Source organism: Deinococcus sp. AJ005 (assembly GCF_009017495.1).
In the GTDB taxonomy this organism is placed as follows: Bacteria; Deinococcota; Deinococci; order Deinococcales; family Deinococcaceae; genus Deinococcus.
Genome location: NZ_CP044990.1, coordinates 1162733 through 1275557 on the forward strand (window position 1 = coordinate 1162733; position 112825 = coordinate 1275557).

Genomic DNA, 112825 nt, shown 5'->3' on the forward strand with positions numbered 1-112825 from the left:
GATGCGCTGCCTGTGAACCCTCGAAGGGCAGATTGGTCAGCAGTACCGCCAGCGTTATGAATGCGCCCAGCCGTGTGCTGATGGTCATGCCCGACTTGCCGCGCCAGCCCAGAAATGCGCCGGAGGCGAACAGGCGTTCCATCACCGGACCGTGGTCCACGTAGCCGCGTGCCCGGATGCCCAGCGCCGCCGCCTCGGTTTCCAGGCGGGTCAGCAGTGGCTGCAATTGATCGTGGTAATCCGGGGTCCAGGCGTAGCGGGCCACGCGCCCCACGCGGATGCCATCCGTAGGCTTGGGGGGGTCCTCAAAAGCGTGCGAGATACCCAGCACCAGCACGCTGCCCACGCCCTCCAGCCGCGAGGACGGATCGGCCCGCGCCGGAAGCTGCCGCTCCAGATAGGCCATGCCCGCGTGTCGCCCGTCGTCCAGCCAGCGGGCGTATTCGTCCACAGCACTGGACGGAACGGTGGCCGCCGCCCAGCCCACCCCGTCCGCGCCCAGGCTCTGGGCCAGATCGGCGAGGAGTTCAGTGGGTGCGCTCATGGCGCAAGTATGCCGCGCCCGGCAGCATCGAAAAGGAGTCTCCGTCAGATGCGGGACTCCTTTTCTCAGTCGGGAATGGTTTTATACGGATTCCGTCTGTTTCGTTAACAAACCGGGAAAACGCCGGTTCGTCAACTCCACGCCCGGAACCCGTACTTCTCTTTCTCGCATCCGCTCGGATTTCCATCGTTTTTGCAAACGATTCAATCGGAGTCCGTTTTACTTCCCGAATGTTCCCGCGCGCACCACCACCAGATTTTCAGGCGTCACGTACTTGTTCAGCGCGGCCTTCGCCATTTCCGGCGTCACGGCGCTGATTTTCGCTTCCAGCTCGGCGTTGAAGGCGTAGGTGCGGTTCAGGTACGCCTGCCTTACCAGACTGCCTACCAGCGTGGCATCACTGCTGCGGGCCACGCGGGATTCCTGCAAGATGGCGGATTTGGCGGAAGTCACCTCGGCGGGGGTAAAGCCGTCCCGCAGCGCTTTCGCCAGTTCCTCGCGCATGGCGGTCACGACTTTCTCGGTCACGTTGGGGTTGAAGATCGCGTAGGCGCTGTAACTGCCTTTCTGGTCCTCGCTGCTGGCGCTGACGCTGCCGCCCGCGCCGTAGCTGAGGCCGTCCTGCTGCCGCAGCCGGTTGAACAGGCGGGAATCGGTACCCGAACCGAAAATCCGCATGGCGACGATCAGCGCCGGGTAGTCGGCGGCATCGTCGCGCAGTGGAAAGTTGAGGCGGGCCACATACACCGCGTTGGCCTTGTCTGGCACGTTGATCACGGTATCGGCGGCTTTGGGCGTGACCAGCGGCAGCGAGACGCGCTCGTACTTCACGCCGCTCCCAAACCCATCCAGAATGCCCGGCAGCGCCGCCGTGATGGTCTGCGGATCGAAGTCGCCCACCGCTGCCACCTGTACCTGTGCCGCGCCCCAGACCTTGCTGTAATAGTCCTTGACCTGATCCAGCGTCACGGCTCTGGTGTCTTCAATGGACTCGTCCAGCGTGGAGACATAGCCCAGATCGCCGCGTTTGGCCCCTGGCTGGGCGAAGGCGCGGGCCAGTGCCTGACTCGCCACCGCCTGCGGATCACCGCGCCCGGATTCTGCGCCGTCGATTGCCCCCTTCTTCAACTCGTCGAAGTCGGCCTGCGGGAAGACGGGTTCGCGCAGCACCTTCTTGACCAGTTCCAGCGCCTCGGCCAGATGCGTGCGGTCCGTGCTGACGCGCACGCTGGCCCCCGACGCGCCGCCCGACACGCTGAGCTGCGTTTTGATGGCTTCCAGGCGGTCATTCAGTTGCTGCCGGGTCAGGTCTTTGCTCCCACGCGTCAGCAGCGGCGCGATGAAGTCGGCGGCGTCCCCACCGTCCTTGACCGTCTGCGCGTTGCCGAAGTCCAGATTCATCACGAATTCGATGCGCTCGCCGCGCGTTTTCTTGGACAGCAGGGCCACCTTCGCCCCGGCCACCTCGCTCCGCACTGTGCGGGCTTCAATGGCGGCGGGTTCGGGGGGAATGTTCTCGCCCGCTGTCTGCGCCGCGCGGCCTATGTAGCCTTTCAGAAGTTCATCGGCGCTGGGGGCCGCTGTCACCGTCACGCGGTCTGGCTCCGGCGTCGGGACGAACATGCCCAGCGTGCGGTTGGTGGGCTTGAGATAGATGCCCGCCACACGGGTTACGTCCGCCGCCGTCACCTTTTCCAGCTCGTCACGCAGCTTGAACAGCAGCCGCCAGTCGCCCGCCGCGATGTACTCGGACAGGGTCACGCCCACCTGCTCGGGCTTGGACAGCAGTTGTTCGTAGCTGCCCACCACGCGCGTGCGGACGCGGGCCACGTCCTCGTCGGTAAAGGCCGTGTTGCCCGCCTCTTCCAGAGATTTGATCAGGGTGGCCTGGGCGGGGGCGGTGTCGTCATCCTTGCCCAGCACGGCGGCGTACATCAACAGCCCTGGATCGGAGGCGGTGTTGGTCAGGCTGCCAATCGCAGTGGCCTGCTTGGTCTGCACCAGCGCCTTATACAGCCGCCCGGCGGGTTCATCGGCCAGAATCTGGTCCAGCACCAGCAGCGCGGGCATATCGGGATGGCGGATGCTGGGCATGTGGTAGGCGGTCAGCAGAATGCGCTCGTCTCCCACGCGGCGCACGGTCACGGAGCGTTCGCCGTCCTGTGGATTTTCCACGGTGTACTCGGCGGGCAGCGTGCGCCAGGGCTTGCGGATCGGGCCAAAGTCCTTTGCGATCTGTGCCAGCGCCACCTCCGGGTCAAAGTTTCCGGCCAGCGTCAGTACAGCGTTGTCGGGCTGGTAATACTTTTTATAAAAGTCCTGAAGGCGCTTGATCGGCACGTTTTCCACGTCGCTGCGGTTGCCTATGGCCGTGTTGCCGTAGTTGTGCCAGTCGTAGGCCACCGAACGCACCTGCTTGTACAGCAACCCGAATGGGCTGTTCTCGCCGCTCTCGAACTCGTTGCGGACCACCGTCATCTCGGTGTTCAGATCGGTCTGGGCGATCTTCGAGTTGACCATGCGGTCCGCCTCCATGCCCAGCGCCCAAGTCAGGTTGTCGGCGCTGTTGGTCATGGTCTCAAAGTAGTTGGTGCGGTCCTCGCTGGTGGTTCCGTTAAAATCCGCGCCGCGCTTGCCCAGGCTTTCCAGAATATTGCCGCTGGTGGGCGTGCCCTTGAACAGCAGGTGTTCCAGCAGGTGCGCCATGCCCGTCTCGCCGTAGTTCTCGGAGCGGCTGCCCACCTTGTAGGTCACGTTCAGCGTGAACGTGGCTGCCGAGGTATCGGGGAACAGCAGCACATGCAGACCGTTGGGCAGGCGATATTCGCGGATGCCCTCCACCTCGGTCACGAACTTTACTCCAGCGGGCAGGGTCATGGTGGCGGCAGTGGTCGGGGTCGTCTGCGCCCAACCCATTGAAGCAGGGGCGGAGGTCAGCAGCAATGAGGACAGCAACAGGGCGGCGGTGAAACGCATGGGGCGTGATGACATGGAGCCTCCGGGGGAAAGTGTTGGAGAAATGGACGGCAACTAGCCTAGCGCCGGGGCGAAAGGGAGGGGGGCGAGTTTGCCACTTTTGGAAGTTGGGTTGAGATTTGGTGTTGAGGGGTGGCTGGCATGGTTTACCCCCTCCCCCCCTACGGGGGACCTCCTCTTAGAAGGGAGGCAAGAGTTGCGGAATTGCCATACCAGTCGCATTTCTCGGCTCCCTTTGAGGGAAGCAGACTGGCTGGCACAGCTCCGAAGGAGAGGGATTATCTCTTCATCTCCAACGAAAAAAGAGGAGCCTCGCACCCGGCGAAACTCCCCTCTCTTCTGTAAAACTTAGACGCGCACAGGCATCTTCATCATCGGAGCCAGCGCGGCGTCAAACTGGTCGTATCCGGCGAAGTCCAGTTGCTGCTCGTTGTCGCTCAGGGCGGTGGCAGGGTTAGGGTGAACCTCAATGTGGATGCCGTCTGCGCCCACGGCCAGCGCGGCTTTCGCCAGCGGTATCAGCAGGTCACGGCGTCCGGCGGCGTGCGTCACGTCCACGATCACGGGCAGATGGGTTTCCTGTTTTGCCAGAGCAACGGCCGACAGGTCCAGCGTGTTGCGGGTCCACTTTTCAAAGGTGCGGATGCCGCGCTCGCACAGAATGACCTCGCTGTTGCCTTCGGACAGGATGTACTCGGCGGCGTACAGCCATTCCTCGATGGTGGCGCTCAGCCCGCGCTTGAGCAGCACCGGGCGGCGGGCGCGGCCCACTTCACGCAGCAGGGCGAAGTTGTGCATGTTGCGCGCCCCGACTTGCAGGATGTCGGCGTACTCGGACACCACTTCCACGTCTCTGGTATCCATGACCTCAGTGATGAACAGCATCTTGTTGGCGCGGGCCACCCGGCTGCCAATAATCAGGCCGTCCACGCCCATGCCCTGAAAGCCGTAGGGGCTGGTGCGCGGCTTGTACGCGCCGCCGCGCAGGATCTTGACCCCTTTGCCCGCCAGATACTCGGCGGTCTGCTCCATCTGCTCCTCAGATTCGATGCTGCACGGCCCGGCGATAATGATGGGTGGGGAGTCGCCGCCGATCTTCACACCGTCGATATCCAGCACGGTGTCTTCCTTCTTGACCTTGCGTGAGACCAGCAGTTGCTTCTTGTCGTTGCTCTCTTCCAGCGCCAGACTGGCCTTGAAGATTTCCTTGAACAGGTGCTTGACCGTCGCGCCCGTGAAGGGACCGGGGTTCAGCTCTTCAAGCTCACGCAGTTGGCGGTCCTCGCGGGCTGGATCGTAGTGGTTGGGGCGGCCTTCCTGGGTCTTGGCGTGGCCGATCTGGGCCACCACCGTGGCGCGCTGGGACAGCAGTTTCAGCAGGTCACGGTTGATCTGGTCGATCTCGGTGCGGAGGTCCTCGATGGTGCGGGGTTGTGTCATACCCCGCAGTCTAGGAAAAGCGCGCCTAAAAAGACATTCAGGCGGCTAGTCAATTGAAAGGAGTTGTCCAACTTTGCCGTCCAGTGTCGCGTCGTCGTCAGGGGTATTGACCATGTGGGCCGCCACCCGTGCGAGGGCCGCGTGCAGTTCCTGTGCCTCGGCCCCGCCTATCTGGGGGGTGTCCTGCAAGGCGTTTTCCATGCAGCTCAGCCACGCCCGACCGCGTGTAGGCGTGATGGCGTGCGGCAGATGACGCGCCCGCAGTCGGGGCGGCCCGTAGTTCTGGTGGTACAGCGGCGGCCCACCCAGAAAACCCGTCAGAAAGGCCAGTTGCTTCTGGGCCGTCAGGGTCAGGTCGGCGGGAAAGATGGGGGAGAGGTCCGGGTCCTGGGCCACCAGCGCGTAGAAGCGCGTGACCAGGGCGGCCAGCGCCTCCGGCCCGATGCGTTCGTACAGGGAGCCGCCCGCTGAGAGTTGAATGGGCGCGGTCATGATTGACAGGCTAGCAGGCCAGCAAAAAAGAGAGGCGGACCTCTGCCCACCTCTCTGGTGAAGTTGAAAAGAACGCGCTACACGTCGCGGCGGTCGAAGGCGTAGATCGCCATCAGGCCAAAGCCCAGGGTATAGATCAGCAGCAGGATCAGCGGCTGCCCGATGTCGCCCTGCTGCACGTAAACCCCGAAGTGCGAGGTCAGCAGGATGCGCTGGATGGCTTCGGGCAGGACCACCAGCAGGCGCATGACGATCAGCGTGGCAAACGTGGCCAGGGCCGAGGCCGCCGTATTCAGGAACAGCACGCCGAACAGCAGCGACAGGGCGGCCACTGGCATCAGGACGATGGCGGCCAGGAACGCACCGCGCAACACCTGCCCGAACGCCTCGCCGCCGCTCAGTTCGCCCACGCCCACGAACAGGCCTGGCCCCAGCCCGGTGCCGCCCGTGAAGGTGCCGAAGCCCAGCGGAATGCCCGCCAGGAGTGATCCGGCCACGGTGGTGATGACCAGCAGGAACGGGAAGACCAGCGCGGCGATCAGCTTGCTGGCAATGACCTTGGTGCGGTCTACCGGGCGCAGCAGCAGCGGCGCGAGGGTGCCCTGCGCCGTCTCCGAACCGATGGTCTCGGCCACCGTGACCGCGATAAACAGCGGCAGCAGGTACTGGATCGTCACGCCGATGCTCACGGCGGGCAGTTGCCACCCGCTGATCATGTTGACCTGAATCAGCGCGCTCAGGCGCGGCGCGAAGGCCCAGATCAGCGGCAGCACGAAGGTCACGATCAAGGCCAGTTTGGCGCTGCGCGATCCCAGCAGTTTGCGAAATTCCAGCAGCAGCAGCGTGATCACGCGCGCCGCCAGGTGAGCAGGACGGTGACAGGGGGGGGAACGCTATCGCTCTTCATCAGGCTTTCTCCACGCGCTCGCGGTAGTACTCGTACAGGTCGAAGTGATCGGGGCTGGCCTCAAAGACCCGGATGCCCTCCTCGCTCAGGCGGGCTAGGGCGTCGGGCACGCGGGCCTCGCCGCCCAGGTGCGCGATGGCAAACGGGGTGCGGGTACTGACCTTGCGGACAAACGGCAGCCGCTCCAGCACCGCCGCCGCGCCCACCGGATCGTCCACCCGGAAGCGGTAGGCCGCCTGCCTGGCGCGCAGGTCTACGGTATCCACCAGCCGTCCCCCGGTCAGAATACCCACGGTATGCGCGTAGGTGGCGATTTCGCGCAGGTGATGCGTGCTGAGGACCACCGCGCAGCCGTCGGTGGCCATGCTGGTCACGATGCGGTGGATCAGCCCGATGCCCAGGGGGTCAAGACCGCTGGTCGGCTCGTCTAGGATCAGCACTTTGGGATCGGCAAGGATGGCGCTGGCCACCCCCAGCCGTTGCCGCTGCCCCAGCGAGTATTCCTGCACCTTGCGGTCCGCCATGCGCGTGAGTTCCAGCAGCGCCAGCACCTCGCGCAGGCGTTCGCGGGGCACCTTGCGCCCGCCAGGGGCCATTGCAGACAGGTTGGCGTGGATTTGCAGGTTCTGGTTGCCGGTGAACTGTGTGTAGAACTTGGCCGGAGCCTCCACCACCGCGCCCAGAAACGCGCGGGCGCGGGCACCGTCGGTATGCACGTCACGGCCCATCAGGCGGATCTCGCCGTCGGTGGGAAAGGCCAGGCCGGTCATGCAGCGGATCAAGGTGGTCTTGCCGGTGCCGTTGGGGCCGGTCAGGGCGTAAACCTCACCGGGACGGACGTTCAGGAAAATCTCTTCCAGAACGCTGTGGTTGCCATACTTTTTGTTTAGCCCACGCACCTCGATGGCGGGAATGGCGGGCGCGCCTTGCTTCGTCACCCCGACACCTTAACGCGGGATGAATCAACAAGTTCTTACAATTGCCTTCGCCCGTGTTGAAGGGGGGCGAGAAGTTCGATTCTGGGTCAGCTTCCGTCCAGGCTGGAATCGGCCTGCCTGATCTTCAGGGACGCTCCACGAACAGGGGCAGGTCCGACGCCACCACCGCGCCCACAGCCACGGCCCGGCGGTGCAATTCCTGCACGGCGCGCGTGCCTTCCTCGCCTACGTCCAGGCTGAACGGATTCACGTACAGGTCGATGTGCGCCTGCATCACCTCGTCGGCCATCTCCAGCGCGTGCTGACGGATATAGGCGCGCGAGGCTTCGGGGTGGGCGTAGGCGTATTCCAGGCTGGCCCGCACCGACCCGTTCAGCGCCCACTGCGTCTGCGGGGCCAGATCGCGGCGCACCAGGATCGCGCCCAGCGGCAGGGGCAGTCTGGTCTCGCCTTCCCACCACGCGCCCAGATCCAGGTGCTTGCTCAGGCCGTGCTGCGGGTAGGTGAAGCGCGACTCGTGGATGATCAGGCCCGCGTCCACTTCACCGCGCTCCACGGCAGGCATCACGGCGTCGTACCGCATCCGCACGACGTTGACTTCGGGGTAGACCAGCCGCAGTAGCAGTTCTGCTGTCGTCAATGCTCCCGGCGAGGCCACCGTTTTGCCGTTCAGATCCCCGATGTCGCCGCGTGTCACGATCAGCGGTCCCACGCCGCGCCCCAGCGCCCCGCCCGCGCGCAGGGCCACATACTGATCCATCACGCCAAAATACGCGCGGTAACTGATCTTGGTCATGGGCAGGCGGCCTTCCACGGCCCAGTCGTTGAGGGTCTGCACGTCCTCCAGAACCTCCTGCACCGGCAGGGGCGCGGGTACCAGCCCGGCGTGCAGCGCGTGGAAGATGAAGGTGTCGTTGGGGCAGAAGGAATAGCCCAGTTGCAGGGTGTCGGGAGAGGTGGGCAGGAGGCTCATGGCCCCAGGGTACGCCCGGCCTCACGCGCAGATCAGCGGTTCATCACACTGCCGCTCCATGCTGGGACCATGAAACGGCTTGCCCTGTTGACGGCCCTGAGCTGCGTGGCCTGCGCTGAAGCGGGCGGCGCGGACGGCGGCATTCCTGTCGGTCCCGCCGCCCAGACCTGCGCCCCCGGTTATGTGCGGCCCGATTTTGCCCGTCTGGAGGCGGAATTGAAGACGGCCCGTGCCCTCTGGAAGGCGGCGGGCATCCAGAACTACAGCTACGATTTCGCCCGGATTGCCGCGCCCGTGCGCTTTCCCGACGTGATGGTGACGGTGGAGGGCGGGCGCATCAAGGCCGTCGTGTCTCAGGACCCACTGGAACAGATGCTCCCGGAGGGGCTGAACGTCGGCCCGGTGGAGGCCCTGTTTCTGGAAATCACGCGTGCCATCACGTATCAGCGTTCCCAGCCCTGCGCCGATCTGCGTGTGACCTACAGCGCCGCAGACGGCCATCCCACCACCTCCTACAGCGGATCGCAGTTCAGCCCGCTGGCCGACGGCAACGCCGAGTGGCGCGTGACCAAGTTCAGCGCACGTCGCTGAGCGCAGACCGCGCCCCCTGGGCGTCGCGGGCCAGTTGCGCCTTCAATTCGTCCAGTCCGCCAAACTTCTGCTCGCCGCGCAGGTGTGTGAAGAACTTGACCTGCAATTCCTTGCCGTAGAGGTTGCCCTCGAAATCGAACAGGTGGACCTCGAAGCGCCGGGTCTTGCCGTTCACGGTGGGCCGGAACCCGACATTCGCCATGCCGTGCCAGCGCTCGCCCTGGTCCCCCAGCGCCACCACCGCGAACACGCCCATCGGCAGCGCCTTGCCGTCCGGCACACCGATATTGGCGGTGGGCCAGCCAATCGTGCGGCCCAGTTGATCGCCCTGAACCACCACGCCCTGCGCGTCGTAGTGGCGGCCCAGTAACCTTCCTGCGCCGTCCACGTCGCCGCTTGCCAGCAACTCGCGGATGCGGGTGCTTTTGATGTCCTCGCCGCCCAGTTGGTGCATCGGCAGGGCCACCACCTCGGCGGCCACGCCGCGCAGGTCTTCCACGCCACCAGCGCGTCCGCGCCCGAAATGAAAGTCCTCGCCCACCACCACGGTGCGCGGGCGCAGCGTCCGCAGGTCGTCCAGAAACGCCTCCTTGGGCCGGGCGGCAAATTCGGGGGTAAAGGACATGGCAATCGTCTCGTCCACACCGTAGCGGGTCAGCAGGTCCAGCTTTTCCGGCAGGGTGGACAGGAATTCTACGCCCTGGGTCAGCACCCGCGTGGGCGGATCGAAGGTGTAGACCACGCTGGGCACGCGGTGTTCGCGCGCCTTGGCCTTCAGTTGCGCGATCAGTGCCTGATGTCCCAGATGCACGCCGTCGAAGGAGCCGACGGCCACCACCGTTTCGGTGTCGGGGCGCTGGGAAGGCGAAACGTAGGTCTTCACTCGTCCGCCACCGGACCCTGACCATTCAGGCTCTGCATCCCGTACAGCGCCGCCGCCAGGGTGGACGCGCTGCCGATGATGCGGCCCTCGCGCAGGCCGTCCAGCACTTTCTGGGGGGCCATCCAGACCACCTCAATGTCCTCGTCCTCGTCGTGGGGCAAGCGGCTCTCGCGCAGGTTGGTCGCCTGAAACACGTACAGTTGCTCGTCGCAGAAGCCGGGGCTGGAGTAAAAGCGGGTCAGCAGGCGCATCTCGCCGTCCAGCCCGGCCTCTTCCTGCAACTCGCGGCGGGCGGCGGCTTCGGGGGATTCCTCGCCGTCGATCAATCCCGCCGGGGCTTCGAGGGTATGGGCGTCCACGGCGCGGCGGAGTTGGCGCACCAGCAGCATCTCGCTCGCCTCGTTCAGGGCCAGCACGGCTACTGCGTCGGCGTGGCGGATCACCTCCCACTTGTTGTCCAGCAGTTCCAGTTTCAGGATGTGGCCGTCGTAGATCGTGCGGGCGTCGCCAGTCATGGGGGCATTGTAGGGATTTGGGGCTGGGTGGCCTGTGGGCGGGGAGGCCAAGCGTCCTAGAAGGCTGAGGCTTTAGCAAGTTGCCCCACCCCCCAGCCCCCTACCCCAGGGGGGCAGGGGGAGCTAACGTTGCACTGGGCATGGGTTCTCGGGCGTTGTGGGTAGGAAAGGGCGGCGGCGATCCGGGTCTGATGCCCGGCTCCGTCACGCTGAATGCGGCCCGTCCGCTTCGCGCCCGACGGCCTTCGGTTGCTGCTCAGTTGACGTTCTTGCGTGTTGAATGGAATAGAACGCCCTGGCTTTTAGCTCCTCCCCCCTTGCGGGGGAGGCTGGGAGGGGGGTAGCGGGCTTCGCCTGCTCTTGCTCGTCCATCTGCAGCCAAGTCGTCTGTCCAGAACCCTCCACCCTGCCTGCCCCCAAATACAATGCCCCCCATGTCCGCTCTGCCCCCTCACCTTACCCGGCCCCTCGCCCCCTACGCCGGGCAAGTTGTGGCCGTGGGTGTGTCTGGCGGGGCGGATTCGGTGGCGTTGCTGCGGGCGCTGGTGTTGGCTGGCGTGCGGCCTGTCGTCGCCCATCTGGACCATGCCCTGCGCCCGGAATCGGCAGAGGACGCCCGCTGGGTGGCGGAACTGGCTGGGACGCTGGGCGTTCCTTACGAAGCTGCGCGGGTGGACGTGGCGGGGGTGGCGGCGGCGCGCGGCTGGAATCTGGAGGACGCGGCCCGCCGGGTGCGCTACGACTTTCTGGGGCGCGTGGCGAAGCAACACCGCGCAACAGCCGTCCTGACTGCCCACACCCGCCGTGATGTGGCTGAGACCGTGCTGATGCAAGTGCTGCGCGGCGAGGCGGTCCTGAATGGTATTCCCGCCGAACGGGGGCGGGTGCGTCGCCCGTGGCTGGCGGTGCCGCGCGCCGATCTGGAAGCCTTTCTGCACGCGCTGGGGCAGGACTGGCGCGAGGACGCCTCCAACGCGGATCCCGCCTTCACCCGCGCCTGGATTCGCCGCGAGGTCATGCCGGTGCTGAGCGCCCGCTTTCCAGGGGCCGAGGCGAGTCTGGCACGGGTGGCAAACTACGCCGCGCAGGACGACGCCGCTTTGACGGAACTGGCCGCCCGACTAACCTCGCATACGCCCCTGCAAAAGCAACCTGCTGCTGTGCTGCGCCGCTTCGTGCGCCTGGAGTTGATGGGGGCGGGGCTAGAATTTCACGCTGATCATCTAAAGACGTTGGCGGAGGCACTGGGAACGGGCGAAACAGTCCATCTCACCTTGCCAGGAGCGCGGGCGGTCACGGTCACGGACGGACAGCTTTCCCTGATTCCACAGCGCTGGCCCGAACCTGCTTTCCCCTTTCCCCCTGGCTGGCAGCGCCGCACCCGGCAGGACGGGGACCGCATCCGCCTGCCCGGCGGCACACGCAAGCTCAGCGACGTGCTGACCGATCTCAAGATTCCGCGTGGAGACAGGGAAAGCGTGCCGCTGCTGGTGTCCGGCGAGGGTGTGCAGTGGGTGGGCGTCTCGCCACCAGTCTGGGCCGTGGGCGCGCGTGAGGTGGCGGGCGTGATCCCAGACCCCTTCCATGCCGCGATGGGCGAGGCGCTGACACTGGCCCGGCAATCGGCAGCCGAGCAGGAGGTTCCGGTGGGTGCGGTGGTCCTCGGCCCTGGCGGCGAAGTCATGGGCCGGGGCCGCAATACCTCCCGCGCGGACGGCGATATGACCCGCCACGCCGAACTCGCCGCGTTGCGGGAAGCTGCCGTCACGCTGGGAACGCCCTATCTGGGCGGTTGCACCCTCATCGTGACCCTGGAACCCTGCCAGATGTGCCTGGGGGCGGCGTTGGAGGCGCGGGTGGGCCACATCGTCTACGGCGCGTCCAATCCCAAAGCCGGGGCGCTGGGCGGCGTGACCGACATGCTGGGTCACCACTGGGGCCACGCGCCCACAGTCACGGGCGGCGTGCGGGCGGCGGAGGCGGCGCGGCTCTTGCGGGCCACCTTCCAGGGCATTCGGGGAGCCAGCAAGTCCTGATTCCGTCCCAATGTCTGGCCCGACTTGCTACCCTCCTCGCGTGACCCTTCCCACCGCTGCCCTCCATGACGCTGCCGAACGCTTCGGCACGCCGCTGTACGTCTATGACGCCGCCGAGTTGGACGCCGCTCTGGCGCGGGTGCGCTCTGCCTTTGGCACGGCGCGGGTTTACTACGCCATGAAAGCCAACCCCAATCTCACGCTGCTGCGCCGACTGCACGCTGCTGGGGTGGGTTTCGAGTGCGTCAGCCCCGGCGAGATCGCCCGTGCGGAGGAAGTCGGTGCATCCGGCCCGCAGATTCTGGTCAACGGCCCCGCCAAATCCGACGCCGAATATGCGGCTGGCGCGCGGCTGAACGCAACATTCATCGTGGACCGTGAAGAAGAGGTGGCCCTGCTGCCCCCCGCCTCACGCGCGTTGGTACGTGTGAATCCAGCGTTGGAGGTCAGCACCCATGACCATCTGGCGACGGGCGCAGCGGGCAGCAAGTTTGGCGTGACAATGGCCCAGGCCCCGCGCGTGCTGGACGCCCTGCGCGACGCTGGACACACCGCGCTGGGGTTGCACGTCCACATCGGCAGCGCGATCCGGGACGCCCACGACTTCACGGCGGCCTTTGGGCGTTTGTCCGAAATGCGGGAGCAGACCGGGCCGCTGGACGTGCTGGACGCGGGCGGGGGTTGGGGCCTGGACGCCGATCTGCACGGCATTGCCCGTGAAGCGCGGGCCGCTGCCTCGGCCTTCGGTGCGGAGTTGTGGGTGGAGCCGGGCCGCTATTTAGTGGCGCGTGCTGGAACGCTGCTCACGCGCGTCGTGGGCACCAAGCGCACCGGGCGTAACTTCTGCCTGGTGGATGCGGGCATGACTGAACTGCTGCGGCCCATGCTGTACGGTGCGGTTCATCCGGTCACGCCGTTGTGGGACGGCGGCGAGGTGGGGACATGGGACATCGCCGGACCCGCCTGTGAAAGCGGCGATCTGCTGGCGCGAGACATCTCCATGCCTCAGCCCACGCGCGGCGCACTTGTGGCCATTGGGGAGGCCGGGGCCTACGGCGCGGCCATGAGCAGCAACTATCTGACCCGCTCTAGACCCCCTGAAGCGTTATGGGACGGCACGGTTTGGACCCTGATCCGCCGCCGCGAAACCCCGCAGGATGTGTGGGCAGCGGAAGTTTAGGCGAACTGCTCTTGCCCTACGGCTGTAAATCCGCCTCGTCCACCAGAAAGTCCACCGCGCCGCTGCCGATCTCGTAGTAGCCGCCGATTACCTGAATCTGGCCGCTGGCCTCCGCTTCCCGGATCACGGGTTGCTCTCGCATGGCCTGCACCTGATGGCGCACGTTGTTCAGCACGGCCTCGCGCATGCGGGCTTTTTTGTCGCGGATGCGCGGCATGTCCACCAGACTGGGTGTGATGCGGTGAATGATGCTCTGGAGGTTGTCCGGCTCCTGGGCAATCTGCTCGGGGGACAGCATGGCGGCCGCCACCGCCCCGCACGATTCGTGGCCCATCACCATGATCAGATGCACGTCCAGATGCCGGATGGCGTATTCCAGCGTGCCCAGCCCCGCCTCGCCCACCACGTTGCCTGCCACGCGCACCACGAACAGGTCTCCCAGGCCCACATCAAAGACCAGTTCCACCGGCACGCGGCTGTCGCTACACGCCAGCACGGCGGCGTAGGGCGTCTGACCCATGATCTGCGCGCGGCGTTCATTGACGTCCAGCTCAGGCCGCCCGCTCTTGCCGCTGAAGAAACGGGCGTTGCCGTCCTTCAGTGCCTCGATGGCCCCGGCAGGCGTCTGGATATCGGTGTGGTGGCGCAGCGCGGCGATGTCTTCCATGCTGGCCCCGCGCCGGATCGCGTCCAGGATGCGGCGTTCCAGTTGGGCGGTGGACTGTCCAGCGTTCTGCGCGGGCGCTGGGGCGGCAGGAGAAATGGTCATCTGTGCCGAGTCTAGCCGCTCTCCTGCCCCATGCCCATGCCCTGTCCACAGCGGCGCCCCCCTACCCTATCCTCAGGGCATGACCGACACCTCAGACGAATTCGGGGCCGAGGACCTGACCACAGATGAACCCACCACAGACGAACTGCTGGAGCGGTACGCCATGCTGCGCGACACCATCCAGGGCCTGGAAACCGAGCGCGAGGCGCTGGGCGCACAGCTCAAGTCCGCCCTGGCCGAAGGCGAGCGCGCCGAGACCGATCTTTACCGCGCGGTGCTGAAGATCTCGCGCCGCGTTGAATACCCGCTGGACCGTTTCCGCGAGGTCTTCGGCGACGCCGCCGCCCTGGAAGTCGCCACGGTGGACCGCAAAAAGGCCGACGCCCTGGCCGGGGCAGGCGATCTGGACGGGGACCGCCTGCGCGAACTGGGCGTGGTGCGCGAGATTCAGGTGCTGACCTTGCAACCAAAGACGCGCTGAGTGCGTGGTCTGAACGTCAAAAAGTCTGAAGGTCTAAACGCGAGGACGGAGCTTCCCTTGTGCGTTCAGACCTTCAGACGTTCGGACATTTCGACGGCGGGATGCCCCGCCCATAATTGAGCCAAAAAAAGCATTGCCGGTGAGCAACGGCACCCGCGAATCATCCCTTATGGCTGCTGCCTTCCGGCCCTGACCAGGTTCGAGCGTTCACGCTGCGCTGCGCCAGCAATGCGCTGTAGAAGATAGCACAGTGATTTGAGGCGTCAAGGAGGGGTGGGATCTTCCGGTGAAAGGTTCCTGGGCATCCAGATGCATAACTTGACGCTGCCGGCATACTGCGCTATGTTATATCTCAACACCGCCGAAGAGGCGGATTTTTTATGTCTTGAGTTCTGCATTGGCAATCAGCATAGCCAGATCGCCTAGAGTGTTCACGTTCCGCAGGGCAGGGGAGAGGCCAGGCACCAGAACTGTCTTTTCGGGCAGGGCAGCCAGCTTCAGCCGCCGTTCGCCAGCCTCCAGCAATTCAGTCACGCGCTCCAGCAACTCGCGACGGTACAGCCCTGCCAGCGGTTGGGGCCGTCCCTCTGCATCCAGCGGCAAGACGGCCAGAGCGTCCGGCGTGCGCGCCAGCGCGAGCGTGGCCCAGAAGTCTGGCGTCAGGCCCGGCAGATCGACGCCCGTGAAGGCCAGCCATCCGGTTGAGCTGTGACTCAGAGCCACTTCCAGTCCGGCCAGCGGTCCCTCGCTGGGGCGGGTGTCGGGAACCACCTCCCAGCCGTCCAGTCTGTATTTTCCGGCGGGGGCAATCAGCAGGCGTTCAGGGCAGCCCTGCAAGCTGGCGGCCACATGATGCAGCAGCGGTTGCCCGCGCAGCAGCGCCAGCGCCTTATCCGAGCCGAAGCGGCTGGAGCGGCCCCCGGCGGTGATTGCCGCTGTGAAGTCCCAGCTCATCTCCTGCTACTCGCGCGGCCCGGCCTGACGCTCCAGCAGGCGCAAGGCCCAGGCGGTCAGGCGCGGCAGTGGGCGGCCATACGGCGGGTACATCAGGCGCACGGGCGAGGGCTTCGGCTCGCGCAGGATGGCCCGCTCGTGGCTGAAGGTGCGGAACCCGTGTTCGCCGTGGTAGTTGCCCATGCCGCTGGCTCCGACGCCGCCGAAGGGCAGGTGCGGGTTGATCAGGTGGATCACGGTGCCGCCTACCACCATGCCGCCGCTGGTGGTCTCATGCTTGACCTGCTCGACCGCCGCCTCGTCCTCCGCGAACAGGTACAGCGCCAGCGGGGGGTCCAGGCGGCGGATCAGCGCCAGCGCGTCCTCGAAGGTGTCGTAGGTCAGCACCGGCAGCACCGGGCCGAACAGTTCCTCACCCATCAGGGGCATATCCGGCGTCACGCCCGTGACCACGGTGGGCGAGATAAAGCGCGCCTCTGGATTGAACTCGCCGCCCAGCGCCACCCGCGCGCCCTGTTGCACGCTGCCATCGGTCAGCTTTTGCAGGCGCTCCACGCTTGTGCTGTCCACCATGCGCCCATAATCTGGCCCGGCCCGCTGCCACATGCGGTCCCCGTAGCGCCGGGCGATGACCGCGTCCAGTTCCAGTACGAAGGCGTCGCGCATGTTGGCAGGCAGCAGCACGTAATCGGGGGCCACGCAGGTCTGCCCGGCATTCAGCAGCTTGCCCCACGCGACACGCTCAGCAGCCGTCTTCAGGTCCGCGCTGGGATGCAGCAGGGCTGGGGACTTGCCGCCCAGTTCCAGCGTCACGCTGCTCAGGTTCTGGGCGGCAGCGGCCATCACCTTGCGGCCAACCGCGCCGCTACCGGTAAAGAAGATGTGGTCAAAGGGCAGCGTGGTCAGCGTGTGGGCCACCGCGCCGTCGCCCTCCACCACGGCCACCAACCGTGGCTCGAAGACGCCTTCCAGCAGTTCCTTTAAAGCCCGCGAGGTGTGCGGGGCCTTCTCGCTGGACTTGAGGATCACCGTGTTCCCTGCCGCCAGACTGGCGATCAGCGGCGACAGGGCCAGATTCACCGGGTAATTCCAGGGACTCAGGATCAGCGTGACGCCGCGCGCCTGGAAACGCACCTCACTCTGTGCCCCAGCCAGCATTAGCGGCGTGGCGATCCTGCGGGGGGCCATCCAGCGCGGCAGGCGGCGGATGATGAACTGAAGCTCCTCCAGCACCGGGTGAATCTCGGTGAGTTCGGATTCGGCGCGACTCTTGCCCAGATCCAGGGCCATCGCGTCGGCCAGTGCCACGCGCCCGGCCTTGATGGCGTCGTGCAGCCGCCGCAGCACCGCTTGCCGCTCGGCCACGCCCGTCTGCGCGGCCCGCCAGCGCCAGTCCTGCTGGGTCTGGAACAGGGTCTTCAGCTCAGTTTCGGAAGGTTGCGATACGGCGGGTGGGGGCAGGGTGGCAGTCATGTCAGAACCTCGCAGAAGGTGAGAAGGAAGGGGAATTGGACTGAGTATAAGTCGTGGCATTGATGCCGCGTATGTGTGATCGGGACGCCTCCCTTTACGCAGGGAAGCCGTCTTAAGCTCTCCGTTACAAAGCGGGCGAAACGACACTCAGGGTCAGCACGAGGAAGCACACTGCGAGACGAAAGACAATTCAACGCTCACGGAGGCACACCCATGAAAAATATTCTTATTCTGCCCGCAATGGCCCTCGCCCTCAGCTCCTGCTCGATGATGGCTGGCAACATGATGATGAAGCCCTACACCCTGGCCAAGCAGCCCGCCGGAATGGCCCTGGCTTCCAGCGGCACGGTGGAGTCTAAGATGAGCGGCACGACGGTCATGACCACCGCCAAGGTGATGGGTCTGGCCCCCAGCACCTACTACGTGGCCCATTACCACCTGATGGGCACCAAGAGCGCCAACCCCTGCGACAGCGGCGGCGACGCCATCATTGCCAGCAAGCTCGTGGGTCAGACCGACGCCGCTGGCATGTTGACCCTCAGCGGCAGCGTGGAAAAGTCCGTGATCATGGACGCCAAGTACTTCAACATCCACACCGCCACGGGCGCGGACGGCACCCCTGCGGACGGAGGCGTGACCTGCACGTCGCTCGACGTGGCGATGCTGAAGTAAGCTCCATAGCTTTTGGGTGAACCCCTGTCTGGCCCCGTGCCGGGCAGGGGTTTTCTCTGTTCTGGAGCCGTGAAAGCTGGGAAAACGATCGGGAACTGGAAACCCGCCTGAGTTCTCCGTCCCATTGAACCGTTTGAAGGTCAGCCCCCCTGGCCCGCTATCATGGCCCGCGATGACTCAAGACGGCGGCAAGGGCAACAAGGGGCAGGACAAGAAGGCGCAGCAGTACGGCGTCACCCCCCAGAGCGTGGATTTCAACGACTGGTACAACGAGGTGGTCAAGAAGGCCGATCTCGCGGACAACAGCCCGGTGGCCGGGGCAATGGTGGTCAGGCCCTACGGCAGCGCGCTGTGGGAAAACATCGTGCGCTGGCTGGATGACGGCTTCAAGGCGTCGGGCCACGAATCGCTGATCTTCCCCACACTGATTCCCATGAGCTTCATCATGCGCGAGGCCGATCATGTGGAGGGTTTTGCGCCCGAACTGTTCACGGTCAGCAAAATTGGCACTGAGGAACTGGCCGAACCCTACGTGATGCGCCCCACCTCCGAAACCATCATCGGGCACATGTGGTCCGGCTGGCTCAACAGCTACCGCGATCTGCCCTTCCTGCATTATCAGTGGGGCAGCGTGTTCCGTGCGGAGTTGCGGACCAAGGCGTTTCTGCGGACCTCCGAGTTCTACTGGCACGAGGGCCACACCGCCCATGCCGACGAAACCGAGGCGCGCGCCGAAGTTCGCATGATTCTGGACCTGTACCACGAATTCTGCCGCGATGTATTGGCCCTGCCTGTGGTGCGCGGCGAGAAGTCGGCCTCCGAACGCTTTGCCGGGGCAGTGGCGACGTACAGCATCGAGGGCATGATGCGCGACGGCAAGGCACTCCAGAGCGGCACGTCTCATTATCTGGGGCAGGCGTTCAGCAGGGCATTCGACGTGAAGTTCCAGACGCGTGAGCAGAAGGAAGACTACGCCCACACCACCAGTTGGGCCATTTCCAGCCGGATTATCGGCGCGCTGATCATGACCCACGGCGACGACGCAGGCCTGATGATGCCGCCGAACATCGCCCCGATTCAGGTGGTCATTGTCCCTGTGGGCCGCAAGGACAACTTCGATGAGATGGTGGCCGAGGGTGAGCGGCTGGCTGCCCAGCTCACGCAGAACGGCATCCGCGTGAAGGTGGACAAGCGTGACGGCGTGACCAACGGCTTCAAGTACAACGACTGGGAATTGAAGGGCATTCCCGTCCGCATCGAGCTGGGGCCGCGCGATCTGGAAGCTGGGGTGGTGGTGGTCAAGAACCGCAACTCCGATGAGAAGGAGACGCTGGAACGCGATCTGGCGGTGGGCGGTATGGCCGAGCGGCTGGAAGGGATTCAGGCGTGGCTATTGAAGCGTGCCACCGATTTCATGCTGGACAACACGGTGACCGTGGACAATTACGACGAGTTTAAAGCGGCTATCGAGGACGGTAAATGGGTGCGCGCCTTCCACTGTGGCGATCCCGAAAGCGAGAAGAGCATCAAGGAAGAAACCAAGGCTACGGTTCGCAACGTCCCGCTGGACGACGCCGAGTTCTTTGCCGAGCGCGAGGAGGGCGGGGTGTGCTTCCACACCGGGAAGCCTGCGGCCTACGGCAAGCGGATTCTATTCGGGCGGCAGTACTGAGCGTCAAGCTGGAAGGCGAACCCCTCAGTCAGCTTTGCTGACAGCTCCCCTCAAGGGGAGCTGAGAAAAGCTTACCTCCCCTCAAGGGGAGGTGGCCCGAAGGGCCGTAGGGGTTCGCCTTCCACCTCAACCGCTATCCTCCCCTCATGTCCTCCTCGCCCGCTGAAGTCGCTGCCCAGTACGCCACCGAGCGCCACCTGCGAACCCGCATCGGGACGCACGAGCGCTATAGCGTGGGGCCGGGGCTGGAGGCGACGGTGGACCGCCTGCTGGACCTGAGTGGCGACGAGGCTTTGTTGGATGTCGGCACAGGTCCGGGCGACTTTCCGGGACGGCTGCGGCAGGAAGGCCACCGGGGGCGCATCGTCGGCGTGGATTTCTCGGCAGGCATGGTGGAGCGGGCCGCCGAGAAATATCCAGACGTTGAATTCCAGCAGGGGGACGCGGCGGCGCTTCCCTTTGCGGAAGCCAGTTTCGATGTCGTCACCGCCCGCCACATGCTGTACCACGTTCCCGATGTCGCGGCGGCACTGGCTGAATTCAGGCGCGTGCTGAAACCCGGCGGACACTTTCTGGCCGTGACCAATGCCTTGGGTTACATGGCCGAACTGTGGGAGGCGGTGGCGGAGGCTGGAGCCGTTGAACCTGCCGTCAATGCCCTGCTGGACAGCAAGGCAGGATCAGCCGTCTTCTCGGAGGTTCAGGGCGAGGAGCTGGTGCGCGCCGCATTTGGAAACGTGCAACTCGACTTCATCGAAAATGCGCTGGTCTTCGCCACGCCACAGCCAGTGCTGACCTACCTGGAATCCATGACGGCGCTTCAATCGCTTGCGCCAGATGAGCTGGAGCGGGTGCGGACGGCGTTGACCCATGCGGTAGAAACCCGGATGCAGGGCGGCGAGTGGCGCGTGTCCAAGCGGGTGGTCTTCATCACAGCTCGTCGTTAAAACATTGAGCCTGCTCCGCCCCTTTACCACGGGAAGAGGGTGCCGCGTAGCGGCGGGTGAGGGGTCTCTAAAACACCCGCCACCGGTAAAACAGATAGCCCACCCCCGCCGCCAGCCCCGCCGCCAGCCCCAGTACGATCCACATCCCGTTGGGATTGTCGTGGAACGGCACTGGAACGTTCATGCCGAAGATGCTCGTCACCAGTGTGGGAATCGCCACCAGAATCGTGGTGATGGTCAGCACTTTGACCACCTGATTGACGTTGTTGCTGATGACGCTGGCAAAGGCTCCGGCCATGCTGGTCAGGATGTTGCTGGCAATCGACGCCATCTCGATGGCCTGCAAATTCTCGATCAGCACGTCGTCCAGCAATTCGCTGTCTTCCTCGTACATCTCGAAGATACGGTCCCGTTTGACGCGCTCCATCATGGCCTCGTTGGCTTTCAGGCCGGTCATGAAGTACACCAGACTCTTTTCCAGCTTCAGCAGGTTCAGCAGTTCGCGGTTCTGCTGGCTGTTTTCCAGCTTGTCCTCGATCACGTCCACGCGCTTGTTGATCTGGCGCACGTCGATCAGAAAGCGCTGGGCATTTCGCAGGAACAGTTGCAGCGTCAGGCGGTTCTTCTTGACCGTGCTGACGCGCCTCACCAGACCACTGATCACGTCCTTGATGACCGGGTTGTCTTCCAGCATGCACACGGTCACCAGACAGTGATCGGTGTGCAGAATGCCCAGTGGCACCGTGTCATACGGAATATCGCTGGTGTCGGGCAGGCGGTAGCTGGTCTGCATGATGATCAGCAGGTTGCCGTCCTCGCGCTCGAAGCGGGAGCGTTCGTCCGGGTCGAGGGGGTAGGACAGGTAATCCAGTTCCAGACCCGTCTCGCGGCTAATTCGGGCCAGTTCTTCGGGGCTGGGATCGGAGGCGTTGATCCAGCAGCCGTCAATGTAGCCTTCGGCAACGTTCAGCTTGCCGCCGATGCTGCGGTAGTACGTCAGCACGGGCCGCCCCCCGCGTTCAGTCTGGTCTGGGTTGTGATTTGGTGCATGGCGTCCTCCAGGCAAGGGATGTCGTGAGGCTTGATCTGGTCAGGTCCGGGGTCTGCGGACACAGCTTGTGGCACAGACTGGGCGGTTCGGCTTCCAGCGGTTCAGGGTTCACGTCTTCACCTCCTTGTGTGGGGGACGCGGGTGGTGGGAATGCTGTTTGAATGTTTGTCTCGGGGGTTCGTCGCAGTTGCTCGCAGGCCAAGGCCCGGCGCAAACGCCATGCTAGCCCCCGGACAGGCCAGAGACAAGCTGGTCAGGGACAGGCCGCACAGGCCAGGAAAAGCAAAGGCCTTTGCGTCAGGTGTGACGCGGGTCAGGGCCTGCCGCGCCGATCACCCCGGCGTACGCGTCCAGCACACTGTCCACCAGTTGCTGCGCGCTCAGCACACCGGACATGTCCAGCGCCGTGATGATCTCCTGGGGATTCAGGCTGGGATTGGCGCAGGCGCGCAGCAGGGCGTGATTGACCAGCGCGGTGCCGGGGCGCACGCCGCCCGCAGGCAGCCAGGCTTCGGGCAGGCGCGGCAGCAGGCGGGTGGCAAAATTCAGAATGTCAGCCCGGCCCCGCCGCAATTCGCCCAGCAGCCCGCCCACCGAATGCACGCCCACATAGTGCAGCAGCGTGGCCAGGCGCTGGGGCCGTTCCGGGTCCGGCCAGCGCGTCAGCAGGGGCACACCCAGCGCGCTGGCCACTGCCTCGTCCAGATCACGTACTGGCGAGACCTCCAGCAGATGTTTAATGCTCTGGGCGTCAATGAACACGCTGTCTGGCTCGTCACGCACCCGTTCGGGCAGGGTCTCGGCGTAGTCGCGAGATAGCCGGTCCAGGGCCATGAATTCCTCGTCGGCCATTTCCAGCAGCCCGGCCAGCCGGTAAAAGCGGCGCTGGACCTCGCGCGGCACGGCCTCGCGGTTCTTGTAGCCCAGGTCATGCTCGATCTCGGCCCAGGCGTGCTGAAGGATCGAGCGAATCTGCACCTCATAGTGTTGTGGCGGCTCGGTGACGTGGGGCACGAATTGCTCTACCAGATGCGGCACCCTCACCACGTAATGCACGCCCATGTACCCGAAGCGGTCCGGGTCGTGCATCATGCTCTTGTCTACCGAATGCTCCCAGTTGATCTCGTGGTGGGCTTCCAGCAGCCGGGACACAGCGGCCACGTCCGACTCGAAATAGGTGATGACGCGCACGGCCACCAGATCAGTCACGTCTTCCAGCGTGCGGTAGCGCCCCGGCTTGCGGCGCAGCTTGTCGGCCAGACTTTCCGGGCGCTTCAGGCGACCCGTGATGTTGTGGATCTTGAGGCCCGCCTCACCGATAAGCTGCGTGGTGTGCGCCAGCGCCGCGTCCCGCAGGGCGGCGTACTGGGCCTCGCGGGCCTGATAGGCCGTGACCAGGGGGTCATTCATGGATAGGCGCAGAATACGCTGCCTTCAAGTCATTCGTGCGCCGGGCGTGCTAAACATTCGCTTATGCGTTTTCGCTGCACCCTGCCCGCCCTCGCCCTGCTGGCCCTGACCTCTGCCGCCTGGGCTGCCCCGAATGTGTTCGTCGCCTACCCGGATGCGGGCCACCGTGTCGCCTACGATCACGTCATTCTGGAGGGCAGCGTGACCCCCGGCGCGAGTCTGACGGTGGACGGCAGGGCTGTGAAGGTCGGCGCGGACGGCCTGTTTATGGAATGGTGGCCGCTAAAGCCCGGCACCAACGATCTGCGGCTGATGGCGCGTCAGGGGGGCCAGTCTGGCGTGACCACCCTGAAAGTGATTCGCACCGTCTTCAAGGCGACTCCGGCGCGGCCCACGGCCATCGACGCCGGAAGCGCCCAACCCAGAGAAGTGCGCGAGTTCTGGGACCTCGCCGGAGACTCGCCCGCAGAGCGCAGCGTTCCCCTGGCCTTTCAGGGTTCGCCGGGGGGCCGCGCCTCCTACCGACTGGGCAAGGCCGCCCCCGTCGCCATGCGCGAGGGGCCAGCCGGAACGTACCGCGCGACGTTCGTCGTGCCCACCCAGGCGGAATTCAGACAGGCCATCTTCACCTTCACCCTGACGGGAAAGGATGGCAAAACGGTGACGGCGGTGGCTCCGGGCCGCGTCAGCACGGGCGGCGGAATACGCCTGGGCACGCAGAAACCCGGCAGCGTGCTGGGGCTGGGCCTCAACCAGTCCATCTTCACGGTCACCGATCTGGACGGCGGCGCGATTCTGTATCCACGCGGTGGTATGACCTTTGCGCTGGTGGGCCGTCAGGGCGAGGATGTGCGCGCCCGTCTGGCCCCCGGTCAGAGCGCCCTGATCACGGCGGAACAACTGGAGATCACGCCTGGAGCTGTGGCGCTGGCCGCTGGTGGGGCCATCACGCTGGACGGCACGGCCATGCCGGAAGTGCCCGCCGAGCCTCTCGTTTCTGAGCCTCCCCAAGAAGTTTCGACGTCGCAGTCGGATGAAATTGCGCCCGTCGAGAGCGTCCCTGCCGTTCCCAAACGCAGCGCTGAGCCTGTCTCCATCGCGCCCACCTCTGACCTGCGCGTGCGGATTCCGCTGGGCGGCGCGCGGCTGCCCTTCAAGCTGGAGCAGGAGGACGGTGGACGGCGGCTGGCGGTTACCCTTTACGGAATACTCGCGCAACCCCTGTCCGGGCCGGAGGGCGCTGCCGCGCTGCTGGCCGGGGTGGAGGTCCGCCCCGTGGCGCTGGGCGTGACGCGCGTGGCGCTGAATCTGAATGCCGTGCAAGCCTGGGGCTTCACTGCCAACTATGACGGCCCCGATCTCGTTCTGAGCGTCAGGCGGCCCCCGACTCTGAATCCGCTGAGGCCACTGGAGGGGCGGACCATTACCCTCGATCCGGGCCACGGCGGTAGCCAGAACGGCGGAGCGGGCAGCCTGCGCGTGCCGGAAAAGGGGCTGGTGCTGCCTATCGCCCTGCGCGCCGCCGAACTGCTGCGCGGGCTGGGGGCCACGGTCAACCTGACCCGCACCGCCGACGTGACCCTGGGCCTGTACGAGCGCGGACTGAGTGCCGAGTCTTCGCAGTCCGATCTGCTGGTGTCCATCCATGCCAATGCCCTGCCCGACGGGCGCGACCCGCGCGGCATTCGTGGACCGGAGGTCTATTTCACCTACCCGCAGGCGGGGGCGCTGGCGGCGAGCATCCTGGGTCAGTTGCGCGCCCGCTTGCCGGACCTCGGCCCTGGCGCGGGCCTGAAACCCGGCGCTGATCTGGCCCTGACCCGGCCCACGGCCCAGATCAGCCTGCTGGTGGAAACCGCTTACCTGACCGACGCGGGCAACTTGCGCGCGCTGAGCAGCCCGGAAGGCCGCGAGCGCTTTGCCCAGGCCATTGCCGGGGGAATCGCGGATTTCTACGCTGGGCAGGTGGGGAAGTAGGGTGTCTGAAAGTCGAAAGGTCAAAAGGTCTGAAGGCAAGAGTGTTTAGACGTTCAGACTTTTAGACCTTTCCACCGCTCCCTTCAGACTCTCATCAACCCGGCCCGCTAAGCTGGGGCGCATGAAGCCCCGCGCCCTGTTGCTGACTGCCCTGCTGACCCTGCCCGTTCTGGCCGCCGCGCAGGACACCACCCCCGTCACCCTGCCCGAGATTCCCCCGGTCATGACCCCGCTGCCAGTGTCGCCGCCTTCCGTGCCGACACTCCCTGCACCCACCCCGGCCATGCCCACCGCGCCGTCTACCCCCGCGCCCGCCGCCGTAGCGCTGCCGGACGTGCAGGGCAACCTGTTCGTGCCGCGTACCGTGACTGGCAAAGTCAACCTGACCTTCACCGTTCGCAGCAGCCGCGCCACGCCGATCACCTTCAGCGTGCGGCGCGACAACGAGCAGAACTGCTCCACCGCCCCGCAGGTGCGCGTGCTGGAGGTGGGAACGCGCGCCGTGGTGTACCCGCTGTCCGGCGCGTCCCCCCGCCTGTGCGCCCAGGATCTGGAAACCAAGACTGCCGCCGCCAAGGGCAACGTGACATTCACGCGCGAGCTGGAACTGGCCCCCGGCGAGTACATGGTGGAAAGCTGGCTGACTGGTTTTGCGGGCGATCTGCTTGTCAAGGTGCCCGCCGCGCCCATGCGAATCACCGTCAAGTAAGAGCTAGCCTTCTGGGCCGCCGGGGTGATGATGCCCCGGCGGTTTTCTATGCTGTTCGGATGAAGCCTGATCTCCTCGCGTACCTGGGACGGCGCGTCCTCGTGCGGGTGGAATGTCCTCTCGGCAGCGTTCACCCGCCCCACCCGAATATCGTTTATCCCATCAATTGCGGCGAATTGCCTGGCACCGTCAGCGGAGACGGGTACCCCATTGACGCTTATCTGCTGGTCTGGCCCGAACCCATACAGGAGGTCTGGGGAACGGTTATCGCCGTCATCGTCCGCCACGACGACACGGAGGACAGACGGGTGGCGGCACGCCCCGGAACGGGCTGGACGCATGAAGAGATCATCAACGCCACTCGGTTTCAGGATCGATATTTCCAGACGGCCCTGGCGCGCTAGCCTCCCCGTCATGAGTCCCAGCAATCCAGAAAAAAGCAGCACCGCAAGGCCCGTTACCCTGATTACCGGAGCGTCCGGCGGTATCGGCAGTGCCCTGGCCCGCGCGCTGGCGGGCACCCACGAACTGATCCTGGGCGGGCGCGGCGGCGCGACCCTGAACGCCCTGTGCGCTGAAGTCAGAGGCCACCCGTTGGTCCTTGATCTGACGCGACCGGAAACGTTTGCGCGTGCGCTGGCCGGACTGGGCCGGGTGTCCAACGTCGTCCATAACGCTGGGGTGGTGGAGCTGGGCGCGGTGGCGGAACAGGACCACGCGGTCTGGACCCACACGCTGGCGGTGAACACGGTTGCGCCCGCCGAACTGACCCGGCTGCTGTTGCCCACGGTGCGCCAGGAACGCGGCACCTTTGTCTTCGTCAACAGCGGCGCGGGACTCAGCGCCAACGCGAGCTGGGGCAGCTACGCGGCCAGCAAATTTGCCCTGAAAGCCCTGGCCGACGCCCTGCGCGGCGAGGAAGAGGCCAACGGTGTGCGCGTGACCTCGCTGTATCCGGGCCGCACCGCCACCGAGATGCAGCGCAAGGTGCGCTCCCAGGAAGGGGCCGAGTACACGCCCGAAGCCTTTATCGATCCGCAGACGCTGGCGGCCACCATCGCCTTCGTCCTGAATGCCCCGCGCGACGCCACCCTCACGGACCTGACCGTCCGGCCCGGCCCCCAGTGACGCGAGATTACGACGTGGTGATCGTGGGCGCTGGCCCCGCTGGACTGACGGCAGCCCTGACCCTGGGCGGCGCGGAACGGCGCGTGCTGCTGCTGGACGGCGGCCCCCCACGCAACGCCCGTGCCACGGCAGCCCATAACGTCTTCACCCGCGACGGCTGCGCGCCCACGGACCTCAAGGCGCTGGGCCTGCACGATCTGAAGCCATATGACGTGACCGTGCTGTATACGCCCGCCCGTGAGGCCAAACCCTTCGAGGAAGGATTCGCCATTCGCCATGACGGCGGCTGGGCCAGGGCGAGGCGGCTGCTGTTTGCCAGCGGCGTGCGCGACAAACTGCCGCATATTCCCGGCCTGCGCGAACGCTGGGGCATCACGGTCCACCACTGCCCGTACTGCGACGGCTGGCCCAACCGCGACGCGAAGCTGGGCGTGCTGGGCAGCCATCAGGAGGGCCACCATCTGGCGCTGAATGTGCGTGCCTGGGCCGAGGAAGTCAGTTTGCTCACCGACGGCCCCGACGAACTGACTGAAGAGCAGCGCGAGGATTTGCAGCGTATCGACGTGCCCCTCTACACCCAGCCCGTCGCGCGGATCAGCGGGAAAGACGGCGTGACCGTGCATTTCCGCAATGGCAAGCGGCTGGATCTGGAAGGGCTGTTCCTCAATCCCACCCAGGTACAGAACAGCAGCCTGCCCGCCGCACTGGGCTGTGGGCTGGACGCCAAGAGCCGCGTGACGGTCAGCGAGAACGGCATGACTTCCGTGCGCGGCATCTGGGCCGCCGGGGATATGGCCGGAGCGCCGCAGTACGTCACCAACGCCGCCGCCAGCGGCATGACGGCGGCAGTCAGCCTGAATACCACCCTGATCCACGAGGACGTGCGGGCGCGGGGTGCGGCCTTCCACAAATCGCCGCACGAGAACCCGCAGGTAGGCGTGGCTTGAGGGCCAGGCTTTGAAAGCGGTGCTGTTCGATCTGGACGGCACCCTGCATGACCGCAACGCCACTATTTTCCAGTGGCTTAAGGGACACACGCGGCGGTTTGGCCTGCCTGCCCCCTACGCCGCCCGCTTCCTAGAACTGGACGATTTCGGCTACCGCCCTAAATCCGAGGTGATGCCTCTGCTGGTGCAGGAATTTGGGCTGGCGCATCCGGCACAGGCATTGCTAGACGACTTCTCCGATCACGCCTTCACACATCCTGTCCTTATGCCGTACGCCCACGAGATTCTGGCCGAGTTGCGACAGCGAGGCGTCCTGCTGGGCATCGTGACCAACGGCTGGGAAATCAAGCAGCGACAGACGCTGGACGGGCTGGACCTGACCCGGCGGGTGGACGACATGGTAATCAGCAAGGCCGTGGGCCTCAGCAAGCCCGATCTGGCCATTTATCGTCTGGCCCTCTCGCGGCTGGGTGTGACGGCTGCCGATACATGGTTTGTGGGCGATTCGCCGCGCAACGACATCACGGGGCCGCAAGCTGTGGGCATGCGGGCAGCCTTCCTGGGCACCGGACATGCGCTGGCAGGGGAGAGGCCGGACGCTGTTCTGGGCGATCTGCGGGATGTGCTGTTCCTGCTCTAAGGGTTCCCGCTGCTCAGGCGGATTCCGGCAAACCGCTGGCGTCGGCCAGCACGTCCAGCAGCGCGGCCACCACCTGTGGATCGAAATGTTGGCCGCTGGCCGCCTGGATATGGCTCAGGGTTTCGGTGATGGTCCAGGCCTGCTTGTAGGGCCGCACGTTGGTCAGGGCGTCGAATACGTCGCAGACGGCAAAAATACGAGACAGCAGGGGAATCTGCTCGCCGCACAGGCGCTGCGGGTAGCCTGCGCCGTCCCAGCGCTCGTGGTGTCCGGCGATCACGTCCAGGGTGGCGGCGGGCAGGAAGGGCAGGTGCCGCGCCAGGGTCACGCCGTCGGTGACGTGCAGCTCCATGCGGGCGCGCATTTCTGGCGTCAGTGGACCGCCGTGCAGGAGGATCGAATCAGGGACGGCCACCTTGCCGATGTCGTGCAGGTACGCCCCCCAGCGCAGCGCCCGCATCTCGCCCGCCTCCAGCCCGAAATGCTGACCCAGCCGCAACGCCAGTGCCGTGACCCGGTCCGTGTGGCCCTGCGTCTCGGCGTCGCGGGCTTCCAGCGACAGGCCCATCGCCCGCAGGGCACCCTCGTGGGCGGCATGTTCGCGTTCCTCGGCGTCCAGACGGGCGGCCAGCAGGGTCAGCAGGCCGGTCACACTGTCGATCAGATGCCGCTCGGGTACAGACCAGTCGTGGGGCTGAAAGATGTGGGCCAGCAGCGCGCCCACCAGTCGCCCGGCGCGGTCATGGATCGGCGCGGCAATCAGCGCGCACACGCCCAGTTCCGGGAATCCGCTGGCTGTTGGCTCGCCGTCCGTGTCCTGAAAATAAAGGATGTCTGGCGAGGCTTCCAGGGCGCCGATCAGCGGCAGATGGCGTGGTAGACCGTGGGCCAGCAGCGCGTCCATCGCCGGTCCTTCCGGCATCACGCCGCTGGCCGCGCGGGCGTGATAGGCCAGCGTGTGGTCTGCGAGCTGGAAATACCCCGCCCCCACCGCCGAGGTCTGGGCCACCAGCGCGTCCAGTACCGGGGCCATGGCGCTGCCCAGGTCAGGCGCATTCAGGCCCAGCCGCGTGAGCTGCAAGGTCAGTTCTAGCACTCCGGGTTCGTGTGGGCCTCGGAACCCGGTCGGCGCTGGGACGGAAGCGAGACTCATGACAGCAAGCTAGTCCCGCCGAACTGACAGTGTTCTCACAGAGCTTGAAAATGAGACGAGAGGGGTACGGCATTCCGTCTCTAGGCCAGTAAAAACCCCTCCGTGAAGAGGGGGATGGGCCTGAGGAGCTTCAGGGCAGCGGGAAGCCGCCTGCAAACGCGTGAACCTCGTCCTTCACGTTCTCGCCCTTGAGCGCCCGGTCGATCAGATCGGCAATTTTAGGCATGTCGCTTTCCACCATGCCGCGCGTGGTCACAGCGGGCGTGCCGATGCGAATGCCGCCGCCGTGCAGGATCTTTTCGGTGTCGTAGGGCAGGGTGGACTTAGAAATGGTGATGTGGTTGGCGTCCAGCGCTTTGGTGGCCTTGGTACCGTTTAGGCCGTGTGGGCGCAGGTCGAGCAGGAAAAGATGGTTGTCGGTGCCGCCAGAGACGACGCGGTAGCCCTTGTCCTGAAACGCGGCGGCCAGCGCCTGTGCATTCTTGATGATCTGCTGGGCGTAGACCTTGAATTCGGGTTGTAGCGCCTCGCCGAAGGCAATCGCCTTGGCCGCGATGATGTGTTCCAGCGGTCCACCCTGATGACCGGGGAACACTGAACGGTCCATCTTGGCGGCCATCTCAGGATCACTGCTCAGCAGCAGGCCGCTGCGGGGGCCGCGCAGGGTTTTGTGCGTGGTGGTGGCGACGATGTGCGCGTGCGGCAGCGGACTGGGATGCACGCCAGCGGCCACCAGTCCAGCGATGTGCGCGATATCGGCGAACAGGATTGCGCCCACTTCATCGGCGATGGTACGGAACGCCTCAAAATCAATGGTGCGGCTGTAGGCGCTGGCCCCGGCGATGATCATCTGCGGCTTGTGTTCGTGCGCCAGACGGCGAACCTCGTCCATGTTGATCAGTTCAGTTTCAGGGCTGACCTTGTAACTGACCACCGTGTAATTCTTGCCGCTAAAATTCACCGGGCTGCCGTGCGTCAGGTGGCCGCCGTGCGACAGGTCCATGCCCAGCACGGTGTCGCCGGGTTTCAGCAGTGCGCCGTACACCGCGATGTTGGCGCTGCTGCCGCTGTGGGGCTGCACGTTGGCCCAGGTTGCGCCAAACAATTCTTTGGCCCGCTCAATCGCCAGCAGTTCCACCTGATCCACCACTTCGCAGCCGCCGTACCAGCGCTTGCCGGGGTAGCCCTCGGCGTATTTATTGGTCAGCACGCTGCCCGCCGCCTCACGCACGGCGGCGGACGTGAAGTTCTCGGAAGCGATCAGTTCCAGCCCGGTGCGCTGGCGCTCGCCCTCCTGCGCGATCAGGTCAAAGATGGCCGTGTCACGCGGGGCGGACGGAATCTGGGGGCGCTCGGCAGTCGTCATGACCTCACGGTAACACTGCCGCCAGTGGGAAAATGGGCGTCTGTCTTGGCAGCACAGACGGGGCGGGCTGTGCGTTTAGAGGAGCGGGGATTTCTCTGTGCCAATCCTCTCTCTCCTCTTCTGCTACCCTGATCCCCATGACGCCCCAGCCCGGTACACTTTCGCTTTTTACTTGCGCTGGGGTTTCGCTGACTTAAACGAGTCCAGCGTGTCACCCCGCCTACTGCATGTACGGCGGGGCTTTTTTGTGTCAAAGGGGAGAGAGAATGTCAGACAACCATCAACAGGAAGCACTAGAAGCGATTTCACAGGCGGACACTTTGGAGGGCTTGCAGGCCGTCAAAACCAAGTATGTGGGCAAGAGCGGTCTGGTCACAAAGGAACTCGGCGCACTGGGCAAATTGCCGCCGGAGGAACGCAAGGCACGCGGCGCACAGATCAACGCCGTGCGGCAGGCCATTGACGCCGCGTTGACTGAACGCGAAGTGACTCTCAAACGCGCCGCGCTGGACGCTCGCCTCGCCTCTGAGGCCATTGACGTCACGCTGCCCGGTCTGCCGCTGCCCGCTGGCGGTCTACACCCCATCAACCGCGTGTATGACGACTTGACCCGTATCTATGAGCGGCTGGGCTATGCGGTGATCGAGGGGCCGGAAGTGGAGGACGAACACCACAACTTCGAGGCGCTGAACGTGCCGTGGTATCACCCCGCGCGTGACCTTCAGGACACCTTCTGGCTGGAGGATGGCCGCCTGCTGCGGACGCACACCAGCCCCATGCAGATCCGCTACATGGTGGACCACGAACCCGCCCTGAAGATCGTTGTGCGCGGCAAGGTCTACCGCTACGAGGCCACCGACGCCACCCACGAGGCCATGTTTCACCAGTTGGAAGGTCTGGTGGTGGGCGACGGTATCAGCATGGCGGACCTGAAAGGCACCATCGCCGAGATGGCGCGTGGGTTGTACGGGCCGAGCGCGAAGGTGCGTTTCCAGCCCAGTTACTACCCCTTCACTGAACCCGGCGCGGATTTTGCCGTGTGGTGGGAGAACCCGCGCGGCGAGAGCAAATGGCTGGAACTGGGCGGCTGCGGCATGGTTCACCCGAACGTCTTCAAAGCTGTGGACGACTTGCGCGAGGCCGAGGGCAAACCGCGCGTCTACGAGGGCAAAACGGGCTTCGCCTTCGGGCTGGGGCCAGAGCGGATTGCCATGCTCAAGTACGGCATTCCCGATATTCGCTACTTCTACGCCAATGATCCCAGGGTGCTGGGGCAATTCCGGGGGGAATTGGGGTGAATCGTGTTTGTCCTGTCAGTGGGTGAAGATGTCTCAACAGTTGACGCGCTTAAGTTGCTCGCTTGGGTTTACGAGGGGAGCATCCAAAAGGGAGATATCATTACTTGTTTGGCGAGTCTGAGAGTAACGAGTTACGGATGGACCGAGGACTCGGAAACCCAATTATCCTACAAAATTAAAGATATTCAGCCAGTGGAAATAAAGGTCAATAAGATTGAAAAGGTTGGCGAATGGCAATCAATAGATAGTGGCTACTCTGGAGCATTTTATCTGGAGGCTGTTTCAGACGAATGCGACAGCTTTTTGCGCAGTCTTCTTGAAGATAATGAGTTTCAGACTGAGAGCGTGAGGCAACAGGCAACGCATGAACAGCCAGTTGAACAGGCAGAAATTCTCTTATTTGACAGTCGCTCCACTGCCGATGCCTATCTTGAAGCACTTCCGCAGAGGTAGATATGTCCGAAACATTCGCCATCCCCTGCGTCGGCGCAATCATCACCCGCGAAGTCGGCGGCGTGCGCTGCCTGCTTATTCAGGAACGCCGCAAACTGGGTGCGGGCATTGAAAACGGAATGCTGGAAGTGGCGGCGGGCAAGGTCCGTGAATACGAGAACGTTTTTGACGCTTTGCGCCGCGAGGTTCACGAGGAAACGGGTTTGCGCCTGACTCACATTGAGGGTGAGGAAAACGCTGTGACCCGCACCGTGAACGGTTACAAGGTCATGAGCTACACGCCGTTTTGCACCACTCAAAACCTGTCGGGCGGCTATTCCATCATTCTGCATAGCTTTACCTGCGAGGCGGAAGGCGAACCAGTGACACAGACATCTGAAACCCGGAATCTGCGCTGGATGCCGCTGGACGACTGCCGAACCCACCTTCAAAACCGCCCCGAAGATTTCTATCCCCTTCACATCAACGCGCTCAGCCTGTATCTGGGCCAGGAGAAGCCATGAGACCCCGCGCTGTCGGAATCCTCCTTAATAATGAAGACCAAGTGCTGCTGATGCTGCGAAACAAAGCGGGCAGCGCCTACGCCACGCTGCCCGGCGGCGGCATTGAACCCGGCGAAACCCCCGCTGAAGCTTGCGCCCGCGAACTGATGGAGGAAGTGAATCTGGTGGTGGCGGTGGGCGAGGAAGTGCTGGTGCTGGACAATCTGGATAACCACGAACACTATTTTCGCGTGTCCTACGTCGCCGGTCAGATGCGCCTGGGCGACGGTCCCGAAGGCATCCGCAACAGCGCCGAGAACTCATACGCGCCCCAGTGGGTGAACGTATCCGAACTGGACGCCGTGAATCTGGTGCCGGAGCAGGTGCGCGGGGTGGTTCGAACCCTCGTCCAGAACGCTGGCTGACCCTGCATCCCCCTCTCCGCCCTATTAAGAGGTTCCACCATGAAATTGCCCTATTCCTGGCTTCAAGAACTTGTTCCTAACCTTCCGCCCGTCACCGAACTGGAACCTATCTTCGCTAACTTGGGCCTTCCACTGGAAGGGATTGAAGAGACGCCCACGCCCCCTGAAGGCGTCCTCCTCTCCGTCATCCTGCAAGCGGAGGCGATGGAAGGCACGCAACTGGCGAAACTGACCCTAGACACCGGGCCGCACGGCGAGCGCGTGATTGCCACGGGTGCGCCGGGTGCGGCGAGCCTGCCTGCCGGAACGGTGGTGGCGCTGGTCACGCCCGGTACGGCGCTGGGCGACACCGAGTACAGCGTCCGCACTTTGCAAGGCGTCGAATCCTGGGGCATGGCCGCCAGCGCCAAGGAGCTGAATATCGGCGAGAGCAGCGCCGGAATCCTGACCTTTCCGGCTGGTACGGCCAAAGCGGGAACGCCCATGCATGAGCTGTGGCCCACTGATCATGTTCTGGACATCGAAATCACCCCCAACCGCGCCGACGCCCTCAGCGCACTGGGGGTGGCGCGCGATCTGGCCGCCTTCCTCAAGCTGGAGCTGAAGCAGCCGCCCGCTGGCCCCGCCGCGCACGGCGACGGCGAAATCCGGGTCAGCCTGCCGCCGAAAGGATTGACCATCGAGCGCGATCCATCCAAGAAGCTGCGCTTCGGCTGCGATCACTTCGCCGCGCGGACGGTGGGCGGCGTGCAGAACGGCCCCTCGCCGCTGTGGATGCAGCGCCGCCTGTCTCTGGCGGGGATGCGCCCGATTGACCTGATCGTGGACACCAGCAATTACGTGATGCTGGAACTGGGCCAGCCCACCGCGCTGTATGACCGCCGCGACGTGACGGATGATCAGATTCTGGTGGCCTTCGGGCTGCGGCAGGGCGAGGAAGTCGCTGATCTGATGGGCGGCATCCATACCGTTGGTCCCGAGGATCTGCTGATTCTGGACGGACGCGAACGTGGCGTTTCCACGGTGGCCGAAGCCTTTGCCAACGCCGGACAGCCTCAGCCGGGTGCGGGCGTGCTGGGCATCGCCGGGATCATGGGCGGAGATCACGGGCGGGTGCGGGCCGACACGACGGACGTGGTGATTGAGTCCGCACACTTTGACCCGGTGTTGCTGCGGCGCACTAGCACGCGCTTGGGCCTCAAGACCGACGCCGTTTACCGTTACGAACGCGGCGTCGATCCACTCCTCTCGCCCCGCGCTGCAGACCGCGTGGCCGGACTGCTGGCCGAATGCGGCGGCGGTCAGATCGAGCCGGGCGCGACGGTGGTGGGGGAACCGGAAATCCCCGGCCAGATCACCGCCTCTGCCGACGCCATCCGTGCGCTGCTGGGCATGCAGATCGACACGGCGGAGATGCGCGCCATCCTCGTCCGCCTGGGCTGTGAAGTGGCAGGCGAGGGCGACACGCTGCTTATCACGCCGCCGTCCTGGCGCATCGACATGATCATCTGGCAGGACGTGGCCGAGGAAGTCGCCCGCCTGCACGGCTATGCTGAACTGCCCGAAACGCTGCCCACGCTGCGAATCCACGAGAGCAACATCGGCGCGTCCGCCGCCAACGACAACCGCCAGAACCTGCGCCGCACGCTGGCCGGGCTGGGCTTTCAGGAGGTGGTGACCTACACCTTCACCAGCGACGATGAAGCGCAAAAGGCGCGGGCTGAGGCTCCCGGCGTGCGTCTGCGGAATCCAATGACGGTAGACCGCACGGCGTTGCGGACAGCGCTGTACCCCAGCCTGCTGCGCGCCGCGCTGGCCCATCCCAAAGGCGAGCGCGTACTGCTGTCCGAACAGGGCCGGATTTTCCCGAAGAGTGGCGAGGCCGAGCGTCTGGGCCTGCTGATGCGCGGGCCACTCGCGCCGAACACCCATCAGGGCGGCGTGGCGGGCAGCTACAGCGCCTTCCGGGGCCTGCTGGAAACGCTGGCCGCCAGTCAGGGTGCGGCGCTGGAGATTCGTCAGTTGCGCGGCGAGTCGGTCCCCAGCGCCCTGCATCCCGGCATCGCGGGCGAGGTGGTCTGGAACGGGCAGGCCATCGGCTGGATCGGCGCAATGCATCCCGAAATTGCCCAGGAATTTGGGCTGAAGGGCGAGACGTTCCTTCTGGAAGTCGCGTTGCCGTTGCCGGGCCGGGCGTGGGGCTTCCGCGATCCCAGCCGCGCCCCTGTCGCGTGGCGTGATCTGGCCGTCATTGCCCCGCAGGACGTGGGTTATGGAGAGGTGGCCGCGCTGCTCAGGGCTGAGGCGGGGGAGGGGCTGGAAAGTGTCGAGCCGTTCGACGTATATACCGGAGACCAGATTCCTGCCGGGCAACGCAGCGTGGCCGTGCGGCTGGTCTTCCGGGGCGCTAAGACCCTGACCGACGCGGAAGTCGATCCCGTGATGGACCGCCTGATGGGTGCGGTGCGGGCACAGGGCTGGGGCATCCGGGAAAAGTAGGGGAGAGGGTGGATAGGGGGCTGGGGCTAGACGCTCTGGCCCCTTTTCCAGACCTTCAGGTTGTCCTGAATCAATGTTCCGCTCAGTTCCTCATCTTCTGGCAGTTCGTCTAACCCAAACCAGCCGACTTCCAGCACCTCGCCCTCCTGTGGGGTCAGTTGGCCTGCCACGTCCTCTGCCCGATACAGCACCGAAACGTTGTCCACCACATCTCCATGCAGATACATATAGCGGTAGTCCGGCCCACAGAACATCTCCAGCGGCTCCAGCGTTGCTGCCCTCAGGCCCGTTTCCTCGAACAGTTCCCGCCGCGCACATTCTTCAAAACTCTCACCAGGTTCTAGACTGCCTCCCGGTACCGTCCACTTTCCCGTCCCGCCATGCCGCAGCAAAAGCAAGCACCCCTGCTCACCCGTGACCAGGACGTTTGCGCCGGGGGCGTGCAGCGGGCGAGGGCCAACCAGCTTCCGCAGTTCCATCAGGTGATTGCCGATGGGTGGCGCGGGTGGTGTCGGCTCTAGCGGTAGTGGCGGCAGGCCCACGCGTGAGCGAAGCAGGCTCAGGCTCAGGCGGTTGACATTCTTGCTGATGGGAGGCAGATCATCCAAGGCGAACCAGCGCAGTTCCAGTGTCTCGCCGCTGTCGTCGGGGGCAGCGTGGTCCAGTGCGGAGGCCGGGAGCGTGCCATGCGCCCGCATTCCAACGATGTAGACCTCATGGCCGTTTGGGTAGATGCTGAAAAACTCTGGTCCGCCTTGCAGCGCCTCGGCAATTGGCAGCAGGTGCAAATCCGGGCAGACCAGTCCAGTTTCCTCCAGCAGCTCGCGCCGGGCCGCCGTCAGAAAGTCCTCGCCGGGTTCCAGCGCGCCGCCGGGTTCGCCCCACAGGCCGTCATCACCGCGCCGTTGCAGCAGGATTCGCCCCGTCTCGTCCTGGATCAGCACCCCGACACAGACGATGATCAGCGGGTCATTGCCCCAGAGTTTGCGGAGTTCAAGGATGGACACGCCAGAAAGCCTAACGTCTCAGCGCGTCTTCCAGCGCTTCCGCAAACCCGTCCTCGTCGTCCAGCCAAGGGTAATGGCCGGTGTCCAGCACGGTCACGTCGGCGTCGGCCAGATCGGCTAGATACTGTACCTGTTCGGGATAACTGGTGCGGTCCTGCACGCCCGCGATTACGTAGACCGGGCGGCGAATCTCGGCCAGAAAGGGCAGGTATTCAAACTCCCACATGCCCTGGTTGACCAGAGCCTCCTGCACCTCGCCGCCGCCCACCAGTTGGCTTTCCACGTCCACAAATTCCAGCCTCATGCGGCTGGGGGCGTCCACGAATTCCAGCGCGTTCAGCAGATCGCGGGCGTTCAGCAGCGTAAAAGCCGCCTCTACCCGCGCGTCGCCCACCTGTGGGTGCTGGCCCTCGGGAGTGCTGGTGCGGATCGCCTCTGCGGGGTCTTCCAGTTCCACACCACGCAGGGCGCTGGCCTCCGAGAGCAGGGTCAGGGCCAGTGCCGGAAAATGAATCCAGGGGCCGACGACGATCACCCGCTCGGTCTGGGCCGGGTGGCGGCGGGCGTATTCCAGCGCCACGAGTGCGCCGAAGCCGTGGCCCAGCGGCACGATCCTGTCCAGTTCCAGATAATCACGCACTGCTTCCAGATCGGCCACCAGGGTATCCAGATCCAGCGTGTCGTGGCCCTGTTCGGTGTCTTCCAGTGGGCCACTCCGCCCACTGCCGCGCCCGTCCAGATAGATCACCGGGCGCTCCAGCGATTCCCCGAACAGTTCCCGGAACGAGTAACTGTTGTAGCCGGGGCCGCCGTGCAGAAAGACCAGTGGGGTCTCGCCGGATTCCAGATCGCCCGAGACCTCGAAATACAGGTCGGCTCCGTTCAAGCGCTCGGTGTACACCCCCTCGCCTAATTCATCTTCGAAAAAATCGTCTTGTGGGAGGTCGTCGGTCATGTGGGCAGTGTAAAGCAGCCGCGTTACCCTGACTGGCAATGGATACCTCATCGAAAGCCGCCCTCAATCCTGGTGACGTACAGGGCATCGTCTTCACCCTGGACGGCGTGGACGAACTGACGTTCGCGCGCATTCTGCGGGATGTGATGGGTGAGGCCACTTTCGGCAGGCCGCTGCAAATTCAGGCGCAGGAGCCGCGCCCTGGACTCAGCGCCCGACTAACCGTAGCCTTCCGGCGGCAGGACCGCACGCGGGCGGTGACGGCCATGCAGCGCCTGAAAACATTGCTGCTGCGCTACGGCGTGCAGGTGGACTCGGTCAGGGTGCCCGGCCCGGGTGAGGCGATGTGAAGGCCTTCTATTTCTGAAGATGGCCCCTGTTCCTGAAGAAAGTGCAAGGGGCCGTTAAGAACGCGTAAACCGTTTTTGCGCGCCCAGTGCTGCCCTTCCCCCTACCATGTTCCTAAGCAGAGGAAACCTCTAACCCACGGCGCGGAGTCTTGAGGACAGGAAGAGATTTCCCTCTCGCTGAGGACGTGCTTTTCTCGGGGCCAACCAGAGAAAGCTGTACAAGAGGGTGACTATGGAGCAACGCATTTTACTGATTGAAGACAATCCCGACATCACCCGCGTCGTGGAATACGAGCTGGAGCAGGCGGGCTACCGGGTTCTCAGCGCCTCGGACGGCGTGAGCGGTCTGACATCGGCCCGCGAAAGCAATCCCGATCTGGTGATTCTGGACCTGGGCCTGCCTGATTTCGACGGCGCAGAGATCGCCCGCCGCCTGCGTAAGACCAGCAGCGTCCCGATCATCATCCTGACTGCGATGGACGCCGTGGACCGCAAGGTTAACCTGCTGGAAGCGGGGGCGGACGATTATATGACCAAGCCCTTTCACCCCGAGGAACTGGTGGCCCGCGTCAAGGTACAACTGCGCCACCAGCAGCACGGCGAGGTTATCACCATCGGGGCACTGGAGATTCACCCGCAAAAACGCCTGTGTCACTACAACGGTCATGAAGTCCGTCTGTCACCCAAGGAATTCGATCTGCTGACTTTCCTGTCCCGCCAGCCGGGCCGGGTGTATTCCCGACAGGAAATCGAGCGTGAGGTCTGGAACGGCGAGCTGCCCAGCAACAGCAATGTGGTGGACGTGCATATGGCCAACATGCGCGCCAAGCTGCGCGATCTGGACGGCTACGGCATCATCCGCACCGTGCGCGGCATTGGGTACGCGCTGAAAACGGCGTAATCCCGCGCAACCGTTGTTGAATTTTTATTCTTAAATATTTAAAGGCTCCCGCCTTGCTAGAGGGGACCTTTTCTACTGTTGCCACCGCTGCTGCTGCTCTCAATGGAAAATGAGACGCGGTCTCTATCGCCTGCCCTCTCCAGAGGCTTACGCTGTCGGCATGCAACGGTGGCTGTGTCTGTTGGTTCTGTCTGTAGCTGCTTCGGCGGGGGCGCAGGCGATGGGAACGCAGGACCCGCAAACGTGTGGCGGCGGCCTGAATCCCCCGGAATGGACGCGTTCCGGGGTGTATTCGGGCCTGCTGGGCACCAGGGCGATCACGCTGGGGCTGGACATCCAGGACACCGATTCCAGCCGTTATTTCTACGTGGGCCGTCCCCTGGACCTGCAACTGACGGCCTTCCACTCCGGCGAGACCCTGATCTTGCAGGAGGAGGTTCGCAGGTCGCTGGGATCAGCCCCCGTCGTCACTGGCTGTTTCATGCTGACCCGCACCGACGGCGCGCTGCGTGGAAGCTGGAAAGCGCCGGGCGCGGTAAAGGCGCTCAAGGTCAATCTGGAGCCGCTTAACGTGGCAAAGCTGCCCCTGAAACTGCCCCCCTCACCCGGACTGCAAAAGCTCCGCAGCAGCGATCCGCTGGCTTTCGTCAAGCTGAACCGGGCCTGGGTGGTGTCTGCTGATGGTCAGAGCGTGCGGGAGCCGCTATCTGGTCTGGAGTATCCCCGCCTGCCGGATGCCAGCCCTGCGCTTCAGGCCACGTTGCAGGACCGCCTATTGTTTAACGCCGTGAATGCGCTGGAGTGTGCCTCAAGCCTGCCCGAGGATAGCCAGGGAGACGGCTATAACCTGCATGTAGACGTGACCCTGCTGACACCCCGGCTGATCAGCCTGCGCGAGAACACCGACTATTACTGCGGCGGCGCGCACCCCGACAATTCCACGGTGGGCCTGATCCTGGACCGCACCAAGGGCCGCCTGGTGCCTCTGCTGAATCTGTGGCCCAGCCTGACCCCGGTCCGCCTGAAAGCGCTGTATCTGGCCGCCTCGGCATCTGGTCCGGTTTCCGAGTGCGACGATGTGCTGCGCGACATGAATGCCAGTTTTGCCGTCTCACTGAGCAGCGGCGGGCTGACCCTGACGCCCGATACGCTGCCCCATGTCGTGGCGGCCTGTGCAGAAAGCGTGGTTATTCCCTACGGCCAGCTCCGGCGCGGGGCAAACGTCGGATCACCGTATTTCGCGGACCTGTATTCTAAATAGCCGTTTTTCAGTATCGACTGCTGGATGAACAGTTAAAACGCTGCCTGGAACTGATTTTCCGGACAGCGTTTTAACTGTTCTGCCCAGGAATTTATCTTCGGGGCTGTCAGAGTTTTTTAAGAACTGACAAGAACCTACTTGCGCTTGTTCTTGGAGCGGGTCTGTCCCAGAGCCTGACCCTTCTCATAGCTGGCCTGCATCTTCTTGCGGGTTTCGGCAGCCATCTGTTTGAAATCCACCAGTCCAGCTTCAATGGCCTCGACGGAAGGCTTGATGGTGCCACCCTTGCGCGCAGCAGCGAGTTCGCGGTTGACTTCGTCGAACCACTTATCAAACTTGGGTGTGGTCTCGAAGAGCATTTCCTTGGTGTCGCGCTGATAGGTGCCCTCGCTGCCCCGGCGAGTGAACTGTTTGGGCATGGTGAAGCGTTCGGGCATGTAAGCGGCCTCGAATTTACCGTCACGCACCGCGTCACGGAACATCTTGACGAAAGTATCGCTGCGCTGGGGATTGCTGAGTTCGTGAACCTGCTCACTGAGTTTCTTATAGGTCATGTTGTTGCCTCCAACTTTGGAGTATGGAGGAAATCGACAAGCTTTGTAAAGCCCCCTGGGGTTAATCCACGCAACTCGCCCTCTTTTTGAGCGGGTACGAATTGCTCTGGTCTGAACCACTTACATTCAGAAGTTCTGAAGAAGTCTATCAATTTTTCAGGGCGGCTACACTTCTAAAAGAGGCAGCAGGCCTGGATTTGTGAGCAAAGTCTGATCAACTGTGCGCGGCCAGATACTGTGGGCCACCGAGTCATACGTGCCTTCGTGCTGGATGATGATTTCTATCGAAAAAAATGCAACTGGCTTTGGAATCCATGTACTTCTGGCCCAATGGTTTCTGCAGAACGGCCAGACCCAGCGGCTATGCTCCGGGGCATGGACGATCTGCGTGGCTGGCTGGGCCTGCTGTGTCTGCTGCTGGCAGGTGCGGGCTGGGGCTTTCAGGTGTCGCGCCACGGGGTGACGTGGGCGGCGCTGGCTATGATTCTGATCGCCAGCGTCACAGGGCTGGCCCTGACCACCGACGCCTTTCTGCGCGGCCACGATCTGCCGCTGGTGCTGGGCCTGACCGGGGCACTGGGTGCGGCCACTCTGGCGGTCTTCAGCAAACGGGATGGGCCGTGAGCTGGGCCGGGTGATGGACGGCCAGACCCCACACAAATTGACCCATGCCTCTGTCTACTGTCCGTCCGTCTGGTAAAACAGACAGCACTATGACCGGGCAAACGACTCCCACCTGGACCCCTGCCGAGGCGCGCGTGTATCCGCTGCGCCTGTACGGCGATCCGATCCTGCGCCGCAAGGCCAAACCCCTGACCCTGACCGACACATTCAATGTGCCGGGGGTGGGGCCGCAGAGTGTGCGGCAGGTGGCCCAGACCATGCTGGAAACCATGTTCGAGGCGCGTGGAGTGGGCCTCGCCGCGCCGCAGGTGGGCCTGCCGGTGCGTCTGTTCGTGGCCGTGGAGTACGAGGACGACGAGGAGGAGAACGAGGGCCACGACTCCCCGCTGCGCTCGCGGGTGCTGCGCGACTTCGTGATGATCAACCCGGTGGTCAGCGTGCTGAACAAGAAAAAGGACAGGTCCTATCAGGAGGGCTGCCTGAGTATCCCCGGCATCTACGAGGAAGGTGTGCCGCGCGCGCGTGCCGTGTCGGTCAAATACACCGATCTGGACGGGCATCAGCAGGTTCTGGAGGCTGAGGATTATCTGGCCCGCGTTTTTCAGCATGAGCTGGACCATCTGGACGGCGTGCTGTTTCTGGACCGCTTGCCCCCCGAGGTGACCGACGATTACCGCAAGGAACTGCTGGCGTTGCAGCAGAAGTCCAGGACATTGATCGGGGATCTGGCCCAGGCAGACCGCCTGCGCCGCGAGCGTGGCGGTGCATGATTTGCAGGGTACGGATTTGAACGGTATGAAGGTGGCTTTCTTCGGCTCCCCGGCTTTCGCGCTACCGGTGCTGGAGGCCATCCGCGCACAGTTTGAAATCGTGCTGGTGGTGGCCCAGCCGGATAAACCGGTGGGACGCGGCCTGAAGCTGACGCCGCCGCCCATTGCCGCGCGGGCCGCTGAGCTGGGGGTGCCGCTGGCGCAGCCCACTAAACTCCGGCGCAACGCCGAGTTCGAGACCGTTCTAGGAGATTCCGGCGCTGATGTGGCCGTCACCTGCGCTTACGGCAAGATTCTGCCCGCCTCTGTGCTGGACATTCCCAGATACGGTTTCCTGAACACCCACACCAGCCTGCTTCCCGCTTACCGGGGGGCCGCGCCGATCCAGTGGGCGCTGATCGGCGGCGAGACCCTTACGGGGACCACCATCATGCAGACCGATCCCGGCATGGACACGGGGCCGATTCTGCTTCAGGAGGAACTGCCGATTGCCCCGCAGTGGACCAGTCTGGACCTTTCAGACGCGCTGGCGGGGCAGGCGGCGCGGCTGATCGTGACGGCTCTGGAGCGGCTGGGCAGGGGAGACCTCGTGCCCACACCGCAGGACGACGCGGCGGCCACCCACGCGCCCATGCTGGTCAAGGAGGACGGCTTCGTGCGCTGGACAGATTCGGCGCGGGCCGTGGTGGACCGTTACCGGGGCGTGGCCGCCTGGCCGCAGACCACCGCGTTTCTGGGCGGCGCACGCCTCAAGCTGGGCGGCCTGAGCGTGGAAGAGGGTGAGGGCCAGCCCGGTGAGATTCTGGGGGTGGATGCCAGCGGACTGCTGATCGCCTGCGGAAACGGTGCGGTGCGTGTGCAGACCGTTCAGCCCGAAGCCCGCCGCGCCCAGCCCGCCCAGACGTGGGCCGCATCGGTAGGCGTTGGGGCAGGCAGTCAGTTTGACGTGTGGAATCCTGATTCGATGTAAAGAAGGGAGGGCCTGGAAGCTGCATAAAGAAAAACGGTTCTTGTCCCTTCCTGCCCAGCGCGGCATCATACCCGGATGACTGCAACAGAGAACTGGACGGTGCCGCCCTTCGGACTGGGAACCTTTCGCCTGAAAGATCAGGTGGTCCGGGATTCCGTGCGTGACGCGTTGGAAGTGGGCTACCGCGTGATCGACACCGCGCAGGGCTACGCCAACGAGGGCGAAATTGGCGAGACCATCGCCGACAGCGGCGTGGCCCGTAGTGATCTGTACATCACCACCAAGATCAAGCCCGACAACTACAGCGCCGATAAACTGGTGCCCAGCCTGCGCGAGAGCCTGGACAAGCTGGGGGTGGACGCCGTGGACCTGACCCTGATCCACTGGCCTGCCCCACGCGGCCCGGTCAGCGCTGAGGAATACCTGGGCGCGCTGGCCGACGCCTACGCGCAGGGCCTGACCCACCAGATCGGCGTCTCCAACTTCACCATCGCACTGTTAAAGCAGGCCCGTGAACTGCTGGGTGATCTGCCCATTGCCACCAATCAGGTGGAAATCCATCCCTACCTGCAAAACCGCAAGCTGGCCGACTTTGCCCGCCAGGAGGGTATCCACCTGACCTCTTACATGACGCTGGCGGTGGGCAAGGTCATGGAGGACGACGTGATGAAGGACATCGCTAGGGCGCACGACGCCACGCCCGCACAGGTGGCGCTGGCCTGGGCCATGGGGCTGGGCTACTCGGTCATTCCGTCCTCTACCAAGCGCGAACACCTGGAAAGCAACATGAAGGCGCTGGACCTCAAGCTCTCGGAAGAGGACATGCAGAGAATCGCCGCACTGGATGGCCAGGGCGAACGCCTTGCCAATCCGGCTAGCGTCGCACCCGACTGGGACTGAGCGTTCTTGGGATAAGGCGATCTCCCGCCGCCGCGGCTTCAAGTGCTCATTTAAAAATTGAGGTTGAGGATGCAGCTTCTGCGCTCCTGATCTTCCAGCTCATGCTCAGAGAGTCTGGACAGTTCGCTGTACAGCAGTTGCATTCATGACACCTTGTAATGGTCCAGCTCACTGCCCGTACCCGCTGCTCCTATGCTGCTAGGTGGACTTCTAGCCAGCCAACGGGGTCAGGGCTGACCATCAATTCTGAAGACAAGAAAAAACCTCCCACATGGGGAGGCTTTTTTTTGGCTGTGACTCAGGTATTGCGCTTGGTGTCGTTGGCCGCGTTCTTCACGTCGTTGGCGGTCTTCTGCGCGCCGTCCTTAACATCCTGGGCGGTGTTCTGCATGTTGGTCTTGACGCCCTGCGCGGCGTTGCGGGCGCTGCTGCTCAGATCGCTGCCCTGGTGGTGGGTGGCGTCATCGGCGGCCTTAGCCGCCTGCTTCTCGGCCTGCGCGCGGGCTTCGGCAATGAAGTCGCGGGTGCCGCCCTGGGCCTCGGCAGCCTTGTTCTGCACGGCAGCGCCAGCATTCTGGGCAGTTGTCTTCGCCTGATCTGCGGCATCTGACATCTTGCTCTTGGCCTGATCGGCGGTGGCCTGAGCCTTATCTTTCGCATCGGCTGCGGCGTCCTGTACCTTGTCTTTCACCTGTTCGGCCTTGTTCTGTGCCTGATTGCCCAGATCCTTGGCCTTCTCCTGCGCCTGCGCGGCCACATCCTGAGCCTTGTCTTTGGCGCCGTCCACTGCGTCCGAAGCCTTGGCTTTTAACTGCTCGGCTTTGTCCTGGGCCTGTGCGGCGGCGTCCTGGCCTTCCTTCTTGACTTCCTTGCCCACGTCCTGAGCATTGGCCTGGGCCGTCTTGCCCACATCGCTTGCGGCTTCTCCCACCTGTCCAGCGGCCTGACCCACCGCTGATTTCACGTCCCCAGCGACTTCCTTCGCCTTGTCCAGGGCGGCCCCGGCTCCACCCTCGGCAGCGGCGTCCTTGACCTCGCCCGCCTTGTCGGCGATCACGTTTCCGGCCTGTGCGGCGGCGTCCTTGGTCTTCTCCCAGCCCTTGGTCACGCTATTGCCCACATCCTGGGCGGCGTCCTTCAGGCCCAGTTCGGCGAGTTTGGCGTCCAGCGCCTTGCGGTTTTGCTCGCGGCTGAAGTAGTACGCGCCCGCACCGATCAGTGCGCCCACGGCCAGCAGACGTTTGGTGGGAAAATGAGGTTTGTTGTTAGACATGAGAATCAGCCTACGCGTCCCTCATCTGTGCGGGATGAGCCACACTTCAGAACGGGTTTACCCCTGTGTCGCTCCGTCCATCAGGCCCAGGCGACGGGCCAGCTCCTCGGTGAAGATCCACTCTTCCGGCTCGTCCAGCCCCGTGACGCGCACCAGCACGCCGCCCCGGCCCAGGTAGAAGTCCGTGATCTTCTCCCACGCCTCCTGCTCGTCTGCGGCGGTTTCGTCGATGTCTTCCAGGGTGCCCCACACGTCGCCTTCCACCTCGCCGCTTTGCAGGGCCTCGGCGTGGGCGCTCAGGACGTAGGGGTCCACGGTCTCGTCGCGCCGCACCACGGTGTCGGGCGCGCGGAGTTCCAGGCGGTCATCCCGCTCGTACAGGCGGTCCTGAAAGGCTTGCCACTCCTCGGGAGTCAGCGTGATGGTGGGTCGGGGTTCGGAGGTCACAGCCGAGTCTACCCGTCCCTGGGCGGCGGGGGTGTGGGAACGCCTGACGCGTCTGGGCCGTAGACTGCGGGTATGAACGTCTCTGGACCCTCTGCCCGCCGTTCCCAATCGCGTGGCCTGTTGATCTGGCTGGCCGCCCTGGTGCTGTCTCTGGGCGCTCTGGGCCTTTCAGGAGCTGTCCTGGCGCAGTCTGGCGGCGGCTTCGGCGGCAGCAGTTCAGGTGGCGGTGGGGGCGGCGGCGGCAGTTTCGGGGGCAGCAGTTCCGGCGGCGGCGGCTTTTCCACGGGTGGCGGCAGCTACCGGGGCGGCGGCTACTCTGGCCCGATCATCATCAACGGCGGCGGGGGCTACGGTTACGGCGGTGGGGGCGGCGGCTCCGGCTTGATCGGAATCATTATCGTGGGCGTGCTGGTGTTTATGGTGGTGGGCTATATGCGCAACAGCCTGAGCGCAGGTGGGGCAGGCGGCACGCGGGGGCTGGGCGGCGCCCTGGGATCGCTGAGCGGCACTGCCCAGGCCGTCAGCGTGCAACTGCTGCTGGCCGAGGGCGACGAGGTTAAAAAGGCACTGCAAAAGGTGGCCCAGAACGGAGATCCCGACACCAACGCCGGGTTGGCCCGCATGCTTCAGGAAGCCGCGCTAGTGGCCCTGCGCCACCCCGAACGCTGGGTCTACGGCAACGTGGAACGCGCCCAGGGTGCGCCCAATTCCGCCGACAGTCAGGTGGGGGCCTGGGCCACCGAGGCCCGCTCGGCCTTCACCGATCAGACCACCAGCAACTACCAGAACAAGGACCCCAAAACGGGCTTTGCCCACCAGGACGGCTACAAATACAAGGGCGACGCGGGCGACATGTATCTGGCCGTAACCATCGCCGTGGCTGCCCACGCGCTGGGCAACCTGCCTCCTGCCGGGGTCACCAACGCCGCCGAGGCCAGGGCCGCCCTGCAAATCATCAGCAGCGTCAACGCCTCGGACCTGATCCGGGCTGAAGTGGTCTGGAGTCCCGATGTGGAGGGTGAATTTCTGAGCGAGGACGAGGCGATCATGAAGTACCCGAAGCTGACCAAGTTGTAGGAACGCAGTGATTTGAGGGCCGGGCGAGGCGACTTCCCGGCCTTTTTCTGTGCCTGAGATTTCTTGCGCTGGGCGACACTCGCGCCCGTCCCTGCTGGCTATCCTTCAGTCCCGATGGCCCGCCGCCTGCCTCCCTCCAACTGGCCGCCGCCCCCGCAGACTGCGCCCGCCTGCGCGCTGTGTGGGCGGGCCGCGCCGCACCTGACCGAGCATCACCTGATTCCGCGTTCGCAGGGGCGCAGGCGTGGAACAAAAATCTCCGAATTGCCCACGGTCATGCTGTGCGGGCCGTGCCACAAATTTCTGCACCGCACCTTCAGCAACGTCGAACTGGCGCAGGAGTACAGCGCCGTGGACACGCTGCTGGAGCATACAGATGTGCGCCGCTTCGTGACGTGGATTAAAAGGCAGCCCGCCAGCCGAAGCGTGCGGGTGCGGTAACGATCAGGCTCGGGCTTATTTCTGCATGCTGCTGATATAGGTGGCGACAGCCTTGAGGTCATCGTCGTTCATGGGGCGCAGGATGATCCGCATGGCGTCGGGGTGGGGAATGCCGTAGCCAGGGGCGTCCTTGAACTCGTGCAGGATTTCCTCGCCGTATTCCGGCGACAGGTTGGTGATGCTGGCCACGCCCAGGCGGTCATCGCCCCGGCCATTGTCGCCGTGGCAGATGGCGCAGGCGATGATGTTGCGTTTGCTGTCGCCCATGTGGAACAGCGCCTCACCTTTGGCGCGCACCGCCTCGTCGTCCACTTTCCAGGCGGGTCCGGGTTGCAAGCTCCCGGTGTAGGCGGCGATATCCGCGATGTCCTGATCCGAGAGGTTGGCGGCCTGCTGCCACATCACCTGACTGGGCCGCAACTTGGCCCGGAAGGCCGCGAGTTGCAGCCGGGTATAGCTGGAATGCTGTCCGGCCAGACCGGGAATGTCTTTGTTCATGCTCGCCAGCCCGACTCCGTGGCACCCCTGGCAGCTCTGCGAGATCTCCTTGCCGTGGGCTGGGTCGGGAGTCTTGAAGGTCAGGGCCAGGGGATTTCCGGCTGGCGGGGCAGCGCCTGCACCCGACTGCGCCAGCGCCGAGATCGCGGGGATAAAAAGGGCGAGCGGAACGGCGAGCCACAACAACAATCGGATGGTGCGCTGCATACAGCCTCCTTGAGTCGGAACATCTTTTGATCTGAACTCAAGTGTAGTCCCCGTTACGCCGAAACTTTAATGACACGAACTTCACATTCAGGCAGCAGTCTGTCAGCGGGGCGGCACAGTTTCGGGGCGAGGCTGGACCATAGTGGGCGGTGTCATATGTGGCAGCCAGCGGCGCAGCACAGCGGGGACCACCTCCACGGCCACCACCACCAGCACGGCGTAACGCAGCGCCCGCACCAGCCCGATGTCCTTGATGGCACTGGGCAAGGCTCCCAGCCCGAAGAACACAATGAACACCATCAGCAGGCCAAGCACGCCTACGATCAGTCGCCCGGCCAGATCACGCGGCGGCGCGAAGTTGGGGCGGGCGTACCAGAATCCAGCGAACAGGCCCAGACCAGTGCCGAACTCGCGGGGCGTTCCGGCGGGCAGAACCGTGGCGATCAGCAGCGCCACCACGGGAACTGCCCAGCGCCACGTTCCGGCATCGGGGAAGGCCACGCGCCCCGCCACTGCCGCCGCGATGCCGCCCAGCAGCAGGCCCACCATCACGTCGGACGGAAAATGCACATGCAGAGCCAGCCGCGAAACCGAGATCAGGGCGATTAAAACGGCTGCCGCAACCCACATGCCGGGCCGCCTCACCTGCATGGCAATGCCCGCCCAGAGCGTGGCCGACATCTGTGCGTGTCCGCTGGGAAGACTCGGCCCGCCCGCCGTGGCCCGCGCGGCCTCCGAGACGAGGCCCGGATCGCTGGCGAAGGGACGCGGCACGTTCAGCCCGTATTTTAAGGCGCTGTTGACCAGATAACTGCCCGCGAAGACCACGCCCAGATTGCGCCCGCCCGCCGGATTCCACAGCCAGGTATACAGCGCCAGCACGACGATAAAGACCTCGTCACGGCCCAGATTGGTGACCGCCAGCCAGAAAGATTCCATGACGGCATTTTGGGGCATGGCTGACATTGGGTGAAAGGGCTGGCTCCACTGGATTGGCCCCACTGGGCTGCTGCGGCATGACGGCTGGGCAGACGGCACAGGCAAAAGCCGCGCCTGTATCCCCCTTTTAACCCGCCCTCTGCTCTACACTTTGCCCATGACCGCCCCCAACCCTGCCGAGTCGGCCCCCGACGTGCTGCAACAGGTCCGGCACCAGTCCGAGAACGCGCTGGAACTGCGCGGCATCACCAAACGTTTTCCGCTGGTGCTGGCCAACGACGACATTTCCATGCAGGTCAAATGGGGCAGCGTCCACGCGCTGTGCGGCGAGAACGGTGCGGGCAAGAGTACGCTGATGAAAATCGTGTACGGCATTCAGCCGCCCACTTCCGGCGAGATCGTGGTGGACGGCGAGGTGGTCAACTTTAACGATCCCGCCGACGCCATTAAGCGCGGCATCGGCATGGTGTTTCAGCACTTCATGCTGGTGGAAACGCTGACCGTGACCGAGAACGTGATCCTGGGCGCGGAGCCGACCAAAGGCGGGGCCATCGACTACGCCACCTCGCGCCGGAAGGTGGCCGAGCTGATCAAGCAGTTCAACTTTGCGCTGGACCCCGACGCCATCGTGGGGGAGTTGCCTGTGGGGTTGCAGCAGAAGGTGGAAATCCTCAAGACGCTGTACCGGGGCGCGCGCATCCTGATTCTGGACGAGCCGACGGCAGTGCTGACCCCCAGCGAGACCGACGAACTGTTCGAGTTTCTGGTGGGCCAGTACGCGGCCAGCGGCAACGCGGTGGTTTTTATCTCTCACAAGCTGCACGAGGTCTTGCAAATCAGTGACCGCATCAGCGTGATCCGCGACGGGCGCATGATCGGCACCATTCCCGCCGAGGGAGCCACCACCGAGACGCTGGCGCAGATGATGGTGGGCCGCGAGGTCACGTTGAAGGTGGAAAAGGATGCGGCCACGCCCGGCAAGGTTGCCCTGGATATTCAGAACGTGGTGGTGAAAGGCGAACACCGCAACGCCGTGGACGGCGTGAGTTTCCAGGTGCGTGCTGGGGAAATCGTGGGCATCGCGGGCGTGGAGGGCAACGGCCAGAGTGAGCTGGTAGAGGCCATCACTGGACTTGCACAGTACGCCGGCACGATCACCTATCTGGGCAAGACGGCCAAGGGCGTGCGCGAGGTGGAGGCATCGGGCCTGTCACATGTGCCCGAGGACCGCAACGAGCGCGGGCTGGTGCTGGACATGACCACCGCCGAGAATTACATCCTGGGTGAACAGGACCGGCCACCCTTCGCCGGGCGTTTTGGCTTTCTCAATCTGGACGTGATCCAGAAGAACGCCCGTGACCTGAGCGAGAAGTACGATGTGCGCCCCCGCAGCGCCAGCCTGCGCGCCGGGCAGTACAGCGGCGGCAATGCCCAGAAGCTGATCGTGGCCCGCGAGATGCGCAAGGGGCCGAAGATTCTGGTGGCCAGCCAGCCCACGCGTGGGGTGGATATCGGGGCCATCGAATTCATTCACGCCCGCATCGTGGAGGCCCGCGATCAGGGCCTGGCCGTGCTGCTGATCAGCGCCGATCTGGGCGAGGTCATGAATCTGGCGGACCGCATCCTGGTGATGTACGAGGGCAAGGTGGTGGGCGAGGTGGAGGCAAGCAAGGCCACCGAGACGGGTCTGGGCCTGCTGATGACGGGCAGCTCCGAACATGGGGGCGCATCTGGCGGGCGCAGCGGCGAGGTCAGCACGACACTGCAAAAAGGGGAGCGGCAGTAAGAGGAGAGACTGGGTCTGCTGACGGCAGGAAATAGACAGGAGAATTGGGGGGTGGGGGAGATGCGGAGTGCTAAACTTCTGACACCTCCCCCCTCCCTGTTGGCATGGGCAATGCACAATTCAAATCCGTTTTTCCCTGAGCGCCGCCTCCCACCCCGTGAGGCGAGGAGATGACGATGAAGACACAGAGCGGCTTTAGACGTTTTGCGCGGTATCTGGTCATGTTTTTCATGCTGGGTGGGCTGCTGTGTTGGGGGCCGATGTTCACGGCCCAGGCGCAAGACGTTCAGAAACCAGCGCGGGACGAACTGATAAGAACCACAAATTTGATGACGAACGCCCAGAGTCTTTCCTCTCTCAACGACGCTCTTCAGCAAGCCACTCAAGCCATCAACAATGCCAAAACGGTCAACGACAACACTGGGGGCGGACTCATGCCCCGGATAAACGCTTCCAGGAAAGTTTATTACGATACGTCCATACGGCTGGTCAACCTGTTGACGGTCAGTTGTGAAAAGGACAAGGTTCGGAAAGATGGTCAGAGCGCCTGGAACATTATTTCCAATCGAGAAGGGGATACCCCCGAATTTCTAACTAAAGCGGAGATCAAAAAGCTCAGAACGCGCATTGAGAACTGTCTTCGCCCCCCAACGGTCTATAAGGGAATGGGAACGTCCACCTTCAAAGGCGACGACAGCTTGACGGTTGTCAGATTCGATGTGACCTGGACGCTAAATACGGCTCTTCCGCCCGGCACGCTGAGCATCTATTCCTATACACCCAGCGGCACAGTCACGGTGGAGGCCAGCCAGGACGATTGCAAGGGATCAGGCAAGTTCGCCATCACGGCTGGCTTGCTGATCATCACGCTCGACAATGAGGTGGCGGCCCTTGGAATGCTGGAGGGGGATTTCTACGAGTTCGCCTTGGCATCGGGCGACATCCTGACGCTGAAATGTTCCAAGGGCGTGACATATCCCATGCCTGCGGGTGCGCTGAGTTCAGCCGACGCTGTTGTCATGGACGCCATAAGCTTGCTGAGCGGTTCGCAGACTCAAGACGGTGCTGCGTCGAACTGGTCATTTAAGGCCACCAAGTGGAGCAAGCCATGAGGCTTTTCCGCTGGCTGGCGCTGCTCCTGCTGCTGCTCGGATTTGCCGGGGCGCAGAGTCCCGCCTGCCCCGCCTGCGTCTGGGTGGGCCGCGCCCAGATCGCACTGCCCAAAGGACTGGGTTTCACGGCTGACCTGACCCTGACCCCCTCAAGCCAGAGCAGCAGCGGCACCGTGACATACGATCTGCGGGCAGTGATTCACCCCATCTCGGCGGGCGCGGACGCTTCCCGTAGCCGGATGCGCCCACGCGTGCCGGAAGTGGTGTACACCCAGAAGCAGGCCGCTTTCTTCAGCCTGGACACGGGGCGCTACGATGGGCGCATTCTGGCCCAGTATCCGGTGGTGGGCGCGAAAGACAACGAGATTCTCCGGCCCGGTTCAAATGAAGCGCTGCTGTGGCTGCTTAACTTTGACGGGGCTAAATTCTCGGCGGACGGCAGCACTGTGCAGGGCAAGGACGAGAACATGACCTTCAGCCTGCGCCGCCTGCCTGCCCTGTCGCCCGCCCCGGCTGCCGCGCCCGCATGTGCCACCTGCGCCTGGAGCGGCACGGCCACAGCCACCAGCCGCCTGGGGACGGCCCTGAGCGTGGCCTTGACCCTCACCCCCAGCAGTGTGCAGGGATCAGTGGTGCGCTACCGAGTGGCAGGCGCGTTCAAGGTGCCGTCCGGGGTGCCGCAGCAGGAACCAGGCCGCAAGGATTGCCGCACCACCTACGCCGCGCCGTTCACGCTGGACGCGGAACAGTACGTGGAGGTAGATAGCGTCCACAGCACTTACCGGGGCGTGATCACCGCGCAGGCCGCCCTGATCACCCGCTGTGACAACAAGACGCTGCCCGCCACCGATGAAGTGGTGCTGATGATGACCGTGGGCAAAGTCGGTGTGGATCAGCCGCTGGCTGGCGGCGCAATCAGCGGCACGGTGAACCTCGCGCCCAGGATCAGTAGCCGTTACGCCCTGACGCGCCTGAACGCAGGGCAGACGCCCACACCTGTAGCTGCCGCGCCCACTTTGGCTGTGGGGGGCTGCGGTGGGTGCCGCTGGGTGGGCAGCGCCAGCGGCAAGGCCGGGCGCTTCGGGGTGCCGTACACGGCGGCCATCACCCTGATTCCTGCTAAAGCGATAGACGCAAACCGCCAGCGCTACACCGCCGACGTTACCCTGACCCTGACGGGCGTGGGGACGGCGGAGGAGGGTTGCCGTGCCACGCCCAGGGGCGGGGCCATCCATTTCACCACTGAGGCCAACAGCATGATCGACACCCTGAACGGCACGGCACTGCTGGGCGTGGTGGTGCCAATTTCGCTGAATGTCACCTGTACTGGGCTGCTGGCAGGTGCTGCGGGCGCACTGGGCCAGGACGCGGCCCAGTTGATTCCCACCGGAACGGGCGCGGGCCTGAGCCTGAGTGAGAACGGCACCCGCCTGAAGGGCAGCGACAGGAACGGAAGCTGGGACTTGAAAGCGCAGCGCTGAGGAACATGCGGATCAGGACGTTGGAGGAGCTGTCACGGTTGAACCTCTCAGTCTGCTCCCCTCAATGAGAGCCGAGAAGCGTGGCTGACATGGCAATTCCGCAACCTTTTTCTCCCTTCTGATACGGACTCCGATTAAAAGGTATTGCAAACACTTGGAAATCCGAGGGGAGCGAGCAGGAGGAAAACGGGTTCCGGGCGTGGAGTGCCGGAGGGGTTAAACGTGGCGGCGTGCCAGAGACCACTGGCGGTCAGGTTCCTACCCAACCCCCGCCACGGCGTATCCTTGCCCCCATGACCCAAACGGAGAATCTGCCCACGTATCCCACGCTGACCGCCGCCGAACTGCGTCACCAGGATTCGCTGAAATGGACGCTGTACGGCGAGGACGTGATTCCGATGTGGATCGCCGACATGGATTTCCCGGTGGCTCCCGCCATCCTGTCGGCGTTGCGTGAGCGCCTGGAGCGTGGGCTGGGCTACCACCAGATGATGGGTGACCAGGCGCTGCTCAGTCTGCTGTGCGCCAAGCTGGACACGCATGGTCTGAAGGATTTACCGGAGGGCGGCATCGCCATGCTGCCAGGGGTGGTGCCGGGCATCTACGCCACGGTGGCGGCGTTGACGCAGCCCGGAGAGAAGGTGCTGACCATGACCCCCGTCTATCACCCCTTCCACCTGAGCATCACCACGCAGGGGCGCGAGGTTGCGGCAGTGGCGCTGCTGGACAGCCCCGATGGGTATGGGATCGACTGGGACGGCATGGACGCCGCCGCGAAGGACGCGAAGCTGATGCTGCTGTGCCACCCGCACAACCCCACCGGACGCGTCTGGACCCACGATGAACTGGAGAAACTGCGCGATCTGGCCGTCAGGCATGACCTGTACGTGTTGAGCGACGAATTGCACGCCGATCTGCGTTTCACGGACGGCGCGTTCGAGTCCTTCGCCGCCGATCAACGTGTTCAGGGCCGTACCATCACCGTGACTGGGCCATGTAAGGCGTTCAACACCGCTGGCCTGGGCATCGGCGTGATGATCGGCTATGACGCCGAACTGGTCAAAAAGGTTCGTGCCGCTGCCGGGGGCCTGATGGGCCACGAGGGTGCCCTGAGCGTGACCATGTGGCAGGCCGCCCTGCGTGACGGCGGCCCCTGGCTGGCCGACACGGTGGCCTATCTGCGCGCCAACCGCGACTTCCTGACCGATTACCTGCACCAGCATCTGCCTGCCATCAAGTTTCATCCGGTGGAAAGCACCTATCTGGCGTGGCTGGACCTGCGCGACTGCCCGCATGCCGATGACATCCAGACGTTTCTGCTAGAGGAAGCCAGGGTCGCCCTGCACGACGGCCCCACCTTTGCCCCCGAGGATTTCAAGCCCCAGACGCAGGGCTTCATTCGTCTGAACTTCGCCACCAGCCGCGAAATTCTGACCGAGGCGCTGGAGCGGATGCGCCGGGCGCTCGGGTAAGTTCCAGCCCCCTTGCCCGGCTAATTCAGCTTCATGCCTTTCAGAACCACGGCGGCCAGAACCTTTGCCAGATCGGTCAGTTCCGGCTGGCCGTCCTCTGCGCCGGTCTGGGCGATTCCGGCGATCAGCGCGCCAGTCATCACCGAGGTCTCGTAGATGGCCTGAATGTCGGCCTGTTTGCCCTTCATGACGCCGGAGTCCACCAGAATGTCATTGAGTCCGCGCTGGAGGGCGTTGGTTTCGGCGTCGCTGAGTTCGCTCCCGGTCTGCGCCTGAAGGCTGACGCTGAGCAGGAGCGTCAGGCCAGCGGCCAGATTGTTCCTGCGGAGATCGGGAATGGTCTGGGCCGCGCTGAACAGATCGAGGCACAGCTTGGCCATCACCTGCTGATCGGCGGGCTTTTGCACCATCGCGGCGCAGTTCTTTTGCTGGGTGGGTTGGCCCTTGAAGGCGAAATCACTCCGGGCAAGGTCATATTTGTACTTGACGGGCGTGGCCGGGGGTCTCAGCGCCTGCTGAACCGCCATCGCCGCGAAGTCAGGTTTGACGGTGGCGGCCACATAGCCCACCGAACGCTGCGCAAAGGTCTGGTAATTCTGAAACGAGGGCGTGAAAAACTGGGCCTGGCCGCTGCCCATCAGGATTCCTGCCGCCGTTACCGTCCACAACACTGTCCGCCGCAGATCGTTCATATGCCTTCTCCCTGTGGCCCGGTACGCGCCTCCGGGTCAGGGTGGGGGCGAGAGCCTCTGTTCATGCCGGGCGGCTAAGGACAGTGTACAGATGAGCTGAATTTTGCCAAGAGGCTCAGGAGAGAGGCTGATCTCCCACCAGTTCCCGCAGCCGCTCAATCAATGGGCGCAGCCGCTCGCGCCGCAACTTCAGCGCCGCGCGGTTGACGATCAGGCGGGCGCTGGATTCAAACAGCACGTCCTGTTCCTCCAGATTGTTGGCCTGCAACGTGCTGCCGGTCTGAACCAGATCAATCACGGCCTCGGCCAGTCCCGTCAGGGCGGCCAGTTCGATGTTACCGCCCAGCTTGACCACCTCGGCGGGAATGCCGCGCGCGTTCAGGTAGGCGCGGGCGATGCGCGGGTACTTGGTCCCCACCCGCACCAGGGGCGCAGTCGCCCCCACCTCGCGGATCAGCGACAGGCGGCAGGCGGCGAAGCGCAGATCGACGGGTTCGTAGACCTCGCGCCCGGACTCGGTCAGCACATCCTTGCCCACGATCCCGGCGTCGGCCACGCCCAGATCGACGTACACGGGCACGTCCTGATTTCGCAGTTCCAGCACGGTGATGCCTGGGAATTCATGGCGCAGGGCGCGGGACTTTTCCGGCAGCGTCAGGGGAAGACCTGCCCTGGACAGCAGCGCGATGGCCTCTTCCAGAATGCGGCCCTTGGGCAGCGCCAGCGTCAGGTGATCGGGGGCGCGCAGGGGGGCGGGGGTCATGGCTGCACCTCCGCATCAAACAGTTCCGATCCGCGTGCCCAGCGGTGAATGCCCCGTTCTGCCGAATAGCGCCGCAACCCGTCCAGATCGTCGGTCCAGGCCAGTTCGGCGCACAGGCCAGCGTCACGCGCGGCCTCGGCTCCAGCCGCGTCCAGCGCCAGGACCACTTCGGGCTGAGGGGGCAACTGCGGGGCGGCGGCGCGCAGCAGGCGTTCCAGGCCTACCGCGAAGCCTGCACCCGGCAGACCCCCATTTGAACCGCTGTCCAGCGTGTAGCGGCCCCCGCCCAGCACCGGCTGATTCAGCCCCGCCGCGTAGGCGCGGAAGGTCAGGCCGGTGTAGTAGTCGTAGCGGCGGCTGGCTCCCAGGTCATACAGCAGGTTGCCGTCATACAGTGCCGAGACCTCTTGCAAGTGTGCCACTGCTGCCCGCGCCCGCGTGCCCTGCGCCAGCTTTGAGGCGGCGTCCAGCACTTCCGGGCCACCGTACAGATCGGTCAGGGCGTGCAGGGTGCGTGTGACCTCGCCCGACAGGCCGTGCTGGGACGACAGCAGATCGATGTCCGCGCCGCTCTTGCGGTCCACCGCGCCGTGCAGCGCCTCGCGGGCGGGGCCGTGCAGGGCCGCGTCCTCCAGCACGGCGTCCACGAAGCCGGGAAAGCCGACTTCCAGCTCGGCACTCACGCCTACTGTTTTCAGCGCTGCCGCCGCCAGATGCAGCAGTTCAGCGTCGGCGCGCGCGCCTTCAATCCCAATCAGTTCCACGCCGGTCTGCCCAAATTCACGCAAGCGGCCCAGCTCGCTGGTCAGTGCGCGCAGCCACAGCCGCCCGCTGTAATGCAGCCGCAGCGGAAACGGGCCAGCCGCAAAGCGCGAGCGCACCATTCGGCCAATCGCGGTGGTGAACTCGCTACGCAGCGCCAGCACCTGCCCACCCGAATCAATCAGTTTGAAGGCGCGGGCATCCTGTGGGTGGCGGGCGTCGGCGTATTCCAGCGCCGGAACCTCCACGCCCCGGTAGCCCCAGCTTCCGAACAACCCCGAAAGGCGGACGCGCAGGGCCTCGCGCTGTTCCCATTCGGGGGGCAGCACGTCGCGTGTGCCCTCGGGAATGGAGGCGGACGGTGGGGCAGACGGCAGGCGGGCAGGCGAACTCACGGGAGGCATTGTAGGGGCTGGGCGGCTGGATGGGCTGATAGGGGAGAGTGGCGAGGCTGTTTTCCAAGGTTCCACTTTCCAGGTTCCAGGGGAAGAATCGGGTCTCTCCTGCGCCTGCTGTCCGGCCTGTTCTCCAGCCGTGCATCATCTCCAGCGCATTTTCCGCCTCACCCACCCGCTATACTCCGGGCCATGCGCCGTCCGTTTTCCCTGCCTGCCGTGGCGCTCCTGCCCGTGCTGGGGCTGCTGCTCCTGAGCGGCTGCGCCCGCACCACCGATACCTTCAAGCCGCGCATCAGCATTGATAGCGCAGTGGGGGTTGCCCGCGAGAAGTCGTTTGTGGTGGACGGCTACGCGCTTGACGATATGGGCGTGACCCAGATCACGGTGGACGGCAAGGCCATTCCCATTTTGCCGGGCAGCCGCAAACTGGCGCGTTTTCAATTCAAGACCCTGATCGAGGGAACGCAGGGCAAGTACACCATCAAGGCGTTCGATGCCGCCGGAAATGTGGGCGTGCTGGTGTTGCCGATCAGCGTGGACGCGGTCAAACCCACCATTCAGATCACGCGCTTCGAGAAAAGTGGCACGGCCATCCGGGTGTCGGGGGTGGCCGGAGACAACAGCGGGGTGGCGCAGGTGCTGGTGGACGGCAACCGCCTGAACATCACCCCCGGTCCCCGCGTGGAATTCTTTGCCGAGACCACCGGCATCTGGGCGGATATCACGGTGATCGATACCGCCGGAAATCAGGCGACGTTACGCGCCCGTTGAAGTTCGGGTGACGGCCTCCGCACCGCTGGCCCGGCTGGTCCGCCCCTCGCGGCTGGCCCGCTTTGTCCTGCTCCTCACGGGCCTGTTCCTGTACGGCCTGAGCCTGCGGATGATGCTCGACGCCAACGTGGGAACCGCCCCCTGGGAAGTGCTGCACGTCGGCGTGACCCGACACCTGCCGCTGACGGTGGGCGTGGTCAGCATCCTGACCGGGGCGGTGATCGTGGCTTTCACGGCGCTGCGTCTGAAAGAACGCATCGGCCTGGGCACCGTGTTGAACGTGGTGTTGATCGGTGTCTTTCTGGATCTGCTGGCCCCACTGATTCCCAACCCCGTGGCGTGGGGCTGGCAGTGGGTGCAGTTTTTGCTGGGCGTGGGGCTGCTGGGCTTTGCCACCGGGGCCTACGTTGCTGCGGGTCTGGGCGCTGGCCCACGCGACGGCCTGACGCTGGCGCTGAACCGCCTGACGGGCTGGCCCGTGCCGCGCATCCGCAGTGTGGTAGAAGTGGCGGTGCTGCTCGTCGGCTGGGCGCTGGGCGGACCGCTGGGCTGGGGCACGCTGGTCTTTGCCCTGACAGTGGGTCCGGCGATGGGCTGGGGCCTGGGCCTGTTCGGGGTAGGGAAGAAGGCATAGAGGTCACAGGGTTTCTTTGACTGAAGCCTGAGTCTTCGCACGTCCGTCCGGGCGGGAGCGTCAGGCTTAATGAAGTTTCGCTCCGCTGAGCAACTCATCAGGCACAGCCAGGACTTGGTAACGTGGCACACCATGTCCACAACACCCCTGATACAGATTCTGTCTGTTTCGTATAGAAATCGGGACAGCGCCGATTCCTACACTTCACGCCCGGAACCCGTTTTTCTATTGCTCACCATCGTCGCGAACAGATGCCCATGAGGACGCTGCTCCTCCCGTTCGGATTTCCAGGTGTTTCTAGCACTTTTCAATCGGAGTCCGTATGACCTCAGTCCACCTTCGCGGTGCGGCAGCGTCCATTTCGATCAGCGCAGTTTTCGCGCTGGTCTGGGGGCTGAACGGCAGTCTGGCCCTGACGGGTGGCTGGCGATTCCTGGCGCTGGCAGCGGTGGTGCTGATCAGCGGGGTTCTGGCGTTTCTGGCCCTGAAATTCAGCCGCAAGGCGGCCCACGCCCCGGCCCTGTCAGGCACTGGCGCTACGCCGCCCAATCCATTCATGACCCCCGCCTACCGAATTTCGCTGATCGCCATGCTCGTGGCCTTTCCCGTGGCGGCCAGACTGCTGACCGCCAGTGGCCGGGAGGACGCCATCATGCCCCTCATCGTGATCATCGTGGGCCTGCATTTTCTGGGTCTCGTCTCGGCGTTCCGCAACGGCATCTTCGCCTGGGTTGCCGGGGCCTTCTGCCTGCTGGGCGGCGTGTCCCTGCTTCTGCCCGCCGAGCTGAGGACGCCCGTGCTGGGCCTGGGCTGCGCCGTGATCCTGTGGCTGGGCGTTCTGCCGCTGGCGTTCCGGTCCCTGGCCCAGCTTCGGCGGTGATGTTCACTGCGCCGCCTCGCTATTTGGCTGGAATGGTAAACATCCCTCCCTCGTCTTTCGTCAGCACGCCGCCCACGAATTCACCCATGCCCGAGGCGGTGATGGCCTGCCCATTCAGTGTGCCCGTGCCATTTACCGGCCCTTCCCAATACGCCACAGAAGTCGTCTTGCTCAGCAGTTCCTGTTCGTCGCGCAGGGGGTTGAGGTCCAGTGCCAGATTCTCGCCGCTCACTTTCCAGCTCAGGGTGTAGTCGCGCCCGCTGGGACTCTTCCACACGCGGCCCGGCGTCATGGTCACGTCTTTCACTTCACGCGCCACGCCCTCGGGGCTGACCAGCGAGGCGGCCACCTGTACCACTTCATCTCTGGCGTTCCTGACCCGGTACAGCATCAGGTCGGAGCCGTCCGAGAGATGCAGGCCGAACCAGTCCCATTTGACTGCCGCGCCAGGCTGCTGATCGCCCCACTGGTGGTCCAGCCATGCCTGCCCGCTGGCCTGCCGGGTGTCCTCGCCCACCTGAATTGTGCCGCCCACGTCCAGGCGGGTAATGCTCTGGTAGTACATCCGGCCTGTCTCGGCGGTGCCGGAGTAGCCGGGCGGATGCACCACCGGGTTTTTGGCGGGCGTCAGGGTCAGGTTCAGCGGACCAGCCGTCAGCTTGAAGGGGCTGTTGTTTCCGGCCTCCTGTACCAGTTTCCAGTCGCCCTGCGACAGACTCAGGGGCGGAAAGCCGAAGGTGGCCGATTGATCGCCGTTCTCCACGAAATACAGTTTGTTGTTCTTCAGGTCGGTGATGGCGATGTGCGAGGCGTGGTACGGCAGCCCTCTGTAATTCACCTTGAACTGTGCCCAGTGAAAAGCCAGCCCGGAGTCGGGCAGTACGCCGGACACATACCACCACTCGGTTGCGGCATTTCTGGCCCCCAGATCGCCCGGCGCTGGCATGTTCGCCGGATCGAAGGCCATCGGCGCAGGCACGCAGGCGGTGAACAGCAAGCTGCCCGTGATCAGGGCGGCGGCGAGGCGCAGGTTGTGCATGCTGTCAGGGTAACGGTTGGTGTTGGGGGTGACTTGGAGATTTGACCCAAAAGCAAAGGCCGGAGCGTCTGCCCCGGCCTTGTTTCATCAATCATCAACTTTCAACCTACTCGTCGCCCAGGTACGCCTTACGCACGCTCTCGTCTTTGGCGATGTCGCTGGCCTTGCCGCTCAGCTTCATCTCGCCGGTTTGCAGCACGTAGGCGCGGTGGGCAATCGCCAGGGCCATGTTGGCGTTCTGTTCCACCAGCAGCACGGTGGTGCCGTGTTCCTTGTTCAGCTTGACGATGATGTCGAAGATCGCCTCCACGAACAGCGGCGACAGGCCCATGCTCGGCTCGTCCAGCAGCAGCAGGCGCGGGTTGACCATCAGCGCGCGGGCAATCGCCAGCATCTGCTGCTCGCCCCCCGACATGGTGCCGCCCAGTTGGTTCTCGCGCTCTTTCAGGCGGGGAAAGTAGGCGAAGCCCTCCTGCACGCGCTCCTCGATCAGCTTCTTGTCGGTAATCGTGTACGCGCCCACTTCCAGATTCTCGCGGACGGTCAGTTGCGCGAAGATCCGGCGGCCTTCCGGCACATGGCTCATGCCCATCTGCATGGTCTGGTGGGCGGGCTTCCCGGCAACGTCCTCGCCCAGATAGCTCAGCGTGCCGGTGCGCGGTTTCATCATGCCGCTGACGGTTCGCAGCGTGGTGGTCTTGCCCGCGCCGTTGCCGCCGATCAGCGCCACGATCTCACCCTCATAGGCGTTGAGGGTGATGCCCTTGAGGGCGTGGATGTGGTCGTAGTACGAGTGGATGTCGGTCAGGGCCAGCATGGGCGTTCCCGTGGTGTCGGGGGCCGCTGCGGGCGTGGGTGCCGTGGTCAGGTGGGTGCTGAGATGGCTCATTGTGAGGCTTCCTCCTTGCCGTATTCCCCGGCGGCGGCCCCGCGTCCCAGATACGCTTCCATCACGGCGGGATCATTGCGGACCTGATGCGGCAGGCCCTCACTGATCTTGGTGCCGTAATCCAGCACGGTGATGTATTCGCTGAGGGTCATGACCAGCCGCATGTCGTGTTCGATCAGGCAGATGGTCACGCCCAGCTCGTCGCGGATGCGGCGAATTAGGGCCTTGAGGTCCTCCGTTTCGCGGGGGTTCATCCCGGCGGCGGGTTCGTCCAGCAGGATCAGCTTGGGCGTGGTGGCCAGCGCGCGGGCGATTTCCAGCTTGCGCTGATCGCCGTAGGGCAGGTTGGTGGCGATCTCGTTGCGCCATTTGCTCAGGCCCACGAAGTCCAGCATGATGCGGGCAGCCTCGCGCGCCTCGTGTTCGGACTCGTGAAAGCGGCGGGTTCGCAACACGGCGTCCACGAAGGTGCTTTTCAGGCGGGAATTGCGCCCCACCATGATGTTTTCCTCGCTGGTCATGCTGGAGAACAGCCGGATGTTCTGGAAGGTGCGCGCGATTCCGGCCTCTGTCACCTGATCGGGGCGCAGGCCCACCAGCTCACGCCCGGCCAGCTTGATGCTGCCGCGCGTGGGGGCGTAGATGCCGGTGATCATGTTAAAAAACGTGGTCTTGCCCGCGCCGTTGGGACCGATCACGCTGACGATGCTGCGGTCCGGGACGTGCATGGTCACCGAGTTCACAGCGGTCAGCCCCCCGAATTCCTTGGTCAGCGCGTCCACTTCCAGAATGCTGCCGCCGCTGGCTGGAGCCGTGGGGCCAGGACGAACGGTGGTCTTGATCATCGGCTGCCTCCGGTCTTGTCGTCTTCTTTGATGGTCGCCAGTCCGGCGCTGTACACGTCGCCGCCTGCTTTCAGACCACTGGCGTTGCCGTCGGCGCTCTCGTCTTCCTGATCGTCCTCGTGGTGCAGCTCACGGGTGCGGCGTGCGTTGGGCAGCAGCCCCTCGGGGCGCAGCAGCATCATCGCCACCAGAATCGAGCCGAAGATAAAGCGGTTGAAGTTGGCCGGGTTGACCTCCTGCGGAATCCAGGACACGTTGGCGCTGGCCTCGCCCAGTCCGGGCAGAATCCGCAGGTTCAGCAGGGTGACCACTGCCGCGCCCAGGATCACGCCGCTGAACGATCCCATGCCGCCCAGCACCACCATGCTCAGCACCGTGATGCTTTGCAGCAGGTTGAAGCTCTCAGGGCTGATAAAGGTCTGCTTGGCGGCAAAGATCATGCCCATCACCCCGGCAAAGCTGGCTCCGGTGGCAAAAGCGATCAGCTTGGTCTGCATCAGGGGCACGCCCATCGCCTGCGCGGCGATTTCGTCGTCACGGATGGCGATCCAGGCACGCCCGATGCGGCTGTTATCCAACCTGACGTTAACCAGCAGGATCACGGCGATCACGATCAGCACCAGCACGTACAGGAACAGCAGGTAGTACTGCTCTGGCCGGAAGCCCAGCGCTCCGGCCAGGGAGTTGAACCACGGCACCGACGCCGAGGCGATGGGGGTGATGCCCTGTGAACCCGCCGTGTACAGGCCGAGGTTGTTGGCCAGCACCCGAATCACTTCCCCCAGGCCCAGTGTGATGATCGCCAGGTAATCGCCTTTCAGCTTCAGCACTGGCAGACCGATCAGCACGCCCACCAGGGCGGCAGTCATGACGCTCAGCGCCAGAAAGAGCCAGAAGAAGCCGGGGTTGATGCCGTTGGCCAATGCCTCGGCTGACCCGGAAGCCAGCACCAGGATCGAGCGGCCCACCAGAATGATGCCCGAGAGTAGGCCGAAGCCCGCCAGCAGAAAGCTCAGATTGCTCAGGGTGGTGGGGGCCACGCGCCCATGCATCCCCCGGATGTACAGCATGCTGCCCGCCGCCACTGCCGTCAGCACCAGCCCGATGACCAGGGTGCCGCTGCCGGTGCTGCCCGCGTTTGCGCCGTAATACTTGAGGACCTCGCTGAATCGGGGACTGCCGAAGATGCTCCAGGTGTATGCACCCACCGCGAAGAAGGCCACATAGCCCAGATCGAGCAGGCCCGCCAGGCCCACCACGATGTTCAGGCCCAGGGCCAGCGCGGCGAAGATCATGATCTGGATGCTCAGGTCCAGCAGGCTGGTGTCGGCCTGCCCGGCCAGCGGCAGCACGAACAGCAGGCTACCGATGCCCACCAGCAGCTTGGCCCAGTTGGCGGCTTTCCACAGGTAGGCGAACAGCACGTTTGCCAGGAACAGCGAGACGACCAGCGCCTCTACCACCTTGTTGCGCAGAACGTCGCCCAATGCCCCCAGGTTTTTCATGACATCGGTTTCGTGTGAGACCAGCAGCAAAATAGAGGTGACGACGAAGAACAGCACCAGCCAGACGGTCCGGTCCGGTTTGACCAGGGGACGGCGGACAGCGGGTTTCACGGGACTGGCAACCGTCATACCTTCTCCACGTTGCTCTTGCCGAGCAGGCCGGTGGGCTTGAAGATCAGGATCAGCACCAGCACGATGAACGGCCCGATCTTGGAATAACTGGCGTCAATGGTGCCCAGGTTGGCGAGGCCCAGCAGGTTGCCGAAGATGTTCGTCACGCCGATCAGGTTCTGAATCACCCCGAGCAGCAGGCCGCCCAGCACCGCGCCGGGAATGCTGCCGATGCCGCCCAGCACCGCTGCCGTGAAGGCGATGATGCCCGGATCGAAGCCGCTGTAGGCGTTGATCGTGCCGAACTTCATGCCGAACAGCACGCCGCTGACGCCGCCCAGCGCTCCACCGATCAGGAAGGTGGCGCTGATCATCAGGTTCGAGTCGATGCCCATCAGGCCGGCGGTCACGCGGTCCTGGGACACGGCGCGAATGGCCTTGCCCAGCCGGGTGCGGTTGACCACGTAATTCAGCACGCCCAAGCTGACCAGCGCCACGATCACCAGAATCACGTCTTTAAGCTGCACGTCCACGCCGATGGTCCGCAGGAAATTGCCCAGGGGGGCGCAGCTACTCGTGGTGCTGCAGAACTTGTCGGCAAAACCGGTGGGCAGCGTGTAGGTCAGGTCAAATCGGCCCTGCAATCCTTCCAGAAAGCGCAGCGTGTCTTGCAGGATCAGCGAGACACCAATCGCGGTGATCAGCGGCACCAGACGCGGTGCGCCGCGCAACGGGCGGTAGGCCAGCCGTTCGATCAGCACATTCAGCAGCCCCGAGACGATCATGGCGGCCACCAGCGCGATCAGCAGTTTCAGGTAACCGTTCATGGCCGAGTTCTGAAGGATGCGGAACACCTCGAATCCCACCACCGCTCCGGTGATGAAGACTTCCGAGTGGGCGAAGTTGATCAGTTGCAGCACGCCGTACACCATGGTGTACCCCAGCGCGATGATGGCGTAGACGAAGCCTAAAACCAGGCCGCCAATGATCACGTTGACAATAAAGGGCAGCAGGACAGAAAGTTCCAAAGAAATCAGCTCCTCTTGGTGAATGAAGGGGATGTGCTGGGACGCAAAAACCGGAGTAATGGTGAAATCGGCTGCATTCTACTCTTGGGTGGGGCGCGGGTTGAATATGGAATCACTTCCAGAACCTCCCTCTCGGTCCCCGATGTCTCAAAAAGCTGACGTTGACAAGCGGTGTCTAGAAAAAGAAGGGGGCCAGGCACGTAGCCCGGCCCCACGGTTAACAAGGAATGGGGTTCAGTTCTTGGGAGGCTTGACGGCCAGGCTGGTTTCCAGCGCGGCCTTGCCGTCCGTGAGCTTGATCACGTACAGCGTGGCGGCCTTGCGGTCCCCGACGCTGTTGAAGCTGACCTCGCCCGAGAGCAGGCCCTTGTAGGTGCCCTTGCGGATGGTGTCCAGCACCTGCTTGCGGCTGGGGGCCTTGCCACCGTTGGCGCGGGCGGCGTCCAGGATGCCCTGCAAGGTGACCTTGGCGGCGTCGTAACCGAAAGCGCCGAAGCCCTGGGCAGGGGTGTTGAAGGTCTTCTGGAAGCTGGCCGCGAAGGTCTTGGCGGCGGGCAGCGCTTCCAGCGGGGCAGCCACGGTGGTGTAGTAAACGTTGTTGGCCCCGGCCTTGCCGATGATCACGGGCAATTCGCTGCTGTCCAGGCCGTCGCCGCCGACGACGGGGGTATTGATGCCCGCGCCGCGCAACTGCTTGATGAACACGCCGATCTGGTTGTAGATGCCGCCGAAGTAGATGGCGTCAGGCTTGGTCAACTTGATCTTGGCGACGATGCTGGAAAAATCGCTCTTTTCCTCGGTGCCTTCGCTGCCGGAGATGGTCACGCCCTTGGCTTTCAGGGCTTTCTCGACCTCGGCGGCCAGACCTTCGCCGTAGGCGGTTTTGTCGTTCAGAACGTAGGCCTTCTTGGCCTTGAGGGTATCGGTGATGAAGTTGGCCCCTGCCGGACCCTGCGAGTCGTCGCGGGCCACGATACGGTTCATGTTGGCCAGACCACGGTCGGTGACCTGGTTGGCAGTGTTGGCCGGGCTGACCATCACCAGGTTGCTGGGGGCCAGCGCCGCGCTGGCAGGAATCGCCACGCCGCTGTTCAGGGTGCCCACCACAGCCAGGATCTGGTTGTCGGCGGCGATCTTGCGGGCGGCGGCGGTGCCAGTCGCAGGATCGGCCTGATCGTCGTAGGGAACGAGTTGCAGGTTAAAGCCCGCCTTCTTGAACTGCGCGGCGTACTCGTTGACGGCCAGTTGCACGCCGTTGCGGATCTGGGTGCCCAGGTTGCTCTGGCCGCCGGACAGCGGGCTGATGGTGGCGATCTTGATGGTGGTCTGCGCGCTGGCGGTGCCGAGCGCCAATGCGGCAAGTACAGAAAGGCTCATTGCAGTCTTCTTCATAATTCCTCCGGGTATTGATGCGCCGCCGGACCCTGGGGCCTGGATGCGCTGTGGTTGCGATAACACGATTCTAGGGACGAATTAAGGTGAAGTCAATGCGTCCCTCATCTGACCTTTGGAACGCCGGGCTGGAACTGGCGTGCAAATGGGAGAATAATTGCGCTGTATGCCCCCACTTGAGCAATAAACGTGTGTTTGGATGTGCCTGTGCGGTTCTTCACCCCACCGTCTTAATCAAGTTGGGGGTCCAATGGGGTGGGGATTGGGCTGGCTGATAGGCAGGAGCGCCTGCCAGATGGCCTTAATAGCGGAAGTGGGCCTGCCCTTTCCAATCCAGACGCGGGCCGCCTCCGTGTCACCCTTCTACCGATAAGCAACTGCCGTTATGCAGTGGCTGGCCTGATCAAAAACCCAGGCAGTGCGGAAAGTGCAGCATGCTGTGGCTGGGGAGGGCATCCACCGCTTCCTACACCAGATCCAGATAACGTTCCAGTTCCCAGGCGTGTACGGCGGCGCTGTATTCGCGCCACTCCGCTCTTTTGGCGGCCACGAAATGGTCCAAGACGTGTTCCCCCAGGGCCTGTTTCAGCACCTCGTCCTTGCCCAGCTCGTCAATCGCCTCGCGCAGGTCGGTGGGCAGCTCCTTGACACGGTGGTGTCGCTTCTCGCGCACGGTCATCTTAAAGATGTTGCGGGCAATCGCAGGCGGCGGTTCCAGCTCGCGTTCTATGCCGTCCAGGCCGGCGGCCAGCATGACGGCCAGTGCCAGATAAGGGTTGCAACTGGGATCCGGCATCCGCAGCTCGGCGCGGGTGGAATTGCCGCGCTTGGCCGGAATGCGGACTAGGGCGCTGCGGTTTCCCGTACTCCAGGCTATGTTCACCGGGGCCTCGAAGCCCGGCACCAGCCGCTTGTAGCTGTTGACCAGTGGGTTGGTGATGGCGGTCATGCCCTCGGCGTGGTCTAACAGCCCGGCGATAAAGCCCTCGGCAATCTTCGAGAGGCCGTACTCACCTTTTTCGTCGGCAAAGGCATTCTGGCCGCCCCCAAACAGACTCAGGTGGCAGTGCATCCCGCTGCCGCTGACGCCCGCCAGCGGCTTGGGCAGAAAGCTGGCCAGCAGGCCGTATTCCAGCGCCACCCGCTTGACCACGAATTTGAAGGTGGCGATCCGGTCCGCCGTTTCCAGCGCTGGGGCGTAGCGAAAATCGATCTCGTGCTGGCCAGGGGCGACCTCATGGTGCGCGGCCTCGATCTCGAAGCCCATCTCGACGAGTTTGTTGGCAATCTCACGGCGGATGCGTTCGCCCTTATCGATGGGAGCGAGGTCAAAATACCCGGCCCGGTCGTGCGTGACGGTGCTGCCCAGGCCAGCGGGCGTGCGCTCGAACAGGAAGAACTCCGGCTCGGTGCCGACGAACATCTCGTAGCCTCTGGCCTGCGCCCGCTCAATCTGGCGCTTGAGAACCAGCCGGGGATCGCCGCCAAAGGGCGTGCCGTCCGGCAGCGTCACGTCGCAGATCAGCCGCGCCACCGCGCCGCGCTCGCTTTCCTCGCGCGAAAACGGCGGGTAGATCAGGAAGGTGCCCAGGTCCGGGCGCAGCAGCATGTCGGATTCCTCGACGCGGGTGAAGCCCTCCACGGCGCTGCCGTCGAAGGTCACGTCGCCGCTCAGGGCCTTTTCAAATTGCGAGGGCGGCACCTCCACGTTCTTGGTGGTCCCCAGAATGTCAGTGAATTGCAGGCGCAGAAACTTGATCTGTCCGTCTCGCAGGCGAGAAAGAATCTCGGCCCGGTCAGGTGTGGGGGAAAGGGTCATCTGTGTTTTACCTCCAGGGACGTTCTGAACTCAGGGTAACGGGGCCGGGGCCAGGGGGGAAGGTGAGGGGGTGCTTCTGGTGTGGATGTGGGGCAGCGAAAGACGCCAGCAGGAAGCAAAAGTTAAGACCAGATGAACTTGTTATGGAACGGTTTACACATGAATCTCAGAGAGTCTGGAGATCTCAGGAGGCCCATCCATGACCCAGCGGCAAGCGATCCAGCGGCAATACATCGAAGTGTACGGCGCACACGAGAACAACCTGCGAGACGTTTCGCTGCACATTCCCAAAGGTCAGATCACGGTGTTTACCGGCGTTTCGGGGTCCGGTAAGTCGTCACTCGTTTTCAACACCATCGCCGCCGAGGCGCAGCGGCAGCTCAACGAGACCTTCACGGCCTTCGTGCAGGGCTTTTTGCCGCACTACGGGCAGCCGGACGTGGACCGCATCGAGAATCTGAACGCGCCGATCATCATCGATCAGAAGCGGGTGGGCGGCGGCTCTCGCTCCACGGCGGGCACTTACACCGATATCGCCGCGCCACTGCGCCTGCTGTTCTCGCGCTTCGGCCAGCCCTCCGCCGGACCCGCCTTCGCCTTCTCGTTCAACACGCCGCACGGCATGTGCCCCGAATGCGAGGGCATTGGCAAGACTGTGCAGCTTGATATGGAAAGGTTTCTGGACCGCAGCCTGTCGCTGAACGGCGGTGCGATTCTGCACCCTGAATTCAAGGTTGGGAGCCACTGGACCTGGAAAACCTACGCGCAGTCTGGGTTCTTCGACAATGACAAGCCGATAGACCAGTACACGCCGGAAGAATTGAAAATCCTGCTGTACGGCGCGGGCAATCACAAGGTGGCCTTTACCGATTTCAACCTGAAGTACGAGGGCCTGATCGAGCGCTTCACCCGCATGTACCTCAAGAAGGACGCGGCGGCCATGTCCGGGCGTGCCAGAACCATTTTTGAGCAGTTCACCACGTCCCAGACCTGCCCGGTGTGCCACGGCGCACGGCTGAACGGGGCGGCGCTGAACTGCCGCATTGACAGCCAGAACATCGCGGACGTCTCGGCGCTGGAAATCACGGACCTGATCGCCTTTCTGGACCGCCTGAGCGATCCGGCGGCGGCGCGGGTGGCGGGTCACCTGACCGAACGCCTGCACCATCTGGTGGAGATCGGGCTGGGCTACCTGAGCCTGAGCCGCGAAACGTCCACGCTGTCGGGGGGTGAGTCGCAGCGGCTCAAGATGATCCGGCATCTGGGCAATAGCCTGACCGACATGCTGTACATCCTGGACGAACCCAGCGTGGGCCTGCACGCCCGCGACGTGGCCCGCCTGACCGGGCTGCTGCGAAAGCTGCGTGATAAGGGCAACACCGTGCTGGTGGTGGAGCATGACCCGGACGTGATCCGGGAAGCCGATCATGTCGTGGATATCGGGCCGGGGGCTGGGACGCACGGCGGTCAGGTGGTCTTCGAGGGCAGTTACGCAGAGTTGCAAAAGGCCGATACCCTGACTGGAAAGTTCCTGAGCCAGCATCTACCGATCAAGGAGAAGGTGCGCGGGGCGACGGGCCACCTGACCGTCAGGAACGCCAGCCTGCACAACCTCAAAAACGTGACCGTGGATATTCCAACTGGCGTGCTGACGGTGGTGACGGGCGTGGCCGGATCGGGCAAGAGTTCGCTGATCAACGACGTGTTTCTGGCGCAGCACCCTGGCTCAGTTGTGATCGATCAGTCGCGCGTGACCGCCAACAGCCGCTCGGCCCCGGCCACCTACACCGGGATCATGGATGACATTCGCAAGGCGTTTGCCAAAGCGAACGGCGTGAGCGCCTCGCTGTTCAGCTTCAATTCGGAAGGAAGCTGCCCCGAGTGCAGCGGCTTGGGCGTGATCTACACCGATCTGGCCTTTATGGAAGGCATGACCTCCGTGTGCGAGGTCTGCGGGGGCAAACGCTTCAAGGAGGAAGTGCTGGCCTACCATCTGCGCGGCCAGTCGATTGCCGACGTGCTGGAGATGACGGCGGAACAGGCACTCGCGTTCTTCACCGAGAAGAAAATTCGCGCCGTCTTGCAGGCCATGAACGACGTGGGCCTGGGCTACCTGAAGCTGGGCCAGCCCCTCAGCACCGTGTCGGGCGGCGAGGGCCAGCGCCTCAAGCTCGCCGGGGAACTGCACAAGAAGGGCAGCGTCTACGTGATGGACGAACCCACCACCGGGCTGCACCTCTCGGACATCGGGATGCTGACGCGCCTGATCGACCGGCTGGTGGACAGCGGGAATACCGTCTTACTAATCGAACACCATCTGGACGTGATCCGGCAGGCCGACTGGGTCATCGATCTGGGGCCAGAGGGCGGCAGCGCCGGAGGTGAGGTGTTGTATGAGGGGCCGCCGCAGGGCCTGAAAAACTGTGCCAGAAGCCTAACGGGACAGTTTATATAAACGGGTGAACTGGCAGGCCCGGAGCCATTTTGCAATCCGTGCTGATAGAGCAGGCCACACGGCCATATATACAGTGACAGATTGCAGAGGATCGGGAAGTTGCTGCGGCCTCTGCCCGTCAATATGGCAGCTTGTTCAGAGAAGCGCGTTGACCCGTCTTCCGGTCTCCCCGTATACTCACTGCCGATGACAGATCAGCGGCGGACGCCACAGGAGCCGGGATGCGACCAGGCCCTGCGTCCGCTTGTTTCTGGTCTGCACCAGGGGGAGCGACTATGACTCAGACGGGCAACAATCAGGATTTCGATGTCAACTCGGCGGCCCGCAACTGGCGTGTGGAGGCCACCGCGCAGCCCACGCCCAGCGAACTGGTGACCGAGAAGTTCGCCAGTGACGTGCTGACGGTGGACCAGCTCAAGACCCGCATGAGCAAGAGTGCGTACAAGAGCCTCCAGGCCACCGCCGAGCGCGGCGAGACGCTGGACCCCAGCATTGCCGACACCGTGGCGCTGGCCATGAAGACCTGGGCCATGGAAATGGGCGCGACGCATTACACCCACTGGTTCCAGCCGCTGACCGGAGGCACCGCCGAGAAGCACGACTCTTTCCTGAACCCTGCCGGAGACGGCGTGGCAATCATGTCCTTTTCGGGCAAAGAGCTGATCCAGGCCGAACCGGACGCCTCCAGCTTTCCCTCGGGGGGCTTGCGGGCCACCTTCGAGGCGCGCGGCTACACCGCGTGGGACCCCTCGTCACCGGCCTTTGTCATCCGGCACGCCAACGGCGCGACGCTGTGCATCCCCAGCGTGTTCGCGTCCTGGAAGGGTGAGGCGCTGGACCTCAAGATTCCGCTGCTGCGCTCCATCGAGGCGCTGAACAAGGCCGTGACCCCGGCCCTCAAGCTGTTCGGCGCGTCCGAGGGCACCCGCGTGACCAGCAGCCTGGGCGCGGAGCAGGAATACTTCCTGATTGCCGAGGAGTTCTACTACCGCCGCCCCGATCTGGTGATGAGCGGGCGCACGCTGTTCGGCGCGAAGCCCCCGCGTGGGCAGGAGCTGGAGGACCATTACTTCGGCGCGATCCCGGACCGCATCCTGAGCTTCATGACCGACGCCGAGATGCAACTGTACGCGCTGGGCATTCCGGTCAAGACCCGCCACAACGAGGTGGCCCCCGGTCAATTTGAGGTGGCCCCGATCTTCGAGGACAGCAACATCGCCGCCGATCACCAGCAACTGATGATGCAGGTGCTGCGGAGTACCGCCCGCAAGTACGGTCTGGTCTGCCTGATGCACGAGAAACCCTTTGCCGGGATCAACGGCAGCGGCAAGCACTGCAACTGGAGCATGGCCACCGACGCGGGCGAGAACCTGCTGGACCCTGGCGAGACCCCCGACGAGAACATGCAGTTCCTGTTCTTTACCTCTGCCGTATTAAAGGCCGTGGATGAGCATCAGGACCTGCTGCGCGCCTGCGTGGCCAGCGCCAGCAACGATCACCGCCTGGGAGCTGCCGAGGCCCCGCCCGCGATCATCAGCATCTTTCTGGGCAGCGAGCTGAGCGACATCTACGAGCGCCTGGCCAGCGGGCAGGGCGGACGCGGCAAGGCGGCGGGGCTGATGGGCCTGGGCAGCCGCGTTCTGCCTGAAATCCCGATTCACGCCGGGGACCGCAACCGCACCAGCCCCTTTGCGTTCACTGGCAACAAATTCGAGTTCCGCGCGGTGGGCAGCTCGCAGAGCATCTCCTTTCCCATTACCGTGATGAACGCCATCGTCGCGGATTCGGTGGGCCACCTGGTAGAAGACCTCCAGACCAAGCTGGACAGCGGCAAGGAACTGAGCGTGGCCCTGGCCGAACAGGTGCGCGAAACGTACACCAAGCACAAGCGGATCGTGTTCGACGGCGACGGCTACAGCGACGAATGGCACCACGAGGCCGAACACGAGCGCGGCCTGCTGAACCTGCGGACCGCTCTGGACGCCGTGGAACAGTTGCACAGCCCCAAGAACATCGAGCTGTTCGGCAGGCTGGCCATCCTGAATGACCGTGAACTGGCGGCCCGTCAGGAAATCATGTACGACATCTATTTCAAGACCGTGAACATTGAGGGCGAAACCACCGAGTACATGGCGCAGCGTCAGATCCTGCCCGCTGCCCTGAGCTATCTGGCCGCCCTGAAAAACGTGCCGGAAAGCAGCCGCGCCGCCGCTGGCGTGAGCAAAGAAGTGGGCGAGGTCACGGACAAGCTCTACGACGCCCTGCAAGTCCTGCGCGAGCAGAATGACGCCCTGGGCGGCGAGGAGATCCACGAGAAAGCGCACCACATGCGTGACGCTGTGCTGCCTGCCATGAACGAGGTCCGGGCCTACGCCGACCGGCTGGAAAACCTGATCGACTTCAAGCTGTGGCCGCTGCCCACCTACCGCCAGATGCTGTTCGTGAAGTAAAGCGTCCTGAACTCAATCCCCCGTCCTGATGTGGGCGGGGGATTTTCGCGTTGGTGGCGGCGGGTTTGTCGGTCAGTCCGCCGCCACCTCCACGCCCTCGCGCATCGCCTCCATGACCAGCGCGTAGGACCGCCGCCGCGCCGCCGGATCGTGGGTCATGGTGGTCAGGATCAGTTCATCGGCCCCAATGTCCTCGGCCAGACGGTGCAGGCGGGCGGCCACCTCTGCCGGATCGCCCACGATGGCGCGGGCGCGGGATGCCTCGGCCACGGCGCGTTCCTGCGGGGTGTACGGATAATCGCGGGCTTCCTGCACGCTGGGGAAGGAGGCCACCTCGCCGCGTGTCAGGCGCAGGAACATCAGGCCCAGGGACAGGCTCAGTTCCTCGGCCTCGGCGTGGGTGGGGGCGCAGATCACGTTGGCGGCGACGATCACCTGGGGCTTCGGAAAGGTGGGCGAGGGCTGGAAGGCCGCGCGGTACGCCTGGGCTGCCGCCGCTGCCCCCGCCGTATCAGGGTTGATGTGCCATGCGAAGGCCAGCCCCGCACCGATCTGTGCCGCCACATGCGCGCCGTAGCCGCTGCTGGACAGCAGCCACAGCGGCGGAAACAGGCCGTCGCCCGCCGGGGCTGCCACCGTTCCGGCGAAAGGATGGCCTGCCGGGAAGTTGCCTGTGCCGAAGGCAATTAACTCCGAGAGTTGCCGCTCAAAGGACTCTTCCATCAAACCGGATGCGCCCCGGAGCGCTCTGGCGGTGCGGCCATCGGTGCCCGGTGCGCGGCCCAGTCCCAGATCAACCCGGTCCGGGGCCAGCGCCGAGAGCAGGCGGTAGCCTTCCGCCACGGCCAGCGGCGCATGGTTGGGCAGCATTACCCCGCCGGACCCAAGACGAATACGGCGGGTCACCTGCGAGGCTGCGGCCAGCACGGCCAGTGGCACGGACGAGGCCACCGCGCCCATGTTGTGGTGTTCGGCCACCCAGTAACGTTCGTAACCCAGGTCCTCGGCGTGTTGCGCCAGCCGCAGGGATTCGCGCAGTGCCGTGGTGGCATCCGAACCGGAGGGAATGGGCACCAGATCAAGGACAGAGAGGGGCAGGGGAGAGGAGTTCATACTTCCCAGTCTGCGCCTTTCTGATGCTTTATATCTTGAACTGATTCACAAACCCGTCTTGAGCTGGCCTGAATGCCCGAAACGGCACAATGGCGGCATGACCTTAACCCAGCCAGTAGCCAGGACGCACTTTGATTTCTCTGGATGCCGCGCGCTGGTCACGGGCGCAGGCAAGGGCATTGGCCGCGAAATCGTGGCGTTACTGGCCGGATGCGGCGCGGAAGTGGTGGCCATCAGCCGCGACGCGGGCGATCTGGAAAGCCTGAGCGCTGAAACGGGCTGCGAGGTAATTGTTGCCGATCTGGCCGATGCTGAAGCCGCCCGTCACGCTGCTGAGGAAGCCGGGCCAGTTGATCTGCTGGTGAACAACGCGGGCATCTCTATCCTGCAATCTTTTCTGGACACCACGCCCGAAGCCTTTGACCAGACGCAGGCGGTCAACGTTCGCGCGGCCATGATCGTGGGTCAGGTGGTGGCGCGCGGATTGATCGGGCGTGGGGCGGCGGGCGCAATCGTCAACGTGTCCAGCCAGTCGTCTTCCGTGGGCCTGCCCAACCACGCCGCCTACTGCGCTTCAAAGGGCGCACTGGACCAACTGACTCGTGTGATGGCGATTGAGCTGGGGCCGCACGGTATCCGCGTTAATGCTGTGAATCCTACCGTCACCCTGACGCCGATGGGCGCGATGGCCTGGGGTGACCCAGTAAAAAGTGCCCCGATGCTTTCGCGTATTCCCCTGGGCCGTTTTGCCCAGCCGCGCGACGTGGCGCAGGCCGTGGCATACCTGCTCAGCGACGCGGCGGGCATGGTCAACGGAGTCATGCTGCCGGTGGACGGGGGATTTCTGAGCAACTGAGGGAATGCGCCGCGCTCCACTTCTAGCCCTTTCGCGCCCTGCATGACCTTCGCCCCCGGCCCATGCCTATATGCTGTGCCCGTGAGGCAATTCTGGTGAACAACGACATTCCTGTGCAGGCGCTGGGGCCGCAGGGCGAGGTCATGGCGCACGCCGTGGACGCCTGCGTGCATTGCGGTTTCTGCCTGCCCGCCTGCCCCACCTACGCGCTGCTGGGCGACGAGATGGACAGCCCACGCGGGCGCATCGTGCTGATGAAAGAGGTGCTGGAAGGCGGCCTGGACCTGCTGAATGCCGCGCCGCACCTGGACCGCTGCCTGGGCTGTCAGGCGTGCGTGACGGCCTGCCCCAGCGGCGTGCCCTACGGAGAACTGATCACCAGTTTTCGCGGCTGGAGCGAACCGCAGCGGCAGCGCTCGCCGCTGGATAAAGCCAAGCGTTACGCCATCCTGAAAGCCCTGCCCGCCCCGAAGCTGTTTAGCGTGGCTGCACGCGTCGGTCAGTATGCCAAGCCGCTCGCGCCCGTGCTGCCTGCCGCGTTGCGTGGGCCGCTGGACCTGCTGCCCGAACACGTTCCGGCCATGCAGCCCAGCCCCAGGGTCACGCCCGCCCAGGGCCAGCGCCGGGGCCGGGTGGCGTTTCTGACCGGGTGTGCCCAGCAGGCCCTCGCGCCCAATTTCAACGCCGCTACCCTGCGCGTGCTGGCCCGCAATGGCATTGAAGTCGTGATTCCAGACGGCCAGGGCTGCTGTGGGGCCGCCGCGCTGCACACCGGGGCACGGGACGAGGCGCTCCGGCTGGTGCGTGCCAATCTGGACGCCTTCAATCCCGACGAGTACGACGCCATCCTCTCCAACGCGGCGGGCTGCGGCGCAGGTCTCAAGGAATATCCGATCATCTTGCACGGCCTGCACGACGAGGAGCGTGCGAAAGCCTTCTCCGCCAAGGTGCAGGACATCAGCGAGTATCTGGCAACGTTGGCGCGGGAGGAGGGATTGGAACCGTTCATGCCTGCCTCGCGTCCCCTCAAGATCGCGTACCACGACGCCTGCCATCTGGCCCACGCGCAGAAGGTCCGGTCTGCGCCGCGTGAATTGTTGCGAATGATTCCCGGCGTGAGCATTGTGGAAATCCCTGAAGGTGACCTGTGCTGCGGCAGCGCTGGCACATATAATCTGGAACAGCCCGAACTGGCCGGGCAACTGGGCGCACGCAAGGCCGGGCATATCCTGTCCACCACGCCGGACCTGATCGCCAGCGGCAACATCGGCTGCCACACCCAGATTCAGAGCCATGTGCGCCGCCAGGGCAGCCCGGTTCCGGTGATGCATACGGTGGAAGTGCTGGACCTGGCGTACCAGGGAGAGCTGTAATGGGCGGTCTAAGGGTCAAAGGGTCTGAGGGTCTGAGAACAAATACTGAGCCTTGGGTTGAATTCTCTGGAGGCTGTCCATGACCACTGAGAAACTCGCTCTGACTACCAATTCCCCCGCCCATAAGCCTCGCTCAAAGGGTGGGGCCGATAACGCGCTGGCCGCCGAGCTGATGCGGCTGCTGGGGCCAAAGAAGGTGTTGTCCAGTCTTGCCGAGCGCCTGAGCTACCGTTTTGACGCGATTCAATTTGGGGTTACACCCTTAGCTGTGGTGTTGCCCGAAAGCACCGAAGACGTGATCGCCACGGTTAAAGCTGCGCGGCGGGCAGGCGTGCGCATTGTGGGGCGCGGGGCGGCCAGTGGCCTCAGCGGCGGCGCGGCCCCCATGCAGCCCAGCGTGGTGATCTCGTTTACCCGCATGACAAAGCTGGAGATTTTCCCCGAACGGCGGGAGGCTATTGCCCAGCCCGGCGTCATTACGCTGGCCGTCACCGATGCGGCGCGGCCCCACGGCTTGATTTACCCGCCGGACCCTGCCAGCTTCCGGACCAGCACCATCGGCGGCAATCTGGGCGAGAACGCGGGTGGCCCGCTGTGCTTCAAATACGGGGTGACCGGCGATTACGTGACCGCGCTGGACTTCGTGGACGCGGAAGGCGAACTCCATACCCTCAAGCGGGATGCCTACGATCTGGCTGGCCTGCTGATCGGCTCGGAGGGGACACTGGGTTTGATCACCTCCGCCACCCTGCGCCTGACACCTCCGCCCAAATTCACCCGCACGCTGATGGCCCATTTCGCCGAAGTCGGTCAGGCTGCCGAGGCTGTGAGTGCCGCGATTGCCGCCGGGGCCGTGCCAGGGAAGCTGGAATTCATGGATCAGGCATGTACAAATGCCGTGGAGGACTACCTGCATCTGGGCCTGCCGTGCGACGCCGGGGCGGTGCTGCTGGTGGATACCGACGGCGACGATCTGGAGACCGTGGAAGTGGAACGTGCATTGGTGGAAGCGGCCTGTCTGGAAGCTGGAGGAGTGGTGCGCCGCGCCGAGGGCGAGGCCGAGGCCGCCGCACTGTGGCAGGCCCGCCGCAGCGTTTCGCCCGCGCTGGGCCGCATCCGCCCGCAGCGCATGAACGAGGACATCGTGGTGCCGCGCAGTGTGCTGCCCGAAGTGGTTCGTCAGATTCGGGCGCTGGGCGACGCCTCGGGCTTCAAGCTGGTGCAGTTCGGTCACATTGGAGACGGCAACCTGCACCCCAACATCCTCTTTGACCCGCGTAAGGAGTCAGAGGAAGCTGTTCACGCGCTGGCCCATGAAATCGCCCTCGTCGCCCTGAGGCACGGCGGCGTGCTGAGTGGCGAACACGGCATCGGCACCATGAAACGCGACTTCATGCGCGACGCAGTGGACGCCGAGACCATGGCCGCCCTGTGGAACGTCAAACGCGCGCTGGACCCGTCGGGTGCTTTAAACCCAGGCAAAATTCTGCCGGATGAAACCCATGCTTGAGATCTCTCCCGGTGATCAGACCCTGACCGTTTCTGGCGAAGTCGGGCTGCTAGAGGTCTACGCGGCGCTGCCCTCTGGCCTCTATCCCCCTTTCCCCCCGGTAGAACTGCCCGGCGGCGTGGGCGGCCTCGTCTCGCGTGGCGGCTTTGGGCAGACCTTCTTTTTTGGCGCGGAGGTGCTGGGCGTGACCTTCCGTGCGCCGTCTGGCCGCGTGGTGCGGGCGGGTGGGCGGACCGTCAAGAACGTGCAGGGCTATGACCTGACCCGGCCCTTCGTGGGCAGCTTTGGCGCGCTGGGCGAGGCGCTGAAAATCACGCTGCGCCTGCGGCCCGGTCTGAGTGCCCGCCATGTCTCGGCCCCCGGCTCACTGGCTGAGCTGCCCGATCTGGCCGCCCGCTTTGCCTGGGAAATGGACGGACAGGTTCACCTGATGCACTTTGGGCATGGGCGGCAGGTGGACTGCGCGCTGGACGTGTTGCCTGACGCAACGGAAATCACTGAACCCTTGGATCTGACCCCTCACTTTCCCGGTGGTATGGGCGTGGGGACAGGCGGCAGCGTCAAGGACCGCCGTTTCCGCTGGGTAGACGGTGGGGCCGTGCCGCCCGTGCCAGAGCTGTTCGCGCGGGTGGCGGCGAGTCTGTGAGGACTGTTTAACCGTCTGGCAGGTTGATCCACGGCCCCCACCCACTACACTCCACCCATGTCACAACCCAAATCTTCTGGCCCCGGTCCTGGCCGCAGCCGTCAGACGCAGATTTTCGTGGACGGGCTGGGCGGCACTCGCCCTCTGGTGCCCGTGGACCCTCAAGGTCTGCGAAAGGCCGCGCGGCGCAAGTTGGACGCCCCGGCTTTTGCATATCTGGCGGGCGGCGCGGGGATGGAACGCACCATGCAGGCCAACCTGGACGCCTTCGCGGGAGTGAAGCTGTTGCCCCGCCGTCTGTGCGGTTCGGCGTCGCGGGATCTGAGCGTGGACCTGTTCGGGCACACCTACCCCGCCCCCGTGCTGCTGGCCCCGCTGGGCGTGCTGGAACTGGCGCACGCGGAGGCCGATCTGGCGGTGGGCCGTGCCGCCGCCGCGCTGGGCGTGCCGTTGATCTTCTCCTCGCAGGCATCCGAGTCGATGGAAAACGTGGCCGCTGGGATGGGCGATGCGCCGCGCTGGTTCCAGTTGTACTGGGGCACCGACGAGGAAGTCACGCGCTCCTTCGTGCGCCGGGCCGAGGCGTGCGGCGCACAGGCCATCGTGCTGACCCTGGATACCACGCTGCTGGGCTGGCGTCCCCGCGATCTGGACCTGGGCAATCTGCCCTTCCTGCGCGGGCAGGGCCTGGCCCAGTATCTGACGGACGCGCACTTTCGATCCCGCCTGGACAGTGTGAACCTGCCTGCCACCTCGCCCCGGCCCTCGCCCGCCCTGCTGAAAACAGCGGCCAGCCTCGCCATGCATGGCCGCAAGTTTGGCCTGACGCTGGCGCAGATGCGGGCGGCGGCGGCCCACTTCACGGCCAGCTACACCCGCCCCGATTTGCAGTGGGATGACCTCGCACGGCTGCGGGAATGGACTGATCTGCCCATTCTCCTCAAGGGCGTCCTACACCCAGACGACGCCCGCGAGGCGGCCCGGCACGGCATGGACGGCCTGATCGTCAGCAACCACGGCGGACGCCAGATCGACGGCGAGGTGGGCAGCCTGACGATGCTCCCGCGCGTGGTGGAGGCGGCAGGCGATTTGCCCGTGCTGCTCGACAGCGGTGTCCGCACGGGCGCGGATGTGGCGAAGGCGTTGGCGCTGGGCGCGCGGGCGGTGCTGCTGGGCCGCCCCTACGCCTACGGTCTGGCCCTGGCCGGAGAGGCAGGCGTGGCCGAGGTCATCCGCAATGTGGTGGCTGAATTCGATCTGACCCTGGGCCTGCTGGGGGCGCACGCGGCGCGGGAGCTGGGGCCGGAGCATCTGGCGTAAGGCGGCAGGGCGCGCTCGCCATGTCTACGTCCTCCATGTCACAGACACGCCCCTGACTGGGAGGCGTATTCTGGACGGCGTGAAAAAACACAATTCTCTGGCTTTGATGGCGGCGTTGCTGCTGGGCGGTCTGGGCGCGGCGGGCGCGCAGACGGTCAACCTCCGTATTCTGGAAACCACCGACCTGCATACCAATGCGCTGGGCTACGACTACTACCAGGACAAGCCCACGGGCGAGTTCGGCTTCGAGTACACCGCCACCCTGATCAAGCAGGCGCGCGAGGAAAAGCGCAATACGCTGCTCTACGACAACGGCGATCTGATCCAGGGCACGCCGCTGGGCGACTATGTGGCCAAGGTCAAGCCGCTGGAGCCGGGCCAGATGCACCCCATGCACGCCGCGATGGCCCTGCTGAAGTACGATGCGGGAAACCTGGGCAACCACGAGTTCAATTACGGCCTGCCCTTCCTGAAGCAGGTGATCGCCGCCGCGCCCATGCCCATCGTCAGCGCCAACACCTACCTAGAAGACGGCGACGGCAACCCCGCCAACGACAAGAACGCCTTCACGCCGTACCTGATTCAGCGCAAGCTGGTCTATGACACCTATGGCCGCCCGTATTACCTGAACGTGGGCGTGATCGGCCTGTTGCCCCCGCAGATCGTCGATTGGGACAAGGCCAATCTGGACGGCAAACTCACCACCCGCGACATCGTGGAAACTGCCCGCAAATTCGTGCCCGAGATGAAGGCGCGCGGCGCAGACATCATCGTGGCCGTGGCCCACAGCGGCATTGCCGCCGACTACCAGCCGGGCCAGGAGAACGCCGCCACCGAGCTGACCAAGATCGACGGCATCGACGTGGTTCTCAGCGGCCACAGCCATCAGGAATTCCCCGGCCCGGTCTACAAGGACATCCCCGGCGCGGACATCACCAACGGCACCATCAACGGCAAGCCCGTCGTGATGGCCAGCTTCTGGGGCAGCGATCTGGGCATCGTGGACCTGACCCTGGCCCGCCAGGGCAACAACTGGAAGGTGACCGGGGGCAAGGCCGCCGTGCGCCCCATCTGGGACAAGGCCGCGAAGAAAAATCTGGTCACGCCGGACCCCGCCATTGCGGAGGCCGTCAAGGCGGCGCACGAGGGCACGCTGGCCTACGTGCGCGGCAAGGTGGCTGAACTGGCAACGCCCATCAACTCCTACTGGGCGCTGGTGCAGGACGATCCCAGCGTGCAACTGGTGGCAAGTGCCCAGATCGCCTATGTCAAGGCTGCGCTGGCCGACACCCAGTACAAGGATCTGCCGGTGCTGAGCGCCGCTGCCCCCTTCAAAGCGGGTGGACGCGGTGGGGCCAGCTACTACACCGACATTCCCGCCGGAACGCTGGCGATCAAGAACGTGGCCGACCTGTACGTCTACCCCAACACCGTGCAGGCTGTGGAGGTCACGGGCGCGCAGCTTCAGGAATGGCTGGAACGCAGCGCTGGGCAGTTCAACCAGATTGATCCGAAGAAGACTGAGCCGCAGCCGCTGGTCAACGACGCCTTCCCAACCTACAACTTCGACGTGATCGACGGCGTGACCTACGAGATCGACGTGTCGCAGCCCAGCCGTTACGATATGGACGCCAAGCTGGTGAACCCCGACGCCCACCGCATCAAGAACCTGATGTTTGGCGGTAAGGCCATTGACCCGGCCCAGAAGTTCGTTGTTGCCACCAACAATTACCGCGCCAGTGGCGGCGGCAAGTTCCCCGGTCTGGACGGCAAGAACATCGTGCTTGAGTCGCCCGATGAGACCCGGCAGGCCTTGATCGCCTACTTCACTGAGCAGAAGACGGTCAACCCCACCGCCGACGGCAACTGGAAGCTGACACCCATCCCCGGTGCGACGCTGCTGTACGTCAGCAGTCCCAACGCCCAGAAGTTTGCCCCGGCAGGAGCCACGTTGCTCAAGACGCGTGAGGACGGCTTCGCGGAGTACACCATCAAGTTCTGAAGCAGGGCTAGGTTTATAAAAAGAGAGGTGGAGGCTGATTGTGGCCTCCACCTCTCTTTTTTGTCGAGTTTCTACAGTCTCAATTGCCCTCTCTAAATGCTGTGCTTTGAATGTTCGTAGCGCTGACAACCACTGACGCACCGTTGCTGCTCTGGCCGAAGAATTCAAGATCCACAGAACTAGAGGCTCCTGCCAGAGTTCTTTGCACTTCAGAGACCAGATCTGCGGCAAAACCAAGGCTTAATCCGCTGATCGGCAGACCGTTGGCGGGCTGGACTTCAGGGCGCAGCTTTAAATCGGTGGTGATCTGTTGACAGGACTGATAATTGGGCAAGCTGTCCCGTTCGGGGCAGGTGTAACCAGATGGAACATAGATATCAAGTTTCTTGATGTCATCAGAGACGGCAAGCAACCGTCCATTGAAGTTGTAGCGAGTGATGCGAAAGCCCGTGATGTATACCGCATCCGAACCGGGACGGGTCATGAACGTGAAGTTCACAACGCCGGGAGCAGTGTTGGTAAAAGACACTGATTCAGGCGTGCCAGGAACAGCAGGGGTTCCAGGGGTGGTGGGCGTGCCAGGAACGGCGGGCGTTCCGGGCTTGGCAGGTGTGAATGCTCGGGTCACTGTCACAAAAGAAGTGGCGTCCCCAGCGGCCACACCAATAGAAACCCTGCCATTGCCAGTGATCTGTCCGGGCGCGCTGCCGCAAGCACTCAGGGTCAGGCCAGCCAATAGCAGAAGGGCGTATTTCTTCATCAAGTGTCCTCCGGGACGGGTGAATCTTTCAGGTGGGGGTTGAGGGTGTAAAAGGCCAGGCGTTTCATCCCGGCCAGGAAATCGACGTTCTCGACGATTACACCACGCCAATCATCACCAATTTCTTGCTGAGCCTGTCCGTCAACAGAGCGGCCCTCAGCCCGTCCCTCAGATACACGGCCTTCCGGTGGACGCGGTCCGATCACCACTGGGGCAAAATTGAGGATGCCGCGCACCCCGGCGGTCACCATCGTTTGCGCGGCGTCCTGGGCGCGTTCGGGCGGCACGGCCAGAAAGCCCATGTCCACCTTGTTCTCCCGCACGAAATCGCGCAGTTCCCCGATGTGGCGCACGGTCAGGTCCCGGACCTGCCGCCCCACCAGTTCGGGACTGACATCGAACAGACCCACGTACTGAAACTGATAGTCGCTGGCTCCCGGATAGTTGGCGATGGCCTGCCCCAGCCGTCCCACGCCCACGATCACCACGTTCCAGGTCTGGTTCAGGCCCAGCACCCGCATCAGCTCGCGCTTGAGGATCGGCACGGTGTAGCCCATGCCGCGCGTGCCGAAGCGCCCGAAGTAGGCCAGATCCTTGCGGACCTGAAAAGCACTTACCCCGGCGCGTTCGGCCAGATCGGTGCTGCTGGTGCGGCTGATGTCCCGCGTCTCCAGTTCTTCCAGAATCCGTAGGTAGGTGACCAGACGGCTGATGGCGGCAGTGGGGACCTCGGCCATCAGCGCACCCGGAAGTGGTCCAGATTGTTGTCGTCCAGCCGCTTCTCGGTGCGGGTCAGCGCGTCGCCGGTGTAGGGGCCGACCGCCACCGTGACCTTGCGGCCATCGGGGGCATTGACGGTGGGCACGTAACCCAGATCACGCAATTGCTGCACCATCTTCTGCGCGCTTTCCACCCTGTCGAAGGCCCCCACTTGCAGGTAGATCGGACCAGCGGGAGAGGCGGGTGCCTCGGTAGCAGTCGGGGTGCTACTGGTCGGAGCTGGGCTGGCGGCAGGAGCGCTGCTGGAGCTGCTGCCAGAAGTGGAAGTGCTGCCCTCAGACGTGCTGGGCGCAGTGCTGGCCTTGGCGCGTGGTGGGTACAGCAGTGCGCCGGGGTAGGCCCGCTGAATGTCGCCCAGGGCCTGACGGGCGCTGGCCTCGTCGGCGAAGGGACCGACCTGCGCCACCACCTGACTGCCCAGGTCGATTGGGTAGACCCTGTACCCTAGTGTGCTGACCGGCGCAGTGCGGCTCTGGGCCGTACCCACGCTGCCGAAGCTGCCCAGGCTGATGCGGTAGTCGCTGCGCAGGGGCGTGCGGCTCTCGCTGGTGGCGACGGCTCCGCCGCTGCGGGGCGTGACAGTGGTGGCCGCAGGCGTTTCGGTGATCTGGGCCTGCGGGGTTTCGGGCTGTGGCGTGGGGGTCTCAGCCGTCGGTGTGGCGGCTGGCGGGGTGTCCGTGCTGGCTGCCGCGTCGGGCGCCGTCTGTGATGTGGGGGCGGCGGGAATGATCGGGGCCTCGGTGCTGGTGTCGGCGGCTGGTGTGGTCTGTGCCGTGTCAGCGGGTGCTGTATCGGCAGGTGCCGTGGCCGTGCTGCCCGTATCGGCGGCTGGTGCGGGGTCTGCCGCAGGAGGCGTGATGGCCGTGGTTTCCGTATTCGGGGTGGTGGCGCTTTCCGCCGTGCCTGGCGCAGCGGGAATGCCAGAGGTGGCCGATGCCGTGGCGGTGGGCGTGGTGGTGGTAGCGGTCTTGCGCTGGCCCAGCAACAGTGCGGCGAATCCGGCCAGCAGCAGCAGGACCAGCACCCCGATCAGAATGTCGGGCCAGCGGCGGGTGGAGGCAGGTTTGCTCATAGTGGTCTCCCAGCCGTGTTCAGTCCAGCCGTGGCGCTTGCCCTGCACCGAGGACGCTGCGGTGTGATGTCTTTATTCCCCCGTGGGAGACCGTGTTCTGTCGTGTTTGCCCGCATACAACCCCCTTGAACCCCTCTTCGTAATTCCAGCATTGGCCTGTTTCCGTGCTGGGCTGCGCCAAACAGCGGCGGCCACGTTGTGAATGCCGTGCCTCAGCTTACAGAAAAAGCGTGTGGGCAGGGCATTCGGCAGGCTCATGGAGGACCGTTGGGTCTGGGCAGGGCCAGGGCCTGCGGCGCAGCACGGCAAACGGCGGCGGGAAGGGTCAGATTTTCCCCTCCCGCCGCCACCGTTGCCACGACTTTATTACTTCAAGGCGTCTTTGGCCTTGCTGCTGCCCAGGTTGGCTGCCGTCTTCAGCGACACCCTGGCCTGATCGTCCTGGCGCTGTGACCTTTGCGCCAGCCCCAGCATGTACCATGCGTCGGCGGCTTTGGGGTCCTCGGTGACCAGACCGCGCAGCACGGCCTCAGCCTCAGGGTAGCGGGCGCTGGCCAGCAGGGCGGAAGCCAGGTTCGTGCGGGCGGTGGGCGTGGGGTTGAGGCGCACGCTGTCGGCCAGTGCGCCCGCTGCTGCCGGGTAATCCTGCTGGGCGTAGTAGCTCAGGCCCAGCCACAGCGCGGTGTCGGCGTTGGGAACGCGCTTGTGGCTTTCCTTGAGGGCGATCACCGCGTCCAGCAGGCGGTTCTGGCGGTAGGCGGCGATACCCCGCACGTACAGCGCCCGCGCCGAGGTGGCCGCGTCGGGTTTCAGCTTCAGGGCCAGGGCGCTGTCGGCGGCAGCCTCATCGAAGCGGCCCAGGGTCAGGCGCACTCCGGCCAGGGCGGTGCGGTACATGGCATTGTCTGGGGCCAGCCGCACAGCGTTCAGGTACGCGGCCTGTGCGCCGGGCCGATCATTGCGAAGTGCGCGCAGCTCGCCCTCGCGCGCAAAGGCCCTGGCATTGTATTTATCGGCCTTAGTTGCTGCGCTGGCGGCCAGCACTGCCCCACGGGTATCGTTCCCGGCGGCCAGGATATCGGCCTTGCGCAGCAGCAGCGCCGAACGCTCGCTGGCCTTCTTCACGCGTTTCACGGCGGCGTCCAGCTCGCGCACGGCGCGGTCCGGCAGTCCCTGACCCATGTAGATGTCGGCCAGCAGCAGCGCTGCGTCCATGCGGGTGCCGTCGGCTTGCAGCAGCGCGTACAGGCCCGGCAGCGCCTCGGCCCCCTGCCCGGCCAGCGTGCGGGCCTGGGCCAGCCGGTAGGCGGCGTTCAGGTCATCCGGGGCCAGCGCCGTGATCTGGGTCAGGGTGGCGCTCAGGGCCGTGAAGTCGGCCATGCGGGTTTGCTCGGTGGCCAGCGCCTCCAGCACCTGCCGCTGGGCCGAGGCGCTGGCCTTGCCCGCCATCAGGGTGGCGGCCTGTCCGTACAGTTGCAGCGCCCCCGCGTGGTCCCCGCCCCGGCCCGCGATTACGCCCAGGTTGTACGGCCCCTCGTAACGGTCCGGGGCCAGCGTCACGAACTGCCGCAGTTCAAAGGCCGCGCCCTTGTCGTTGCCCAGCGCCAGCAGGGAGAGCGCCAGCCCGAAGTGAGGTTCAGGATTACCGTAGTTCTGCGCCACCAGCGCCTCGAAACCGCTGCGGGCCTGAGCATAATTCTTGGCGTCGTAGGCGGCCTGGGCCTTGTCCAGTCCTGTCTGCTGAGCCGGGGTCAGAGGGGTGACGGGTGGGGGAGGAGTGGTCGATGACGGAGCCGTCGAGGCGGGTGTGGCCTGTGCCGGGGCACCCTGGGCCGTCGCGTTCTGAGCCGCCGCGTTCTGGCCCGCTGTGGGCAGCGTCGGCAGTTTGGGAATGGTGGTGGCCGAATTCAAAGTGTTCTGGATGCCGACGGATGTAACGGTGTCGATCATGGTCTGGGCCGAACCGCTGCCTGCGAAACTCAGCAGCAGGCCGGGCAGCAGGCCCGTCAATGCAGCGCGTCTGGAACGGCTGAAACGTAATTTTTGCTTCACCTGGGAGCCTCCTGAGGTCGTTAAAACACCCTCAGCGTAGCACCCGGCTTTTTCCATAACTCTTACGGCAGTGGGGGGACCCGGCGGTCCTGTGGTGACAGCGCTAGAGCGCCGCCCCCAGGCCAGGCACTGAATTGCCGCTGACCGCGCCGGGCCGCTTGAGGGCCAGTTGCCCGCAGGCCGCGCCCGCATCCTTGCCGCGCGAACGCCGCACGCTGACATCCACACCACGCGCTTCCAGCGTGTCGTAAAAGCTTTGAATATCGGTCTCGGAGGTACTCTGGAAACCGCTGCCGTCCCAGGGATTCATGGGAATCAGGTTGACGTGGCTGACCAGTCCGCGCAGCAGATCGGCCAGCAGCTCGGCCTGCCACACCGCGTCGTTGACCCCGCGCAGCATGGTGTACTCGAAGGTGATGCGCCGCCCGGTCACGCCCTGATACTCGCGCGCCGCCGCCATGATTTCGGCAATGGAATTGGCCGCCCCGGTGGGAATGATGCGCTGGCGGGTCTCCTCGTCGGGCGCGTGCAGGCTGATCGCCAGCTTGAGGCCCAGGTCGTCCTCGGTAGCCAGCCGGGTGATCCCCTTGGCGATGCCCACCGTGGACAGCGTAATGCGGCGTTTGCTCATGCCCAGCGCCTGTGGGTGCAGCAGAATGCGCGCCGCCGCCATCGTGTGATCGTAATTGAGCATCGCCTCGCCCATGCCCATGAACACCAGATTCCGCAGCTCGCGCGGGGCCAGACCCTCGCCCCCGGCCACCGCCAGCACCTGCCCCACGATCTCGCCGGGGGTCAGGTTGCGCCCGAAGCCCATCGCTCCCGTCGCGCAGAACGAGCAACGGGCTGGGCAGCCCACCATCGTGGAGACACAGACCGTTTTGCGGTCCAGGTACGGCATGTACACCGCTTCCATCTGCCGCCCGTCTTGCAGGGTGAACAGGTACTTGACGCTGCCGTCGCTGCTGCGAACCGTCTCGATCTCGCGGAAGGGGTTGAGGTGGTACTGCCCGCTCAGCTCGGCCCGCATCTCGGCGGGCAGGTTGCTCATGCCGTCAAAGGTTCCCGCCCCCTGCACGTAGACCCATTCCAGCAGTTGCGTGCGCCGGAAGCCTTCTAGCGGGTAAGCGTCGGGGTGAAGGTCAAGCAAAAGCTCCATAGCCGTCCAGTGTAAAGGCCAGGGGCCACGGGCACCGTGACGCCGGGTGGCGTATTCATCCGATAGGGGCATCACCCCCCCCTGTCGCCGGGCTGTGAAATTTATCCTATTCAGCCCCGCCAGGTGTAATCTGCCGTGTGCATTTCTTGGAGGCTGTATGAACCGAATGAAAGTCTGGGCCGGGTCCATCTCGCTGGTGTTGCTCCTTGCAGGGTGCGGTCAGAACAGCGTTCCCGCCGTTCAGGGCAGCCAGTCGCCCGCTCCTGGGGCGCAGATCGTCGATCTGACCGGGCAGAGCATCGATACGGTCACTGCACAGAAGTCCATCACGATTCCCGTGAAAACAGCCAGTGGAGCCACGCTGGGAGAAGTCACGTTAAACGTGCAGTTTGTCACCACGGATTACGGCGACGGCCCCCTGCGCTCGACAGTTTTCAAAGTCACCTCCACCGTTCCCCACTACGGTGAGGTCAACAAAGTCACCAGAGTGACTGACTCCGCTGGGAAAGTGACAGATGAAATCAGTGATCTGACTTCGCTCGAAGCTGCTCCGGCCACCGATCTGTCGCCCTATGTAGATACCCTGTATCCCCAGGCGACGGGTAGATTTTGTGCCACCTATAACGTTGCCATCAACTGGAATGGCCCTTTTGCCTACAACGTGTCTCCAGCCAATGATCCGGCTATTCCCATGTCCAGGCAGGCGATTCAGCTCTGTGATTCATCCATTGCCACGCCTCCTGCCCTGCCCACCACGTCTCCAGCAATGCCCAAATTCGTGACCACCAGCAAAATCGTCGATGTGACTTCTAGCAGCGCTGCTGTGAATGGCAAGGTCACGGGAATTCTGGCCCTGTTCACGGATGAGAGCGGGGGTACGAAGACGGTTGTGGCTGTGACCACGGTGCGCTCCACGGTCAATCGGTACGGCGAGGCGTTAAACCTCAACTACATTGATGACGCCTCCGGGGCAGCGGTCGCCGTGCCTCCCCGCTTTCCTCAGACGATTCCCCGGAGTCCCCGTGTGGACAGGGGGGAAGTCAGCTTTACCAGCCGCAGCGCTGGCCAGACGGTGACCGGGAACAAGGTGTGCGCCCGTTCCGATGGCAATGTCAACTGGAATGGGCCATTTGTCGCCAGTGGGCCAGTGACAGATGGCGTGACCGTCACCCAGCCCGACATCGCTCTGAGTGTGTGCGATACCGCAGCGCCCACCCCAACGCCTACTCCGACGCCTACCCCAGTTGATCCCTACGCCAAGGCCAAGATTGAAACCAGCCTGGACAAGGCCAGAGGCGGCAGTGCCGCACTGCCCTACGCCATCGTGACGAATGTTCCTGCGGGAACCTACCTGCGTGGCCTGGTGACCTTTGAGCGCACACTGGACTGTCAGGCCGACAAGGCCAAGGCACTGCCCAACAAATTCAGTTTCAAGACTGGGAACAACGAATTCACCGGCAAGGTCATTGCTGGCCTGACCTTCGGCACCCAGATGAATAGCGTGGTGCGTGTATACGACGCCAAAGATGTCCTGCGTAAGACCTTCAATACCACGGTCTGCTACTTCTGATCCAATCCAGGACGTGTCCCGGCCCTCTCCATCACGGAGGGGGCTTTTTTTGTCGCTAGCTTTGCCGGTGCGGTGTGGCTGCCCCACCCACCCAGACTTCCACCCCGGTCCCGACTTCCCCAAACTGCACGCTCAGCCGCGCGGGTTGCCCCGGCATCCGCTGGGCTGCGCGCAGCAGGTTGGTGTCGGTGGGCAGGCGATTCGATGCCCCCAGCACGCCCACCGCGCAGGCCAGCATGTTGCTGCTGGCTGCATCTTCCAGAAAGCCCTTGAGTGGTCCGAACGCCCGGAAACTCAGATCGGCGCGGCGCGGTCCATCCGCTGTCAGAAGAACCAGACCCGTCGTTCCCGTCGCCCGATTAAGAGCTGAAATCGCCTCCGCATTCGGTGTGAAGGTGTCCAGTGCAGCGAGATCGGGGACCTCTGCCACCAGATTGGGGCGTCCCAGACTGGAAATCCAGACCCGTCTCGCGCCCAGGCCGATGGGGGAGAGGTCCGCCTCTATCGCTGTCACGTCTGGCACGCCCTGACGCAGCAGCCATTCGCCGCCGCACAGTTGGGCAGGCAACATTTCGTCACCCATCTGGACCTCGGCCACGTCAAGCAATTCAGTTCTCAGCATCGTTAAGGCCGCCAGCGCTGCGCTGTCCGAGCTGCCTCTCTCCTTGACTGGCGTAAAGACCCGCAACGCAACCTCAGACAGGCTGGCGGACTGTACGAACACGCTCAGCGGTGCGCCCGCCTTGGCTGCCCTGGCCTGCAAATTGCCTTCTGAGTCGGGAAAGACGGCGACAAGTTTGCCCCCCTCGCCTGCCTCAGAAAGAACCCGGTAAATAGATACGGTCATCGCTCCATTCTGCCGCCCCTCAAGCACTGACCCACTTGCGGAGCAGTTCTTCAAGGTGCGCGTCGTCCAGATCGTCGTTCTCGGCCAGTGCCTTGATGTGATCGGTCACGCGGCGCAGGGCGTCCTCGCCGTAGTGCAGGCCCAGCTCGCGGGCCTTGTAGGCGATGGCGTGCTTGCCCGTGACCTTGCTGGCGGCCTGAATGCGGCGGCCCACGCCGAAGGCTCCAGGGGGGATAGCCTCGTATGCGCCGGGGTTCAGGTAAATGGCCTTGAGGTGCATCCCGGCCTTGTGGTTGTAGGCGAATTCGCCGGTCAGGTAGTTGTTCCAGGGGATCGGCAGGCCCACCATGCGGGCGATCATGTTGTCCAGTTCGGGCAGCATTTCCAGGTTGTACTTGTCCACCAGCCCCTGCGGATCGAAGGTGAACATGCGCGCCAGAAAACCCCCAAGCGGCGTGATGCCGTTGCGCTCGCCGATGCCCAGAATGGTGGTGTCGATGTGGGTGGCCCCGGCCTCAATGGCCTCGTAGGCATTGCTGACCGCGCAGCCGGTGTCGTTGTGGCCGTGGAACTCGATGCCACAGCCCTCGTGGATCACGTTCCGCACTTCCCGCACCAGTGCGTAAACCTGCCGGGGCGTCGCCACGCCCACCGTATCCGCCAGCCCCACACGATGAACACCCAGATCGGAAACGGCCTTGTACACGGCCATCAGATCGGCTTCCTCACTGCGGAAGGTGTCCTCGGCAGAGAAACGCAGTTCCAGATTCGGGTGGTTGGTCTTGATCCAGCCGATCACCTTCTGCGCCGATTCGATGATCTGCCCGATGCTCTTGCCGTGGCTGAATTCGCGCAGAAAGCTGGAAGTGCCGAACAGCAGGTCCAGGCCGTCCACCCCCGTGTCCACCGCCCGCTGCACGTCTTCCATATGACAGCGCACATGCGTCAGCAGCTTGGCGTTCAGATTCAGCTCCGCCAGTTTGCGAATGTCGCTGGCGGTCTGGGCGCTGACCATCGGCGTGGTCAGTTCGATGTACTCGGCCCCGAAGGCGTCCAGCGCGCGGGCCACCTCAATCTTATCGTCGCTCTTAAAATTGCCGCGCGCGAACTGCTCGCCCTCCCGCAGGGTGGAATCGATGATCGCCCAGGAGCGGGCGGGGATCGGGGGAACGGTGGATTGGGCGGGCAGGGGGATTTGCTGGGTCATGGGGGCCTCTCGTGGGGCCATTCTGCCCAGATACCTGATGAATGTCAAGAATAATTGTCTAATACTTTTCAAATGAAAATATAGGCTTCAATCTTTTCACGAGCAGATGATCGGGCGCCAGTCTGGCTGGGTTTAGGAAGTATCTGTCCTCCAAGCTGGAGTGGCCAGAATCCCCTGCTTACCAGAAGGCGGAGACGGATTTCTGAATGATCTGAAAGTCATTTAGAAACTTGGTATTTCATATAATTTCTGGATAGCCGTTGAAATAGCGCTCTAGAACAAGTATATGAAACTTCACATATCGCTAGACCGGATTTCAGACGGATTATCGGGGTTCGAGTCATGAATCTGTGAGACAGCATGATCTAGGCTAGACGTAAGAATTGAATTCCAATCCAAAGATTAAAAGTCAGTTTCTCAAGAAAACTGATCGCCCTTTTCTATGCCAATATCCATCATCTTAAAGGAGTCCTACCATGTCGCGTCTTCCCCGTTTGACCCTGATCGCCACTGCCGCCCTGCTGTTGACCGCCTCCGCGCAGGCACAGTCCGAACTCAAGATTCTGGCGCCAGCCTCGGTGGGCGGCGGCTGGGACGGCACCGCACAGGCGATTGCCGAGACGCTGCGCGCTGAGAAACTGGCCCCCAACGTCAGCGTGTACAACATTCCTGGCAAGGCCGGAACGCTGGGACTGGCCGAATTTGTGAAGCTCAAGGGCCAGCCCAACAACCTGATGGTCACGGGCTTTGTCATGGTGGCCGGAATCCCCATCAACAAAAGCCCGTATGACCTGTCTAGCGATGTGACCCCCATTGCCCGCCTGACCACCTCCTACGAGGTGCTGATCGTGTCGGCCAAATCGCCCTACAAGACCGTCGAGGAAATGATCAGCGCGTTCAAGAGTAACCCCTCGGCCCTCCGCTTCGGCGGCAGCAGCGAGGGCGGCAGCGGGCATGTCGCCGTGGGCAAGCTGGCCAAGGAACTCAAGATTCCCATGTCGCAGGTCAAGTTCATTCCCTCGGCAGGCGGCGCGCAGGCGGCCAAGGCCATGCTGGGCGGCGAACTGGACGTGGTCAGCGCCGGGTACAGCGAGATTGAGGACATGATCAAGAGCGGGCAGGTGCGCGGCCTGGCGATCCTGGCCCCTGAAGCGGTGGCGGGCGTCAACCTGCCCACATTGATCGCCAAGGGCTACAACGTGGACGTCTCCAACTGGCGCGGCGTCGTGGCGACGGGCAAGATCAGCGCTGCCCAACGTTCTGACCTCACGGTCATGATGACCCGTATGGTCCGCACGGACACCTGGAAAAAGAAACTGGCCGAGAACAAGTGGGACGCTTACTTCGCCTCCGGCACGACTTTTGACCGTTTTGTGAGGGTGCAGAAGACCGATGTGGCGCAGTTGTTGCAGGATCTGAATATCCTGAAGTAATCGTCTGATACGGCGGGGAGAGGCACCTGGATTCAGAGTGCCTTTCCTCGTCTCTGCCGTCTCAGGCCGGGTGCAGCCCTGCAAATTCCAGCCCCGTCGTTTCGTCCCAGCCCTGCGCGATGTTCAGAGACTGGACAGCGTGTCCCGCCGTGCCCTTGACCAGATTGTCGATGGCGCTCATCAGCACCACGCGCCCGGTGTCCTGATCCATCTCGAAGCCGATGTCGCAGTAGTTGGTGCCGTCCAGCAGCATTGGGTCGGGGTAACGGTGAATCCCTTTTGCCACCTTGACAATGCGGATAAACGGCTCGGCGGCGTAAACCTCGCGGTAGGCGCTCCAGACGTCGCGGTCACTGTAGCCATCGGGAATCCATGCCTGCGCGGTGGTCAGGATGCCCCGCACGCGCGGCGTGCTGATGGCGGTCAGGTGCAGTGGAAAGTGGCCGGGCAACTCCTGCTGCGCCTCGGCGGTGTGGCGGTGACCGACGGGCTTGTAGACCCGCAGACTGCCTGCCCGCTCTGGGTGGTGCGAGGATTCAGAGGCGCTGGCCCCTGCCGCGCTGCTCCCCACCAGTCCGGTGGCGATGATGTCTTTGGGCAGCAGCACCCCCAGCTTCAGCAGCGGATACAGCGCCAGAATCACGGACGTGGCAAAGCAGCCCGCGCAGGCGATGCGGGTCGCGCCGATCAGTTCCTCGCGGTGCAGTTCGGGGTTGCCGTAGACCCATTCGCCCAGTTTCTCGGGAGCAGGATGGGGTTCGCCGTAGACCTTCTGGTACACCTCCGGGTCTTTCAGACGGAAGTCGGCGGACAGATCGATCAGGACGCGGCCCTTGCTCTCGAATTCAGCCAGCCGTTTGGCTGCCGAGTTGTGCGGCAGGGCCAGCACGATCACGTCGGCTTCCTCCAGCTCGGCCAGTTTGCGGAATTTCAGGGTGGTGCGCCCGCGCAGGTTGGGGTGGACCATGCTGACCGGGGTTCCGGCGCTACGTTCGCTGGTCACCTGCGTGACGTTCAGGTTGGGGTGCCCCAGCGCCAGCCGCAGGAATTCCCCGCCTGCGTACCCGCTGCCCCCCACGATGGCGACTGTCAATTGTTCAGAAGATGGACGGCTCATACGCGCCCCACTCTGCCGGAAAACTGCTGGGTGAATTGGGAAGTGGCTAGGGGAGGGGGCCGGGCTGGGGCACTGGGCTTATGAATTCTGTCCGGCATTCACGCCAGCGCTAGCAACCACGCGCCCACCAGGAAGCCGCGCAACAGCCAGAGAACGGTTCTCAGCCAGTTCGTCGTAACCAGACGTGCGTGCAGCGTTGCGTCGAAGCCTGTGGTCAGGCGGCCATGCACGGGCGACTGGACCACGGCAGTGGACACCCAGATCAGGATGATCAGCCCTAGCCCCAGTCCCGCAGAGGCCGCCGACACATGGGTTGGGGGGCGCAGGACCAGGGCAGCCCCCGTTGCCAGTTCGGCAAGCATCAGGGGCGCAACGAGCCAGGTGATGCGCGTGACGTGTTCTCGCTGGTACGCGGCATATCCACCCTCACCCACGCGCGAGAACAGCGGGTAGTGGACAAGTTGGATGGTCAGGATCAGGCCCACCAAGGCCCAGGTCAGTGCGGCGTGAATGACAAGGAGCATGGGCCGAGTGTGCCACTGAACCGAACGTGTATGTGTCCGATTGAGCCGGGTTCTGGTCAAACTGGGTACTTGGTCAAGCCATCGTAAGACACAGAAAAGCCCCGTCTCCTCCATGCCGGAAAAGACGGGGCCGATAGGGAACGCCTAAGCCTTGACGGGTTTGGCTCCACTCTGGCGCTTCTTGTTCCATTCCTCGACGTACACCACCAGCGGCGCGACGATATAGATGCTGCTGTAGGTGCCGATGACGATGCCCACCAGCAGCGCCAGACTGAAGTCGCGCAGCACCGGGCCACCGAAGATCAGCAGGCTGATCAGGGGCAGCATGGTGGAGACCGAGGTCATGATGGTGCGCGAGAGCGTCTGGTTGATGCTGACGTTGACGATCTCGCGGAAGCTCTGGCCACGCATCTCGCGAATATTCTCGCGAATCCGGTCCGAGACGATGATTGAGTCGTTTAGCGAGTAGCCGATCAGGGTCAGCAGGGCCGCCACACTGGCGATGCCGAACTCCAGCCCCAGGAGCGAGTACAGGCCCATCACAATCGCCACGTCGTGCAGCACGGCCACAATGCTGCCCAGCCCCATGATGAAGTCGAAGCGGAAGCCCACGTACACCAGGATCAATCCCAGGCCCAGCAGCACGGCGTAGATGGTCTTCTGGGTCAGTTCCTTGCCCACCGTGGGACCGACGGTTTCGGTGGCCTGGACCTCGCCGCCGGGCAGTTTGCTCAGGGCTGCGCCCAACTTATCGGCCTCGGCGGCGGTCAGTTCCGGCACCTTGACGTTGTACTGGACGCCGTTCTGGGTGGGATTCACGTCTCGCTGGATGGCCGCGCTCTGGTCATTGACCTTGGCGATGCCCGCACCGGACGCCGCCGCCCGCACCTGCTCGGTGTTGGTGGTGGTGTCGGTCCGCAGAGTCAGCGTGGTGCCGGAGGTGAAGTCCACGCCGTAATTCAGGCCCTTGGTGGCCAGGACGCCCCCGCCGATGACGGCGAGCAGGATGCTGGCGGTGGTGATGTACGGTGCGGCTTTAATAAAGTCGATGTGGGTGTTCTTGACCCACTGCCGAGCATTCATGTTGGGATGACGTCGGGCGATCCACTCGATAAACCACCGGGCGAAGACCAGATTCGAGAACGTCGCGGCGATCACGCCGATCATCAGCGTGACGGCAAAGCCCTTGACCGGCCCGGTGGAGTAGTTGTAGAGCGCCACGGCGGCCAGCAGGTGCGAGGCGTTCACGTCCAGAATCGCGGCGGTGGAGTGTTTGTACCCGGCCTCAATGGAATTCCTGATGCCCTTGCCCCGGTACAATTCTTCCTTGATGCGCTCGAACGAGATCACGTTGCCGTCCACGGCAGCCCCGATGGTCAGCACCAGACCCGCGATCCCTGGCAGCGTCAGCGTGGAGCCGAAGCCCGCCAGCATTCCCAGAATCAGGATGCTGGAGAACAGCAGCCCCAGCGCGCCCACCAGACCAAACCACAGTCCGTAATACGCGAACAGCATCACGAAGACCAGTCCGATACCTACCAGCGCGGCAATCGCGCCGCTGCGGATGGCGTCCGCACCCAATGTCGGCCCGATGGCGCGTTCAGCTTCCGTCTTGATCTTGATGGGCAGCGCGCCGGATTTCAGCACGAGGGCGAGCTGATTGGCTTCCTCCGGCGTAAACGATCCGCTGATCTGGATGTCGCGGAACAGCTTCTGGTTGATGGTGGCGACGCTCTGAATCTGATCGTCCAGCACCACGGCCATCAGTTTGTTTACGTTCTTGCCGGTGAAGTCCCCGAAGGTCTGTGCGCCCTTGTCTGTGGTCTGGAAGTTGACCACCCACTGCCCGGTCTGCGGGTTGGTGCCCGAGGTGGCGCTTTCCACCACTTCCCCGGTGGCCTCGATAGGCCCAAGCTGTGCCAGCGTGTAGCCGCCGGAGCCGGGTTTGCTGGTACGCACTGCCGGATCAGGCTGTGCGCCATCCTTGACAATCCTGAATTCCAGCTTGGCGGTCTGCTGGATGATCGCGCGGGCGCGTTGCTGGATGGCAGGCGTTGCGCCTGGAATCTCCACCACCACGCGCTTGCCCCCGGCCACCGTCACGGTGGGTTCGGCCACGCCCAGTGCATTGACGCGGTTCTCGATCACGGTTTTCACGCGGTCCAGCTCGTCCTTGGTGGCCGTACCGGATTCGGGAGCCAGTTCGATCCGCAGGCCGCCCTTGAGGTCCAGGCCCAGCGTGATGAACTGGAATTTGTCGTTCCAGATGCTGCCCAGGTTATTGGGGTGTTCCCAGGGCCGCCAGATATAGGCCAGGCTGCCCAGCAGTGTGATCAGCAGCAGCAGCGGAATCCAGGGACTGGATTTGCTGGAACTGGGCGCACCACTGCGCCGGGGCGGTGGTGGACGGCGGTCATTGCCGCCCTTATTTTTGTTGTTGCGGTTGTTGCCGTAGGTCACGGTGGAACTCCTATTCAGAGGGGAGAGACGCAGAGAGGGATGTTCGGCATCCCTGTCCCTCAGCCGCCGTCGGTCTGCCGCCGCCCCAGCACGTTCAGGTCACTCAGGGGTGGGGGCTGCTGCCAGTTCCAGCCTTCAACCGCATTGCCTGTCTGCTCGCGCACCAGCCGCAGGGATTCTGCCGGAGGCGGCGGCGTTAGCACCGACACACTTGGCCCCGGCTGCGGCATGGCCCGCACCTCGGGCAGCGCGGGGGCCACGCTGCTGGCGCTGGGGCGCTGCCCCACTTCCGGCGGACGCACGGGCGTTCCCAGCACCACGGCCAGCACCGACAGCACTGTCAGCACACCCGGCCACGCACTCAGACGTGAAACCCAGGCAGGGAGGGGGGTGGGGGAGGGACGCAAAGCGCCGCAGCATACCAAGCATGGACTGACGGAGAGATGACGGCCCGCACCTTCTGCGCCGCCTTCGCCGTTTCTTCGCGGTCTTTGGGCCGTTTGTTGACGGCCCGCTGAGAGGCTTGCCGCAGGGTCAGAAGCCGTTTCTGGCCCGCGACATTCAAGGAGGACTCCACATGAGTCAGCTCAAGACCACCAGCATCAAGATGATCTTTCGCAAAACGCCCCTGATCGTTCTGGCCGTCCTGCCGCTGACCGTGGGCGCAGTGCTGGCCCAGCAGGCTGGAACAGCGGCTGCCGACGCCACAGTTCAGGCGCAGCAAGCCCAGCCCCAGCGTGTTCAGCCAGCGCAACCGGGTCAGCGTGGCGCAGCAGGCACACAGACACGTACCAGAAGCGGCACCAATTACGGTGACGTATACCTTCAGAAGCTGGCCGTGCAGCTCGGCATCAGCCTGGAAAAACTGAAAGCTGCCGCGCTGGCCGCTGGGAACGCCACCATCGATCAGGGCGTGAAAGACGGCAATATCGCCGTCAACCGCGCCGCAGACATGAAAACCCGCCTGAAGGACAATCCCTTCAGCATGCTGGGTGGCCGGGGCATGGGCGGGCCGGGCGGACGTGGGATGCACGGCCCCGGTGGTCGGGGAGGTGGGCCGCGTGGGGATTTGAGCGCTCCAGACGGCACGCAGAGACAGACCGACAGCGGCATTGTAGATCCGAACGCGGTGGAGGGCGGAAGCTGACAGGTTAAGTCGAACTCCGGTTCCTCTCGACTCGTGTGGAAGGGGGAAGGGGCCACATAGTTCCAAAATTCAAAGAAGAAGGGCCGCTCCCCCATAGGAACGGCCTCTCTTCTATGCTTGTCTTCTATGCTTGTAAATCTACCTCAGGCTTACGACACTTCCACTTCCACCATCTCGCTGGCCTCGATGATGTCGCCAATTTCCGCGCCGTCCCAGTCCAGGTTGATCCCACACTCGTAGCCGGTCTGAACCTCGCGCACGTCGTCCTTGAGGCGCTTGAGGCCCACCAGCGTTCCCTCGTACACGGTTTCCTTGCCGCGCGTGACCTTGGCCTTGGCGTTGCGCTTCAGGCTGCCGTCGGTGACATACGATCCGGCGATGTTGCCGAAACGTGGGTGCTTGATGACCATGCGGACCTCGGCGCGGCCCAGGTATTTCTCCTCGAACACGGGTTCCACGTTGCCCTTCATCAGGCGGTCCACTTCATCGATCAATTCGTAGATGATGCGGAAGGACTTGATATCCACACCCTTGTTGTCGGCGATCTTGGTGACGCTGCCGGGCGCGGTGACGCTGAAGCACAGGATGGTGGCCTCGGCGGTGGAGGCCAGCAGCACGTCGCCCTCGGTGGGCGCGCCGATGCCCGAGAGCATCACGTTGATCTTGACGTCCTCGGATTCCTTGCGGGCCAGGATGCCCTGAATAGCTTCCACGCTGCCCTGGGTGTCGGCACGCAGGATCAGGTTGACGGTGCGCACGGTGGTCAGCGGCCCCATCATGTCTTCCAGGGTCAGTTTACGCAGTACCTGAGCACCCTCGGCGTCGCGGCGGTCACTGGCGCGCGAGGCGATCAGGTCACGCGCGGCGTGTTCGTTCTTGGCGCTGCTGACCTTCTCACCGCTGGTGGGCACCTCGGAAAAGCCCAGAATCTGCACGGGGGTGGAGGGGCCAGCTTCCTTGATCCGCCCGCCCGCGCTGTCCATCATGGCCTTGATCTTGCCGTAGTTCTCGCCCACCACCAGGAAATCGCCGACGTGCAGCGTGCCTTCCTGAACCATCACGGTGGCCAGCACGCCGGACTGCTTGTCCACCTTGCCCTCGATCACCACGCCCCCGAACACCCCGTTGGGATCGGCGCGCAGATCTTCCAGCTCGGCGTTCAGGCTGATGTATTCCAGCAGGTCTTCCACGCCCTCGCCGGTTTTTGCGCTGACCGGGACCACGATCAGGTCACCGCCGTACTCTTCGGGCACGAGGTTGAGCTGCGTCAGATCGGTCTTGACCTTGTCGGCGTTGGCCTGCGGCAGGTCCATCTTGTTGATGGCGATGATCATCGGGACCTTGGCGGCCTGCGCGTGTGCGATGGCCTCGCGGGTCTGTGGCATCAGCGAGTCGTCGGCGGCAATCACGATGATGGCGATGTCGGCGACGTTGGCCCCGCGCGCCCGGATGGTGGTGAATGCCTCGTGGCCGGGGGTGTCGATAAACACGATCCTGCCCTTGGAGGTCTGTGCCTCGAAGGCCCCGACGTGCTGCGTGATGCCGCCCGCTTCCTTGGCCGCCACCTTGGTCTTGCGGATGTAATCCAGCAGCGAGGTCTTGCCGTGATCGACGTGGCCCATGATCGTTACGACAGGCGCGCGGTGAGGAATCTCAGCTTTGGAGGCGGGTGCAACATCGTCCCGCGCCTGCGTGGCGGTGGCTGAAGCCTGGGCCGTCTGAGGCGTTGCCTCCTGCTCTGGCGCGTCCTGAGGCTGAGCTGCCTGGGCCTCGGTGGGCGCGGCGGCCTGGGCTGCTTCGTCTGCGCTTCCCATGCCTTCCTCGGCCACGATCTGCTTGATCAGTTCGACGGTGTCTTCCTCGATGGTGCTGCTAACGCTCTTGTACGAGACGCCCAGCCCGTCGAGGATTTCCAGCATTCGGGCGTTTTCCAGATTCAGCTCTTTGGCCAGCGTGTAGATTCGGACTTTAGACATGACTCACCTCCGGTGAGACCCGCGCGTCTGGCGCGGAATGGTTCTGATTTGGGACTTTTTGATGGTTTTGAAGTTGCTCCGCGATCTCGGCAGCCTGGGCGCGAAAGGCCCGCCGCAGCCGCTTTTCCTGCCAGCATTCGGGGGTGTCGGCGCAGACATACGCGCCCCGTCCAACTCTGTTCCCGGCCCGCACGTCCCATTTGCCGTCCAGCCGCGTCACCCTTAAAAACTCGCTTTGAGGGCGTTTGCGTCGGCAGGCTGCACAGGTTCTTTCGGGAACATGCTTGCCAGGAACAGGCTCAGTGGTGGCAGGCTCGGCAGTCAAGGCTTACTGCTCCCCGATGTCCTCGGGCGTGGCGACGGCCACCGACTTGCTGTCCTTGAACAGCGCGTCGAAGGCGGACTGCGCCACGTCACCGTCGCGGCCTTCCTGCTCGTCCTGAAGCGCCTGCTGCATGGCGGCGTCCAGATCGCTGATGGCCGCCGTTTCGCGCAGATCAATCTTGAAACCGGTCAGCTTGGCCGCCAGCCGCACGTTCTGTCCGCCTTTGCCGATGGCCAGGGACAGTTGATCGGGCGTGACCGTCACGGTAGCTTCCTGACGGTCAGGCAAGACTTCAATCAGGCCCACCTTGGCCGGGGACAGCGCGTTGCGAATGAAGTCGCGCAGGTTGGCATCCCACAGGATCACGTCCACGCGCTCGCGGCCCAGTTCGCCGGTCACGGCCTGGATGCGGTTGCCACGGTGGCCGATGCACGCGCCGATGGGGTCCACGTTGGAGTTGTGGCTGAACACGGCCACCTTACTGCGCTGCCCGGCCTCGCGCGAGATCGCCTTGATTTCCACGATGCCGTTGGCGACTTCGGGAATTTCCTGGCGCAGCAGGTAGTCCAGCAAACGCTCGTCGGCGCGGCTGGCCAGGATGGTTGGCCCCTTGGGCGTCTTGCGGACTTCCTTGAGGTAGATCTTGACGCGGTTGCCAGGGGTCAGCTTCTCGCCGGGAATCTGCTCGCGGGGGGGCAGGATCGCCTCGCCCGCGCCCAGTTCCACGAACCAGTTGCCCTTGTTGTCGCTGCGGACCACCTGCGCGGTCAGCACCTGGCCCTCGCGGTCCTTGTACTCGTTGAAGACCACGTTGCGCTCGGTCTCGCGCATCTTCTGCGTCAGCGTCTGCTTGGCGGCCTGCAACGCAATGCGCGAGAACTTCTCACGGTCCACCGGGAATTCCATCTCCATGCCCAGTTCCACGCCGGAATCCAGCTCCAGCGCGTCGGCCAATGAGATCTGGAGGTGTTCGTCCTCGATGACCTCCACCACCTCACGCACCACCAGCACTTCCAACTCGCCGCTGGCGGGGTCGAGGTGGACCTCGATGCGTTTGTCGGGTTCCACATTGCGGGTGTACGCCTGCGCCAGCGATTCCTCGAAAGCCTGGATCAGCGCCAGTTCGTTGATGTTGCGGGCCTGCGCCACTTCACGCAGCGCGTCGGCAAAATTGAATTCGGGTTCGCTCATGTCACTCTTCCTTTTTCTGTTGTCTGTGTTTTCAGTTGTCTGGGTTTTAGAGGCGGGCAGGCTTCAGCGGTGGCGGTCCGGGAATTCGGCCAGATTGGCAGTAAAGGTCCCGGCTTTCAGCGTCACGTCGTCGCCGTTCACGTCGAAGGTCACGTTCTCGCCGTCCACGGCCTTGATCGGGGCGGTGAACGCCTGCCCGTCGCCGCGCACACGGGCTTTGAGGCCCACCATGCGCTCGAAATGCCGGGCTGTCAGCAGCGGACGCTTGGCCCCCGGTGACTCGAATTCCAGGCGGTACTCGCCCGTGACCGGGTCTACCCGGTCAAACTCCGCCTCGGCGGCGCGGCTGGCCCCGGTGATGTCGGCCATGGTGACGGGCTGCTCGTCCAGGCGGTCAATCCGCACCAGCACAATCAGTTCCCCGCCCGCATTCTGAAGCTGAACTTCCAGGACCTCGAAGCCCAGCGGCCCTACCCCTGCCTGCGCGATGGTCTGAAGCCGGGCGATCTGCCCGTCTGTCTGCCCACTTGAATTGTTGGCCGTCTGGCCGTCTGAGTTGTCGTTTGCGTTGTTATTCATATTGTCGGGGCCTCCCATGCGGGCTGCCCACCTGACCACCCCCTCCACGAAAAAAGGTGGGCTTACCGCACCCACCCCTCTATTTCGAGGAATTTCAAAAGCCAGTATAGCCGATGGCGCAATTTAGGCGGCGAGAGGCGTCACAAAGTCGTGGTGGTGAGGGTCAGTGGGGGCAAACTCCTGAACGGGGTTAAACCGCAAGCCGCCTTCAAACATCCGCCCAACACCCTCACTCACTTCTGCACGTCAATCGCAATCACGCCATTTTGCAACCGCGCCAACTCCGCCACGGGCTGGCCGTCCCGCTGGCGCATGTTGCTCAGGCTGCTGCCCTCGGGCGCGCGGGCCACGGCGTCGCCGATGCGGATCTGGGGGCTGGCAATCGGACGCGCCCACACGATGGCATCGCTGTAGCCGCCCTGCCCGGCGTGGGCCAGACCGCGCAATGCGCCGATTACGATCACGTCGCCGCCCGCGATCACCTCGGCGCTGGGATTCACGTCGCCCAGCACGATCACGCTGCCCCGGTACTCGTTGCGCGCCCCGGCGCGGATGGTGTGCGGCACGATGACCGTGCGGGCGCTATCAATCGGGTGGGCCTCGGGCGCGGCCTGGGCCGGGGCAGCCACCGTCACGCGCGGCGCACGGATGCGGCCCGGTTTGCCCCCAGCCTCGCGGATGGCCGTCAATGCCTGTTCGATTGCGCCTGGATCGGCGTCGCCGTTGATCTCGATGGTCACACTGCTGCCGGAGAGGTTGGGCATGGTCAGCCCGCGTGACACGCTCTCGGCGGTGTCACCCGGTTCCAACATCAGATTCAGACCGCCCAGTGTGCCGCGTAACTTCATGACCTTTAATCTAGCGTCACATTCGCCGGAGGTTCCGGGGGCAACCTCTCACCCCCTGCTCCCGTATAAGGGGGCATGTCCGCGCCCATGCTCACCGAAACCGAGATCGCCGCGCTGGAACTGCGTGATCTGCACAAATCGTTTGCGGGCAAGGCGGCTGTCTCTGGCCTGAGCCTGCGCGTGCGGCCTGGCGAACTGTACGCGCTGCTGGGTCCCAACGGGGCAGGGAAGACCACCACCATCCGCATGATCGCGGGCCTGACCCGCCCCGACAGCGGCGAGGCATTCATCTACGGCCACAGTGTCCAGCACGACGCGCAGGCGGCCAAACAGGTGCTGGCGTATCTGCCTGACGAGCCGCTGCTGTATGGCAAGCTGAGTGCCCCCGAATACTTGGAGTTCGTGGCCGGGCTGTGGGGCATGGACGCCGCGCAGGCCGCGCCCGAGGCCGAACGCTTGCTGAAGTGGCTGAACCTGTGGGATCACCGCCAGGAGCGGGTGGAGGGGTTTTCGCGTGGGATGAAGCAGAAACTGGCGATGGCTGGGGCGCTGATCCACCGCCCGCGCCTGCTGCTGCTGGACGAGCCGCTGACCGGGCTGGATGCGGCGGCCTCGCGTCAGGTTAAGGACGCACTGCGCCAGTATGTGGACGACGGCGGCGCGGTGGTCCTGACCACCCACATTCTGGAAGTGGCCGAGCGCATGGCCGAACGCATCGGCATCATCGGCGGCGGCCAACTGATCGCGGAGGGCACGCCAGAGGAGTTGCTGGAGCGCACCGGAACGCAGACGCTGGAAGACGCCTTCCTGTCGCTGACGGGATTGGATGTGCCGCAGAGTGAAGTGGTGGACGCGCTGTGAGAACCGAAGCCGTCAAATTGCCCGCTTCCCGTTCCAGAGGCTCTAAACCCGGCAGTTTGCCGTGGCTGCTGAAAAAGCAACTGCTGTGGCAGTGGCAGGCGTTGACGGGCGGCCAGCGCAAGGGGGTGTACATCGCGCTGGCGGTGCTGATTCTGGCCGTGCTGGGTGGTTACTTCGCCTTGCGCTCCCTGCTGGCGAACCTGCCCCTGAACGCCCCGCTGCCGGATGTGGCGCTGGGGCCGGTGCTGCTGGCCCAGGCATTCCTGCTGACGCTGATGCTCTCGGCGGCGGTGCGCGCGTCTCTGGTCACGCTGTTCACGCGCGGTGATCTGGATCTGCTGCTGCAATCGCCCATCCCGCCGCGCGTGGTGCTGGCCTCGCGGGCGCTGGGGGTGGCACTGTCGGCGGCGTTGCCTGCTGGCCTGCTGGTGGTGCCGCTAACACTGGCGCTGCTGGTGCTGGGCGTGTGGCGCGGTGGAGTGGGCTTGCCGCTGTGGTGGCTGTCGGCGTCATTGCTGGCGTCCAGCGCGGGGTTGTGGCTGACACTGGGACTGGTGCGCGTTCTGGGCGTGCGCCGCACCCGCACGGTGTCGGCGGTGCTGGGGGCGCTGTTCGGCGCGGGTATTTTTCTGGGAACGCAGTGGGCCAATTTCAGTGGGGGGCGGGGCCGGGGGCAGCAGTCCAGTGCTGTTTTTGAGGCGCTGTCCTTCTTCGCGCCGGGCCGGGGCAACTGGCCGGGCCGGGAGGCGTGGCTGTGGCTGCCCGCCCGCGCCGCGTGGCTGGAGCCGTGGCCCGCGTTGCTGCTGGTCCTGCTGTCCCTGGCTGTGTTCGCCGTCTCGGTACTGGCCCTGACCCGGCAGTTCGTGAACGGCGCGCAGGAAATCGCCGCGCCGGAAGGCCGCGTCCGGCATTCGCGCACCCCACCGGGCAAATTGCGTTTTGCCTCCGGTTCCCGCGCCACGCTGCTCAAGGAATGGCGGCTGATCGGGCGTGACCCGGAACTGCTGTCGCGCACGTTGCTGCAACTGGTGTACCTGCTGCCGCTGCTGTTCTCGGTCACACGGGGCGGCGGGCTGCGGGCGGCAGGCGGCACCGGGGTCATTCTGCTGACCGCCAGCCTGACCGCAGCCCTGGCCCACCTGACCCTGAACGCCGAGGACGCCCCGGACCTGCTGATCAGCGCTCCGCGCAGCCCGGCGGCCTTAAGGCGCGACAAGTGGCTGGCCGCCGTGATTCCCACCGTGCTGCTCGGGCTGGTGGCGCTGACCGTGCTGGCCCTGCGCGGGGCGCTGGGAACCTCCCACACGTTTTTTCTGGTTCCTCTGTTGCTGCTGGGCACGGGCGGCACGGCTTTAATGGTGCTGTGGCAACCGCTCCCGGTGCGCCGCGCCGACGCCTTCAAGCGCAGTCAACGTGCCCCGCTGATCAATACGGTTCTGACACTGCTGTTTCAGGGCGGACTGTCCGTGACAGCTTTCGCGGCCAGCAGCGGCGCGGTCTGGGGGCTGGCGACGCTGGCGCTGGCCGTCCTTGCGCTGGGCGTGGCCTATTCCCTGCGGCGCAGCGACGTGCGGTGAGGCAGTATTTGCACACGTCCACGCCTCCCTGGCAGCTATCCTGATCCCATGCCCCACCACCTTTCCGCCCGCACAGGACAGCCCTGATGCCTGCACCCACCCTGCGCCCCCGTTCCATGCTGTTCGCCCCCGGCAACCGCGCGGACCTGATCGTCAAGCTGCCGCGCAGTTCGCCCGATGCGGTGGTGATTGATCTGGAGGACGCCATCCCCGGCAACCCCGAGGCCAAAGCTGCCGCCCGCCCCATCGCCCGCGACGCCGCCCGTGACCTGATCGCCGCCGCGCCGCATCTGGCCGTCTTCCTGCGCGTGAATGCCCCGCACTCGCCGTATTTTGAGGGCGATCTGGCTGTGCTGACCCCCGAACTGGCCGGGGTGGTGGTGCCCAAACTGGAGTCTGCCGCTGATGTCCAGTTCGTCGTGGAAGCATTCAAGGCCCGTGGCCTCAATCTTCCTCTCCTGGCCGGGTTGGAAACTGGGGCAGGTGTCTGGAACGCGCTGGAAATTCTGAGAGAAGAGGCCGTCACGCTGGCCTATTTCGGCGCGGAGGATTATACGACAGACCTGGGTGGACGGCGCACGGAGGGCAATCTGGAAGTGCTGTACGCCCGCTCAAAGGTGGTGCTGGCGGCCCGATTGGCAGGTGTTCCGGCGCTGGATATCGTGGTCACGGCGCTGAACGACGAGGCGGTCTTTCGCGCCAACTCCGAGCAGGGCCGCGCCCTGGGCTACGCGGGCAAGCTGTGCATCCACCCCGCTCAGGTGGCGCTGGCCCATGACATCTTCGGGACCACCCCCGCCGAGGCCGCCCGCGCCCGCGCCCTGCTGGACGCTGCCCACGCGGCAGCCGAGCGCGGCCACGGGGCCTTCAGCTTTGAGGGCCAGATGGTGGACGAACCCATGCTGACCGCCGCCCGCGCCGTACTGGCACAATTTCAGGAGAACCAACATGAATGAAGACCTGAACCGCCCCCAGGGCCGCTATTTTGAGGAACTCACGCCTGGCACCGTCATCCACCATCGCGTCACGCGCACGCTGACCGAGGCCGATAACGTACTGTTCACCACGCTGACCATGAACCCGCAGCCGCTGCATCTGGACCACGAGTACGCTGCGCAGACCGAGTTCGGGCAGCCGCTGGTCAACAGCCTGCTGACCCTCAGCCTGCTGGTGGGCCTGAGCGTCCATGAGCTGACGCTGGGAACGCTGGTGGCCAATCTGGGCATGACCGACGTGGTGTTTCCCAAGCCCGTCTTTCACGGCGATACCATCCACGCCGAATCGGAAGTGCTGGAAGCGCGGCAGAGCAAATCCCGCCCGAATCAGGGTCTCGTCACCGTGGAACACCGCGCCATCAACCAGCGCGGCGAGGTGGTGGCGCAGTGCAGGCGCACGATGCTGATGCAGAAGCGGGCGTAGGAAAATTGAACTGGGTATCGCCGCTATTCACAATTGTCCTGTCTCCAAGTGTTGAAAAGGATTGAGAAAGAACTTGAGGTGCAAATGCGATACTGCCCAAGAGACGGTGGTAACGGTGTCATTTACAAGAATATATTTCTACCTACTGGCGAGATAGTTTATATCTGTGATGAGTGTGATTGTGCTTGGCTATCTGGTGAATGTCTCAATGAACTATCTTTTTATTTCATCAATGATTTTTTAAGAGATAGGGGTATTAAAGTCAAAACCGCAGAGGGCTACGAAGCGCTTAGAGGCTGCCAAGAACCCTATACAAAAAGCGGCTTGAGATTGTTGCAGAGCAGAACGCATGCGGCAAGGACATGGAATCCCATCAGCGTGGACAACAAACGTTCCAAGTCCCGTCCCAAACGGCGAAACCGTGACATCCACGCGAAGGACCGCTCCACCACCCACCGTTTTGGGACCAGGATAAAGCCCTTGGCGGCCTCTGGACGTTTGACCACCACCAGTTCCACGCCAGTCTCGGCAGCGTCCAGAGCAGTTTGTTCGCCTGTATATCCCTGGTCAGCGAACGCCATCTCCACGGTTGTGCCCGTAGCTGCCTGCACCTCCAAGCACAGGTCTTTGACCTGTGCCCGATCCTGCTCGTTGGCAGGTGTGGTCAGCACGGCCAGGAAATGCCCCAACGGATCTACCGCCAGATGCACCTTCGTTTCCTTGCGTTTCTTGGCACCATCAAAGCCTGCGCGGTGTCCACTTTCAGGCGTACGTTGAAGGGTCCGGCTGTCGATGATGATCGCGGTAGGCTCGCCGTTCCGCGATTTTTCGACGCGGGCCAGAAAGCGCAGATCGTGTGCAGCTTTTAAAAAGCACCCCGCTTCAAACCAGCGGTGCGCCTGTTGGCGCACCGTTTCCGCAGATGGAAAGTCGTTGGAGAGAGAGGCCCACTGTGCACCCGTGCGGACCACCCACAGCAGCGCATTGAGAACGTTTCGGATGGAACCGCTGTCTGGCATCGTTGGGGCTAAGCAGGAGATACGGGAGCAGAAACAGATACGTGTTGTCGTCTACGTCGCTGGGGTAGCCTCGTCGGGTCATCCACCCATTCTGCTCATTCCAGAGTTAAACCTACCAATTTCAAACCTGTTCTTGGCAGCCTCTAGAAAAATATCGCCTGCCGACTAATGCTGAAATGTTTTAGCCTTATTCTTTGGCCGTCTCATACCAGTTTCTGTCCCAGCGGTGGGCGTACAGGCGGGCCACGTCATCGGTGGGCAGGCCCTGGCCATCGGCAATCGCCACGTTGCGCTCCACGTTCCGCACACTCCGCATGCCCACGATCACGGTACTGACCGCGCGGTGGCTGAGAACATAACGTAGCGAGGTCTCGGCCAGTTGCGAGCTGTTGATGCCCAGATCGCTTTCAATGGCCCGCAGACGTGGCTGTAACTCGGCCTTGCGATTGCCGCCGAAGTAATGGTTGCGCCAGTCACCTTCCGGGAATTCGGTCCCGGCGGTGATGTTCCCCGTCAGGCTGCCCTCGTCCAGCGCCACGCGCACGATCACGCCCACGCCGTTGGCGAGGCAGGCGTCCAGCAGGCGGTCCTGTGGCGACTGGTCAAAGACGTTGTAGATCACCTGTACGGTTTCCACCACGCCCGCCTCTACCGCTTTCACGGCGTTGTCCGGCTGATGGTCATTGATGCTGACGCCGAAGTGCCCGATCTTGCCGTCTTTTTTGAGTTGAATCACCGCGTCTTGCCAGTCGCCCTGCCCCAGCCATGAATCGTTCCAGACGTGGAATTGCTGCACGTCAATTCGGTCCAGCCCCAGCCGTTCCAGACTGGCCTCGGTCATGGCGATGACGTGTTCGGCGGGAAACGCTTCTTCCGCTGGCACGCCGGGCTGCGCGGGCCACTGCCCATTCTTCGGGCTGATCTTGGTGGCGACGATGGTGCCGGGATAATCACGGGCGGCCTGTCCCACCAGCCGCTCGCTGTGGCCGTCGCCGTATCCCATGGCCGTATCTATAAAATTTCCATTTAAGGCCAGATAACGGCGCAGCGCCTCCAGACTGTCATTGTCCTGCGCGCCCTTCCACATGTCTGCGCCGATGCCCCAGGCCCCATAGCCGATCTCGCTGACGCCCAGGCCGGTGGCCCCCAGATTTCGCATGTGAATGGTGGGTTGTGGTGTAGTCATGCGCCCCAGGGTAGACCCGGAACTGCGGAGATGAGGCTTGCATTGGGCATTTGACAAGACGGAATGCTGGCGGAAGGGGGCTGTCCCGGTGCGCCTCCCCACCCTCCATGTGTGCGCGGGGGAGTAGCCTCCCCAACGTGACTCCGCCCACCACGACTGCCGCTGCCGCCTCACCGAATCAAGCTGCGCTGGATCAGGCCCGCAAACTGGCCACCGTGGGCCTGATTCTGGGTGTCTTTTTGAACGCGCTGGAATCCAGTGTGGTGGCCAGCGCCATGCCCAGCGTGATCCAGGATCTGCGCGGCCAGGCGCTGTACGCGCTGCCCTTTGCTGCGTATCTGCTGACCAGCACGGTGTCCAGCCCGCTGTGGGGCCGGGGTTCGGACATCGTGGGCCGCAAGAAGCTGTACCTGACTGGCATGGTCATTTTTCTGCTGGGCAGCGTGCTGTGCGGCGCGGCGCAGAGTATGGGCTGGCTGATCGGCGCGCGTGCCCTACAGGGGCTGGGGGCGGGGGCGCTGCTGTCTATCGCCCTAACCATCATCGGCGAGCTGTACACCCTGGAACAGCGCGGGCGGGTGCAGGCGCTGTTCAGCGGCGTGTGGGGCATCAGCGGTCTGGTGGGGCCGCTGCTGGGCGGCTGGCTCACCGAAACGTGGTCCTGGCGCTGGACGTTTTTCGTGTCGCTGCCGTTTGGTGTGGCGGCCTTTTTGATGGTGTCGCGTTACCTGAAGCAGTCGGGCAAACGCAGCAAGGCGAATCTGGACTGGGGCGGCGCGGCACTGTTCACGGCGGGCAGCGGCCTGCTGATCTGGGGCCTGGAGCTGAAACACTGGTGGGCGGCGGCGGCAGGTGTGGCGGTCCTGGCCGGGGCGCTGTGGGTCGAAAGCCGTCACCCGTCGCCGCTGCTGCCCATGTCGGCCCTGCGTGACCGTGTTCCGCGCGTGGCTTTCGCCGGAAACCTGCTGGCCGGGGCAGCGTACTTTGGCGTGATCGCCTATCTGCCGCTGTACGCGCAGGGCGTCACGGGCCGGGGTGCCACGGCGGCAGGCGCGATCCTGACCCCGGCGCTGGTGGGTTGGACCCTGGCGAGCATCCTGGCCGCGCAACTGATGAAACGTATTCCGCTGGCGCGCATCTCGCAACTGGGCTTCGCGGTGCTGGTGGTGGTCTTCGCTGCGCTGACCTTCACCGTTCACTCGCCGCTGTGGGTGACCTCCGCGCTGGGCTTCGTGGTGGGCAGCGGCATGGGCTTTTCCATGCTCACGCTGCTGCTCTCGGCGCAGGGTGCGGCAGCCACGGGTGAGCTGGGCGCAGTCACCAGCGGCGTGCTGTTTGCCCGGCAGATGGGCGGCGCACTGGGCGTGACCGTCATGGCCCTGCTGATCGGCGAGGCGGCCATTGCCAATGGCGGCGCGGCGCTGGCCGAGGGGCTGCGCTCCGCTTACTTCCTGGCGCTGGGACTGGTGGCGGCGGCCTTCGTGTTCACGCTGACGCTGAAGGTGAGTCCTGTCGTGGCGCAGGAAGAGACGCGTTCGGCTGCCCCATGAGGCTTATGGTTCAGGTTGCCGGAGAAAGAAAAACCCCCACCGCCGCGCATGGGGGTGGGGGTTGCTGGTTCTGTTGCTCTCAGAAGGTGTCTTTGAGGAAAGCTGCCAGGTCCAGCCTTTTGCCCAGCATATTCCGGTAGGCACTGAAATTCACTCCGTCGATATTCTTACCGTCCGAAGACAGCAGGGTGGTGAGGGGGCCGGTGAGGAAGCCAGTCAGGAAGTTCGTCCCGTTTTCTGCCAGCGCCAGCGCCAGCGCGCCTGTGGCCATCGGCGCAGCGAAGGAAGTGCCGCTCCAGTACCCCGCGCCGTTATCGGGCATAGCAGTATAGATGCGTTCACCGGGGGCTGTCAGGTTCAGACTCATGCCGTAAGTAGAGAAGCTGGATTTCACGTCGTTGGCATCCACGCTGCCCACGCTAATCAGGTAACTGTTGGGGATGGGTATAAACAACAACTTGCTCTCGTTGCCCGCCGGATAGGTAATCTTCTCGTCGCCGCTGTTGCCGCTAGAGGCCACCACCATGACCTTCCGCGAGGCCGCCAGCCTCAGCATGTCATTCAGCGCCGGGGAGGGCGTGTCTGAGCCGAGCGACAGGTTGATGACCCGCGCGCCCTTCTTCATGGCCCAGTCCATCGCCTGCACCACGGTAGACACGTCGCCCGAACCGTCGGGCCTCAGCACCCGGATGGGCAGCAGGATGGCTTTCGGGGCAATCTGCAAAATCACGCCCGCCACGCCAGTGCCGTGCCCATAAGCCGTCCCCTTGACTTCCTGCGGCGTGCTGTCGCCGTCCACGAAATCCTTCCATTCGGAAGCCGGGGCCAGATTGCCCAGGAACGCTGGGTGGTTCAGGTCTATGCCGGTGTCGATCACGGCCACCTTGATTCCCTGCCCCAGCTTGGGTGCGTGAGACCACGCGTCTACCAGATTGATCTGCTTCCAACTGACCTTGTTCTCAGACGCGGCCTTCAGGTTTCCGGTCAGCTTCTGCCAGCTTGCAGAGCCGTTGCCACCGGACCAGGCCGTGCGCCCGCCTGCCCAGACGCTGCTGCCCTGCACCTCAGGCGGGGCGAAACGGTTGGCGTTCGCCTCGCCTGAGGTGCCACCCTGGGCGCTCAGACCCGAGGACTGTGACCGGACAACCAGTGCAAAACCTTCCTCCGGGTGCCAGGCCAGGAGCTGGGTGCCGGGAGTTGCCACCTGATCCGGTGTGGCGTCCGCAGCGAGCGCGATCCGCACAACCTGGGTGTTTCCAGCGGAAGAGGCAGCAGTTGCGTCGGTGGTAGGCGGTGAGGGCGGGGATGTGGAGCAGCCTGCCAGCAGCAGGGTGAGTGTCGCGAGCGCAGTCCAGCGAAGGGGGGAACGGGTCATGAATGATGTCTCCGGGGAATCGGGGATGGGGGGCCGCCCTTACCACTCAGGAAGGGCATGGGCTTCAGCGGCCAGTGTGAAATTTGATTCACTGCCCCAGGGTCACATGAATAGCGTCACACAGATCTGACGAATTGGATTTTCAAGATTAACTCTGGGTGTGTGCCGTAGCCTGTGTTATGGCCGGAGGACCACCCGGTTGCGGCCATTGGCCTTGGCTTCATACAGGGCGTGGTCGGCGGCCTGAAGAACGGCGGTCAGGTCCTCGCCGTTGCGGCTGACTGCCGCCCCCAGGCTGATGGTCACGCGCAGGCCAGGACGAACGGCCCCCCAGTTGTGGCGCTCGGTGGCCAGCCGCAGCCGTTCGCAGATGCGCTCCGTGGTCACGGCGTCGGTGCCGACCATCAGAATCACGAATTCCTCGCCGCCAAAACGGGCCAGCAGATCGCCCTGCCGCAGGCGCACCCCTGCCCCCAGCACGCCGGCGATCTGACGCAGCACCTCGTCGCCGATCAGGTGCGAGTACTGATCG

The 112825-nt window shown here is 64.2% G+C and carries 103 protein-coding genes, 1 other RNA gene and 1 pseudogene (2 of these 105 cut by a window edge); 50 read left to right on the forward strand and 55 right to left on the reverse strand.

Annotated features, from left to right (window positions below; all coding sequences use genetic code 11):
* From queG to DAAJ005_RS07510, 7 genes are all read right to left on the reverse strand, one after another.
* Positions 1–544, reverse strand: partial view of a tRNA epoxyqueuosine(34) reductase QueG gene (queG, locus tag DAAJ005_RS07480; RefSeq protein ID WP_151846566.1) — the beginning only. It extends 617 nt beyond the left edge of the window; 544 of the gene's 1161 nt are visible here — the first part of the coding sequence; the start codon lies at positions 542–544; its stop codon lies off the left edge, out of view.
* 219 nt (positions 545–763) lie between these two features.
* Complete coding sequence (locus tag DAAJ005_RS07485) at positions 764–3535, reverse strand: pitrilysin family protein (protein WP_226342629.1); 2772 nt, start codon at positions 3533–3535, stop codon at positions 764–766.
* 333 nt (positions 3536–3868) lie between these two features.
* The gene (locus tag DAAJ005_RS07490; protein WP_151846567.1) at positions 3869–4960 is read right to left on the reverse strand and encodes a bifunctional 3-deoxy-7-phosphoheptulonate synthase/chorismate mutase; all 1092 of its coding nucleotides are present in this window, start codon (positions 4958–4960) and stop codon (positions 3869–3871) included.
* 45 nt (positions 4961–5005) lie between these two features.
* The gene (locus DAAJ005_RS07495; RefSeq protein ID WP_151846568.1) at positions 5006–5452 is read right to left on the reverse strand and encodes a globin; all 447 of its coding nucleotides are present in this window, start codon (positions 5450–5452) and stop codon (positions 5006–5008) included.
* Between the two features lie 77 nt (positions 5453–5529).
* Positions 5530–6303 (reverse strand): ABC transporter permease, encoded by a 774-nt coding sequence (locus DAAJ005_RS07500; protein WP_151846569.1) that lies wholly within the window; start codon positions 6301–6303, stop codon positions 5530–5532.
* Positions 6304–6358: 55 nt separating this feature from the next.
* Positions 6359–7297 carry an ABC transporter ATP-binding protein gene (locus tag DAAJ005_RS07505; RefSeq protein WP_029483315.1) on the reverse strand — a complete coding sequence of 313 codons (939 nt, stop codon included), beginning with the start codon at positions 7295–7297 and terminating at the stop codon, positions 6359–6361.
* Positions 7298–7421: 124 nt separating this feature from the next.
* Positions 7422–8270, reverse strand: coding sequence for a 1,4-dihydroxy-6-naphthoate synthase (locus DAAJ005_RS07510; RefSeq protein ID WP_151846570.1), 849 nt, complete (start codon positions 8268–8270; stop codon positions 7422–7424).
* Positions 8271–8339: 69 nt separating this feature from the next.
* Between DAAJ005_RS07510 and DAAJ005_RS07515 the strand changes: the two genes are divergently transcribed.
* On the forward strand, positions 8340–8861 hold the full coding sequence (locus tag DAAJ005_RS07515) for a DUF6174 domain-containing protein (protein WP_151846571.1): 522 nt from the start codon (positions 8340–8342) through the stop codon (positions 8859–8861).
* Here the strand turns inward: DAAJ005_RS07515 and ribF are convergent.
* Together ribF and DAAJ005_RS07525 are read right to left on the reverse strand one after the other, a co-directional pair.
* The gene (ribF, locus tag DAAJ005_RS07520) at positions 8845–9744 is read right to left on the reverse strand and encodes a riboflavin biosynthesis protein RibF (protein ID WP_151846572.1); all 900 of its coding nucleotides are present in this window, start codon (positions 9742–9744) and stop codon (positions 8845–8847) included. The two genes, DAAJ005_RS07515 and ribF, sit on opposite strands and share 17 nt — an antisense overlap.
* On the reverse strand, positions 9741–10259 hold the full coding sequence (locus DAAJ005_RS07525) for an NUDIX domain-containing protein (RefSeq protein WP_151846573.1): 519 nt from the start codon (positions 10257–10259) through the stop codon (positions 9741–9743). The genes ribF and DAAJ005_RS07525 overlap by 4 nt, the downstream gene beginning before the upstream one ends.
* A gap of 434 nt (positions 10260–10693) precedes the next feature.
* Here DAAJ005_RS07525 and tilS point away from each other — a divergent pair, with 434 nt between their 5' ends.
* Both tilS and lysA read left to right on the forward strand, forming a co-directional pair.
* A complete protein-coding gene (tilS, locus tag DAAJ005_RS07530; protein WP_226342630.1) occupies positions 10694–12295 on the forward strand; it encodes a tRNA lysidine(34) synthetase TilS in 1602 nt (533 codons plus the stop codon).
* Between the two features lie 10 nt (positions 12296–12305).
* Positions 12306–13475 carry a diaminopimelate decarboxylase gene (gene lysA, locus DAAJ005_RS07535; RefSeq protein ID WP_151846575.1) on the forward strand — a complete coding sequence of 390 codons (1170 nt, stop codon included), beginning with the start codon at positions 12306–12308 and terminating at the stop codon, positions 13473–13475.
* 16 nt (positions 13476–13491) lie between these two features.
* Here lysA and DAAJ005_RS07540 read toward each other — a convergent pair whose 3' ends face one another.
* Positions 13492–14244, reverse strand: coding sequence for a carbonic anhydrase (locus DAAJ005_RS07540; protein ID WP_151846576.1), 753 nt, complete (start codon positions 14242–14244; stop codon positions 13492–13494).
* Positions 14245–14323: 79 nt separating this feature from the next.
* Between DAAJ005_RS07540 and DAAJ005_RS07545 the strand changes: the two genes are divergently transcribed.
* On the forward strand, positions 14324–14725 hold the full coding sequence (locus DAAJ005_RS07545; protein WP_151846577.1) for a hypothetical protein: 402 nt from the start codon (positions 14324–14326) through the stop codon (positions 14723–14725).
* A gap of 130 nt (positions 14726–14855) precedes the next feature.
* Here DAAJ005_RS07545 and ffs read toward each other — a convergent pair.
* The 3 genes from ffs to DAAJ005_RS07560 form a co-directional block, all read right to left on the reverse strand.
* Positions 14856–14954: signal recognition particle sRNA small type (gene ffs, locus DAAJ005_RS07550), an RNA gene on the reverse strand.
* 149 nt (positions 14955–15103) lie between these two features.
* Positions 15104–15679, reverse strand: a complete 576-nt coding sequence (locus DAAJ005_RS07555) for a molybdenum cofactor guanylyltransferase (protein WP_151846578.1) — start codon at positions 15677–15679, stop codon at positions 15104–15106.
* A gap of 6 nt (positions 15680–15685) precedes the next feature.
* The gene (locus tag DAAJ005_RS07560) at positions 15686–17152 is read right to left on the reverse strand and encodes an aldehyde dehydrogenase family protein (protein ID WP_151846579.1); all 1467 of its coding nucleotides are present in this window, start codon (positions 17150–17152) and stop codon (positions 15686–15688) included.
* 213 nt (positions 17153–17365) lie between these two features.
* Here DAAJ005_RS07560 and DAAJ005_RS07565 point away from each other — a divergent pair, with 213 nt between their 5' ends.
* The 3 genes from DAAJ005_RS07565 to DAAJ005_RS07575 all read left to right on the forward strand — a co-directional run bounded on the left by DAAJ005_RS07565 (position 17366) and on the right by DAAJ005_RS07575 (position 20443).
* Positions 17366–17824, forward strand: coding sequence for a superoxide dismutase (locus DAAJ005_RS07565; RefSeq protein WP_151846580.1), 459 nt, complete (start codon positions 17366–17368; stop codon positions 17822–17824).
* A gap of 172 nt (positions 17825–17996) precedes the next feature.
* Entirely contained in the window at positions 17997–19496 is a 1500-nt protein-coding gene (proS, locus tag DAAJ005_RS07570; protein WP_151846581.1) for a proline--tRNA ligase, read from the forward strand.
* A 146-nt stretch (positions 19497–19642) separates the two neighbouring features.
* Entirely contained in the window at positions 19643–20443 is an 801-nt protein-coding gene (locus DAAJ005_RS07575) for a class I SAM-dependent methyltransferase (protein WP_151846582.1), read from the forward strand.
* A gap of 67 nt (positions 20444–20510) precedes the next feature.
* Here the strand turns inward: DAAJ005_RS07575 and DAAJ005_RS07580 are convergent, their stop codons facing one another.
* On the reverse strand, positions 20511–21446 hold the full coding sequence (locus tag DAAJ005_RS07580; RefSeq protein WP_151846583.1) for a magnesium transporter CorA family protein: 936 nt from the start codon (positions 21444–21446) through the stop codon (positions 20511–20513).
* A gap of 345 nt (positions 21447–21791) precedes the next feature.
* The gene (locus DAAJ005_RS07585; RefSeq protein WP_151846584.1) at positions 21792–22904 is read right to left on the reverse strand and encodes a GTP pyrophosphokinase family protein; all 1113 of its coding nucleotides are present in this window, start codon (positions 22902–22904) and stop codon (positions 21792–21794) included.
* Positions 22905–22967: 63 nt separating this feature from the next.
* Between DAAJ005_RS07585 and DAAJ005_RS07590 the strand changes: the two genes are divergently transcribed.
* From DAAJ005_RS07590 to DAAJ005_RS07615, 6 genes are all read left to right on the forward strand, one after another.
* On the forward strand, positions 22968–24881 hold the full coding sequence (locus DAAJ005_RS07590; protein ID WP_151846585.1) for an N-acetylmuramoyl-L-alanine amidase: 1914 nt from the start codon (positions 22968–22970) through the stop codon (positions 24879–24881).
* 121 nt (positions 24882–25002) lie between these two features.
* The gene (locus DAAJ005_RS07595; protein ID WP_151846586.1) at positions 25003–25590 is read left to right on the forward strand and encodes a hypothetical protein; all 588 of its coding nucleotides are present in this window, start codon (positions 25003–25005) and stop codon (positions 25588–25590) included.
* A gap of 59 nt (positions 25591–25649) precedes the next feature.
* Positions 25650–25994 (forward strand): inorganic pyrophosphatase, encoded by a 345-nt coding sequence (locus tag DAAJ005_RS07600; protein ID WP_151846587.1) that lies wholly within the window; start codon positions 25650–25652, stop codon positions 25992–25994.
* Positions 25995–26004: 10 nt separating this feature from the next.
* On the forward strand, positions 26005–26718 hold the full coding sequence (locus tag DAAJ005_RS07605) for an SDR family oxidoreductase (protein WP_151846588.1): 714 nt from the start codon (positions 26005–26007) through the stop codon (positions 26716–26718).
* The gene (locus DAAJ005_RS07610; protein ID WP_151846589.1) at positions 26715–27665 is read left to right on the forward strand and encodes an NAD(P)/FAD-dependent oxidoreductase; all 951 of its coding nucleotides are present in this window, start codon (positions 26715–26717) and stop codon (positions 27663–27665) included. The genes DAAJ005_RS07605 and DAAJ005_RS07610 overlap by 4 nt, the downstream gene beginning before the upstream one ends.
* 19 nt (positions 27666–27684) lie before the next feature.
* Positions 27685–28305, forward strand: a complete 621-nt coding sequence (locus tag DAAJ005_RS07615) for an HAD family hydrolase (protein ID WP_226342686.1) — start codon at positions 27685–27687, stop codon at positions 28303–28305.
* A 13-nt stretch (positions 28306–28318) separates the two neighbouring features.
* Here the strand turns inward: DAAJ005_RS07615 and DAAJ005_RS07620 are convergent, their stop codons facing one another.
* Complete coding sequence (locus DAAJ005_RS07620) at positions 28319–29458, reverse strand: HD-GYP domain-containing protein (protein ID WP_151846591.1); 1140 nt, start codon at positions 29456–29458, stop codon at positions 28319–28321.
* A gap of 130 nt (positions 29459–29588) precedes the next feature.
* Positions 29589–30824, reverse strand: coding sequence for a serine hydroxymethyltransferase (gene glyA, locus DAAJ005_RS07625; RefSeq protein WP_151846592.1), 1236 nt, complete (start codon positions 30822–30824; stop codon positions 29589–29591).
* Positions 30825–31090: 266 nt separating this feature from the next.
* Between glyA and pheS the strand changes: the two genes are divergently transcribed.
* Genes pheS through DAAJ005_RS07650 form a run of 5 tightly spaced genes read left to right on the forward strand, consistent with a single transcriptional unit; the run spans position 31091 to position 35981 of the window.
* Positions 31091–32122 carry a phenylalanine--tRNA ligase subunit alpha gene (gene pheS / locus DAAJ005_RS07630; RefSeq protein WP_151846593.1) on the forward strand — a complete coding sequence of 344 codons (1032 nt, stop codon included), beginning with the start codon at positions 31091–31093 and terminating at the stop codon, positions 32120–32122.
* Positions 32123–32125: 3 nt separating this feature from the next.
* Complete coding sequence (locus DAAJ005_RS07635) at positions 32126–32575, forward strand: hypothetical protein (RefSeq protein WP_151846594.1); 450 nt, start codon at positions 32126–32128, stop codon at positions 32573–32575.
* 2 nt (positions 32576–32577) lie between these two features.
* Positions 32578–33078: an NUDIX hydrolase gene (locus DAAJ005_RS07640; RefSeq protein WP_151846595.1), complete on the forward strand. Its 501-nt coding sequence runs from the start codon at positions 32578–32580 to the stop codon at positions 33076–33078.
* Positions 33075–33482: an NUDIX domain-containing protein gene (locus DAAJ005_RS07645; RefSeq protein ID WP_151846596.1), complete on the forward strand. Its 408-nt coding sequence runs from the start codon at positions 33075–33077 to the stop codon at positions 33480–33482. The genes DAAJ005_RS07640 and DAAJ005_RS07645 overlap by 4 nt, the downstream gene beginning before the upstream one ends.
* 39 nt (positions 33483–33521) lie before the next feature.
* Positions 33522–35981 carry a phenylalanine--tRNA ligase subunit beta gene (locus DAAJ005_RS07650; RefSeq protein WP_151846597.1) on the forward strand — a complete coding sequence of 820 codons (2460 nt, stop codon included), beginning with the start codon at positions 33522–33524 and terminating at the stop codon, positions 35979–35981.
* A gap of 26 nt (positions 35982–36007) precedes the next feature.
* On the opposite strand, the gene DAAJ005_RS07655 is transcribed toward DAAJ005_RS07650, so the two are convergent.
* Complete coding sequence (locus tag DAAJ005_RS07655; protein ID WP_151846598.1) at positions 36008–36988, reverse strand: NUDIX domain-containing protein; 981 nt, start codon at positions 36986–36988, stop codon at positions 36008–36010.
* 10 nt (positions 36989–36998) lie between these two features.
* Positions 36999–37943, reverse strand: coding sequence for an alpha/beta fold hydrolase (locus DAAJ005_RS07660; RefSeq protein ID WP_151846599.1), 945 nt, complete (start codon positions 37941–37943; stop codon positions 36999–37001).
* Positions 37944–37981: 38 nt separating this feature from the next.
* Between DAAJ005_RS07660 and DAAJ005_RS07665 the strand changes: the two genes are divergently transcribed.
* The 3 genes from DAAJ005_RS07665 (at position 37982) to DAAJ005_RS07675 (ending at position 40455) form a co-directional block, all read left to right on the forward strand.
* The gene (locus tag DAAJ005_RS07665; RefSeq protein ID WP_151846600.1) at positions 37982–38293 is read left to right on the forward strand and encodes a hypothetical protein; all 312 of its coding nucleotides are present in this window, start codon (positions 37982–37984) and stop codon (positions 38291–38293) included.
* Positions 38294–38525: 232 nt separating this feature from the next.
* Positions 38526–39194, forward strand: coding sequence for a response regulator transcription factor (locus DAAJ005_RS07670; protein WP_075830407.1), 669 nt, complete (start codon positions 38526–38528; stop codon positions 39192–39194).
* 160 nt (positions 39195–39354) lie between these two features.
* Positions 39355–40455: a hypothetical protein gene (locus tag DAAJ005_RS07675; protein WP_226342632.1), complete on the forward strand. Its 1101-nt coding sequence runs from the start codon at positions 39355–39357 to the stop codon at positions 40453–40455.
* Between the two features lie 134 nt (positions 40456–40589).
* Here DAAJ005_RS07675 and DAAJ005_RS07680 read toward each other — a convergent pair whose 3' ends face one another.
* A complete protein-coding gene (locus tag DAAJ005_RS07680) occupies positions 40590–41009 on the reverse strand; it encodes a hypothetical protein (protein WP_075830406.1) in 420 nt (139 codons plus the stop codon).
* 375 nt (positions 41010–41384) lie between these two features.
* Here DAAJ005_RS07680 and DAAJ005_RS07685 point away from each other — a divergent pair, with 375 nt between their 5' ends.
* From DAAJ005_RS07685 to dkgB, 4 genes are all read left to right on the forward strand, one after another.
* Positions 41385–41633, forward strand: a complete 249-nt coding sequence (locus tag DAAJ005_RS07685; protein WP_151846601.1) for a hypothetical protein — start codon at positions 41385–41387, stop codon at positions 41631–41633.
* An 89-nt stretch (positions 41634–41722) separates the two neighbouring features.
* Complete coding sequence (gene def, locus DAAJ005_RS07690; protein ID WP_151846602.1) at positions 41723–42403, forward strand: peptide deformylase; 681 nt, start codon at positions 41723–41725, stop codon at positions 42401–42403.
* Positions 42404–42428: 25 nt separating this feature from the next.
* The gene (gene fmt, locus DAAJ005_RS07695; RefSeq protein WP_151846603.1) at positions 42429–43373 is read left to right on the forward strand and encodes a methionyl-tRNA formyltransferase; all 945 of its coding nucleotides are present in this window, start codon (positions 42429–42431) and stop codon (positions 43371–43373) included.
* Positions 43374–43448: 75 nt separating this feature from the next.
* Positions 43449–44273, forward strand: a complete 825-nt coding sequence (gene dkgB / locus DAAJ005_RS07700; RefSeq protein ID WP_151846604.1) for a 2,5-didehydrogluconate reductase DkgB — start codon at positions 43449–43451, stop codon at positions 44271–44273.
* Between the two features lie 298 nt (positions 44274–44571).
* Here the strand turns inward: dkgB and DAAJ005_RS18900 are convergent, their stop codons facing one another.
* Positions 44572–45546: a YtxH domain-containing protein gene (locus DAAJ005_RS18900; RefSeq protein WP_192930899.1), complete on the reverse strand. Its 975-nt coding sequence runs from the start codon at positions 45544–45546 to the stop codon at positions 44572–44574.
* A 57-nt stretch (positions 45547–45603) separates the two neighbouring features.
* The gene (locus DAAJ005_RS07710; RefSeq protein ID WP_151846605.1) at positions 45604–45993 is read right to left on the reverse strand and encodes a hypothetical protein; all 390 of its coding nucleotides are present in this window, start codon (positions 45991–45993) and stop codon (positions 45604–45606) included.
* A gap of 72 nt (positions 45994–46065) precedes the next feature.
* Here DAAJ005_RS07710 and DAAJ005_RS07715 point away from each other — a divergent pair, with 72 nt between their 5' ends.
* Together DAAJ005_RS07715 and DAAJ005_RS07720 are read left to right on the forward strand one after the other, a co-directional pair.
* Complete coding sequence (locus DAAJ005_RS07715) at positions 46066–47070, forward strand: DUF1517 domain-containing protein (protein WP_151846606.1); 1005 nt, start codon at positions 46066–46068, stop codon at positions 47068–47070.
* A 114-nt stretch (positions 47071–47184) separates the two neighbouring features.
* Positions 47185–47511 carry an HNH endonuclease gene (locus DAAJ005_RS07720; protein ID WP_151846607.1) on the forward strand — a complete coding sequence of 109 codons (327 nt, stop codon included), beginning with the start codon at positions 47185–47187 and terminating at the stop codon, positions 47509–47511.
* Positions 47512–47526: 15 nt separating this feature from the next.
* On the opposite strand, the gene DAAJ005_RS07725 is transcribed toward DAAJ005_RS07720, so the two are convergent.
* Together DAAJ005_RS07725 and DAAJ005_RS07730 are read right to left on the reverse strand one after the other, a co-directional pair.
* On the reverse strand, positions 47527–48216 hold the full coding sequence (locus tag DAAJ005_RS07725; RefSeq protein WP_151846608.1) for a cytochrome c4: 690 nt from the start codon (positions 48214–48216) through the stop codon (positions 47527–47529).
* A gap of 102 nt (positions 48217–48318) precedes the next feature.
* Positions 48319–49155, reverse strand: coding sequence for a phosphatase PAP2 family protein (locus DAAJ005_RS07730; RefSeq protein WP_151846609.1), 837 nt, complete (start codon positions 49153–49155; stop codon positions 48319–48321).
* Positions 49156–49312: 157 nt separating this feature from the next.
* Here DAAJ005_RS07730 and DAAJ005_RS07735 point away from each other — a divergent pair, with 157 nt between their 5' ends.
* The 4 genes from DAAJ005_RS07735 (at position 49313) to DAAJ005_RS07750 (ending at position 55006) form a co-directional block, all read left to right on the forward strand.
* Positions 49313–50941 (forward strand): ABC transporter ATP-binding protein, encoded by a 1629-nt coding sequence (locus DAAJ005_RS07735; protein ID WP_151846610.1) that lies wholly within the window; start codon positions 49313–49315, stop codon positions 50939–50941.
* 176 nt (positions 50942–51117) lie between these two features.
* Positions 51118–52053 (forward strand): hypothetical protein, encoded by a 936-nt coding sequence (locus DAAJ005_RS07740; protein WP_151846611.1) that lies wholly within the window; start codon positions 51118–51120, stop codon positions 52051–52053.
* Positions 52050–53534 carry a hypothetical protein gene (locus DAAJ005_RS07745; RefSeq protein WP_151846612.1) on the forward strand — a complete coding sequence of 495 codons (1485 nt, stop codon included), beginning with the start codon at positions 52050–52052 and terminating at the stop codon, positions 53532–53534. The genes DAAJ005_RS07740 and DAAJ005_RS07745 overlap by 4 nt, the downstream gene beginning before the upstream one ends.
* 293 nt (positions 53535–53827) lie before the next feature.
* Positions 53828–55006: a MalY/PatB family protein gene (locus DAAJ005_RS07750; RefSeq protein WP_151846613.1), complete on the forward strand. Its 1179-nt coding sequence runs from the start codon at positions 53828–53830 to the stop codon at positions 55004–55006.
* A gap of 20 nt (positions 55007–55026) precedes the next feature.
* On the opposite strand, the gene DAAJ005_RS07755 is transcribed toward DAAJ005_RS07750, so the two are convergent.
* The 3 genes from DAAJ005_RS07755 to hisZ all read right to left on the reverse strand — a co-directional run bounded on the left by DAAJ005_RS07755 (position 55027) and on the right by hisZ (position 57627).
* Positions 55027–55698 carry a DUF6683 family protein gene (locus tag DAAJ005_RS07755; protein WP_151846614.1) on the reverse strand — a complete coding sequence of 224 codons (672 nt, stop codon included), beginning with the start codon at positions 55696–55698 and terminating at the stop codon, positions 55027–55029.
* 115 nt (positions 55699–55813) lie between these two features.
* A complete protein-coding gene (hisG, locus tag DAAJ005_RS07760; protein WP_151846615.1) occupies positions 55814–56461 on the reverse strand; it encodes an ATP phosphoribosyltransferase in 648 nt (215 codons plus the stop codon).
* On the reverse strand, positions 56458–57627 hold the full coding sequence (gene hisZ / locus DAAJ005_RS07765) for an ATP phosphoribosyltransferase regulatory subunit (protein ID WP_151846616.1): 1170 nt from the start codon (positions 57625–57627) through the stop codon (positions 56458–56460). Before hisZ ends, hisG begins: the two co-directional genes overlap by 4 nt.
* A gap of 183 nt (positions 57628–57810) precedes the next feature.
* Between hisZ and DAAJ005_RS07770 the strand changes: the two genes are divergently transcribed.
* The 3 genes from DAAJ005_RS07770 to DAAJ005_RS07780 all read left to right on the forward strand — a co-directional run bounded on the left by DAAJ005_RS07770 (position 57811) and on the right by DAAJ005_RS07780 (position 59906).
* Positions 57811–58392 carry a hypothetical protein gene (locus DAAJ005_RS07770; RefSeq protein ID WP_151846617.1) on the forward strand — a complete coding sequence of 194 codons (582 nt, stop codon included), beginning with the start codon at positions 57811–57813 and terminating at the stop codon, positions 58390–58392.
* A gap of 7 nt (positions 58393–58399) precedes the next feature.
* Complete coding sequence (locus DAAJ005_RS07775; protein WP_151846618.1) at positions 58400–59026, forward strand: YitT family protein; 627 nt, start codon at positions 58400–58402, stop codon at positions 59024–59026.
* Between the two features lie 322 nt (positions 59027–59348).
* Complete coding sequence (locus tag DAAJ005_RS07780; protein WP_151846619.1) at positions 59349–59906, forward strand: hypothetical protein; 558 nt, start codon at positions 59349–59351, stop codon at positions 59904–59906.
* A gap of 19 nt (positions 59907–59925) precedes the next feature.
* Here DAAJ005_RS07780 and DAAJ005_RS07785 read toward each other — a convergent pair whose 3' ends face one another.
* From DAAJ005_RS07785 to DAAJ005_RS07815, 7 genes are all read right to left on the reverse strand, one after another.
* Complete coding sequence (locus DAAJ005_RS07785) at positions 59926–60945, reverse strand: lipocalin family protein (RefSeq protein WP_151846620.1); 1020 nt, start codon at positions 60943–60945, stop codon at positions 59926–59928.
* Between the two features lie 106 nt (positions 60946–61051).
* Positions 61052–61762 carry an ABC transporter ATP-binding protein gene (locus DAAJ005_RS07790; RefSeq protein WP_151848453.1) on the reverse strand — a complete coding sequence of 237 codons (711 nt, stop codon included), beginning with the start codon at positions 61760–61762 and terminating at the stop codon, positions 61052–61054.
* Between the two features lie 68 nt (positions 61763–61830).
* Complete coding sequence (locus tag DAAJ005_RS07795; protein ID WP_151846621.1) at positions 61831–62679, reverse strand: ABC transporter ATP-binding protein; 849 nt, start codon at positions 62677–62679, stop codon at positions 61831–61833.
* The gene (locus DAAJ005_RS07800; RefSeq protein ID WP_151846622.1) at positions 62676–64313 is read right to left on the reverse strand and encodes a branched-chain amino acid ABC transporter permease; all 1638 of its coding nucleotides are present in this window, start codon (positions 64311–64313) and stop codon (positions 62676–62678) included. Before DAAJ005_RS07800 ends, DAAJ005_RS07795 begins: the two co-directional genes overlap by 4 nt.
* Positions 64310–65323, reverse strand: coding sequence for a branched-chain amino acid ABC transporter permease (locus tag DAAJ005_RS07805; RefSeq protein WP_151846623.1), 1014 nt, complete (start codon positions 65321–65323; stop codon positions 64310–64312). The genes DAAJ005_RS07800 and DAAJ005_RS07805 overlap by 4 nt, the downstream gene beginning before the upstream one ends.
* Before the next feature lie 234 nt (positions 65324–65557).
* The gene (locus DAAJ005_RS07810; RefSeq protein ID WP_151846624.1) at positions 65558–66715 is read right to left on the reverse strand and encodes a branched-chain amino acid ABC transporter substrate-binding protein; all 1158 of its coding nucleotides are present in this window, start codon (positions 66713–66715) and stop codon (positions 65558–65560) included.
* 466 nt (positions 66716–67181) lie between these two features.
* A complete protein-coding gene (locus DAAJ005_RS07815) occupies positions 67182–68534 on the reverse strand; it encodes a glutamine synthetase family protein (protein ID WP_151846625.1) in 1353 nt (450 codons plus the stop codon).
* 199 nt (positions 68535–68733) lie between these two features.
* On the opposite strand from DAAJ005_RS07815, the gene DAAJ005_RS07820 reads away from it, so the two are divergent.
* Both DAAJ005_RS07820 and DAAJ005_RS07825 read left to right on the forward strand, forming a co-directional pair.
* Positions 68734–70989 carry an excinuclease ABC subunit UvrA gene (locus DAAJ005_RS07820; protein ID WP_226342633.1) on the forward strand — a complete coding sequence of 752 codons (2256 nt, stop codon included), beginning with the start codon at positions 68734–68736 and terminating at the stop codon, positions 70987–70989.
* 275 nt (positions 70990–71264) lie between these two features.
* Positions 71265–73439: a glutamine synthetase III gene (locus DAAJ005_RS07825; RefSeq protein WP_151846626.1), complete on the forward strand. Its 2175-nt coding sequence runs from the start codon at positions 71265–71267 to the stop codon at positions 73437–73439.
* 72 nt (positions 73440–73511) lie between these two features.
* Here the strand turns inward: DAAJ005_RS07825 and DAAJ005_RS07830 are convergent, their stop codons facing one another.
* Positions 73512–74552: an LLM class flavin-dependent oxidoreductase gene (locus tag DAAJ005_RS07830; RefSeq protein ID WP_151846627.1), complete on the reverse strand. Its 1041-nt coding sequence runs from the start codon at positions 74550–74552 to the stop codon at positions 73512–73514.
* Positions 74553–74649: 97 nt separating this feature from the next.
* Here DAAJ005_RS07830 and DAAJ005_RS07835 point away from each other — a divergent pair, with 97 nt between their 5' ends.
* From DAAJ005_RS07835 to cpdB, 6 genes are all read left to right on the forward strand, one after another.
* Positions 74650–75408 (forward strand): SDR family oxidoreductase, encoded by a 759-nt coding sequence (locus tag DAAJ005_RS07835; protein ID WP_151846628.1) that lies wholly within the window; start codon positions 74650–74652, stop codon positions 75406–75408.
* Between the two features lie 95 nt (positions 75409–75503).
* The gene (glcF, locus tag DAAJ005_RS07840; RefSeq protein ID WP_151846629.1) at positions 75504–76781 is read left to right on the forward strand and encodes a glycolate oxidase subunit GlcF; all 1278 of its coding nucleotides are present in this window, start codon (positions 75504–75506) and stop codon (positions 76779–76781) included.
* 79 nt (positions 76782–76860) lie between these two features.
* Positions 76861–78291: an FAD-binding oxidoreductase gene (locus tag DAAJ005_RS07845; RefSeq protein ID WP_151846630.1), complete on the forward strand. Its 1431-nt coding sequence runs from the start codon at positions 76861–76863 to the stop codon at positions 78289–78291.
* Positions 78275–78937: an FAD-binding oxidoreductase gene (locus DAAJ005_RS07850; RefSeq protein WP_151846631.1), complete on the forward strand. Its 663-nt coding sequence runs from the start codon at positions 78275–78277 to the stop codon at positions 78935–78937. Before DAAJ005_RS07845 ends, DAAJ005_RS07850 begins: the two co-directional genes overlap by 17 nt.
* A 57-nt stretch (positions 78938–78994) precedes the next feature.
* Positions 78995–80257 carry an alpha-hydroxy-acid oxidizing protein gene (locus DAAJ005_RS07855; RefSeq protein WP_151846632.1) on the forward strand — a complete coding sequence of 421 codons (1263 nt, stop codon included), beginning with the start codon at positions 78995–78997 and terminating at the stop codon, positions 80255–80257.
* Between the two features lie 106 nt (positions 80258–80363).
* Positions 80364–82259, forward strand: coding sequence for a 2',3'-cyclic-nucleotide 2'-phosphodiesterase (cpdB, locus tag DAAJ005_RS07860; protein ID WP_151848455.1), 1896 nt, complete (start codon positions 80364–80366; stop codon positions 82257–82259).
* Between the two features lie 79 nt (positions 82260–82338).
* On the opposite strand, the gene DAAJ005_RS18905 is transcribed toward cpdB, so the two are convergent.
* The 5 genes from DAAJ005_RS18905 to rlmN form a co-directional block, all read right to left on the reverse strand.
* Positions 82339–83019 carry a hypothetical protein gene (locus DAAJ005_RS18905; RefSeq protein ID WP_192930900.1) on the reverse strand — a complete coding sequence of 227 codons (681 nt, stop codon included), beginning with the start codon at positions 83017–83019 and terminating at the stop codon, positions 82339–82341.
* The gene (locus DAAJ005_RS07875; protein WP_151846635.1) at positions 83019–83756 is read right to left on the reverse strand and encodes a redox-sensing transcriptional repressor Rex; all 738 of its coding nucleotides are present in this window, start codon (positions 83754–83756) and stop codon (positions 83019–83021) included. Before DAAJ005_RS07875 ends, DAAJ005_RS18905 begins: the two co-directional genes overlap by 1 nt.
* On the reverse strand, positions 83756–84871 hold the full coding sequence (locus tag DAAJ005_RS07880) for an SPOR domain-containing protein (protein ID WP_151846636.1): 1116 nt from the start codon (positions 84869–84871) through the stop codon (positions 83756–83758). Before DAAJ005_RS07880 ends, DAAJ005_RS07875 begins: the two co-directional genes overlap by 1 nt.
* A 366-nt stretch (positions 84872–85237) precedes the next feature.
* Positions 85238–86923 (reverse strand): tetratricopeptide repeat protein, encoded by a 1686-nt coding sequence (locus tag DAAJ005_RS07885; protein ID WP_226342634.1) that lies wholly within the window; start codon positions 86921–86923, stop codon positions 85238–85240.
* 103 nt (positions 86924–87026) lie between these two features.
* Positions 87027–88082: a 23S rRNA (adenine(2503)-C(2))-methyltransferase RlmN gene (rlmN, locus tag DAAJ005_RS07890; protein ID WP_151846638.1), complete on the reverse strand. Its 1056-nt coding sequence runs from the start codon at positions 88080–88082 to the stop codon at positions 87027–87029.
* A gap of 157 nt (positions 88083–88239) precedes the next feature.
* Here rlmN and DAAJ005_RS07895 point away from each other — a divergent pair, with 157 nt between their 5' ends.
* Positions 88240–89652 carry a hypothetical protein gene (locus DAAJ005_RS07895; RefSeq protein WP_151846639.1) on the forward strand — a complete coding sequence of 471 codons (1413 nt, stop codon included), beginning with the start codon at positions 88240–88242 and terminating at the stop codon, positions 89650–89652.
* A gap of 55 nt (positions 89653–89707) precedes the next feature.
* Here the strand turns inward: DAAJ005_RS07895 and DAAJ005_RS07900 are convergent, their stop codons facing one another.
* Positions 89708–90499 (reverse strand): PhzF family phenazine biosynthesis protein, encoded by a 792-nt coding sequence (locus DAAJ005_RS07900; protein WP_151846640.1) that lies wholly within the window; start codon positions 90497–90499, stop codon positions 89708–89710.
* A 19-nt stretch (positions 90500–90518) separates the two neighbouring features.
* Positions 90519–91706, reverse strand: a complete 1188-nt coding sequence (lysS, locus tag DAAJ005_RS07905) for a homocitrate synthase (RefSeq protein WP_151846641.1) — start codon at positions 91704–91706, stop codon at positions 90519–90521.
* Between the two features lie 476 nt (positions 91707–92182).
* Between lysS and DAAJ005_RS07910 the strand changes: the two genes are divergently transcribed.
* Positions 92183–93139 carry a tripartite tricarboxylate transporter substrate binding protein gene (locus DAAJ005_RS07910; protein WP_151846642.1) on the forward strand — a complete coding sequence of 319 codons (957 nt, stop codon included), beginning with the start codon at positions 92183–92185 and terminating at the stop codon, positions 93137–93139.
* 61 nt (positions 93140–93200) lie between these two features.
* Here DAAJ005_RS07910 and argC read toward each other — a convergent pair whose 3' ends face one another.
* The 4 genes from argC to DAAJ005_RS07930 all read right to left on the reverse strand — a co-directional run bounded on the left by argC (position 93201) and on the right by DAAJ005_RS07930 (position 97647).
* Positions 93201–94256 carry an N-acetyl-gamma-glutamyl-phosphate reductase gene (gene argC / locus DAAJ005_RS07915; protein ID WP_151846643.1) on the reverse strand — a complete coding sequence of 352 codons (1056 nt, stop codon included), beginning with the start codon at positions 94254–94256 and terminating at the stop codon, positions 93201–93203.
* 98 nt (positions 94257–94354) lie between these two features.
* Positions 94355–94780: a hypothetical protein gene (locus tag DAAJ005_RS07920; RefSeq protein WP_151846644.1), complete on the reverse strand. Its 426-nt coding sequence runs from the start codon at positions 94778–94780 to the stop codon at positions 94355–94357.
* 144 nt (positions 94781–94924) lie between these two features.
* On the reverse strand, positions 94925–97240 hold the full coding sequence (gene secD / locus DAAJ005_RS07925; RefSeq protein ID WP_151846645.1) for a protein translocase subunit SecD: 2316 nt from the start codon (positions 97238–97240) through the stop codon (positions 94925–94927).
* Positions 97241–97299: 59 nt separating this feature from the next.
* Positions 97300–97647 carry a hypothetical protein gene (locus DAAJ005_RS07930; protein ID WP_151846646.1) on the reverse strand — a complete coding sequence of 116 codons (348 nt, stop codon included), beginning with the start codon at positions 97645–97647 and terminating at the stop codon, positions 97300–97302.
* Between the two features lie 170 nt (positions 97648–97817).
* Between DAAJ005_RS07930 and DAAJ005_RS07935 the strand changes: the two genes are divergently transcribed.
* Positions 97818–98387, forward strand: coding sequence for a hypothetical protein (locus DAAJ005_RS07935; RefSeq protein WP_151846647.1), 570 nt, complete (start codon positions 97818–97820; stop codon positions 98385–98387).
* Between the two features lie 149 nt (positions 98388–98536).
* On the opposite strand, the gene infB is transcribed toward DAAJ005_RS07935, so the two are convergent.
* The 5 genes from infB to DAAJ005_RS07960 all read right to left on the reverse strand — a co-directional run bounded on the left by infB (position 98537) and on the right by DAAJ005_RS07960 (position 103306).
* Positions 98537–100363: a translation initiation factor IF-2 gene (gene infB, locus DAAJ005_RS07940; RefSeq protein ID WP_151846648.1), complete on the reverse strand. Its 1827-nt coding sequence runs from the start codon at positions 100361–100363 to the stop codon at positions 98537–98539.
* Positions 100356–100688, reverse strand: a complete 333-nt coding sequence (locus tag DAAJ005_RS07945; RefSeq protein WP_151846649.1) for a YlxR family protein — start codon at positions 100686–100688, stop codon at positions 100356–100358. Before DAAJ005_RS07945 ends, infB begins: the two co-directional genes overlap by 8 nt.
* 3 nt (positions 100689–100691) lie before the next feature.
* Positions 100692–101879 (reverse strand): transcription termination factor NusA, encoded by a 1188-nt coding sequence (gene nusA / locus DAAJ005_RS07950; protein WP_029480910.1) that lies wholly within the window; start codon positions 101877–101879, stop codon positions 100692–100694.
* A gap of 63 nt (positions 101880–101942) precedes the next feature.
* A complete protein-coding gene (gene rimP, locus DAAJ005_RS07955; protein ID WP_151846650.1) occupies positions 101943–102458 on the reverse strand; it encodes a ribosome maturation factor RimP in 516 nt (171 codons plus the stop codon).
* 233 nt (positions 102459–102691) lie between these two features.
* The gene (locus DAAJ005_RS07960; protein WP_151846651.1) at positions 102692–103306 is read right to left on the reverse strand and encodes a septum site-determining protein MinC; all 615 of its coding nucleotides are present in this window, start codon (positions 103304–103306) and stop codon (positions 102692–102694) included.
* A gap of 75 nt (positions 103307–103381) precedes the next feature.
* On the opposite strand from DAAJ005_RS07960, the gene DAAJ005_RS07965 reads away from it, so the two are divergent.
* The 4 genes from DAAJ005_RS07965 to DAAJ005_RS07980 all read left to right on the forward strand — a co-directional run bounded on the left by DAAJ005_RS07965 (position 103382) and on the right by DAAJ005_RS07980 (position 107163).
* Positions 103382–104167, forward strand: a complete 786-nt coding sequence (locus tag DAAJ005_RS07965; RefSeq protein WP_226342635.1) for an ABC transporter ATP-binding protein — start codon at positions 103382–103384, stop codon at positions 104165–104167.
* Positions 104164–105744, forward strand: a complete 1581-nt coding sequence (locus DAAJ005_RS07970; RefSeq protein WP_226342636.1) for a hypothetical protein — start codon at positions 104164–104166, stop codon at positions 105742–105744. Before DAAJ005_RS07965 ends, DAAJ005_RS07970 begins: the two co-directional genes overlap by 4 nt.
* Positions 105745–105830: 86 nt before the next feature.
* Positions 105831–106700: a CoA ester lyase gene (locus tag DAAJ005_RS07975; RefSeq protein ID WP_151846652.1), complete on the forward strand. Its 870-nt coding sequence runs from the start codon at positions 105831–105833 to the stop codon at positions 106698–106700.
* Positions 106693–107163, forward strand: a complete 471-nt coding sequence (locus tag DAAJ005_RS07980; protein WP_151846653.1) for a MaoC family dehydratase — start codon at positions 106693–106695, stop codon at positions 107161–107163. The genes DAAJ005_RS07975 and DAAJ005_RS07980 overlap by 8 nt, the downstream gene beginning before the upstream one ends.
* Positions 107164–107471: 308 nt before the next feature.
* Here DAAJ005_RS07980 and DAAJ005_RS07985 read toward each other — a convergent pair.
* Both DAAJ005_RS07985 and DAAJ005_RS07990 read right to left on the reverse strand, forming a co-directional pair.
* Positions 107472–108264, reverse strand: a pseudogene (locus DAAJ005_RS07985) (IS5 family transposase).
* A 105-nt stretch (positions 108265–108369) separates the two neighbouring features.
* Entirely contained in the window at positions 108370–109368 is a 999-nt protein-coding gene (locus tag DAAJ005_RS07990) for an aldo/keto reductase (protein ID WP_151846654.1), read from the reverse strand.
* A 137-nt stretch (positions 109369–109505) separates the two neighbouring features.
* On the opposite strand from DAAJ005_RS07990, the gene DAAJ005_RS07995 reads away from it, so the two are divergent.
* Complete coding sequence (locus DAAJ005_RS07995; protein ID WP_226342637.1) at positions 109506–110918, forward strand: MDR family MFS transporter; 1413 nt, start codon at positions 109506–109508, stop codon at positions 110916–110918.
* 79 nt (positions 110919–110997) lie between these two features.
* On the opposite strand, the gene DAAJ005_RS08000 is transcribed toward DAAJ005_RS07995, so the two are convergent.
* Both DAAJ005_RS08000 and DAAJ005_RS08005 read right to left on the reverse strand, forming a co-directional pair.
* Positions 110998–112293, reverse strand: coding sequence for a S8 family serine peptidase (locus tag DAAJ005_RS08000; protein ID WP_151846656.1), 1296 nt, complete (start codon positions 112291–112293; stop codon positions 110998–111000).
* A gap of 177 nt (positions 112294–112470) precedes the next feature.
* On the reverse strand, positions 112471–112825 hold the end of the coding sequence (locus DAAJ005_RS08005; RefSeq protein ID WP_151846657.1) for a tetratricopeptide repeat-containing diguanylate cyclase. The gene runs 1427 nt beyond the window's last position; the window shows 355 of its 1782 coding nt (coding positions 1428–1782); the start codon falls outside the window, past its right edge — the gene reads right to left on this strand; the stop codon is at positions 112471–112473.

Excerpts from the sequence above, each read along its gene's own strand:
- DAAJ005_RS07485 (WP_226342629.1), bottom strand. The coding sequence starts at position 3,535 with ATGTCATCACGCCCCATGCGTTTCACCGCCGCCCTGTTGCTGTCCTCA.
- DAAJ005_RS07490 (WP_151846567.1), bottom strand. The coding sequence starts at position 4,960 with ATGACACAACCCCGCACCATCGAGGACCTCCGCACCGAGATCGACCAG.
- DAAJ005_RS07495 (WP_151846568.1), bottom strand. The coding sequence starts at position 5,452 with ATGACCGCGCCCATTCAACTCTCAGCGGGCGGCTCCCTGTACGAACGC.
- DAAJ005_RS07510 (WP_151846570.1), bottom strand. The coding sequence starts at position 8,270 with ATGAGCCTCCTGCCCACCTCTCCCGACACCCTGCAACTGGGCTATTCC.
- DAAJ005_RS07515 (WP_151846571.1), top strand. The coding sequence starts at position 8,340 with ATGAAACGGCTTGCCCTGTTGACGGCCCTGAGCTGCGTGGCCTGCGCT.
- DAAJ005_RS07525 (WP_151846573.1), bottom strand. The coding sequence starts at position 10,259 with ATGACTGGCGACGCCCGCACGATCTACGACGGCCACATCCTGAAACTG.
- tilS (WP_226342630.1), top strand. The coding sequence starts at position 10,694 with ATGTCCGCTCTGCCCCCTCACCTTACCCGGCCCCTCGCCCCCTACGCC.
- lysA (WP_151846575.1), top strand. The coding sequence starts at position 12,306 with ATGTCTGGCCCGACTTGCTACCCTCCTCGCGTGACCCTTCCCACCGCT.
- DAAJ005_RS07540 (WP_151846576.1), bottom strand. The coding sequence starts at position 14,244 with ATGACCATTTCTCCTGCCGCCCCAGCGCCCGCGCAGAACGCTGGACAG.
- DAAJ005_RS07545 (WP_151846577.1), top strand. The coding sequence starts at position 14,324 with ATGACCGACACCTCAGACGAATTCGGGGCCGAGGACCTGACCACAGAT.
- DAAJ005_RS07555 (WP_151846578.1), bottom strand. The coding sequence starts at position 15,679 with ATGAGCTGGGACTTCACAGCGGCAATCACCGCCGGGGGCCGCTCCAGC.
- DAAJ005_RS07560 (WP_151846579.1), bottom strand. The coding sequence starts at position 17,152 with ATGACTGCCACCCTGCCCCCACCCGCCGTATCGCAACCTTCCGAAACT.
- DAAJ005_RS07565 (WP_151846580.1), top strand. The coding sequence starts at position 17,366 with ATGAAAAATATTCTTATTCTGCCCGCAATGGCCCTCGCCCTCAGCTCC.
- proS (WP_151846581.1), top strand. The coding sequence starts at position 17,997 with ATGACTCAAGACGGCGGCAAGGGCAACAAGGGGCAGGACAAGAAGGCG.
- DAAJ005_RS07575 (WP_151846582.1), top strand. The coding sequence starts at position 19,643 with ATGTCCTCCTCGCCCGCTGAAGTCGCTGCCCAGTACGCCACCGAGCGC.
- DAAJ005_RS07585 (WP_151846584.1), bottom strand. The coding sequence starts at position 22,904 with ATGAATGACCCCCTGGTCACGGCCTATCAGGCCCGCGAGGCCCAGTAC.
- DAAJ005_RS07590 (WP_151846585.1), top strand. The coding sequence starts at position 22,968 with ATGCGTTTTCGCTGCACCCTGCCCGCCCTCGCCCTGCTGGCCCTGACC.
- DAAJ005_RS07595 (WP_151846586.1), top strand. The coding sequence starts at position 25,003 with ATGAAGCCCCGCGCCCTGTTGCTGACTGCCCTGCTGACCCTGCCCGTT.
- DAAJ005_RS07600 (WP_151846587.1), top strand. The coding sequence starts at position 25,650 with ATGAAGCCTGATCTCCTCGCGTACCTGGGACGGCGCGTCCTCGTGCGG.
- DAAJ005_RS07605 (WP_151846588.1), top strand. The coding sequence starts at position 26,005 with ATGAGTCCCAGCAATCCAGAAAAAAGCAGCACCGCAAGGCCCGTTACC.
- DAAJ005_RS07620 (WP_151846591.1), bottom strand. The coding sequence starts at position 29,458 with ATGAGTCTCGCTTCCGTCCCAGCGCCGACCGGGTTCCGAGGCCCACAC.
- glyA (WP_151846592.1), bottom strand. The coding sequence starts at position 30,824 with ATGACGACTGCCGAGCGCCCCCAGATTCCGTCCGCCCCGCGTGACACG.
- pheS (WP_151846593.1), top strand. The coding sequence starts at position 31,091 with ATGTCAGACAACCATCAACAGGAAGCACTAGAAGCGATTTCACAGGCG.
- DAAJ005_RS07640 (WP_151846595.1), top strand. The coding sequence starts at position 32,578 with ATGTCCGAAACATTCGCCATCCCCTGCGTCGGCGCAATCATCACCCGC.
- DAAJ005_RS07645 (WP_151846596.1), top strand. The coding sequence starts at position 33,075 with ATGAGACCCCGCGCTGTCGGAATCCTCCTTAATAATGAAGACCAAGTG.
- DAAJ005_RS07650 (WP_151846597.1), top strand. The coding sequence starts at position 33,522 with ATGAAATTGCCCTATTCCTGGCTTCAAGAACTTGTTCCTAACCTTCCG.
- DAAJ005_RS07660 (WP_151846599.1), bottom strand. The coding sequence starts at position 37,943 with ATGACCGACGACCTCCCACAAGACGATTTTTTCGAAGATGAATTAGGC.
- DAAJ005_RS07665 (WP_151846600.1), top strand. The coding sequence starts at position 37,982 with ATGGATACCTCATCGAAAGCCGCCCTCAATCCTGGTGACGTACAGGGC.
- DAAJ005_RS07670 (WP_075830407.1), top strand. The coding sequence starts at position 38,526 with ATGGAGCAACGCATTTTACTGATTGAAGACAATCCCGACATCACCCGC.
- DAAJ005_RS07675 (WP_226342632.1), top strand. The coding sequence starts at position 39,355 with ATGCAACGGTGGCTGTGTCTGTTGGTTCTGTCTGTAGCTGCTTCGGCG.
- DAAJ005_RS07680 (WP_075830406.1), bottom strand. The coding sequence starts at position 41,009 with ATGACCTATAAGAAACTCAGTGAGCAGGTTCACGAACTCAGCAATCCC.
- DAAJ005_RS07685 (WP_151846601.1), top strand. The coding sequence starts at position 41,385 with ATGGACGATCTGCGTGGCTGGCTGGGCCTGCTGTGTCTGCTGCTGGCA.
- def (WP_151846602.1), top strand. The coding sequence starts at position 41,723 with ATGACCGGGCAAACGACTCCCACCTGGACCCCTGCCGAGGCGCGCGTG.
- fmt (WP_151846603.1), top strand. The coding sequence starts at position 42,429 with ATGAAGGTGGCTTTCTTCGGCTCCCCGGCTTTCGCGCTACCGGTGCTG.
- dkgB (WP_151846604.1), top strand. The coding sequence starts at position 43,449 with ATGACTGCAACAGAGAACTGGACGGTGCCGCCCTTCGGACTGGGAACC.
- DAAJ005_RS18900 (WP_192930899.1), bottom strand. The coding sequence starts at position 45,546 with ATGTCTAACAACAAACCTCATTTTCCCACCAAACGTCTGCTGGCCGTG.
- DAAJ005_RS07715 (WP_151846606.1), top strand. The coding sequence starts at position 46,066 with ATGAACGTCTCTGGACCCTCTGCCCGCCGTTCCCAATCGCGTGGCCTG.
- DAAJ005_RS07720 (WP_151846607.1), top strand. The coding sequence starts at position 47,185 with ATGGCCCGCCGCCTGCCTCCCTCCAACTGGCCGCCGCCCCCGCAGACT.
- DAAJ005_RS07725 (WP_151846608.1), bottom strand. The coding sequence starts at position 48,216 with ATGCAGCGCACCATCCGATTGTTGTTGTGGCTCGCCGTTCCGCTCGCC.
- DAAJ005_RS07730 (WP_151846609.1), bottom strand. The coding sequence starts at position 49,155 with ATGGAATCTTTCTGGCTGGCGGTCACCAATCTGGGCCGTGACGAGGTC.
- DAAJ005_RS07735 (WP_151846610.1), top strand. The coding sequence starts at position 49,313 with ATGACCGCCCCCAACCCTGCCGAGTCGGCCCCCGACGTGCTGCAACAG.
- DAAJ005_RS07740 (WP_151846611.1), top strand. The coding sequence starts at position 51,118 with ATGAAGACACAGAGCGGCTTTAGACGTTTTGCGCGGTATCTGGTCATG.
- DAAJ005_RS07745 (WP_151846612.1), top strand. The coding sequence starts at position 52,050 with ATGAGGCTTTTCCGCTGGCTGGCGCTGCTCCTGCTGCTGCTCGGATTT.
- DAAJ005_RS07750 (WP_151846613.1), top strand. The coding sequence starts at position 53,828 with ATGACCCAAACGGAGAATCTGCCCACGTATCCCACGCTGACCGCCGCC.
- DAAJ005_RS07755 (WP_151846614.1), bottom strand. The coding sequence starts at position 55,698 with ATGAACGATCTGCGGCGGACAGTGTTGTGGACGGTAACGGCGGCAGGA.
- hisG (WP_151846615.1), bottom strand. The coding sequence starts at position 56,461 with ATGACCCCCGCCCCCCTGCGCGCCCCCGATCACCTGACGCTGGCGCTG.
- hisZ (WP_151846616.1), bottom strand. The coding sequence starts at position 57,627 with ATGCCTCCCGTGAGTTCGCCTGCCCGCCTGCCGTCTGCCCCACCGTCC.
- DAAJ005_RS07770 (WP_151846617.1), top strand. The coding sequence starts at position 57,811 with ATGCGCCGTCCGTTTTCCCTGCCTGCCGTGGCGCTCCTGCCCGTGCTG.
- DAAJ005_RS07780 (WP_151846619.1), top strand. The coding sequence starts at position 59,349 with ATGACCTCAGTCCACCTTCGCGGTGCGGCAGCGTCCATTTCGATCAGC.
- DAAJ005_RS07785 (WP_151846620.1), bottom strand. The coding sequence starts at position 60,945 with ATGCACAACCTGCGCCTCGCCGCCGCCCTGATCACGGGCAGCTTGCTG.
- DAAJ005_RS07790 (WP_151848453.1), bottom strand. The coding sequence starts at position 61,762 with ATGCTGGCCCTGACCGACATCCACTCGTACTACGACCACATCCACGCC.
- DAAJ005_RS07795 (WP_151846621.1), bottom strand. The coding sequence starts at position 62,679 with ATGATCAAGACCACCGTTCGTCCTGGCCCCACGGCTCCAGCCAGCGGC.
- DAAJ005_RS07800 (WP_151846622.1), bottom strand. The coding sequence starts at position 64,313 with ATGACGGTTGCCAGTCCCGTGAAACCCGCTGTCCGCCGTCCCCTGGTC.
- DAAJ005_RS07810 (WP_151846624.1), bottom strand. The coding sequence starts at position 66,715 with ATGAAGAAGACTGCAATGAGCCTTTCTGTACTTGCCGCATTGGCGCTC.
- DAAJ005_RS07815 (WP_151846625.1), bottom strand. The coding sequence starts at position 68,534 with ATGACCCTTTCCCCCACACCTGACCGGGCCGAGATTCTTTCTCGCCTG.
- DAAJ005_RS07820 (WP_226342633.1), top strand. The coding sequence starts at position 68,734 with ATGACCCAGCGGCAAGCGATCCAGCGGCAATACATCGAAGTGTACGGC.
- DAAJ005_RS07825 (WP_151846626.1), top strand. The coding sequence starts at position 71,265 with ATGACTCAGACGGGCAACAATCAGGATTTCGATGTCAACTCGGCGGCC.
- DAAJ005_RS07830 (WP_151846627.1), bottom strand. The coding sequence starts at position 74,552 with ATGAACTCCTCTCCCCTGCCCCTCTCTGTCCTTGATCTGGTGCCCATT.
- DAAJ005_RS07835 (WP_151846628.1), top strand. The coding sequence starts at position 74,650 with ATGACCTTAACCCAGCCAGTAGCCAGGACGCACTTTGATTTCTCTGGA.
- DAAJ005_RS07845 (WP_151846630.1), top strand. The coding sequence starts at position 76,861 with ATGACCACTGAGAAACTCGCTCTGACTACCAATTCCCCCGCCCATAAG.
- DAAJ005_RS07850 (WP_151846631.1), top strand. The coding sequence starts at position 78,275 with ATGAAACCCATGCTTGAGATCTCTCCCGGTGATCAGACCCTGACCGTT.
- DAAJ005_RS07855 (WP_151846632.1), top strand. The coding sequence starts at position 78,995 with ATGTCACAACCCAAATCTTCTGGCCCCGGTCCTGGCCGCAGCCGTCAG.
- cpdB (WP_151848455.1), top strand. The coding sequence starts at position 80,364 with ATGGCGGCGTTGCTGCTGGGCGGTCTGGGCGCGGCGGGCGCGCAGACG.
- DAAJ005_RS18905 (WP_192930900.1), bottom strand. The coding sequence starts at position 83,019 with ATGAAGAAATACGCCCTTCTGCTATTGGCTGGCCTGACCCTGAGTGCT.
- DAAJ005_RS07875 (WP_151846635.1), bottom strand. The coding sequence starts at position 83,756 with ATGGCCGAGGTCCCCACTGCCGCCATCAGCCGTCTGGTCACCTACCTA.
- DAAJ005_RS07880 (WP_151846636.1), bottom strand. The coding sequence starts at position 84,871 with ATGAGCAAACCTGCCTCCACCCGCCGCTGGCCCGACATTCTGATCGGG.
- rlmN (WP_151846638.1), bottom strand. The coding sequence starts at position 88,082 with ATGGAGCTTTTGCTTGACCTTCACCCCGACGCTTACCCGCTAGAAGGC.
- DAAJ005_RS07895 (WP_151846639.1), top strand. The coding sequence starts at position 88,240 with ATGAACCGAATGAAAGTCTGGGCCGGGTCCATCTCGCTGGTGTTGCTC.
- DAAJ005_RS07900 (WP_151846640.1), bottom strand. The coding sequence starts at position 90,499 with ATGACCGTATCTATTTACCGGGTTCTTTCTGAGGCAGGCGAGGGGGGC.
- lysS (WP_151846641.1), bottom strand. The coding sequence starts at position 91,706 with ATGACCCAGCAAATCCCCCTGCCCGCCCAATCCACCGTTCCCCCGATC.
- DAAJ005_RS07910 (WP_151846642.1), top strand. The coding sequence starts at position 92,183 with ATGTCGCGTCTTCCCCGTTTGACCCTGATCGCCACTGCCGCCCTGCTG.
- argC (WP_151846643.1), bottom strand. The coding sequence starts at position 94,256 with ATGAGCCGTCCATCTTCTGAACAATTGACAGTCGCCATCGTGGGGGGC.
- DAAJ005_RS07920 (WP_151846644.1), bottom strand. The coding sequence starts at position 94,780 with ATGCTCCTTGTCATTCACGCCGCACTGACCTGGGCCTTGGTGGGCCTG.
- DAAJ005_RS07935 (WP_151846647.1), top strand. The coding sequence starts at position 97,818 with ATGAGTCAGCTCAAGACCACCAGCATCAAGATGATCTTTCGCAAAACG.
- infB (WP_151846648.1), bottom strand. The coding sequence starts at position 100,363 with ATGTCTAAAGTCCGAATCTACACGCTGGCCAAAGAGCTGAATCTGGAA.
- nusA (WP_029480910.1), bottom strand. The coding sequence starts at position 101,879 with ATGAGCGAACCCGAATTCAATTTTGCCGACGCGCTGCGTGAAGTGGCG.
- rimP (WP_151846650.1), bottom strand. The coding sequence starts at position 102,458 with ATGAATAACAACGCAAACGACAACTCAGACGGCCAGACGGCCAACAAT.
- DAAJ005_RS07960 (WP_151846651.1), bottom strand. The coding sequence starts at position 103,306 with ATGAAGTTACGCGGCACACTGGGCGGTCTGAATCTGATGTTGGAACCG.
- DAAJ005_RS07965 (WP_226342635.1), top strand. The coding sequence starts at position 103,382 with ATGTCCGCGCCCATGCTCACCGAAACCGAGATCGCCGCGCTGGAACTG.
- DAAJ005_RS07975 (WP_151846652.1), top strand. The coding sequence starts at position 105,831 with ATGCCTGCACCCACCCTGCGCCCCCGTTCCATGCTGTTCGCCCCCGGC.
- DAAJ005_RS07980 (WP_151846653.1), top strand. The coding sequence starts at position 106,693 with ATGAATGAAGACCTGAACCGCCCCCAGGGCCGCTATTTTGAGGAACTC.
- DAAJ005_RS07990 (WP_151846654.1), bottom strand. The coding sequence starts at position 109,368 with ATGACTACACCACAACCCACCATTCACATGCGAAATCTGGGGGCCACC.
- DAAJ005_RS08000 (WP_151846656.1), bottom strand. The coding sequence starts at position 112,293 with ATGACCCGTTCCCCCCTTCGCTGGACTGCGCTCGCGACACTCACCCTG.